General features: G+C 68.0%; 113 protein-coding genes and 3 tRNA genes (2 of these 116 cut by a window edge). 66 read left to right on the plus strand and 50 right to left on the minus strand.

Annotation, left to right across the window (positions count from 1 at the left end):
* The 4 genes from polC to VMV28_05425 form a co-directional block, all read left to right on the plus strand.
* Positions 1-1,431, plus strand: partial view of a DNA polymerase II large subunit gene (polC, locus tag VMV28_05410; protein ID HUZ80036.1) — the 3' portion only. Its footprint begins 1,881 nt before the window's first position; the window shows 1,431 of its 3,312 coding nt (coding positions 1,882-3,312); its start codon lies beyond the left edge, outside the window; it ends in the stop codon at positions 1,429-1,431.
* A gap of 68 nt (positions 1,432-1,499) precedes the next feature.
* Positions 1,500-1,600, plus strand: a tRNA-Arg gene (locus tag VMV28_05415).
* Positions 1,601-1,731: 131 nt separating this feature from the next.
* Positions 1,732-3,081 carry an isocitrate lyase gene (gene aceA, locus VMV28_05420; GenBank protein HUZ80037.1) on the plus strand — a complete coding sequence of 450 codons (1,350 nt, stop codon included), beginning with the start codon at positions 1,732-1,734 and terminating at the stop codon, positions 3,079-3,081.
* A 24-nt stretch (positions 3,082-3,105) separates the two neighbouring features.
* A complete protein-coding gene (locus VMV28_05425) occupies positions 3,106-3,417 on the plus strand; it encodes a hypothetical protein (protein ID HUZ80038.1) in 312 nt (103 codons plus the stop codon).
* On the opposite strand, the gene VMV28_05430 is transcribed toward VMV28_05425, so the two are convergent.
* Positions 3,414-3,719, minus strand: coding sequence for a hypothetical protein (locus VMV28_05430; GenBank protein HUZ80039.1), 306 nt, complete (start codon positions 3,717-3,719; stop codon positions 3,414-3,416). The two genes, VMV28_05425 and VMV28_05430, sit on opposite strands and share 4 nt — an antisense overlap.
* Positions 3,716-4,240: a helix-turn-helix domain-containing protein gene (locus VMV28_05435; GenBank protein ID HUZ80040.1), complete on the minus strand. Its 525-nt coding sequence runs from the start codon at positions 4,238-4,240 to the stop codon at positions 3,716-3,718. Before VMV28_05435 ends, VMV28_05430 begins: the two co-directional genes overlap by 4 nt.
* A 102-nt stretch (positions 4,241-4,342) precedes the next feature.
* Here VMV28_05435 and VMV28_05440 point away from each other — a divergent pair, with 102 nt between their 5' ends.
* Genes VMV28_05440 through nadA form a run of 7 tightly spaced genes read left to right on the plus strand, consistent with a single transcriptional unit; the run spans position 4,343 to position 12,074 of the window.
* Positions 4,343-5,200 (plus strand): FAD binding domain-containing protein, encoded by an 858-nt coding sequence (locus tag VMV28_05440; GenBank protein HUZ80041.1) that lies wholly within the window; start codon positions 4,343-4,345, stop codon positions 5,198-5,200.
* The gene (locus tag VMV28_05445; GenBank protein ID HUZ80042.1) at positions 5,197-5,673 is read left to right on the plus strand and encodes a 2Fe-2S iron-sulfur cluster-binding protein; all 477 of its coding nucleotides are present in this window, start codon (positions 5,197-5,199) and stop codon (positions 5,671-5,673) included. Before VMV28_05440 ends, VMV28_05445 begins: the two co-directional genes overlap by 4 nt.
* Entirely contained in the window at positions 5,670-7,868 is a 2,199-nt protein-coding gene (locus VMV28_05450) for a xanthine dehydrogenase family protein molybdopterin-binding subunit (protein ID HUZ80043.1), read from the plus strand. The genes VMV28_05445 and VMV28_05450 overlap by 4 nt, the downstream gene beginning before the upstream one ends.
* Positions 7,869-7,881: 13 nt before the next feature.
* Entirely contained in the window at positions 7,882-9,039 is a 1,158-nt protein-coding gene (locus tag VMV28_05455; protein ID HUZ80044.1) for a formate--phosphoribosylaminoimidazolecarboxamide ligase family protein, read from the plus strand.
* On the plus strand, positions 9,036-10,226 hold the full coding sequence (gcvT, locus tag VMV28_05460; GenBank protein HUZ80045.1) for a glycine cleavage system aminomethyltransferase GcvT: 1,191 nt from the start codon (positions 9,036-9,038) through the stop codon (positions 10,224-10,226). The genes VMV28_05455 and gcvT overlap by 4 nt, the downstream gene beginning before the upstream one ends.
* A 25-nt stretch (positions 10,227-10,251) precedes the next feature.
* Positions 10,252-11,136, plus strand: coding sequence for a carboxylating nicotinate-nucleotide diphosphorylase (gene nadC / locus VMV28_05465; GenBank protein ID HUZ80046.1), 885 nt, complete (start codon positions 10,252-10,254; stop codon positions 11,134-11,136).
* A gap of 32 nt (positions 11,137-11,168) precedes the next feature.
* Positions 11,169-12,074 (plus strand): quinolinate synthase NadA, encoded by a 906-nt coding sequence (nadA, locus tag VMV28_05470; protein HUZ80047.1) that lies wholly within the window; start codon positions 11,169-11,171, stop codon positions 12,072-12,074.
* A 9-nt stretch (positions 12,075-12,083) separates the two neighbouring features.
* On the opposite strand, the gene VMV28_05475 is transcribed toward nadA, so the two are convergent.
* Both VMV28_05475 and VMV28_05480 read right to left on the minus strand, forming a co-directional pair.
* A complete protein-coding gene (locus VMV28_05475; protein ID HUZ80048.1) occupies positions 12,084-13,760 on the minus strand; it encodes a helix-hairpin-helix domain-containing protein in 1,677 nt (558 codons plus the stop codon).
* A gap of 60 nt (positions 13,761-13,820) precedes the next feature.
* On the minus strand, positions 13,821-14,612 hold the full coding sequence (locus tag VMV28_05480; protein ID HUZ80049.1) for a GNAT family N-acetyltransferase: 792 nt from the start codon (positions 14,610-14,612) through the stop codon (positions 13,821-13,823).
* Between the two features lie 94 nt (positions 14,613-14,706).
* Between VMV28_05480 and VMV28_05485 the strand changes: the two genes are divergently transcribed.
* The 4 genes from VMV28_05485 to VMV28_05500 all read left to right on the plus strand — a co-directional run bounded on the left by VMV28_05485 (position 14,707) and on the right by VMV28_05500 (position 19,510).
* The gene (locus VMV28_05485) at positions 14,707-15,594 is read left to right on the plus strand and encodes a DUF2400 family protein (GenBank protein HUZ80050.1); all 888 of its coding nucleotides are present in this window, start codon (positions 14,707-14,709) and stop codon (positions 15,592-15,594) included.
* Positions 15,591-15,986 (plus strand): hypothetical protein, encoded by a 396-nt coding sequence (locus tag VMV28_05490; protein ID HUZ80051.1) that lies wholly within the window; start codon positions 15,591-15,593, stop codon positions 15,984-15,986. Before VMV28_05485 ends, VMV28_05490 begins: the two co-directional genes overlap by 4 nt.
* A gap of 129 nt (positions 15,987-16,115) precedes the next feature.
* Positions 16,116-17,849 carry an MFS transporter gene (locus tag VMV28_05495; GenBank protein HUZ80052.1) on the plus strand — a complete coding sequence of 578 codons (1,734 nt, stop codon included), beginning with the start codon at positions 16,116-16,118 and terminating at the stop codon, positions 17,847-17,849.
* A 47-nt stretch (positions 17,850-17,896) separates the two neighbouring features.
* A complete protein-coding gene (locus VMV28_05500) occupies positions 17,897-19,510 on the plus strand; it encodes an MFS transporter (protein HUZ80053.1) in 1,614 nt (537 codons plus the stop codon).
* A gap of 7 nt (positions 19,511-19,517) precedes the next feature.
* Here VMV28_05500 and VMV28_05505 read toward each other — a convergent pair whose 3' ends face one another.
* The 5 genes from VMV28_05505 to rnz all read right to left on the minus strand — a co-directional run bounded on the left by VMV28_05505 (position 19,518) and on the right by rnz (position 25,322).
* The gene (locus tag VMV28_05505; protein ID HUZ80054.1) at positions 19,518-22,301 is read right to left on the minus strand and encodes a vitamin B12-dependent ribonucleotide reductase; all 2,784 of its coding nucleotides are present in this window, start codon (positions 22,299-22,301) and stop codon (positions 19,518-19,520) included.
* A 277-nt stretch (positions 22,302-22,578) separates the two neighbouring features.
* Complete coding sequence (locus tag VMV28_05510) at positions 22,579-22,749, minus strand: hypothetical protein (GenBank protein HUZ80055.1); 171 nt, start codon at positions 22,747-22,749, stop codon at positions 22,579-22,581.
* 145 nt (positions 22,750-22,894) lie between these two features.
* Complete coding sequence (locus VMV28_05515; GenBank protein ID HUZ80056.1) at positions 22,895-23,110, minus strand: hypothetical protein; 216 nt, start codon at positions 23,108-23,110, stop codon at positions 22,895-22,897.
* Positions 23,111-23,166: 56 nt separating this feature from the next.
* On the minus strand, positions 23,167-24,423 hold the full coding sequence (gene hutI / locus VMV28_05520; protein HUZ80057.1) for an imidazolonepropionase: 1,257 nt from the start codon (positions 24,421-24,423) through the stop codon (positions 23,167-23,169).
* Positions 24,420-25,322 carry a ribonuclease Z gene (gene rnz, locus VMV28_05525; GenBank protein HUZ80058.1) on the minus strand — a complete coding sequence of 301 codons (903 nt, stop codon included), beginning with the start codon at positions 25,320-25,322 and terminating at the stop codon, positions 24,420-24,422. Before rnz ends, hutI begins: the two co-directional genes overlap by 4 nt.
* 103 nt (positions 25,323-25,425) lie before the next feature.
* Between rnz and VMV28_05530 the strand changes: the two genes are divergently transcribed.
* The 5 genes from VMV28_05530 to VMV28_05550 all read left to right on the plus strand — a co-directional run bounded on the left by VMV28_05530 (position 25,426) and on the right by VMV28_05550 (position 29,061).
* The gene (locus VMV28_05530; GenBank protein ID HUZ80059.1) at positions 25,426-26,616 is read left to right on the plus strand and encodes a DUF929 family protein; all 1,191 of its coding nucleotides are present in this window, start codon (positions 25,426-25,428) and stop codon (positions 26,614-26,616) included.
* A 7-nt stretch (positions 26,617-26,623) separates the two neighbouring features.
* The gene (locus VMV28_05535; protein ID HUZ80060.1) at positions 26,624-27,073 is read left to right on the plus strand and encodes a vitamin K epoxide reductase family protein; all 450 of its coding nucleotides are present in this window, start codon (positions 26,624-26,626) and stop codon (positions 27,071-27,073) included.
* 116 nt (positions 27,074-27,189) lie between these two features.
* The gene (locus VMV28_05540; GenBank protein ID HUZ80061.1) at positions 27,190-27,411 is read left to right on the plus strand and encodes an ATPase; all 222 of its coding nucleotides are present in this window, start codon (positions 27,190-27,192) and stop codon (positions 27,409-27,411) included.
* A 13-nt stretch (positions 27,412-27,424) separates the two neighbouring features.
* Complete coding sequence (locus VMV28_05545; GenBank protein HUZ80062.1) at positions 27,425-27,976, plus strand: V-type ATP synthase subunit E family protein; 552 nt, start codon at positions 27,425-27,427, stop codon at positions 27,974-27,976.
* 8 nt (positions 27,977-27,984) lie between these two features.
* Complete coding sequence (locus VMV28_05550; GenBank protein ID HUZ80063.1) at positions 27,985-29,061, plus strand: V-type ATPase subunit; 1,077 nt, start codon at positions 27,985-27,987, stop codon at positions 29,059-29,061.
* A 19-nt stretch (positions 29,062-29,080) separates the two neighbouring features.
* Here the strand turns inward: VMV28_05550 and VMV28_05555 are convergent, their stop codons facing one another.
* From VMV28_05555 to VMV28_05590, 8 genes are all read right to left on the minus strand, one after another.
* Positions 29,081-31,114 carry a V-type ATPase 116kDa subunit family protein gene (locus VMV28_05555; GenBank protein ID HUZ80064.1) on the minus strand — a complete coding sequence of 678 codons (2,034 nt, stop codon included), beginning with the start codon at positions 31,112-31,114 and terminating at the stop codon, positions 29,081-29,083.
* Positions 31,115-31,144: 30 nt separating this feature from the next.
* Positions 31,145-31,498 carry a hypothetical protein gene (locus tag VMV28_05560; protein ID HUZ80065.1) on the minus strand — a complete coding sequence of 118 codons (354 nt, stop codon included), beginning with the start codon at positions 31,496-31,498 and terminating at the stop codon, positions 31,145-31,147.
* Positions 31,499-31,503: 5 nt separating this feature from the next.
* The gene (locus VMV28_05565) at positions 31,504-31,644 is read right to left on the minus strand and encodes a hypothetical protein (protein ID HUZ80066.1); all 141 of its coding nucleotides are present in this window, start codon (positions 31,642-31,644) and stop codon (positions 31,504-31,506) included.
* Positions 31,622-32,272: a V-type ATP synthase subunit D gene (locus VMV28_05570; GenBank protein HUZ80067.1), complete on the minus strand. Its 651-nt coding sequence runs from the start codon at positions 32,270-32,272 to the stop codon at positions 31,622-31,624. The genes VMV28_05565 and VMV28_05570 overlap by 23 nt, the downstream gene beginning before the upstream one ends.
* A gap of 19 nt (positions 32,273-32,291) precedes the next feature.
* Positions 32,292-33,704 carry a V-type ATP synthase subunit B gene (locus tag VMV28_05575; GenBank protein HUZ80068.1) on the minus strand — a complete coding sequence of 471 codons (1,413 nt, stop codon included), beginning with the start codon at positions 33,702-33,704 and terminating at the stop codon, positions 32,292-32,294.
* Positions 33,705-35,468: a V-type ATP synthase subunit A gene (locus tag VMV28_05580; protein HUZ80069.1), complete on the minus strand. Its 1,764-nt coding sequence runs from the start codon at positions 35,466-35,468 to the stop codon at positions 33,705-33,707.
* Positions 35,469-35,487: 19 nt separating this feature from the next.
* A complete protein-coding gene (locus tag VMV28_05585; protein HUZ80070.1) occupies positions 35,488-35,826 on the minus strand; it encodes a V-type ATP synthase subunit F in 339 nt (112 codons plus the stop codon).
* Between the two features lie 105 nt (positions 35,827-35,931).
* Positions 35,932-36,210 (minus strand): 4Fe-4S dicluster domain-containing protein, encoded by a 279-nt coding sequence (locus tag VMV28_05590; protein HUZ80071.1) that lies wholly within the window; start codon positions 36,208-36,210, stop codon positions 35,932-35,934.
* Positions 36,211-36,355: 145 nt separating this feature from the next.
* On the opposite strand from VMV28_05590, the gene VMV28_05595 reads away from it, so the two are divergent.
* The 12 genes from VMV28_05595 to VMV28_05650 all read left to right on the plus strand — a co-directional run bounded on the left by VMV28_05595 (position 36,356) and on the right by VMV28_05650 (position 49,652).
* On the plus strand, positions 36,356-37,078 hold the full coding sequence (locus tag VMV28_05595; GenBank protein ID HUZ80072.1) for a hypothetical protein: 723 nt from the start codon (positions 36,356-36,358) through the stop codon (positions 37,076-37,078).
* Between the two features lie 13 nt (positions 37,079-37,091).
* Positions 37,092-37,985: a heme ABC exporter ATP-binding protein CcmA gene (ccmA, locus tag VMV28_05600; GenBank protein HUZ80073.1), complete on the plus strand. Its 894-nt coding sequence runs from the start codon at positions 37,092-37,094 to the stop codon at positions 37,983-37,985.
* Between the two features lie 93 nt (positions 37,986-38,078).
* Positions 38,079-38,846 (plus strand): DUF72 domain-containing protein, encoded by a 768-nt coding sequence (locus tag VMV28_05605; protein ID HUZ80074.1) that lies wholly within the window; start codon positions 38,079-38,081, stop codon positions 38,844-38,846.
* 105 nt (positions 38,847-38,951) lie between these two features.
* Positions 38,952-39,830, plus strand: coding sequence for a hypothetical protein (locus tag VMV28_05610; GenBank protein HUZ80075.1), 879 nt, complete (start codon positions 38,952-38,954; stop codon positions 39,828-39,830).
* Positions 39,782-40,042 (plus strand): hypothetical protein, encoded by a 261-nt coding sequence (locus VMV28_05615; GenBank protein ID HUZ80076.1) that lies wholly within the window; start codon positions 39,782-39,784, stop codon positions 40,040-40,042. The genes VMV28_05610 and VMV28_05615 overlap by 49 nt, the downstream gene beginning before the upstream one ends.
* The gene (locus tag VMV28_05620; protein ID HUZ80077.1) at positions 40,039-42,366 is read left to right on the plus strand and encodes a DNA polymerase domain-containing protein; all 2,328 of its coding nucleotides are present in this window, start codon (positions 40,039-40,041) and stop codon (positions 42,364-42,366) included. The genes VMV28_05615 and VMV28_05620 overlap by 4 nt, the downstream gene beginning before the upstream one ends.
* Positions 42,367-42,372: 6 nt before the next feature.
* Positions 42,373-43,824, plus strand: a complete 1,452-nt coding sequence (locus VMV28_05625) for a HEAT repeat domain-containing protein (protein HUZ80078.1) — start codon at positions 42,373-42,375, stop codon at positions 43,822-43,824.
* Entirely contained in the window at positions 43,824-44,777 is a 954-nt protein-coding gene (locus VMV28_05630; protein ID HUZ80079.1) for a GNAT family N-acetyltransferase, read from the plus strand. Before VMV28_05625 ends, VMV28_05630 begins: the two co-directional genes overlap by 1 nt.
* Complete coding sequence (locus VMV28_05635; protein HUZ80080.1) at positions 44,774-46,087, plus strand: hypothetical protein; 1,314 nt, start codon at positions 44,774-44,776, stop codon at positions 46,085-46,087. The genes VMV28_05630 and VMV28_05635 overlap by 4 nt, the downstream gene beginning before the upstream one ends.
* Before the next feature lie 45 nt (positions 46,088-46,132).
* The gene (locus VMV28_05640) at positions 46,133-48,835 is read left to right on the plus strand and encodes a cbb3-type cytochrome c oxidase subunit I (protein HUZ80081.1); all 2,703 of its coding nucleotides are present in this window, start codon (positions 46,133-46,135) and stop codon (positions 48,833-48,835) included.
* Positions 48,832-49,071, plus strand: a complete 240-nt coding sequence (locus VMV28_05645; protein HUZ80082.1) for a hypothetical protein — start codon at positions 48,832-48,834, stop codon at positions 49,069-49,071. The genes VMV28_05640 and VMV28_05645 overlap by 4 nt, the downstream gene beginning before the upstream one ends.
* Before the next feature lie 14 nt (positions 49,072-49,085).
* Positions 49,086-49,652 (plus strand): DNA-3-methyladenine glycosylase, encoded by a 567-nt coding sequence (locus tag VMV28_05650; protein ID HUZ80083.1) that lies wholly within the window; start codon positions 49,086-49,088, stop codon positions 49,650-49,652.
* Here VMV28_05650 and rpl37e read toward each other — a convergent pair.
* From rpl37e to VMV28_05665, 3 genes are all read right to left on the minus strand, one after another.
* Positions 49,645-49,806 (minus strand): 50S ribosomal protein L37e, encoded by a 162-nt coding sequence (gene rpl37e / locus VMV28_05655; protein HUZ80084.1) that lies wholly within the window; start codon positions 49,804-49,806, stop codon positions 49,645-49,647. The genes VMV28_05650 and rpl37e overlap by 8 nt on opposite strands.
* 16 nt (positions 49,807-49,822) lie before the next feature.
* Positions 49,823-50,035, minus strand: coding sequence for an LSm family protein (locus tag VMV28_05660; GenBank protein HUZ80085.1), 213 nt, complete (start codon positions 50,033-50,035; stop codon positions 49,823-49,825).
* Between the two features lie 71 nt (positions 50,036-50,106).
* The gene (locus VMV28_05665) at positions 50,107-50,802 is read right to left on the minus strand and encodes a hypothetical protein (GenBank protein ID HUZ80086.1); all 696 of its coding nucleotides are present in this window, start codon (positions 50,800-50,802) and stop codon (positions 50,107-50,109) included.
* A 79-nt stretch (positions 50,803-50,881) separates the two neighbouring features.
* Between VMV28_05665 and folP the strand changes: the two genes are divergently transcribed.
* Positions 50,882-52,174: a dihydropteroate synthase gene (folP, locus tag VMV28_05670; protein ID HUZ80087.1), complete on the plus strand. Its 1,293-nt coding sequence runs from the start codon at positions 50,882-50,884 to the stop codon at positions 52,172-52,174.
* Here folP and VMV28_05675 read toward each other — a convergent pair.
* Genes VMV28_05675 through VMV28_05690 form a run of 4 tightly spaced genes read right to left on the minus strand, consistent with a single transcriptional unit; the run spans position 52,171 to position 56,723 of the window.
* A complete protein-coding gene (locus VMV28_05675; protein ID HUZ80088.1) occupies positions 52,171-52,356 on the minus strand; it encodes a hypothetical protein in 186 nt (61 codons plus the stop codon). The two genes, folP and VMV28_05675, sit on opposite strands and share 4 nt — an antisense overlap.
* Positions 52,328-54,874: a DNA gyrase subunit A gene (gyrA, locus tag VMV28_05680; GenBank protein ID HUZ80089.1), complete on the minus strand. Its 2,547-nt coding sequence runs from the start codon at positions 54,872-54,874 to the stop codon at positions 52,328-52,330. Before gyrA ends, VMV28_05675 begins: the two co-directional genes overlap by 29 nt.
* Positions 54,871-56,268 carry a DHH family phosphoesterase gene (locus VMV28_05685; protein ID HUZ80090.1) on the minus strand — a complete coding sequence of 466 codons (1,398 nt, stop codon included), beginning with the start codon at positions 56,266-56,268 and terminating at the stop codon, positions 54,871-54,873. The genes gyrA and VMV28_05685 overlap by 4 nt, the downstream gene beginning before the upstream one ends.
* Positions 56,268-56,723, minus strand: a complete 456-nt coding sequence (locus VMV28_05690) for a 30S ribosomal protein S15 (GenBank protein HUZ80091.1) — start codon at positions 56,721-56,723, stop codon at positions 56,268-56,270. The genes VMV28_05685 and VMV28_05690 overlap by 1 nt, the downstream gene beginning before the upstream one ends.
* A gap of 155 nt (positions 56,724-56,878) precedes the next feature.
* On the opposite strand from VMV28_05690, the gene trpS reads away from it, so the two are divergent.
* From trpS to VMV28_05705, 3 genes are all read left to right on the plus strand, one after another.
* Positions 56,879-58,027 carry a tryptophan--tRNA ligase gene (trpS, locus tag VMV28_05695; protein HUZ80092.1) on the plus strand — a complete coding sequence of 383 codons (1,149 nt, stop codon included), beginning with the start codon at positions 56,879-56,881 and terminating at the stop codon, positions 58,025-58,027.
* 237 nt (positions 58,028-58,264) lie between these two features.
* Positions 58,265-58,786 carry a single-stranded DNA-binding protein gene (locus VMV28_05700; GenBank protein ID HUZ80093.1) on the plus strand — a complete coding sequence of 174 codons (522 nt, stop codon included), beginning with the start codon at positions 58,265-58,267 and terminating at the stop codon, positions 58,784-58,786.
* A gap of 117 nt (positions 58,787-58,903) precedes the next feature.
* Entirely contained in the window at positions 58,904-59,602 is a 699-nt protein-coding gene (locus tag VMV28_05705; GenBank protein ID HUZ80094.1) for an Lrp/AsnC ligand binding domain-containing protein, read from the plus strand.
* 87 nt (positions 59,603-59,689) lie between these two features.
* On the opposite strand, the gene carB is transcribed toward VMV28_05705, so the two are convergent.
* Positions 59,690-63,007, minus strand: coding sequence for a carbamoyl-phosphate synthase (glutamine-hydrolyzing) large subunit (carB, locus tag VMV28_05710; GenBank protein HUZ80095.1), 3,318 nt, complete (start codon positions 63,005-63,007; stop codon positions 59,690-59,692).
* Complete coding sequence (carA, locus tag VMV28_05715) at positions 63,004-64,152, minus strand: glutamine-hydrolyzing carbamoyl-phosphate synthase small subunit (GenBank protein ID HUZ80096.1); 1,149 nt, start codon at positions 64,150-64,152, stop codon at positions 63,004-63,006. Before carA ends, carB begins: the two co-directional genes overlap by 4 nt.
* A gap of 120 nt (positions 64,153-64,272) precedes the next feature.
* On the opposite strand from carA, the gene VMV28_05720 reads away from it, so the two are divergent.
* Genes VMV28_05720 through VMV28_05730 form a run of 3 tightly spaced genes read left to right on the plus strand, consistent with a single transcriptional unit; the run spans position 64,273 to position 66,932 of the window.
* On the plus strand, positions 64,273-65,415 hold the full coding sequence (locus VMV28_05720; GenBank protein ID HUZ80097.1) for an aminotransferase class I/II-fold pyridoxal phosphate-dependent enzyme: 1,143 nt from the start codon (positions 64,273-64,275) through the stop codon (positions 65,413-65,415).
* A 52-nt stretch (positions 65,416-65,467) separates the two neighbouring features.
* On the plus strand, positions 65,468-66,127 hold the full coding sequence (locus tag VMV28_05725; GenBank protein HUZ80098.1) for a cyclase family protein: 660 nt from the start codon (positions 65,468-65,470) through the stop codon (positions 66,125-66,127).
* A gap of 10 nt (positions 66,128-66,137) precedes the next feature.
* Complete coding sequence (locus tag VMV28_05730) at positions 66,138-66,932, plus strand: SDR family oxidoreductase (protein ID HUZ80099.1); 795 nt, start codon at positions 66,138-66,140, stop codon at positions 66,930-66,932.
* Here VMV28_05730 and VMV28_05735 read toward each other — a convergent pair.
* The gene (locus tag VMV28_05735) at positions 66,929-67,282 is read right to left on the minus strand and encodes a cupin domain-containing protein (protein HUZ80100.1); all 354 of its coding nucleotides are present in this window, start codon (positions 67,280-67,282) and stop codon (positions 66,929-66,931) included. The two genes, VMV28_05730 and VMV28_05735, sit on opposite strands and share 4 nt — an antisense overlap.
* Before the next feature lie 107 nt (positions 67,283-67,389).
* Between VMV28_05735 and VMV28_05740 the strand changes: the two genes are divergently transcribed.
* Positions 67,390-68,388 (plus strand): NAD(P)/FAD-dependent oxidoreductase, encoded by a 999-nt coding sequence (locus VMV28_05740; GenBank protein ID HUZ80101.1) that lies wholly within the window; start codon positions 67,390-67,392, stop codon positions 68,386-68,388.
* 21 nt (positions 68,389-68,409) lie between these two features.
* Here VMV28_05740 and VMV28_05745 read toward each other — a convergent pair whose 3' ends face one another.
* The 3 genes from VMV28_05745 to VMV28_05755 form a co-directional block, all read right to left on the minus strand.
* The gene (locus tag VMV28_05745) at positions 68,410-69,177 is read right to left on the minus strand and encodes an HAD family hydrolase (GenBank protein ID HUZ80102.1); all 768 of its coding nucleotides are present in this window, start codon (positions 69,175-69,177) and stop codon (positions 68,410-68,412) included.
* A 77-nt stretch (positions 69,178-69,254) separates the two neighbouring features.
* Positions 69,255-70,769 (minus strand): DNA methyltransferase, encoded by a 1,515-nt coding sequence (locus VMV28_05750; protein HUZ80103.1) that lies wholly within the window; start codon positions 70,767-70,769, stop codon positions 69,255-69,257.
* A gap of 31 nt (positions 70,770-70,800) precedes the next feature.
* Positions 70,801-71,850 (minus strand): CHAD domain-containing protein, encoded by a 1,050-nt coding sequence (locus tag VMV28_05755; protein HUZ80104.1) that lies wholly within the window; start codon positions 71,848-71,850, stop codon positions 70,801-70,803.
* Positions 71,851-71,907: 57 nt separating this feature from the next.
* Here VMV28_05755 and VMV28_05760 point away from each other — a divergent pair, with 57 nt between their 5' ends.
* Genes VMV28_05760 through VMV28_05770 form a run of 3 tightly spaced genes read left to right on the plus strand, consistent with a single transcriptional unit; the run spans position 71,908 to position 74,903 of the window.
* A complete protein-coding gene (locus VMV28_05760) occupies positions 71,908-73,470 on the plus strand; it encodes a Ppx/GppA phosphatase family protein (protein ID HUZ80105.1) in 1,563 nt (520 codons plus the stop codon).
* Positions 73,463-74,161 (plus strand): dTMP kinase, encoded by a 699-nt coding sequence (gene tmk / locus VMV28_05765; GenBank protein ID HUZ80106.1) that lies wholly within the window; start codon positions 73,463-73,465, stop codon positions 74,159-74,161. Before VMV28_05760 ends, tmk begins: the two co-directional genes overlap by 8 nt.
* Positions 74,151-74,903 carry a thymidylate kinase gene (locus VMV28_05770; protein HUZ80107.1) on the plus strand — a complete coding sequence of 251 codons (753 nt, stop codon included), beginning with the start codon at positions 74,151-74,153 and terminating at the stop codon, positions 74,901-74,903. Before tmk ends, VMV28_05770 begins: the two co-directional genes overlap by 11 nt.
* On the opposite strand, the gene sixA is transcribed toward VMV28_05770, so the two are convergent.
* Both sixA and VMV28_05780 read right to left on the minus strand, forming a co-directional pair.
* Positions 74,869-75,378 carry a phosphohistidine phosphatase SixA gene (gene sixA / locus VMV28_05775; GenBank protein ID HUZ80108.1) on the minus strand — a complete coding sequence of 170 codons (510 nt, stop codon included), beginning with the start codon at positions 75,376-75,378 and terminating at the stop codon, positions 74,869-74,871. The genes VMV28_05770 and sixA overlap by 35 nt on opposite strands.
* A gap of 51 nt (positions 75,379-75,429) precedes the next feature.
* Positions 75,430-76,155, minus strand: coding sequence for a hypothetical protein (locus tag VMV28_05780; GenBank protein HUZ80109.1), 726 nt, complete (start codon positions 76,153-76,155; stop codon positions 75,430-75,432).
* Between the two features lie 88 nt (positions 76,156-76,243).
* Between VMV28_05780 and VMV28_05785 the strand changes: the two genes are divergently transcribed.
* Positions 76,244-76,483, plus strand: a complete 240-nt coding sequence (locus VMV28_05785; GenBank protein ID HUZ80110.1) for a hypothetical protein — start codon at positions 76,244-76,246, stop codon at positions 76,481-76,483.
* A gap of 19 nt (positions 76,484-76,502) precedes the next feature.
* Here the strand turns inward: VMV28_05785 and VMV28_05790 are convergent, their stop codons facing one another.
* The 6 genes from VMV28_05790 to VMV28_05815 all read right to left on the minus strand — a co-directional run bounded on the left by VMV28_05790 (position 76,503) and on the right by VMV28_05815 (position 81,587).
* Positions 76,503-76,736: a zinc-ribbon domain-containing protein gene (locus tag VMV28_05790; GenBank protein ID HUZ80111.1), complete on the minus strand. Its 234-nt coding sequence runs from the start codon at positions 76,734-76,736 to the stop codon at positions 76,503-76,505.
* An 84-nt stretch (positions 76,737-76,820) separates the two neighbouring features.
* Positions 76,821-76,893 (minus strand) — tRNA-Val (locus tag VMV28_05795).
* The gene (locus VMV28_05800; protein HUZ80112.1) at positions 76,879-78,708 is read right to left on the minus strand and encodes a DUF5591 domain-containing protein; all 1,830 of its coding nucleotides are present in this window, start codon (positions 78,706-78,708) and stop codon (positions 76,879-76,881) included. Before VMV28_05800 ends, VMV28_05795 begins: the two co-directional genes overlap by 15 nt.
* Before the next feature lie 48 nt (positions 78,709-78,756).
* On the minus strand, positions 78,757-79,110 hold the full coding sequence (locus VMV28_05805) for a hypothetical protein (GenBank protein ID HUZ80113.1): 354 nt from the start codon (positions 79,108-79,110) through the stop codon (positions 78,757-78,759).
* A 108-nt stretch (positions 79,111-79,218) separates the two neighbouring features.
* Complete coding sequence (locus VMV28_05810) at positions 79,219-80,088, minus strand: UbiA family prenyltransferase (GenBank protein ID HUZ80114.1); 870 nt, start codon at positions 80,086-80,088, stop codon at positions 79,219-79,221.
* Positions 80,085-81,587 carry a menaquinone biosynthesis decarboxylase gene (locus VMV28_05815; GenBank protein HUZ80115.1) on the minus strand — a complete coding sequence of 501 codons (1,503 nt, stop codon included), beginning with the start codon at positions 81,585-81,587 and terminating at the stop codon, positions 80,085-80,087. Before VMV28_05815 ends, VMV28_05810 begins: the two co-directional genes overlap by 4 nt.
* A gap of 62 nt (positions 81,588-81,649) precedes the next feature.
* On the opposite strand from VMV28_05815, the gene VMV28_05820 reads away from it, so the two are divergent.
* Together VMV28_05820 and VMV28_05825 are read left to right on the plus strand one after the other, a co-directional pair.
* Positions 81,650-82,381 carry a helix-turn-helix domain-containing protein gene (locus VMV28_05820; GenBank protein HUZ80116.1) on the plus strand — a complete coding sequence of 244 codons (732 nt, stop codon included), beginning with the start codon at positions 81,650-81,652 and terminating at the stop codon, positions 82,379-82,381.
* Between the two features lie 24 nt (positions 82,382-82,405).
* Positions 82,406-82,849 (plus strand): dUTP diphosphatase, encoded by a 444-nt coding sequence (locus VMV28_05825; protein ID HUZ80117.1) that lies wholly within the window; start codon positions 82,406-82,408, stop codon positions 82,847-82,849.
* A 4-nt stretch (positions 82,850-82,853) separates the two neighbouring features.
* On the opposite strand, the gene VMV28_05830 is transcribed toward VMV28_05825, so the two are convergent.
* Complete coding sequence (locus VMV28_05830; protein ID HUZ80118.1) at positions 82,854-84,461, minus strand: helicase-related protein; 1,608 nt, start codon at positions 84,459-84,461, stop codon at positions 82,854-82,856.
* Between the two features lie 61 nt (positions 84,462-84,522).
* Between VMV28_05830 and VMV28_05835 the strand changes: the two genes are divergently transcribed.
* The 3 genes from VMV28_05835 (at position 84,523) to VMV28_05845 (ending at position 87,922) form a co-directional block, all read left to right on the plus strand.
* Positions 84,523-85,668: a glycosyltransferase gene (locus tag VMV28_05835; GenBank protein ID HUZ80119.1), complete on the plus strand. Its 1,146-nt coding sequence runs from the start codon at positions 84,523-84,525 to the stop codon at positions 85,666-85,668.
* A gap of 75 nt (positions 85,669-85,743) precedes the next feature.
* Positions 85,744-87,228 (plus strand): aldehyde dehydrogenase family protein, encoded by a 1,485-nt coding sequence (locus tag VMV28_05840; GenBank protein ID HUZ80120.1) that lies wholly within the window; start codon positions 85,744-85,746, stop codon positions 87,226-87,228.
* 76 nt (positions 87,229-87,304) lie between these two features.
* Positions 87,305-87,922: a hypothetical protein gene (locus tag VMV28_05845; protein HUZ80121.1), complete on the plus strand. Its 618-nt coding sequence runs from the start codon at positions 87,305-87,307 to the stop codon at positions 87,920-87,922.
* A gap of 17 nt (positions 87,923-87,939) precedes the next feature.
* Here VMV28_05845 and VMV28_05850 read toward each other — a convergent pair whose 3' ends face one another.
* Positions 87,940-88,596 (minus strand): RNA 2'-phosphotransferase, encoded by a 657-nt coding sequence (locus VMV28_05850; protein ID HUZ80122.1) that lies wholly within the window; start codon positions 88,594-88,596, stop codon positions 87,940-87,942.
* Positions 88,597-88,609: 13 nt separating this feature from the next.
* Entirely contained in the window at positions 88,610-88,897 is a 288-nt protein-coding gene (locus VMV28_05855) for an RpoL/Rpb11 RNA polymerase subunit family protein (protein ID HUZ80123.1), read from the minus strand.
* 159 nt (positions 88,898-89,056) lie between these two features.
* Here VMV28_05855 and purD point away from each other — a divergent pair, with 159 nt between their 5' ends.
* From purD to VMV28_05875, 4 genes are all read left to right on the plus strand, one after another.
* On the plus strand, positions 89,057-90,460 hold the full coding sequence (purD, locus tag VMV28_05860; GenBank protein ID HUZ80124.1) for a phosphoribosylamine--glycine ligase: 1,404 nt from the start codon (positions 89,057-89,059) through the stop codon (positions 90,458-90,460).
* A gap of 53 nt (positions 90,461-90,513) precedes the next feature.
* Positions 90,514-90,822 (plus strand): transcription factor S, encoded by a 309-nt coding sequence (locus tag VMV28_05865; protein ID HUZ80125.1) that lies wholly within the window; start codon positions 90,514-90,516, stop codon positions 90,820-90,822.
* Positions 90,819-92,123, plus strand: a complete 1,305-nt coding sequence (gene asnS / locus VMV28_05870; protein HUZ80126.1) for an asparagine--tRNA ligase — start codon at positions 90,819-90,821, stop codon at positions 92,121-92,123. The genes VMV28_05865 and asnS overlap by 4 nt, the downstream gene beginning before the upstream one ends.
* 82 nt (positions 92,124-92,205) lie before the next feature.
* Positions 92,206-92,736, plus strand: coding sequence for a GNAT family N-acetyltransferase (locus VMV28_05875; protein HUZ80127.1), 531 nt, complete (start codon positions 92,206-92,208; stop codon positions 92,734-92,736).
* A gap of 71 nt (positions 92,737-92,807) precedes the next feature.
* Here the strand turns inward: VMV28_05875 and VMV28_05880 are convergent.
* Positions 92,808-92,892: transfer RNA gene (locus VMV28_05880), tRNA-Leu, on the minus strand.
* 153 nt (positions 92,893-93,045) lie between these two features.
* Between VMV28_05880 and albA the strand changes: the two genes are divergently transcribed.
* Positions 93,046-93,408, plus strand: coding sequence for a DNA-binding protein Alba (albA, locus tag VMV28_05885; protein HUZ80128.1), 363 nt, complete (start codon positions 93,046-93,048; stop codon positions 93,406-93,408).
* Here albA and VMV28_05890 read toward each other — a convergent pair.
* Positions 93,350-95,182: an RDD family protein gene (locus VMV28_05890; protein HUZ80129.1), complete on the minus strand. Its 1,833-nt coding sequence runs from the start codon at positions 95,180-95,182 to the stop codon at positions 93,350-93,352. The genes albA and VMV28_05890 overlap by 59 nt on opposite strands.
* Before the next feature lie 102 nt (positions 95,183-95,284).
* On the opposite strand from VMV28_05890, the gene VMV28_05895 reads away from it, so the two are divergent.
* From VMV28_05895 to VMV28_05905, 3 genes are all read left to right on the plus strand, one after another.
* Entirely contained in the window at positions 95,285-96,685 is a 1,401-nt protein-coding gene (locus tag VMV28_05895) for an aspartate ammonia-lyase (protein ID HUZ80130.1), read from the plus strand.
* A 51-nt stretch (positions 96,686-96,736) separates the two neighbouring features.
* Positions 96,737-97,495: a helix-turn-helix domain-containing protein gene (locus VMV28_05900; GenBank protein HUZ80131.1), complete on the plus strand. Its 759-nt coding sequence runs from the start codon at positions 96,737-96,739 to the stop codon at positions 97,493-97,495.
* Between the two features lie 90 nt (positions 97,496-97,585).
* Positions 97,586-98,401 carry a class I SAM-dependent methyltransferase family protein gene (locus tag VMV28_05905; protein HUZ80132.1) on the plus strand — a complete coding sequence of 272 codons (816 nt, stop codon included), beginning with the start codon at positions 97,586-97,588 and terminating at the stop codon, positions 98,399-98,401.
* Here the strand turns inward: VMV28_05905 and VMV28_05910 are convergent.
* Both VMV28_05910 and VMV28_05915 read right to left on the minus strand, forming a co-directional pair.
* The gene (locus VMV28_05910; GenBank protein ID HUZ80133.1) at positions 98,398-99,525 is read right to left on the minus strand and encodes a pyridoxal phosphate-dependent aminotransferase; all 1,128 of its coding nucleotides are present in this window, start codon (positions 99,523-99,525) and stop codon (positions 98,398-98,400) included. The two genes, VMV28_05905 and VMV28_05910, sit on opposite strands and share 4 nt — an antisense overlap.
* Positions 99,526-99,554: 29 nt before the next feature.
* Positions 99,555-100,358: a ubiquinone/menaquinone biosynthesis methyltransferase gene (locus tag VMV28_05915; GenBank protein HUZ80134.1), complete on the minus strand. Its 804-nt coding sequence runs from the start codon at positions 100,356-100,358 to the stop codon at positions 99,555-99,557.
* Positions 100,359-100,485: 127 nt separating this feature from the next.
* Between VMV28_05915 and VMV28_05920 the strand changes: the two genes are divergently transcribed.
* Positions 100,486-100,755, plus strand: coding sequence for a hypothetical protein (locus tag VMV28_05920; GenBank protein HUZ80135.1), 270 nt, complete (start codon positions 100,486-100,488; stop codon positions 100,753-100,755).
* Between the two features lie 68 nt (positions 100,756-100,823).
* Positions 100,824-101,375: a hypothetical protein gene (locus VMV28_05925; GenBank protein ID HUZ80136.1), complete on the plus strand. Its 552-nt coding sequence runs from the start codon at positions 100,824-100,826 to the stop codon at positions 101,373-101,375.
* Between the two features lie 33 nt (positions 101,376-101,408).
* On the opposite strand, the gene proS is transcribed toward VMV28_05925, so the two are convergent.
* Positions 101,409-102,836: a proline--tRNA ligase gene (gene proS, locus VMV28_05930; GenBank protein HUZ80137.1), complete on the minus strand. Its 1,428-nt coding sequence runs from the start codon at positions 102,834-102,836 to the stop codon at positions 101,409-101,411.
* Positions 102,837-102,969: 133 nt separating this feature from the next.
* Between proS and VMV28_05935 the strand changes: the two genes are divergently transcribed.
* Positions 102,970-103,515, plus strand: coding sequence for a hypothetical protein (locus tag VMV28_05935; protein ID HUZ80138.1), 546 nt, complete (start codon positions 102,970-102,972; stop codon positions 103,513-103,515).
* Positions 103,516-103,589: 74 nt separating this feature from the next.
* Positions 103,590-104,675, plus strand: a complete 1,086-nt coding sequence (locus tag VMV28_05940) for a DUF373 family protein (GenBank protein ID HUZ80139.1) — start codon at positions 103,590-103,592, stop codon at positions 104,673-104,675.
* Between the two features lie 16 nt (positions 104,676-104,691).
* Here VMV28_05940 and VMV28_05945 read toward each other — a convergent pair whose 3' ends face one another.
* Genes VMV28_05945 through VMV28_05960 form a run of 4 tightly spaced genes read right to left on the minus strand, consistent with a single transcriptional unit; the run spans position 104,692 to position 108,855 of the window.
* The gene (locus tag VMV28_05945) at positions 104,692-105,306 is read right to left on the minus strand and encodes a phosphoribosyltransferase (GenBank protein ID HUZ80140.1); all 615 of its coding nucleotides are present in this window, start codon (positions 105,304-105,306) and stop codon (positions 104,692-104,694) included.
* 10 nt (positions 105,307-105,316) lie between these two features.
* Complete coding sequence (locus tag VMV28_05950) at positions 105,317-106,579, minus strand: Glu/Leu/Phe/Val dehydrogenase (GenBank protein ID HUZ80141.1); 1,263 nt, start codon at positions 106,577-106,579, stop codon at positions 105,317-105,319.
* A gap of 49 nt (positions 106,580-106,628) precedes the next feature.
* Positions 106,629-107,657, minus strand: a complete 1,029-nt coding sequence (thiL, locus tag VMV28_05955) for a thiamine-phosphate kinase (GenBank protein ID HUZ80142.1) — start codon at positions 107,655-107,657, stop codon at positions 106,629-106,631.
* Between the two features lie 7 nt (positions 107,658-107,664).
* Positions 107,665-108,855, minus strand: a complete 1,191-nt coding sequence (locus VMV28_05960) for an acyl-CoA dehydrogenase family protein (GenBank protein HUZ80143.1) — start codon at positions 108,853-108,855, stop codon at positions 107,665-107,667.
* A 111-nt stretch (positions 108,856-108,966) separates the two neighbouring features.
* Here VMV28_05960 and VMV28_05965 point away from each other — a divergent pair, with 111 nt between their 5' ends.
* From VMV28_05965 to rps24e, 5 genes are all read left to right on the plus strand, one after another.
* Positions 108,967-109,989, plus strand: coding sequence for a type II glyceraldehyde-3-phosphate dehydrogenase (locus tag VMV28_05965; protein HUZ80144.1), 1,023 nt, complete (start codon positions 108,967-108,969; stop codon positions 109,987-109,989).
* A 57-nt stretch (positions 109,990-110,046) separates the two neighbouring features.
* Positions 110,047-110,724: a DNA-directed RNA polymerase gene (locus tag VMV28_05970; GenBank protein HUZ80145.1), complete on the plus strand. Its 678-nt coding sequence runs from the start codon at positions 110,047-110,049 to the stop codon at positions 110,722-110,724.
* Positions 110,721-110,906, plus strand: a complete 186-nt coding sequence (gene spt4 / locus VMV28_05975; protein ID HUZ80146.1) for a transcription elongation factor subunit Spt4 — start codon at positions 110,721-110,723, stop codon at positions 110,904-110,906. The genes VMV28_05970 and spt4 overlap by 4 nt, the downstream gene beginning before the upstream one ends.
* 91 nt (positions 110,907-110,997) lie before the next feature.
* Complete coding sequence (locus tag VMV28_05980) at positions 110,998-111,429, plus strand: GTP-dependent dephospho-CoA kinase family protein (GenBank protein HUZ80147.1); 432 nt, start codon at positions 110,998-111,000, stop codon at positions 111,427-111,429.
* Positions 111,419-111,446: the 5' portion of a 30S ribosomal protein S24e gene (gene rps24e / locus VMV28_05985; GenBank protein HUZ80148.1), read on the plus strand. Its footprint extends 350 nt past the window's final position; the window shows 28 of its 378 coding nt (coding positions 1-28); its start codon is at positions 111,419-111,421; its stop codon lies off the right edge, out of view. Before VMV28_05980 ends, rps24e begins: the two co-directional genes overlap by 11 nt.

Consider the following 111,446-nt stretch of genomic DNA (forward strand, 5'->3'; position numbering starts at 1 on the left):
GCGACGTGCGGCCGACGCACGGTCTGGACCCGCTGCTCCTGCGGTACCCACACCGAGCCGACGGGCGCGGTGCAGAGCCAACCGTTCCCCGTGGCCCAGATCTGGGGCGAGGCGCTCCAGGGTCTCCACCTGAAACGGACGCCCGAGGTCAAAGCCGTCAAAGGCCTCACCTCTCCGGGCAAGACGCCCGAGCGGATCGAGAAGGGGATCCTGCGTGCCCACCATGGGATCTCGGTCTATCAGGATGGCACGGCCCGGTTCGATCTCACCGACCTTCCGCTCACGCACTTCCGCCCCCACGAGATCGGGACCGACATCGCCACGCTCCAGGGGCTGGGATACACCTCGGACTGGACCGGGGCACCGCTCGTGAGCATCGACCAGCTCGTCGAGCTCGCTCCCCAAGATCTGATCGTCTCTCGTTCCTGTGGCGAGTACCTCCTCCACCTCGCTCAGTTCGTGGACGACGAACTCGTCCAGATGTACCACGGAGAGGCGTTCTACCGGGCCGCGGGGATCGACGCGATCCGGGGCGCTCTCGTGGTCGCTCTCGCACCGCATACCTCGGGAGGGGTCGCGGGGCGGATCATCGGGTTCACCGAGGCCGAGGCATGCTTTGCCCACCCCATCTTCCATGCCGCCAAGCGGCGGAACTGCGACGGGGACGAGGACTCCGTGACGCTCCTGCTCGACGCGCTGCTGAACTTCTCCCGAGCGTTCCTCCCCAACAGCCGAGGGGCGCTGATGGACAAGCCGCTCGTGCTGACCACCCGCCTCAACGCGACCGAGGTCGACAAGGAGGCCCACAACGTCGATATCGGAGCCCGCTATCCGCTCGCGCTCTACCACGCCGCGCTCGAGCGCCGGTCGCCCAAGGAAGTGGAGGGCCTGTTCGATACCGTAGGGCACCGCACCCACGGCGGACTGACGCTGTCGGAGTACGCCTTCACCCACGACACGCGCGACATCGCGGGCGGCCCGGTCCGCTCCGCCTATCGCGACGATCTATCCATGATGGAGAAGGTCGAGCAGTCCTTCCTCCTCGCGGCCCAGATCCGTGCCGTCGATGTGGGGGACGCCGCGACGATCCTCCTCAACGGACATTTCCTGTTGGACATGATGGGGAACTTGCGCGCCTACGCCACCCAGAGCTTCCGCTGCAAGAGTTGCAACTTCTCCTACCGTCGGCCTCCGCTCTCGGGCCGGTGCAATCAGGTCGCCGGACGCCACGGACGCTGTGACGGGGCGCTCGCGCCCACGGTCTTCGAGGCCTCGGTGCGCAAGTATCTTGCGCTCTCGCAGGGGCTCGCCTCGACCCCGGGGGTCACGCCGTACGTCCGCCAACGGATCCAGGTCCTCGCCGATTCTCTGGCGACCCTGTTCCCGGGGAACACGGCCCAGACCACGCTCGAGACCTACCAGGCCGCGTAGCGACCCCCGCGGAGGCGCGTCTCCTTCCGCGGAACGGCCAAATACACGGCGGCCGCTCCTTCGAGCGCGGGCTTGTGGGGTAGTCTGGACTATCCTGTCGGCCTTCGAAGCCGACGACCTGGGTTCGAATCCGCCCGCCTCGCGGACGGCGAAACTCCCAGCAAGCCCGCTCCCCGGCCCACCTCGGGCGCCGCCGGGCGGTCGCCGACGCGTTCCGACGGCATTTATGGTGGGCGGCGGCTCCTCATTTGATGAAGGAGGAGCGCGTAGGCTCTCCACGCACCGGGACGGGAGGTCGGAATGAAGGCGATGCACGCGATCGCGGAGGCATGGAAGTCCGACCCACGCTGGCAGGGTGCGTTGCGACCGTACCGGGCGGAGGACGTCGTGCGGCTGCGCGGCTCGGTCCACATCGAGTACACGCTCGCCACGCTCGGCGCGGAGCGCCTGTGGAAGCTGCTCCACACCGAGGCGTACCTGCCCACGCTCGGCGCGATGAACGGCTCCCAAGCCGTACAGATGGTCGAATCGGGCCTGCCGGCGATCTACGCGAGCGGTTGGCAGGTCGCCGCCGATGCCAACGATGCCGGCCAGACGTACCCGGACCAGAGCCTCTACCCCGCGCTCAGCATGCCGACCCTCGTCCAGCGGATCAACAATGCCTTCCGTCGTCAGGACGAAAAGCAGCACGCTGTCGGAAGCACCGCCAAATACTGGTACGCCCCGATCGTCGCCGACGCCGAGGCGGGGTTCGGCGGCACGCTCAACGTCTTCGAACTGACCAAGTCCCTGATCGGGGCCGGCGTGGCCGGACTGCACATCGAGGACCAGCTCGCCTCCGTGAAGAAGTGCGGTCACATGGGCGGCAAGGTCCTCGTACCGACGCGCGAGTTCAACCAGAAGCTCTGGGCGGCCCGTCTCGCCTCCGATATCCTGGACGTACCGACGGTCATTGTCGCCCGGACCGACGCGCGCTCGGCCCGTCTCATCACGAGCGACATCGACCCCCGGGACCAGGAGTTCATCACGGGCGAGCGGACGCCCGAGGGGTTCTACGTCATCCGCGACGGGCTCGAAGCGGCGATCGCGCGGGGGATCGCCTACGCGCCGTACGCGGATCTCGTATGGTTCGAGACCGGCGGGCCGGATCTCGATGAGGCCCGCGCCTTCGCCGAGGCGGTCCACGCGAAGTACCCGGGAAAGCTCCTCGCATACAACCTCTCCCCGTCGTTCAACTGGCGACGCAAACTTCCGCTCCGAACCATCGAGCGGTTCCAGGAACAGATCGGCGATCTCGGGTACAAGTTCCAGTTCGTGACCCTCGCGGGATTCCACGCGGTGAACCTCTCCATGTTCAAGCTCGCGAGCGATTACCGGGAACGCGGAATGCTCGCCTACTCCGAGCTCCAGGAGGAGGAGTTCGCCGCGGAGCCTCTCGGGTACCGCGCCGTCAAGCACCAGTCGTTCGTCGGTACGGACTACTTCGACGAGGTCGCCCAGGTCCTCTCGGGCGGTCTGACATCGACCCTCGCGCTGCAGGGCTCGACCGAGTCCGAGCAGTTCCACCCCCACGGGACTCCCGCTCCCGAGCCGTCCACCGCTCCGAAGGACCGTACCCGCCCCGGGGTCGAATCGGGCAAGGTCGTATAGACCCCCGGGAGCAGCCGACGACCGATGCCGAAGCACCCCACGAGCTACTACCTCGTGTATGAGGGGCCCGGCCCGAACTGGGACCCTTCGCGGCCGAGGCGCGAACAGGCGGACTGGGAGGAGCACGCGGCGTTCATGGACGCGCTCGTCGCCGACGGGTTCATCCTGCTCGGAGGACCGGTCGACGCCACGCACGCCGTGCTGCTCGTCGATGCGCAGGACGAGCACGGGGTCGAGACCCGGCTCTCGAAGGATCCCTGGAAGCCGATGGGGATCCTCCGGATCGAGAATATCGCACGATGGGAGATCCTTCTGGATTCCCGCGATCGAACCTAGCGGAAGTACCCCGGAGCCGGGCTCTTCTCGGCGCGCTTCTCCTCGTCCGCCTTCGCGGCCTGGAGGACGTCGATCGCGTAGAGCGCCGCGAGCGGGATCAGGCGGATCCGTCCCTTCTCCTCGCCCGGGCCTCCGAGCTCGATGGCGAGGGAGCTCTCTCCCCCGATGGAGATGAGGCCACGGAAGAGGCCCACCGATTCGAGCGCCTCGTCCTTCGGACCGGCGGATCGGACGCGCACGTGGGAGCGGTTCGTGAGGGTCACGGGGAGGGTCTTCTCGGCCGCCGAGCCCGGGGCGGTCATCGCGACCCTCCGCGACCGCTCGGAGCTTTGGGCGCCGGCGCGATCTTCTCGGGCGTCGGCGCCGTCTTTCCTTGCTCGATCAGCCTCTGCAAGTGATTCACCGTCTCCCGGTAGCGTCGGAGGGCGTTTTGGGCATGGGCTTCGGTGATGTTCCAGGCCTCGGCGACGTTGCCGTAGCGGATCCGGTAGCCCTTGCGACCCTTGCCGGCGTCGTTCGCGCCTCCGACTTCCTCCAGAAGGTCGAGCGACTTGAGCTTGTTGATATGGCGGTAGACGGTCGGCTTCGAGGTCCTCAGTACCGCCGTCAGTTCCTCGATGTACCACGGTCGATTGGGGTCGCGCAGGAAGCACTCCCGCACCAAGCGGTAGGCGAGGCTCGAGGCGATTGGGCCCTCGGCCCCGCGGCCCTCCTCGCCTTCCGGTAGATAGCCCACCAGCCGCAGGAACTCACGGAGGACCTCGTCCACGTCCGTGATCGGACTCAGAGGCGTGCTGTAGCGAAGTGAGAGCTCGAAAGGCATCGGCTCGGGGGCGAGAGACCTGCTCGGAGTTAAAGGCCGCGACCTCCGAGGCCCGGATCCGTACCAAACGATATCCCAAAATCGACCTTGGGATGGGCCGGAATGCCTGCGTTCTCGTTCGTTCAGCCCTCCACCACCGATGAGGCATTGGCGGCGCTGCGGCTCGGAGAGCCCGGTGAGACGATGATCGTCGCGGGAGGCACCGACGTGCTCTTCGGCCTGGAGGGCCGGCGGATCCCTCTCAAGCGGGTCGTATCGCTCCGACATCTCCCGTGGAAGACGCTCTCCTGGGCCGGCGAGTCGCTGCGGGTCGGAAGCACGCTCCCCCTTCGAACATTGGAGAGCGATCCCGACCTGCGTCGCCGCATCCCCGGCCTGTGGCAGGCGGTGCGAGCGGTCGGCAGCGTCGCGCTGCGCCACCGGGCCACCCTCGGTGGGAATCTCGGGCGCAGCTCACCCGCGTCGGACCTCATTCCGATCCTCCTCGCGCTCGATAGCGAGGTCGATATCGTCGGGATGGAGGGCGAGCGGTCCCTTCCGGTCGACCAGTTCGTACGGGCCTCTCGCACGACCGCCCTCGGACCCGGCGAGCTGATCCGGTCGGTCGCGATCCCCGAGGCCCGCCCGTCGGCCTTCCTGTGGCAACGGGTCCGGCCCGCGAACGACATCTCGCAGGTAGGCGTGGCGGTCGCGTATTCGCCGTCCCAGAAGGGGTGGAGGATCGCGGTCGGCGGTGTCGTCCCACGGCCCGTGCTCCTTCCCCAGGCCGAGCGCCTCCTCTCGGGGCCCTTCCCGGGCGCCGCGGAGCTTCGGGCGGCCGCTCAGGAGGCGTCGATGCGGGCGCCGTTCGCTACCGATCGGCGTGCGACCGAAGAGTACCGCCGTCAGCTCGTCGCGACCCTCCTCCAACGCGCCGTCCGCGCCGTGGGGGCTCACCCCTCCTCTCCGGGGGTTCCGTGACCGCCTCCCCCGCCCGCCTCACGGTCAACGCCGTCCCGGTCGATCTGACCACGGTGCCGGTCGGCGAGCGCCTGCTCGACACCGTGCGCTGGCGCCTCGGACTCAAGGGAACGAAGGAGGGGTGCCGGACGGGGGATTGCGGCGCCTGCACCGTTCTCATCGATGGCCGAAGCGTCCTCTCGTGCCTCACCCTCACGCACGAATTCACGGGGGCCGCGGTCACGACTGTGGAAGGGTTGGAGGGAGACCCCACGGGGGCCCGGGTGCGTGCGGCGTTCGAAAAGGAGGGTGCGTTGCAATGCGGGTACTGCACCCCGGGCTTCGTGGTCGCCCTCACCTCCCTGCTCAAGGAGCGCGGAGCGGAAGCATCCGCCGAGGAACTCGCCGAGGATCTGGGCGGGAATCTCTGTCGCTGTACCGGATACGCTGCGATCGTGCGGGCCGTGCGCAGGGTCCACGGAGAGATGCCGTGACGTTCACGGTCCGACCTGACGCCGACGCGAAGCTGCGGGGACAGGTCGCATTCGCAACGGACCTGAGCGTCCCCGGAATGCTCTGGGGTGCCCTCGTGCCCGCGCCGGTGGCCCGCGGCCGGATCCGCTCGATCGATCTCGGACCGGCCCGGGCGATCGACGGAGTGGTCGCGATCGGCCCCACGGACCTTGCACGATTGCTCCCGAGCGCGACCGGAGATGCCGAGCGCCCGGTGTTTCCCACCGACCGGATCCAGTACCACAGCCAACCCCTCGCCGCCGTTGCCGCGCCGACCCGGGAACTCGCCCGGCGCGCGGCTCGGGCCGTTCGAGTGGACGTGGAGCCCCTTCCTCCCCTCGAGGAGATCGAGGGATTCGACCCCGCCCATCCGGGCCCGGACCGCCCGGAGGTCATCGCCCACGTGCTCGCGCGACACGGAGACCTGGACGCGGCGTTCGGTTCCGCGGACTTCGTTCTCTCGGAAACGTACCGCACCGCGGGCGTCTGTCAAGTGGCCCTGGAACCGCACGCGTGCATCGCGGAGATCCAGGGGGATGTGTGGCATGTCACCACCTCCACCCAAACACCGTTCGGGGCCCGAGAGGACCTCGCATCGATGCTGGGGCTGCCCGAGGAGCGCATCGTGGTGGAAGGGACCTGGGTCGGAGGGGCCTTCGGAGGCAAGGGAGCCCCGCTCGTCGAGCCGTACGCGCTCTTGCTCGCGCGGGCGAGCGGCCGACCCGTCCGCCTCGCGCTGAGCTACCGCGAGGAGTTCCAACTGGGTCGGACGTCCCTCCCTTCGGTCGTGCGGATCGAGAGCGCGGTGAAGGGAGGTCGGATCACCGGCCGACGGGTCCACTGGCGGCTCGACGCGGGCGCGTCCCTCCCGGGGAGGGACTTCACGACCGGGTACGCGATCGGGTTCATCCTGGGCCCGTACCGGATCCCGGCGATCGAGATGGAGGGGTACGCCTTCCGGACGAACAAACCCCCGCTCGGACCGCATCGGGCCCCCATGGCTCCCCAGTGCGTCTTTGCGGAGGAGTCGCACATGGATCATCTCGCGGCTCGCTTGGGCGTGGATCCCGTAGCATTCCGACGGAGCCACGTTTGGAAGGAAGGCGACTTTACGCATCTCGGCCAGAAGGTGGGGCCGTTCGGCCTCGACCGATGCCTCGAACGAGCCGGGGCGCTCGCGACCACGTGGAGGAAGGACGCCGCTCCCAACACGGGAGTGGCCGTGGGCGTCGGTTTCTGGTCGACGGTGACGGGCGCTGGAGGCGAGGCCCGGCTCGTCCTATCGCCCACGGAACTGAAGATCATCGAAGGCGAGCGGGAGATCGGCAGCGGCAGCGTGATCCGGGGGATCGTGGCCGTAGCCGAAACGGTCCTGGGGATATCGCGCGACCGCGTGCGGGTCGACTACCACGACACGCGCTCCGCCCCGTTCGATTCGGGGGTCTTTGGGAGCCGGACGCTCGCCGCACTCGGCCAGGCCGTGCAGAAGGCGGCCCTCGTCCTTCGGGACGAGCTCGGGAAGCGACTCTCGGTCCCCGCCGACTCCGTGCAGCTCACCGAAGAGAACGGCGAGCTCGTGGCGGTGTCCGGTCGGCACCGAGAGAGCATCCGCTCGCTCCTGACCGAGACGGAACTCGCCGCCGGAGGACTCACCAGCGAGGGCCGGCATTACGGAACGTCGGGGGAGATCGATACCGCACGGGTCGTGGAAGGAACGTTCTACCCGTACACCGATTTCACGGGGGCGGCGCATGTGGCGATGGTCAAGGTCGATCCCGAGACCGGGGCGGTTCGGGTCACGCGTTACGCCGCGTTCCAGGACGCCGGCAAGGTCGTTGATCTCCCGACCGCACAGGGCTCGATCGAGGGCGGGGTCGCGATGGGCCTCGGCACAGCCCTGACGGAGGAGACGACGTGGGCCGCGGACGGGCACCTTTCGAACGCCGGGCTGCTCGACTACCGCATTCCGACCCTCGGCGAGATCCCACCGATCGAGGTCCATTTCGTGGAAGGGTTCTCCGGCGCGGGCCCGTACGGGGCGAAGGGGCTCGGAGAGCCTCCCATCATCCCGGTGCCCGCGACCGTGAGCAACGCGATCTTCGCCGCCTCGGGCGCGGCGATGACGGAGCTCCCCATGACCCCGGAGCGCGTCGCGCGCGCCCTTAAGCTTCTGTAGGAGTGCCGGAGCGATGGTCCTCCCTCGCAGCGAGATCGCCGAGATCGCGAAGAAGTATCCCCCGCACCCCTGGATCGGCGCCGTCGGATCGCATTCCGCGATCGACATCGCGGACGGCGCCGTGACGGAAGGGTTCTCCTCCCTCTTGTTCTGCGAGCGCGGCCGCGACGCTACCTACGCCCGGTACTTCCGCACCCTGCGAGGTCCGGACGGCACCCCTCGCCGGGGGTGCGTCGACGAGGTCTGGACGTACGCCCACTTCCGGGATCTCGCGCATACGACCGAGCAGGCCAAGATGCGCGAACGCGGGGTCCTGTTCGTTCCGAACCGTGCCTTCTCCTCCTACGTCCCCATCGACACCATCGAGGAGGAGTTCCGGGTCCCCATCGTCGGCTCGCGGGCGATGCTGCGCATCGAGGAGCGCACCGAGCGAGAGAATTATTACACGCTGCTCGAGGGAGCCGGAGTGCCGATCCCTCGAGCGATCCCCTCCCCCGACCGGATCGACCGGCTCTCGATCGTGAAGCTGCCGCACGCCACGCGCCGGCTCGAACGTGGGTTCTTCACCGCGGCGAGTGCCGAGGAATACCGGAGCAAATCCGCCGCACTGGTGGCACGGGGTACGATCATGCCGGCCGACCTCGCGACCGCGCGGATCGAGGAATACGTCCTCGGCCCTGTGTTCAACTTCAACTTCTTCTTCTCCCCCCTCGCCCCCCGCGAGGAGGCGCTCGAACTGCTCGGCGTCGACGAGCGGCGGGAGAGCACGCTCGACGGCCTCGTACGCCTGCCCGCCGCGCAGCAGCTCGAGCTGCACGAATCCGCACGGATACCGGACTTCACCGTGGTCGGTCACGGAACCCTGACGGTGCGCGAGTCGATCCTCGAGGAGATCTTCCGGATGGGCGAGAAGTTCGTGGACGCGGCACGGACCCGCTACCCTCCCGGCATCATCGGACCGTTCTGCCTGCAGACGTGCATCGACCGCGAAGCGCACCCGATCGTGTTCGACGTCGCGGCCCGGATCGGCGGTGGGACGAACGTGCACCTCGCCCTCGGACACCCGTATGGCAACGCGTTGTACCGGGGTCCGATGAGTTCCGGTCGCCGGATCGCTCTCGAGATCCGCCGCGCCCTCGAGGCCGAGCGATTGACGGAGATCGTAACATGACGGAGATCGCCGGTCCCGCACCTGCGGTGAAGCTGTTGCAGACACCGCTGATCGAGTTCCACCGCGCGCACGGGGGTCATCTCGTCCCGTTCGCGGGCTGGGAGATGCCGTTGTACTACTCGGGCATCATCGCGGAGCACACGGCGGTGCGATCCGGAGCGGGCCTGTTCGACGTCGGTCACATGGGGATCCTGACCGTCACCGGCGGAACCGCGGCTGCGTTGCTCTCCCGCCGAACGACCATCAACGTCGAGAAGATCGCCCCGGGACAGGTGAAGTACGGATTCTTCCTCCAGATGGGCGGCGGCATCGTCGACGATCTCCTGATCACGCGTCTGGACGCCGGTACCGGACCGACCTCATCGTACCTGGTGGTCCCCAACGCCGGCCGTGCGTTCGAGATCCAGCTCATCCTCCAACAGCACCGCCACCCCGACGCCACGATCGAGCGGTGGAACGGTCGCGTGACCATCCTCGCGGTCCAGGGTCCGAAGTCGCGGACGTTGCTCGAGAAGGAGTTCGGCTGGTCGCTCGCAGGTCTCGGCTTCTACCGAAGCCGGTTCTTCCCCGCGGAGCGGGGGGGTCCGGGAGCCAACGATGGAACGATCGGTGGGGCAATCCCGGGCGATCTCGAGCACCGGATCCTCGTCAGCCGTACCGGATACACGGGGGAACTGGGCTACGAGCTGTTCTTACGGGGAGATCGCGCGCGGGCGGTCGCCGATCGCCTCGTCCAGGGCGGGGCGCTTCCCTGCGGGCTCGGGGCGCGCGACACGCTGCGCCTGGAGAAGGGCTACCTGCTCTCGGGCCAGGAGTTCCTGCGGAATCGCTCGCCGATCCAGGCGGGCCAGGATCGGTTCGTGGAGTTCGATCATCCCTTCGTGGGCCGAGAGACCCTGGAGGCCGAGCAGAAGGAGGGGCCCGCCGAGCGCCTCGTGGGCCTGCGCGTCAACTCCGAGGGAGCCGTCCCCCGCCACGGGACCCCCGTCCATCGAGCGGGGCAGCCGATCGGGACCGTGACGAGCGGCGGACTGTCTCCCAACCTGCACGTCGGCATCGCGCTCGCATACCTCCCGAAGGAGTATACGCAGCCGGGCACGCAGGTCGAACTGGAACTGCGTGGACGCGAGGTACCCGCCGAGGTCGTTCCCCTTCCGTTCCTCCCCGCGACGAAGGCACCAGCGTAATTATCGCGCATCCGCTCTCCGAACGATGGCACCGCGGCACCGCCGGGTGGGGTCGAAGAGTTCGTCGGTCGCTCGAGCCGCACGGGCGGCGCTCGAGGAAGACCGATTTCGCTCCGACCGGACGACCTCGTTCGTTCTGCACGGCCCCGCCCCCGCCGAGGCACGGGTGGTCGCCCAGGCCTCGGGCCGCCTCTCCGGGATGGCGCCCGCCCTCGCATGCGCTCGGATCGGGCGCCTGCGGGTCGTTCGGGCGCTTCGGGACGGGAGTCGGCTCCGCCGCGGGAGCGTGGTCCTCGTCCTACGGGGAGACGCCCGTCACATGCTGGGAGTGGAGCGGACTCTCCTGAACTATCTGATGCACCTGTCGGGGATCGCGACCGTGACGGCGAAGACGGTCGAGCGCGTACGTTCCGCGCCCCATCCCCCTCAGATCTGGGCGACGCGCAAGACCACGCCGGGGTTGCGGGATCTCGAGAAGGAGGCGGTCGTTCATGGTGGGGGTCACCCCCACCGGCGGGACCTCTCCGACGCGGTGCTCGTGAAGAGCAACCACCTCGCGCTCGTCCCGCTTCGTCCGACCCTCGCCCGGGTCCGATCTCCCCGCGGCCGAACCCCGAGGATCGAGGTCGAAGTGCGAAACGTTCGAGAAGCGATCGCGGTCGCCCGGGCCGGCGTCTCCCGCATGCTGATCGACAACGCGACCCCCGCCCGCGCGCGAGCGATCGTGGGTGCCCTCCAACGGGTCGGTCTTCGTTCCGGCCGCTGGATCGAGCTTTCTGGCGGTCTCACGCCTCAGAACGTGAGAGCGTACGCCGGGGTGGGCGCCGATGCGCTGAGCCTCGGGGCCCTCACCCATTCGGCTCCCGCGCTACCGTTCCGCATGCAGGTTCGCCCGACGCACCGGGCTTAAGACGCGACGCGAACTAGAACGTCGGGGAAGCCATGTCGCTCGAGGCCGAGGTGCGCCGGCTCAAGGAGGAACGCAACGCCGTCCTCCTCGCGCACAACTACCAGCGCCCCGAGGTGCAGGACATCGCCGATTACGTCGGGGACTCCTTGTACCTGTCGCGCACCGCGATGGAAGCGGACCGCCCCGTGATCCTCTTCGCGGGCGTCCGCTTCATGGCCGAGACGGCGAAGATCCTCAACCCCACCAAGACCGTCCTCCTGCCCGACCTCAAGGCGGGGTGCGCGCTTTCCGACTCGATCACGGCCCCGCAGCTGCGGAGCTGGAAGTCCGAGCATCCCGGGGCGGCGGTCGTGGCGTATGTCAACACCTCGGCCGACGTCAAGGCCGAGTCCGACTACTGCTGCACGAGCTCCAACGCGATCCGCATCGTGAACTCGATCCCGGCCGACCAGGAGATCCTCTTCCTCCCCGACATGTTCCTGGGGGACTACGTCCGTCGCCAGACCGGCCGCAAGATGCACCTGTGGGTCGGGGACTGCCCGGTCCACGCGAAGATGCGCCCGGAGGACCTCGCGCGGGCCCGTTCCGAGCATCCCCGTGCGACCGTCCTCGCGCACCCGGAGTGCGGGTGCTCCACGCAGGCGCTCCCGCACGTCGACCGGGTGCTGTCGACGGACGGGATGGTCCAGTTCGCGAAGGAGACCCACGACCCGGTGGTCCTGGTGGCGACCGAGGTGGGGATCCTCCATCGGATGCGTCAAATCAACCCGACGACCCGGTTCTTGCCGATCGATGCCGGGACGATCTGTCCGTACATGAAGGAGATCGATCTCGGCGACATCCGAGATTCTCTGCGCGACATGCGCCACGTCATCGACGTGCCGCCGGACGTGGCCGCACGCGCCCGCCGCGCGCTCGAGCGCATGGTCGCCTCCTAGGCCCCGAGCTCACCCGCGTCTCTCCTGCGTCGCTCGCGGCGCGAGGAGCCGTTCGATTTCCGCCCGACTCCGCGCATTGAGGATCTGGGCGGCGTTCGCCTGTGCACGCCGGGCCAATCCCAGGGCGACCGGGAACGTGGGATCGTCTGGCGAGTTCCCGAGCCCAGTGGGGATCGCGAGGGTCCCGTTGCGCGCGCGAACTTCGCCGCCCCCGATCGAGTCCAGGCGATTCGGACCGGGGCCCATCTCGAGCGCTGCGTCGTGGGCCGCCGCCCAGTCGATCCAGGCCCGCAGCTCTTTGCCGATGCCCGTGGACGGCGCGGTCGGATCGAGGTGGGCGATGAGGAGGGTAGGCAAGAACGCCTTGCGAGAAGCGCGCGCGGGGCCTTTCGTGGGTCGCCGAACGAGATAGTCGAGCTCCATCCCTTCGGGTCCGGCCCCCGTTCCGGCCACCTCCCCGACTAGCCAGACGATCGGCATCCCCGAGGGTCGTTTTCCGTGGAGTTCCCCGAGCCGCTTCAGGGCCCCCCGTTCGATCTTCACCGATCCCCCCTCGACCGAGGTGCCGGCGACGACTGCGCCCACGTACTCCATTCGTCGCCGTCGGGCCTCGGCGAGCGTCGCCTCGACGTCCTCTCTTGTAGCGTTCGGAGGAACGTGCCAATGGAGTTCCCCACGCACATCCCGCTCGGTGACCAGCTCCGGAAGGGTCCCGGCCGCGGCGGCCTCGATCTCACCACGGTTCTCGCGCAACTCCGGCGGGATCCATGCGAGCTTCAAGGCCGCGTAGACCTCGTCCTCGGTCGCGCCCCCAACGCGCTCTTCTCCCCGAAAGATCCCGTACTCGTTGATCTTCAGTCCTCGATCGCGAGCGATCGTGCGCAGGTGCACGTTGTGGTCCTTGGATCCTGTGAAGTACACGAGCGCCGCGCCGAACTCGTTGGACGCGACCACGCGAACGTCGACCTGGAGTCCGCTATCCAGGCGAACGGTCTCCTTCGTTTCTCCCCGGAGCAGCACCTCATGGACCCCGGGAAGCCCCGACACGACGTCGAAGACCCCCTTCGCATCCGGGCTGGAGGCGAGCAGATCCAGGTCCCCGATGGTCTCGCGACGGCGACGCAAGCTTCCGGCGGCCTCGATCCGTTCGACCCGCCCTGTCGCGCGGATCGCGGCCAGGAGCCGTTGCGCCACGACATAGGCCTCGGTCAGAGGAATGCGCGTGCCCACGCTCGCGGCGGTCGGGCCCAGAGCGGACCGCAGGAGCTCGATCTTCCGTGGACCGATGCCCGAGACCCCTTCCAGACGGTGGGCGTCGATCGCCTCCCGCAGCTCCTTCGGGCTCGTGATGTGCAGCTCGACCCAGAACCGACGAGCGGTCTTCGGCCCCACCCCCGATAGTCGCATCAGTTCGAGAACTCCCGGCGGGACCTCGGATCGGATGCGATCATAGTAGGCGATCCGGCCCGTCTTCAGGTACTCCTGGATTTTCTCCGCGATCGCGTCCCCGATGCCGGGGATAGTATCGAGCTCCTTGCGCTCCGCGACCACCTTCAGGTCCTCCGTCAAGGTCTCGATCGAACGGGCGGCCCGACGGTAGGCTTCGGGTTTGAATCGCTCTCCCTCGAGATCGAGGAGGTCGGCGATGGCGCGAAGGATCTCCGCGGCCTCGGCGTTGGTCGGCATTCGGATCCCCTCGTCGGTACGCTCCCTCAAGGCATAGGCGTTGGGGAATCGCCGCGGACCCTACGGGGGGCGGTCGGCGCCGGCGTCGATCCATGCCAGCCGGTCGAGAGTTCGGAAACCGAGGCGCTCGTACATACGGCGGGCGGGGTCGTTGTCCTCGCGCACGTAGAGCGTAGGGCGGGCCCCGGCGGCACGAGCGGTGGCCATGGCGGCGGCCGTGAGGGCCGCGCCGTGCCCGCGACCGCGTGCCCCGGGTTCGACGTAGATGCCATTGAGGACCCAGATGTCGGGAAGCCGGACACCGGCGGAGGCCGCCCCTACGATGCGGTCGCCTTCGAACGCGCCCCACGCGACGTTCACGGCCGGATCGAACGTTCGATACCCGTTCACGAGCGGACTGTCGATCGTCCCGGCCCACGCGCGAAGTCGCTCGGCGTCGAGCGCGCCCATGGCACGGACCGAGGAGGGCGAGGCCGAGACCGAGGTCCGGGGAAGCTCCGCTACGAGTCGGAGCACGGAGTACGCCTCGACGGGAGCGAGGGCGCTTCGAACCCGGGCCCCCGCCTCCTCCGGTACGACCGCGACGACCGGCCGCGGAGGAAGTGCCGACGCCAGCGCCGCGGCCTCGTCTCCGGGTCCGACCCAGTGCACGATGGTCGCTTTCGGATCGCCCGACCACACTAGGAGGTAGGCCAAGGTCGTCTGGGCCGTTCGATAGGAGACGAACCGGGCCCGGATCGGTTCGTGATCAAGATCCCACAGGGCGTAGGCATGCCGGACGGGGTCCTTCCGGGACGCCTCGAGCAGCCACGCTCGATCGATGCCATCGATCACCATCCCGGGGCGGTTCACCTCCCGGCCATGCCATCGGCGTAGTTATGCGATGGGCCCGCGCCGATCGAGGGGCTCGGGGCAAGGGTAAATCTCGATCCGCCGTCCATCCTCCATGGTCCGCGTGCATCGGCCGACCCCGGAGTTCGCGGATCACCTGCGCGTCCTGTACGACCGCTTCCCCTTCGATCGGTCGCTCGCCGATGACCCGATCTCGGTGGTACGTCCCCTCGCGTTGGACCCACGGCGCGGGGAGATCGCGGGGATCTTCGCCGCCACGCTCGCGATCGGGAACACGACCGCGATCCGCGGGGCGATCGGCCGGCTCGCGGATGCCGCGGATGGGGACCTCGGCTCGTTCATCGCAACGATCCCCTCCGTCGAACGGCGGCACCGGCTGCGCGAGTTCCGGCATCGATGGATCCGCGGCGATCAGCTCGCGTACCTCTCCGACCGTCTCGAAGTGATCTACGCGTCGGGTGAGACGCTCGAGTCGATATTCGCAAACGGGATGCGGGACGGGGGCTTTGCGGACGGATTGGATGCGCTCGCACGACGATTGCGCTCGCCCACCCGTTCCCGGGGCCCGCGACCTCCCCGCGGCTACCGAGAGCTCTTTCCGAGCCCGCTCGATCCGAGCCACAGTCCGGCGAAGCGACTGACCCTCTTCGTGCGCTGGATGGTCCGCGCGCGCTACCCCGATCTCGGATACTGGCACACCGTCCCCACGGGAGAGCTGCGGGTCCCGCTCGACCAGCACGTCCACTGGATCGCCTACAATCTCGGGCTGACCCAGCGGCGGACCCGATCGTGGACCACGGTCGAGGAAGTGACCCAGGCCCTGCGCCAGATCGATCCCATCGACCCGATCAAGTTCGACTTCGTGCTCTGCCACACGGGGATCTCGGGAGACTGCCCGAAGGAGCGGGACATCCGTATCTGCGGACCGTGCGCGGTCCGGCCGGACTGCCGCTTGTGGCACGGGCGACGGAGCGCGGCATGAGCTTCGGGTCCCCGCCGGTCATCGATCCGCGCATCATCGACCGGTTCCGCAACGCAGGCCGGTCGATCCAGTGGCAGTCGGTGGTGCCGAATGAAGGGGGAAGTCCCCGGGCCCGCATCGCCACCCTGCACGAGCAGCCCGCGCGCGTCGAAGAACGAGAGACCGTGTCGGGCCGTGAGATGATCGTGGACTCGGGGCCGGTCGGAGCGCTCGTCTTGGTCCTCGAGGTCGATCGTCGCGGACTCCCGCACGCACTCGATCCGGTCGCCGCAGGCGAGATCGAGGGGTTCCCCGACGGGGCGTTGAGGGCGGTCTGGGAAATCGGGCCGGTGCCGGCCCCGGGTACGGTCTGGAAGGACGTCCTCGATCTTGCGCGCTATGCCTTGCGCTAGCCGACGGCACGGATCGCCTTCTAGTGGGCCGGTCCGAGCACCCGAAGTGACCTCGTTACCTCGGGAAGTGTACGCCCAACAACGATTATCTGCCTCCGCGGGAACCCGTTCCATCTCCCCGGTTGATCCATGAGCCCCGAGGCAACCTCCAACGTCTCCGCGAGCGCGCCGGTGATGACCGCCGCCGGCGGTCGCGTCTACAATCCACGCACGGCGATGGTCGTCCTCGTGATCATCGCCGGCATGGCACTGATGGTCACGTACGTCGAGACGATGGTCCTGCCGGCCTTCTCCACGTTCCAGACGTTCTTCGGACTCCCCGCTACCTCGCAGTCGACGGCGACGATCACCTGGATCGTCTCGGCGTATCTCCTCGTCGGAACGATCGCCACCCCGATCTTCGGCCGTCTCGGGGACATCTACGGCAAGAAGCGCATGCTGCTGGTCGCCATGTCGATCTACGCGGCCGCGGTCACGGTGGCCGGATTCACTCCCAACATCGGTTCGGCGCTCGGGGTCTCCACCCCCAACCAGATCTACCTGTTGATCGGCGTTCGTGCGATCCAGGGGATCGGGATGGGGATGTTCCCCCTCGGGTTCGCGATGCTGCCCGAGGTCTTCCCCGCGGCCCGGGTCGGCGAGTCGCAGGGGATCGTTTCAGCGATGTTCGCGGCGGGCGCCGCGCTCGGATTGGTCGGCGGCGGCTGGATCTCCCAGAGCTACGGCTGGCAGGTGACGTACCACACGGTGATCCCGGTCGCGATCATCCTGGTCGTGGCCGCCGCCCTCCTCTTGCGGGAGTCGCCGACTCTCGTGAAGGAGTCGGTCGATATTCCCGGGGTGTCGAGCCTAGGTTTCGGTCTCGCGATGCTCTTACTCGGGATCACGGAAGGAGCGGATTGGGGGTGGACGAACTTCAACGGGGCCTCGCTCGGGCCGCTCCCCTGGGGCGTTCCGGAGTTCTTCATCCTCGCCGCGGTCGGCTTCGCGTTCTTCATCTGGTGGGAGGATCGGACGAAGGAACCGGTCGTGCGTCTCGCCTCGCTCAAGATCCGGAACATCCTGGTCAGCAACGTCAACGGGCTCCTCGTAGGGATCGCCATGTTCCTGATGTTCGTGTCCGACACGATCCTGTTCGAGTACACGCTCAACACCGGGTCGAGCCCGCTCGGGCCGCTGAGTGGCTACACCGGATCCGGCTTCGGGTTCACTCCGCTGACCATGGGACTGCTCACGCTGCCCGCCGCACTCGGGATGCTCACCTTCGGCCCGATCCTCGGACGTAGGGTCGGACGTGTCGGCCCCAAGCCGATCATGATGCTCGGCTTCGCGCTCATCTCGATCGGCGGCTTCGGCCTGATCTGGCTCAACCACATCCTGATCGCGGTCGTGATCCTGCCGATCCTCGTCCTGGTCGGGATCGTCGGCGTGCTGATCGCGATGTCCAATGTGATCGTCCTGTCGGTCTCACCGAAGGAGCTCGGGATCCAGACGGGGATGAACCAGACGTTCCGCAACCTCGGTTCCGCGATCGGCCCGGTGCTCGTCGCGAGCATCCTCGCGAGCTTCACCACGACCTACCTCTTGACCTACTCGGGGGGCACGATCCCGGTCAGCGGGTTCACCGACGCCGGCTTCCAGACCTGCTTCGCGGCGGTCACGCTTCTCGGCGTCGTGGGCTTCGGGTTCAGCCTCGCACTGAGGAACTACCGCTTCGCGGCCGACGGAACGCGAGAGGATGCGGGGACGCCCAACGGAGCGCCGCCGAGCCCCCGGCCCGGCGAAGGGGCGTGGCCCGAGGTCGCTCATCCTGCCTCTCCCGGCTCCTCGGCCGCGCTCTCCTCGGGCAAGCGATTATCTTAGCGGATCCCTAAGGAGCCCCGGGCCGCGGCCGCAGCCCGGGGATCGAGTTGGGAGGGCTCCCCACCGCGACGAGCGCATCCGCGTCCGTCTTCGCCGCCGTGGGCGGGCGCCGCTTCGATCGCCACCAGGCATTGATCGCGCTCGTCATCATTGCCGGGATGACGTTCATGATCACCTACGTCGAAACGATGGTGATCCCAGCCTTCGAGACGTTCTACAACTTCTTCGATCACCCATCGGACACGACGATCGCCTGGATCCTCTCGGCGTACCTGCTCGTCGGGACGATCGCGACCCCGATCTTCGGCAAGCTCGGCGACATCTACGGCAAGAAGAAGATGATGCTGGTCGCAATGGCGATCTACGCTGGCGCCGTGCTCTGCGCGGGCTTCTCCCCGAACATCGGAGCGGCGTTCGGGGTCTCGCGCGCGGACCAGGTCTATCTCCTGATCGGCTTGCGGGCGGTCCAAGGGATCGGCATGGGGATGCTGCCCCTCGGGTTCGCGATGCTGCCCGAACTGTTCCCGGCCGACCGGGTCGGCCAGGCCCAGGGCCTCATCAGCGCGATGTTCGCGGCGGGGGCGTGTCTCGGCCTGGTCGGGGGCGGCTACCTCGCTCAGACGTACGGCTGGACGTTCACCTATCACACGGTCGTCCCGGTGGCGATCCTCCTCCCGCTCCTCGCGGCGTGGAAGGTTCCGGAGTCGATGAGCCGAACGGCCTCGAGCATCGACATTCCCGGCATCACGGCCCTCGGGCTCGGGATCGCGGCCTTGATGCTCGGCATCAGCGACGGTTCGGTCCGAGGTTGGACGAACTTCTCGTCAATCTACTTCGGTCCGGTCCCCTGGGGCGCGCCGGAGTTCTTCCTCGCGAGCGTCCTCCTCCTGGGGTTCTTCGCGTACTGGGAAGGGCACACCCGAGAGCCGGTGATACGGCTCGCTTCGCTCCGCGCGCGCAACATCCTCGTCGCGAACGTCGATGGGTTCGTCGTGGGAGCGACGATGTTCCTATCGTTCACCACGAACACCTACCTCATCGAGCTGCCGTATCCGCCCGGCTTCGCGCAGCCGGAGTTCATCATGGGGCTGATCGTGCTGCCCGGCGCCATCTCGATCCTGGTGTTGGGGCCGCTCTTCGGCCGATGGGTCTCGCGCTGGGGACCGAAACCGGTCCTGCTGATGGGTTTCGCCCTGATGGCCATCGGCGGGCTCCTGCTCACCCAGATCGCCGACCCGAGCCAGAGCACGTTCTCGACCGGGAGCGGATTTCCCGTCCCGCTGTTGATGCTGATCGCGCCGATGCTGCTCTTCGCCGGCAACACCGCCGCGCTGATCGCGGTCTCGAACGTGATCGTGCTCGGCGTGCGGTCGAGCGAGCTCGGAGTGCAGACCGCCATGAACCAGACGTTCCGCAACCTCGGCAGTGCGCTCGCGCCCGTCATCGTCACCTCGATCCTGGTCGCGCTCGCCTCGGGAACCTTCGAGGGGAATCCGATGTACACGGTCGCTGGGTTCCAGGTCGCCTACGCTCTCCTCGCGGGGATATCGCTGTTCGCGTTGATCGTCGCACTCGCGCTCCGCAACTACACGCGGGGAGCGACGGCCCCCTCGGACACGAACGCCGAACCTCTAGCGTCCGGCGCCACGCCGACGATCTAGTGCGTGCCTAGGAGCAACCGCTGGTCGCCCCGCAGACCGTGCATGCGTAGCACGTCCCGCTGCGCACCATGATCCCGCCGCAGATGTGGCACGACGGAGCGTCCTCCGACATCCTTCCCGTAGAGGGAGGAGGCGGGACGAACGCATCGAGGGGCTTGACGTCGAGGCGCACGGTCGGGGCCACCGAGGCCGACGTCGGCATGCCCCCGTGACCGTTCCCGTTCAACTCCGAGGGGTTGTCGAGCCCGATGGAGTGCCGTTCCTCTTCGGTCAGGAACTCGATCGCCATCCAGCGGGCGACATAGTCCGGGATCGATTTGGCGAACCGGACCTTCGGGTTGTTGGTCGCGCCGGCGGGCTCGAAGCGCATGTGGGCGAGCTTGCGCACCAGATCCTTGAGCGGCACCCCATGCTGGAGCGCCATCGACATCGAGATCCCGAGGGAATCCATCAGGCCGTTGACCGTCGAGCCCTCCTTCGTGACCCGGAAGAACAGTTCGCCGGGACGCCCGTCGGGGTACAGCCCGACCGTGACGTAGCCGTCGTGGCCGCCGACCTGGAAGTGGTGCGTGATCGCCTTGCGCTCGTCGGGGAGGCGCTCGCGCTGGGGCGCCCGCGGACCGCCCGCGACCTTCGCGGTGCCCTTGCTGGTCTCGAACGGCTGGGAGGCCTTGCAGCCGTCCCGGTAGAGCGCGACCGACTTGATCCCCAGCTGCCAGGCCTCGAGGTAGATCTTCTCGATGTCCTCCACCGTCGCGTCGTTCGGGAGGTTGATCGTCTTGGAGGCCCCTCCCGATAGGAACGGCTGGACGGCGCCGAGCATGTGCAGGTGGCCGAGCGGGCCGATCGTTCGGTGGCCGCCCATCGGTGCGAGCGCACAGTCGAACACGCTGAGGTGTTCCGGCTTCAGGTCCGGCGCCCCCTCGATCGTTCCGTTCTTCTCGATGTGTGCGACGATCCGCTGGACCTCCGCCGGAGAGTAGCCGAGCGCGACGAGCCCGTCGGGGACCGTGCGGTTGACCATCTTGATCGCGCCGCCTCCGACAAGGTTTTTGGTCTTGACCAGCGCGAGCTCGGGCTCGAGCCCGAGAGTATCGCAGCCCATCAATAGGCCGATCGTGCCGGTCGGGGCGATGACGGAGATCTGAGCGTTGCGGTAGCCCCAGAGCTCGCCGGCCTTGACCGTGTCGTGCCAGCGGTCCGCGGCGACCCGGGCGAACGAGGTGAGGCGCGGATCGTTCGCCGGGATCTTGCCCGCGGCCGCGGAGTGCTTGCTCATGACGCGCAGCATCGGGGCGCGGTTCTTGTCGAACCCCGCGAACGGGCCGACGCGCTTGGCGATCTCGGCGCTCATGTGGTAGCCCTCCCCGGAGAGGACCGCGGAGATCGAGGTCGCGAGCGAGCGGCCCGCGTCGGAGTCGTAGGCGAGTCCGTAGTGCATCAGGAGCGCACCGAGGTTCGCATACCCGAGACCGAGAGGCCGGAAGTCGTGAGAATTCTGAGCGATCGCGGCCGTGGGATAGCTCGACGAGTCGACGAGGATCTCCATCGCGAAGATCATCGTGCGAGTGGCCTGACGGAATAGCTCGATGTCGAAGTTTCCTCGAGCATCGAGGAATTTCATCAGGTTGATCGACGCGAGGTTGCACGCCGTGTCGTCGAGGAACAAGTACTCGCTGCACGGGTTGGAGGCGTTAATGCGCCCGGAGTTGGCGCAGGTGTGCCAATCGTTCGTGACGTCGTCAAACTGCACGCCGGGATCGCCGCAGCGCCAGGCGGCGACGGCGAGCTTGCGCCAGAGATCGCGGGCCTGGTAGGCCCTCGCGATGGCGTGGTCGGTGCGATTGTACGTCTTCCACTCGCCGTCCCGCTTCACCGCCTCCATGAAGGCGTCCGGGATGCGGACGGAGTGGTTCGCGTTTTGGTAGGCGATGGAGGCGTACGCGGAATCGGGATCGGTGCCATCGAAGTTCGCGCTGTATCCTTCGCGGATGAGCGCGGCGGCCTTGTCCTCCTCCTTGACCTTGCAGTCGATGAACTCGGCGATGTCGGGGTGATCCATGTTGAGGATCACCATCTTCGCCGCGCGGCGCGTCGTCCCGCCGGACTTGATCACGCCGGCGAGGGCGTCGAACGCACGCATGAACGATACCGGGCCCGAGGCGATCCCACCTCCGCTCAGGTGCTCGTGGCTGCCGCGCAACTGCGAGAGGTTCGATCCCGTGCCGCTGCCGCCCTTGAACAGGCGTCCTTCGCTCGTCGCGAGGGCGAGGATCGAATCCATGTCGTCGGTGACCGACTGGATGAAACAGGCCGAGCACTGGGGCGGCTCGCGGACCCCGACATTGAACCAGACGGGGCTGTTGAACGCCGCCATCTGCTGGACCATGAGGTAGGAGAGGCTCTCCTCGAGCTGCGTCGACTCCTCGGGGAGATCGAGGTAGCCGAGTTCGAGGCCCTTGCGAGCGATCCAGTGGCATACGCGCCGGATCATGCCGTCGACCGAGTCTTCGCGGCGGCCCTGAATGATGCGGAAGTACTTCGACGCGGCGATGTTGATCGAGGTGTCCGACCACGACGTCGGAGCGTGGATTCCCTTCAGCTCGAAGATCGTCTTGCCCTCGGCGTTCTTGATGACCGCGTCGTAATTCCTCCACTCGACGGTGTCGAACGCGGCCTTCCCCCTCGGGGTGAGGCGGGGGACCGGGATCGGTTCGTCGCCGTAGGCGGTCGTCGGTCGGCTGTGGGCCTCCTCGTTCGAGGGGGCGGCTCGCTTCTTTGCTAGTGCCATGTACAGGCCTCTTCCCGGAGGATCAACGCGGATGTCGGACCGCAAGCGGTCACCGGCGCTACGACTCCGCGCGCTATCTCGACCTCGGTGAGGCCGCGAAACGCCCTCGAGAAACGGGCGTTTCACGCCGTGAGGCAGTGAGATGGAACGCGGGCGCCGATGCGCGGGACACCCGACGTGAACCCTCCAACACTGAGCAGAAGCGACGCGGTATATCTTAGCTCTGCCTCGTCGTCTCGATTTTGGCGTGTGGAGTCACGTTCGTCGCGTTCCGTCGTCATCGCGACGGCGTACGTGGGGCCGACGTGGCCGGAGGCGGGAGGACCCGCATGGTGCACGGCATGAGGACGCCGCAGTCCCCACAGAACATCCCCTCCTCGGCGACCCAGAGGTAGGCGCCGCAACGATCGCACTTCCGGGGATCGCCGGAATCGTTGCGGCAGACCATGGCTTCACCCGGAGCGAAGGGCTCGGGGGCTTAAACCGTCGCTCGGAGAAGCATGGAGTGGAGTCGGTGGTTTACCGCTCGGGAGAAAAATAGGGGGAGGGACCTTTCCCGGAGGAAGGGTCCCTTCGAAAGTAAGGGGTTCCGTTCAGGCGTTCTTCATCTTGGCGCGCGCGATGTAGCCCTTCTTGTCCAAGAAGTACATGTAGCCGGCCTGACGAACGATCTTCTCCGTTCCGACCTTCGCCTTGCGGCCGCTCTTGTTGAGCTTCGTGGGGGTCTTCCACAGGTACCCGTCCTTCCCGAGGTAGTACAGGTATCCGTTCTCTCGCTTGATCTGCTCCTTGCCGATTTTCTCCGCCATGCTACAGGCCTCACCGGCGAGAAGATTGGCCCCCCTATTTAGAGCTGTCTTCCCATTTACGGCGGTGGAGTACGAATTCCCTGACGATAAACTAGGGCCGGAAGCGACCCGATCCGGTACGGGATGCGATCCGCGGAATCGAGCGCGAAGAGCGCGAAGTCCGCGCTCCGTCCGACCGCGATCGAACCGGCCCGGTCGGCGAGGCCCGAGGCGTGCGCGGCGTTGACGGTCGCGGCGGTGATCGCCTCCCTCGGCGAGAGCCGGGCGCTGTACACGGCGTGGGCCAGCACGAGCGGCATCGCCTCGATCCAGGAGTTCGGAGAGCAGTCCGAGCCGAGCGCTACCGCGACGCCGGCGTCGACGAGCGCCCGACCGGGGCTCGCCCGACCGGCGAGGGAAGCGAATGGGGTCACGGGCAGGATCACCGCCGTCACGCCGGCCCGCGCGAGGAGCTCAAACTCTGGGCGACCGTCCTCCAATAGATGCTCCGCCGAATGGGCCTCGAGGCGGCTCGCGAGTCGCGCGCCGCCCGATAGGGCGAACTCGTCGGCGTGGATCTTGATCCCCAAGCCGAGAGCGAGGGCCGTCCGAAGGATGCGCTCGGACTGGCGAACACTGAAGAACCCCGGTTCGCAGAAGACGTCGCAGAACCGCGCGAGTCGCTCCGCGGCTACGATCGGCAGCGTCCGGCGCGTGATCTGATCCACGTAGGCATCGGCCCGCCCACGGAACTCCGGAGGGATGGCGTGCGCGCCGAGGTAGGTCGGCACCACCTCGAACCCCGTCCGCGACGCGAGGTGACGGATCAGGCGCAGCAGGCGAAGCTCGCCCGCGTGCGAGAGGGCGTAGCCACTCTTGATTTCGAACGCGGTCGTGCCGAAGAGCGCCATCCGGCGCATCCGATCCTCGGCCGAGGCGAGCAGGATCGCGGACGAGGCCCGGCGCGTAGCGCGCACGGTCGAGTAGATCCCCCCGCCTCGGCGAGCGATCTCGGCGTACGGAACACCCCGGATCTTGAGAGCCAGCTCGGGGGCCCGATCCCCGGCGTAGAGGAGGTGGGTGTGCGCGTCCACGAACCCCGGGACGACCGTGCCGTCTCGGGCGTCCAGGTGCGCCCCCCCTCGGCGGAGGCGGATCTCTCGGCGGACCGCTCGATTGCGGCCGATCCAGGCGAAGCGGCCGTCTCGGACCGCGAATGCCGCATCGTGGCGGAGTCCGAGATCCTCCATCCTCTCCCCAATGCGTGGGACCGGACCCGCGGATAGGGTCGCGAGCTCCCCGATCCCAGTGACGAGGAGATCGGCGCGGATCATGGCTGCCGGATCAAGTGATCGAGGAGATCGCGCGCCGCTTGGGACGAGGGGAAGATGACCCGGGCCTCGGTCTCGAGAGGTCCGACCTCCTTGTATCGGGAGGAGAAGTGGGTGAGGAACAGGGTCTCGACCTGTGCGTCGCTGGCGAGTTGGGCGGCTTGGCGGGCAGAGGAGTGTCCCCACTTGTTCGCCTCGGCCTCGATGTCCGAGGAGGTCGTGGCCTCGTGGATCAGAAGGGTCGCGCGGTGGGCGAGGCGTCGGATGTCCTCGCAGGGACTCGTGTCCCCCGAGTAAACGATCGAGCGGCCCGGCCGTGGCGGTCCCTGGAGGTCGGCCGCGTGGACGATTCGGTCTCCTACGTGGACCGGTTCGCCCGCTTCCAACCGAGCGAAGTCCTTTCCCTTGATCCCCATCGCCCGGGCCCGTTCTGCGTCGAACCGTCCGCGTTTGGGGCCTTCCTCGAGCCGATAGGCGATGGTCGGCACCGGGTGCTCGGCGTGCGCGGTTCGGATGCGGTATCCGTCCAGCTCCACCGTCTGGTCGGGGGCGAGAGGGTGGATCTGGATCGGGAATCGCTGGGTGTAGTAGCCGAGGTGCAGCGCCCGCTCGACCATCTCCTTCGCGTCCGGAGGGCCATAGATGTCGAGGGGCTCCGTCCGGTTGTTCAGATTCATGCTTTGAACGAGGCCGGGGAGGCCGAGGAAGTGGTCCCCATGGAAGTGGGTGATGAAGATGCGGCGCACCCGCATGAACGATGCTGTGGACTGGAAGAACTGACGCTGCGTTCCTTCCCCGCAGTCGAACAGGACGAGCTCGCGCTCCGTGTCGAGCGCGATCGCGCTCGCGGAGCGCTCTTTGGTGGGCCAAGAGCCTGCGGTGCCGAGGAAGGTCAGGCGCATCGGGAGACCTACCCACAAAGGAGTCAAAGGGCCATCGGACGGCGAGAGAGGGCAGGCGCCGGCCGACGTAAAGGTGGAAATACACTACCCGTCTCCCGCAGGCGTGGTCGACTGGGACCGGGTCGAGGAACTCAAGCAGAAAGGGTGGGACTGGAATCGGATCGCCGCCGATCCCAAGGTCTCCTTCCACCCCGATAGCTCGGTCCAACAGGCAGGACCCGCGCTCCGTCGACTGTACTACCGGCGCCAGTCCCGAGCGGGGCGAGAGGCCCCCGCGGCTCCTACGAAGAGGGCCGACCCCGGCGTGGAGCGCAAATGGTCCATCGCCCGAGCCGGGTACCTGCTGACCCCGATCTTCGGAATCTGGTTCCTCATCGCCTACGTGGCCCCCTCTCCAGTAGGACTCCTGGTATCGGCGATCCCCTGGCTCGCCCTCGCCCTCGCCATCGCGGTGATCCTGCTCGCCGTCGGGCTTCTACGCTCCAACAAGCGCTGGACGAAGGTCTTCCGCGGAACCCTCATCTGGGGGGTGGTCGGAGGGATCGCGATCGCCGGGGTGATCGGCCTCGCGGGCTCGCTGATCTACGGGTGCCCGTACCTGCCACCCTCCTCCTCCCTGACAACCCAATCCGCGAGCGGACAGCCCTCCCAGGGCGTCCCTGCCTGGCAATCCGGAGGCATGGCGCCGTGGCAGGACGGCGGCAAACCGATCGTGTACTTCTACGCCGCGACCTGGTGTCCGTACTGTTCGGCGGCGAGTTGGTCGATATGGAAGGCGCTCACGTCGTACTCCACGTCCGTGACGAACGTTCAGACGGGGTTCTCGAGCCTCACGGATACCGCCCCGGGCACGCCGGAGATCATCCTCGCGAACGCGGCCGTCGCTTCCTCTTCGATCAGCTGGAAGGTCTCAGAGGATACCTCGGGCGTGCAAGGCAACTTCCCCGGGACGGCCAACTGCTACCAGCAGGCGTACGTGAGCGCGTATTCCGGCGGCGGAATCCCGTTCATGGTGATCAACGGTCAGATCGTCCACGCCGGTCAGATCAACCCACCCGGGAACCTCGCCGCTTACAATTACGCGAGCACGAGCGGGAGCGGCGCGAACCAGGTGAAGCAGCAGGTCGCGAACGAGAGCGGTCCGGCTTGGAACCAGGTGAGCTTCCAGGCGTACTGGATCATAGCGTTCATCGCGCACGTGCTCGGGACTCCCGTCTCACAGTTATCGACCCAATACGGATGGTCCGCCGCGACGACCTCCGCCGTCCAAGCGGACGTGAACCAGATTACGTAAGGCAAGGATGCAGACCCGTACCGTCCGCACGGTCGTCTACCTCGCCGCCGGCATCGGGATGGTCATTTCGATCTTCGCGGCGGCGGAACTCCTCGACACCGCGCTCCGGTCGGTCTGCTCGTACAGCGCCTTCTTCTCCTGCTCGGCCGTCGATGCGAGCGGGAAGACGACCTTCCTCTGGATCCCGGACTACGCTTGGGGGATCGGAGGATTCATCGGCATCATGGTCGTGAACGCCCTGGCCGAGAGCCGACCGGATGACAACCTCGGGGCCTACGGGCTTCTCGCCCTCACCACCGCCGGGATCGGGCTCGCGCTCTACTTCCTCTACGTCGAACTCGCCCTGATCAATGCGTTCTGCGTGGTCTGCTTCGCGGCCTACCTCGCGGGGTTCGCCGCGTGGGCCGGAGCGATCGAACTCACTCGCCGGACACGGATCGCGAACGCTCTGGCATAGGGGTCCCCGGATCCCCGTTCCGGCCCCCGGATTTCGCTCTACCACCGGCGGGGAATCGATCCGGCGGCGGCTCGCCTTATATATCCGGCCCGGAGTGGTGCGCGGGGTCGAGTCGAATGGCGGTGGATGCGTATGCCACACTGGCGGCGGGGATCGCGATCGCAGGTGGATTGATCGGAACGGGCATGGCCCAATCCGGGATCGGCGCGGCCGGTATGGGCATCATCGCCGAAAAGCCGGAGAAGTTCGGGCAGGTCCTGTTCTTCTTCGTGATTCCCGAAACGCTGTGGATCATCGGATTCGTGCTGGGGATCATCCTGCTGCTCGGGATCCTCTAAGGGCGCCGCGGCCATGAGCCTCGAACGCCTCGTGGGAGAGATCCGCGCTCGCGCGGAACTCGAGATCACGACGGCCGATGCGCAGGCGAAGACCGAGTCCGCGCGCATCGCGAACGAGCGAGACCAACGTCTGGAAGCGATCCGCTCCGAAGCGGCGCGAGCGACCCAGATCGAGACGAGCCGGGAGCGTGCCCAGCGCCTCGCGGCCGCGAAACTGAAGGCCCGCCAGGGCCTCTACGAGGCTCGCGAGACCCGCCTCACGGACGCAATCGGAGAGACGCGGGACCTCCTGCGCGAGTACACGAAGTCCCCCGAGTACCCGAAGGTCCTCGAGCGAATGGTCGCCGCCGCACGCCAGGAGCTCGGCGCCTCCGTGCGCATCTCCGGTCGCTCGGAGGACGCGGAACGCATCCGCTCGATCGCCGGCGGATCGTTCGATCCGACTCCCCGTACGATGCTCGGAGGGCTGATCGCGGAGACCCCCGACGGGAGCCGTCGCCTCAACTTCTCCTTCGACGAGCTGCTGCGGCTGCGCGAGGACCGGGTTCGGGAACTCCTGGCGTAGGACGGACGATGGGCGCCAACCCCTACGCGAGCTCCCACGGCCGCCTGCGGGCGGACTTCACGGCCTTCCTGCCGAAGGACCTCTTCGCCCGCATGCTCGCCGCGAAGGACGTCGGCGAGATCGTCAAGATGCTCGACGGCACGGCGTACTCCTTCGATCTCAATCAGGTCCGGGCGACCCACCAGGGCATCGCGCTGATGGAGATCGCGGTGAACCGTACGTTCGTCCGACGCAACCGGCACGCCTTCGAGGCGACGCCGTTCTCCGGCCGGCCCGTCGTCGGAGCGTACCTTCGGCGGTGGGACATCGAGAACATCAGCCTCATCCTCGCCTCCAAGGCGAAGGGCCGATCCGTCGGCGACACCGAGCAGGAGCTCGTCTCGAGCCGGGACACGCCCGCGGGCCTCATCGCGGGGAAGCTCACGCTGGACGACTTCCGCAACCTGCTCGCCCAACCGAGCGTGGAGGCGATCGCGAACCAGCTCGTGAAGTTCGGCTACGGGGCCGCGCTGCTCCCGCTCGTGGAGGAGTACTCGCGCAGCCACGACATCTTCCCGCTCCTGCATGCGCTCACGGTCCAGTACTACCACGACGTCCTCGAGGCGGCCAAGTTCTTCCAGGGCGACGAGTGGGTCGTGCGCCAGTTCCTCCAGAGCGAGATCGACGTGCGCAACGCGCTCCTCCTCCTGAAGGGCAAGGACGTCGGACTCCCGCTCGACCAGGTCATGACCCGGTTCATCGACGGGGGCACGATGGCCTCCTCCGCGACCGCCGACCCGTACGGGGCCCGCAACGTCCCCGAGCTCGTCGAGCGGCTCACCGTCCGCTTCCCCACCCTCGCCGAGGGGCTACCCGAATACGCCGATCACGCGAGCCTGACGGGCTTCGAGGCGGTGCTCCAGCGAGAACGCGCGGTCGCGGAGGCGAAGAGGATGCGGACGTACCCCCTGTCGCTCGCGGGCATCTTCACCTACCTGCTGCTCTCCGAGCTCGAACGTTCGGACCTGCGCCGGATCTCCTTCGGGAAGATCTACGGAGTGGCGGTGGAACGGATCCAACCGCTGCTCGTCTCCCCGCGCCTCTAAGGCAAAGGGGCTCCCCGCTCTACGCGGGGACGGGGGGCGCGTCGGAGGATGGGATGAACGGCCCCGCGATCGGCGAGGTCCCGACCGCGCTCGCGGCTGTGGCTTCCAGGAGCGCCGCCGTGGTGTGCGTCCGCTTCCCGCCGAACGGGCGGAACGGTCGGCCGTTGCCCGTGTAGAACTTGGAGAAGTACTCCACGAAGATCAGACGCGCGCCTTGGATCCCGGGCTCGAAGACCCCGAGGATCACGTTGAACGACTGGCCGATGATGAGGACGAGCAGCCCGACCACGATGAGGAAGCTGCCGTGGTGGATGAGGTGGAAACTGATGAAATTGATGACGCTCGCGAGGATGACGCTCGCGAGCAGGATGCCCACGAGACGAGTGTAGGAGAGGATGTGGCTCACCACCTCGATGAGCCCCATGATACCCGTCTGGATCCCCTCGCCCGCCACCATCAGGACGAGGCCGCCGATGACGGCGGCGAGGTAGAGGATGAAGAGCGGGTGGGAGAACGTGTCGGTCTTGTAGATCACCGAGAGCCCGAGGAAGGCGATCCCCCAGGCGAACACGATTCCGCCGACCTTCGCGATGGTCCCGCGGATGTGGCGGTGGAAGTACTCCTTCAGGGCGCCGAAGAGGAAGCCGAGCGTCACCATCCCGAGCCCGATGAACCCCGCGACGAGGAGCAAGAGGCCCACGTTCACACCGGGCTGGATCGGTGCGACGTAGCCGAAGTACGTGTGCAGCGGCGTGAACCCGAAGAACTCGTCGAGCACGAGGCCGAGCGCGATCGCGATGGCGCACCCCGGGAGGAGCGCGTAGCCGAGCTGTTGCATCCCTTTCGGGCCCATGATCATCTTGACGAAGTTGCGGCCCTTCTTCGGCAGGTGCTGGGCGCCGGGGAACCCCCAGATCATCCAGATCGAGACCCCGAGGATGACGAGCCCGTACCCAAAGTCACCGAGCATGAAGCCGAAGAAGATCGGGAAGACGATCGCGAAGACGAACGTCGGGTCCCACTCGTCGGCCTGCGGGAGCGAGTAGAACCGGATGAAGAACTCGTAGCGCCGGATCCCCGGTGGGTTGTCCAAGAGGGTCGGCGCCTCCTCCGTAGTAGGAACTAGGTAGAAATGCGCGCGCTGATGGCTCGCGAGGTCCACGGCCGCCTCGAGGCGCCGCAGGTCACGCTGGGGGGTCCAGCCCTCGATGGCGAAGGTGACGCGGCCGGCGCCGAGCTTGGTGTAGACCTCGAAGAGCCGGTTCTGGATGGAGAGCGCTTCCTCGAGACCGGCGACCGTCGGGTACCACTTCGCCGAGATGACGGTCAGCCGCGCGTGGATATCCGCCCGGCGTTCGGCGATCGCCGCCCGGCGCGCTTCGAGGCGGGCGCGCTCTTCGACGACCGTGCCCTGGAGGTGGGGGATCGGGGAGAGCTTGACCGCGCTCGTCGTGGCGACGCGCGAGACGATCTCGGCCTGATCGCGTGGAGCGAGCAGGAGGAACCGGCCCGGGATGTCCCCGGCGAAGAACATCGCCTCGGCCTCGGGCGGGACCGCCGCCCGCAGCGCGTCGTACGTCTCGGGGTCGGTCTCCCCCAGGAAGATGAGGTAGCTCTTCGGGTCGAGGTAGGAGAGCGGAGCGTGGTAGAAGGAGAGCTTTCCGAGGAGATCGAGGGTTTCCCCGATCGAGCGGGTCTCGCTCTGGAGCTGGTCGTCCTCACGCTGGAGTGCGCCGACGGTGTCATCGACCTCGGCCGTGGGCACGTTCTTCGCGGCGGCGAGCGTGGCGTCGAGGTCCTGGAAGGTCTGGACCGCCCCGACGGGGACGGGAGGAAGCGCGCTCTTGAGTCCCCGGAAGCGAAGCGCCTCGTCCCCCACGACCCGTTGGAGCTCATTGCCACGTTCCGGGTCGAGGTACCGTAGGGTATCGGCGCTGACGGTCTCGACTTGGGTGACCCCGAGGTCGTGGAGCGTAGTGAGGACGGCCTCGCGGTCCTCCTTCAGACCGACAATGCCGATCTTCTGCATCTTGACCGGCCGAAGAATCCCCATCGAACCTCCCGCTCCGAATGCGAACCGATGCTACTTTCCGCGGAACGAGCCGAGGACCGCGTTCAGGATCTCCTCGGAGCGCTGGGCCGGACCCTTGCCCGTACCAACGCGGGCGGCCGCGGCAGCCCTCTCCCCGTCCGCCACGATCTGCGCCGCCTCGCGGTCGGCGACTTCGCGGGCGTGCTTCAGGGCGAACTCGCGGCTCTCCCCGGCGGAGGCGCGCTCGGCCTTCACGATCGCATCGGTCTCGGCGTTCAACCGGTCGAGAACGGCCTTGCGGGCGGTGGCGGCCGCGCGGACCTTGGCTTCCCACTCGAGCTCGGCCTCCTTGACCTGCTTCAAGTCGTCGAGAGAGCCCATCGTTCCATCGGGGTTCGCGTGCATGAGTTCTAGCTTCCTCCAGTGATCTTCACGAGCAGGTAGAGAAAGAGCGCGAGCGCGCCGATCTTGATCGCGGCGGAGACGAGCCACCAGCCACGGAAGCGCCACAGCGCGACCGTCGTGGCATCAGGCGCTGGCGACGACGGCACTCGCTTCCTCCCGTTCCATCTTGCGCTTGACGGCCTTGAGCATGCTGAACGAGTCGCGTTCGAGCTCGTCGAAACGGAACTTGATGTAGCGCACGGTCGCTTCGAGCCGCGGGATCAGCACGTTCTCGATCGCGCTCGCCCGGCGCTTGGTCTTCTCGATCTCGAGCAGGAGGCGCCGGAGCGCGTTCTCCTTCTCGGCGATGTCGAGCACGACCTGGTAGATCCCCTGGAAGTGGCGGATCGATTCGTGCACGGAGGTCGGGAGATCGAGGATCGTCGCCGCGGTGACGGGGACGTACTTGCCGCGATCAACCTTCGGCGTGCGCACGCCCATGACGTTGCGCGTCGAGACCTCGACCGGGGTGAGATCCGGAAGGAGCATGGAGATGTTCTCGAGGCGCGTCGGTCCCTCGCTCATCTCCGCCATGCGGATCGATTCGTAGCCGCGGGCGATCCGCTGCTGCAGATCGCCGCGGAGCTTCATCGCCTCGCGGGAGAGGCTGAAGAACTCCGCGATCAGGGCCGAGCGCTTCAGCTTGAGCAGGTTGAGACCCTTCTTCGCGAGGAGGATCCGGCGGCGCGTCTGCAATAGGACGAGCCGCGTCGGTCGGACGTTCTCGAGCACCATCTTCCCACCTCGAGCGATCCTACGCCGCCTTCTTCGGGCGGTATTTCTGGATGAACTCGGGCTTGATCCGCTTCAGTTCCGAATCGGGGAGATCTCCGAGGATCTTCCAGCCGAGATCGAGGCTCTGGTCGATCGTCCGGTCCTCGTCGGGGCGTTGGTTGACGAACTCCGACTCGAACTGGTCGGCGATCTTGAGGTAGATCCGGTCCACGGCACTGAGCGCTTCCTCTCCAACGATCGCCGAGAGTGCGCGTTGGTCCTTCCCCGTCGCGTAGGCCGCGAACAGTTGGTCGGCGACCCCACGGTGGTCCTCACGGGTGCGCTCCTTCCCGATCCCTTGGTTCATGAGACGGGAGAGCGACGGCAGCACATCGATCGGGGGGTAGACGCCGCGGCGTTGGAGTTCCCGACTGACGTAGATCTGACCTTCCGTGATGTAGCCCGTGAGGTCGGGGATCGGATGCGTCACATCGTCCGCGGGCATCGTCAGGATCGGGAGCTGCGTGATCGAACCCTTGCGGCCCTTGATCTTGCCGGCCCGCTCGTAGATCGTCGCGAGATCGGTGTACATGTACCCCGGGTATCCCCGGCGGCCCGGCACCTCTTCTCGCGCGCTCGCGATCTCACGGAGCGCTTCGCAGTAGTTCGTCATGTCGGTGAGCACGACCAGGATGTGCATGTCGCGCTCGTAGGCGAGGAACTCGGCGGTGGTGAGCGCCATGCGCGGAGTGACGACGCGCTCCATGGACGGATCGCTCGACAGGTTCAGGAACACGACGGCCCGCTCGAGCGCGCCGGTCGATTCGAACTCGCGCAGGAAGTAGTTCGCTTCCTCGCTCGTGATCCCCATCGCGGCGAAGACGATGGCGAAGCTCTCGTCGGAGCTCCGCAGTTTCGCCTGGCGCACGATCTGGGCCGCGATCTGGTTGTGCGGGAGACCGGCTCCGGAGAAGATCGGGAGCTTCTGCCCGCGCACGAGGGTGTTGTTGACGTCGATGCTCGAGATCCCCGTCTGGATGAACTCGCTCGGCTCCTCCCGCGAGTACGGGTTCATCGCATTCCCGACGATCTCGAGCCGGGTCTCGCTGACGATCTTCGGGCCGCCGTCGCGCGGCTCTCCGAGACCGTTGAAGACCCGGCCGAGCATCTCGTCCGAGACGGCGAGTCGGGCGACCTCGCCCGTGAACTTGACGCTCGTCGCTTCGATGTTCATGCCCATCGTAGGCCCGAACACCTGGACGATGGCGAGCCCCTTGCGCGAGTCGAGCACCTGGCCCTGACGGCGTTCGCCGTCGGGGAGCTGGATCTCGACGATCTCTCCGTAGGCGGCGTTGGCGACATCGCGCAGGAAGAGCAAGGGCCCCGCGACCCGTTCGACCGTGCGGTACTCGATCGGGACCCCGCTCCCCGGTGCGGCCTTTCCTTGCGCCATCTAGGCCCCTCCCGCACTCGCGACGAGGCCCTGGACCGTCTCGGTCATCTCCGTGTCGAGCGCCTCGAACTGGGTTGCGGCCTCCGCCTCGGGGATCCACTTCATCCGGGAGAGCTTGGTCCTCAGCGGCAGACCCTGGAGCTGGGCGACCGTGACCCCGCGGGTGATCGCGTCCTGCTCGCGGTCCGCGAAACCGAGGATCGCGCGGAGCATGCGATACTGCTTGTTGATGGAGGTGTACGTGTCGACGTCGTCGAAGGCGCTCTGCTGCAGGTAATCCTCGCGTAGCATCCGCGCGATATCGAGGATGCCCTTCTCCCGCTCGGGCAGCGCGTCGACTCCGACCAGCTGCACGATTTCCTGGAGTTCGGACTCCTTCTGGAGCAGGGCGAGGGCGCGCTGACGCAGTCCGGCGAATTCCGGGGAGAGGTTGGCCTGGTACCACGGTTCTAGGTCGCCGACGTAGAGCGAGTAGCTCTGCAGCCAGTTGATCGACGGGAAGTGCCGGCGCGACGCTAGAGAGGCGTCGAGCGCCCAGAACACCCGCGTGACGCGCAACGTGTTCTGACTGACGGGTTCGGAGAAGTCCCCTCCGGGAGGCGACACCGCTCCGACGACGGTGACCGAGCCGGTTCGGCTCTCCGGAGAGAGCGTGACGACGCGGCCCGCGCGCTCGTAGAACTCAGCGATCCGTCGACCGAGGTACGCCGGATAACCCTCCTCACCGGGCATCTCTTCGAGACGGCCGGAGATCTCACGCATGGCCTCCGCCCACCGGCTCGTCGAGTCGGCCATGAGCGCGACATCGTAGCCCATGTCCCGGTAGTACTCGGCGATCGTGATCCCCGTGTACACGCTCGCTTCACGAGCGGCGACGGGCATGTTGGAGGTGTTGGCGATGAGGATCGTCCGCTCCATGAGCGGGCGCTTCGACTTCGGGTCGATGAGGTTCGGGAAGGTGGCGAGCACCTCCGTCATCTCGTTGCCGCGCTCCCCGCATCCGACGTAGACGACGATGTCCGAGTCCGCCCATCGGGCGAGCTGCTGCTGGATGACCGTCTTGCCCGAACCGAACGGGCCGGGAACGCAGGCGCTACCTCCCTTCGCCACAGGGAAGAACGTATCGACGACCCGCTGGCCCGTCACGAGCGGGATCGAGGGTGGGAGCTTGCGCGCGACGGGCCGCGGGATCCGCACGACCCAGCGCTGGGTGAGGCCGAGAGGCTGGCGGCCGCTCGCGGTCTCCAGCTCCCCGATCTTCTCCCGGATCGTGTAGCTCCCGCTCGCGAGCGAGACGATCTTGCCCTTCCAACCGGGAGGGACCATGATCTTGTGTAGGATGAGCGGGGTCTCCTGGACGGTGCCCAGCACCTCGCCCGGTCCGACCTCAGCCCCGACCTTCGCGATCGCCGTGAAGGCCCACTTCTTGGTCTCGTCGAGCGGAGGCGCGACGAACCCTCGCGTGATGAAATCTCCGAGGTTCTTCTGGAGGACCTCGAGCGGGCGCTGAACGCCATCGTAGATGGACTGCAAGAGCCCGGGGCCGAGCTCGACCGAGAGCGCTTGGCCCGTGTTCTCGACGGGATCGCCCGGCCGCACGCCGGTCGTATCCTCGTACACCTGGACCGTGGCGGTCCCGCCGACGAGACGGATGATCTCCCCCACCAGACCGAGCGTTCCGACGCGGACGACATCGAACATCTTCGCGCCCGCGAGCTCTTCGGCGATGACGACCGGCCCGGATACACGTGCTACGACTCCCATCGATGCCTCCCAACCTTCGTTACGTTGGAACGGAAAGTGAAACGCCCAGGACGCGCTTCGCGAGCGCGTCGATCCCCTCGACGTCGTACGCTCCGCTGGGCGTTGGCACGAAGACGACGAGCGGACGGAGCGAGGCGTCGGCGTGGGCGCGCTGGGCTTCCGTGAGCTGGAGGCGGATCGACTGGCTCGCGATGACGAGCCCGAACTCTCCGCTCCCCATCACGTGCTGGAACTCCTTTGCGGCGGTCGCTTCGGTGACCTCGATCACGTCTTTGAGACCGACCAGGCGGAATCCGATAGCGAGCTCACGCTCGCCCAAGACGACGGTGCGCGCGCTTTCCTTCGTCGTTTCGGGCACAGCGCCTCGTTCTGGGAAGAGCCTATTTAACGCCTGCTCCGGCCGGTGAGCCGAAGGGTCCGGAAGGAGGGCTCGAACGCCGATGCGAACACGAGCCGGGGCGGCTCACTTGTAGATCGAGTTGTGTACGTGGCCCTCGTCGTCGGTGATGATGATGCACTCGCCCTCGCACTCGAACAGGCACGCTTCGCAGACGATGCACTCCGGACCGTTCACGGCGACCGATTTTTCGCCCCGGTACTGGAACTTGGCCCCGATCGCGGCGTCATCGACCACGTCGGGGAACTGGTCCCGCGGTTTGAGCTCGAAGACGTTGACCGGGCAGACATCCCGGCAGTGCGCGCACCCCGTACACTTCTCGAGCTGGATCTCGACCTGAACCATTCCGGCGGCCTCGAGTCGAAACCACTAGGAGTGCGTATTTACGGTTTGGCCTGCTTTGCAGGTACCGGTCGAGGTTCCGATGCCCGGGATGGCCCTCGAGCCGGGCTGAACGGACTTAAGTCCGTACGACCTCCAGCCGTGAATGATGTCGGAGGGATCCGCTGCTCGCGTGGATTCGGGCATCCCCTCCCTCACCTGGACCACGATCCACCGAACGCTCGTCATTGGGCGACTGTACCTCGCTATCGGAACCGGGGTCTCTCTCCTGCTCACCTTGATCCTCGTGTTCGGGGCGCACTCCTCGACCGCGTTCGTACAGACCTTCCCCTTGGAGGTCCCGCTCTTCGCCGTCCTCGGCTCGATTGGGGGGCTGATGACGTTCACCAGCGATCGAACGAAGGGGGTATTCGAGTATCTCATCGCCTACGGCATCCGTCCTCGGACGCTCTTCATCAATGGCTTGCTCTCCGCCGCCGCTCTCACGGGCCTCATCCTCGGGTTCGCACTCATGGTCGGGTTGGGGCTTGCGGCGGCAGAGGGTGTACTCCTAACTCCGGATCTGTGGAAGTCCATCGTCCTCTACACAATCCCAATGAGCTTCGCGGGGGCGCTCTTCACGGCGACCGTGGGCATGATCTGGTCGTCCCTCTCGTCTCCCCGGACGGGAATCAACAGCCCCGTCGGTATCGCGCCGATGGTCGGGATCGCTCCCACGCTCCTAGTCCTGATCGTCGCCGAGACGGGTCCTTCCTCCCAGTTCTACTATGTCACGGTGGGCGCCGCCGCCGTGATCATCGTGGGGGTCGTGATCCTTCTGGGGCTCTCCGGTCGGCTCATGGGCCGGGAGCGGTTCGTCTCCCCGCTCTGAGCAGAGGATTCTGATGTCGAGCACTCCTCTCCCGGCCCTCGCACGGAACGCCCCGAACGGCGGACATCGAATCGAGTTGCGAGGGGTCAGCTCCGGCTACCATGGCAAACGGATCCTCGAGGAGATCTCCTTCACCATCGAGGAACCCGCCGTCTACGTGGTGCTCGGACCGAACGGGGCCGGCAAGACCACCTTGTTCCGGACCATCGCCGGGATCCTCAACCCGTACTCTGGTTCCGTGGAGATCGATGGGGTAGACATCAATCGGCACGAAGCGCGGACCCGGCTCCAGTACCTTTCCCACATCGACGGCATACCGGACGCCCTTCGGGTGGAGGACGCGCTGAGGTTCTATGCGACGGTCGAAGGGGCGACGGCGGAGGACATCGAGGCGGTGATCGGCAAGCTCGGGATCCAGGAGCTGCGGAAGCGCTTCTTCTCGGAGCTGAGCCAAGGGCAGAAGAAACGGGTCTCTATCGCCCGCGTCTTCCTCCAGGAACGGAACATCTACCTGCTCGACGAGCCAACGGCCAACCTCGATCCGAAGCTCGCCCGCGAGGTCCGGGACCTCGTGCTCGGACTGAGCAAGGACGACCTCGTGCTCTACTCCTCCCACAATCTGTTCGAAGCGAAGGAGATCGGGAAGTACGTCCTCGCCCTTCGAGCCGGAAGGATCGGCTACTTCGGCCCACTGAGCGAGCTTCGACCGGCGAAGTACATCATTGGGGTCCGCGCGGAAGGGACCGAGGGCGTCCTCGCGTCCTCCTCGAAGAAGGGCGATTACTACCTCCAGGAGCTCGCCGGTCCGGAGGAGGTGCCGAAGCTCATCGCGGAGCTCATGGCGAAGGGCGTCCAGATCCGCGAGGTCAAGGAGATGGAGAATCCTCTCGAAGACCTGTTCACCTAGCTCCGGGAGGGCGATACCCACCGGTGCGCGCGATTCGGCGAAGGGAGCGCGGCCTTAACGGGCCGCGTCGCCTCTACGGGGCACGGAGGCGCGATGGGAGCAATCGTCCTCGGCACCAGCGGCTGGGACTACCCGGAGTGGGTCGGCCGGGTCTACCCCAAGCACCGCATTCCGGACCGGCTCGCCTACTACGCTCGCCTCTTCCCCGTTGTCGAAGTGAACTCGACGTTCTACCGCCTCCCTCCACCCGGGGTGGCCGCGTCCTGGGTACGACGTACGCCGTCAAAGTTCCGCTTCGCGGCGAAGTTTCCGCAGACGATCACCCACGAGCAGCGTCTCGTGGGCACCGAAGAAGAGATGCATCGGTTCCTGGCGGTGCTCAAGCCGATCCGCGACGCAGGGAAGTTCGCAGCGGCGCTCCTGCAACTTCCGCCCTCGCTCGCCTTCGATCCCGGGATCGTCCGCACGTTCTACGAGAGCCTGCCGCGCGATCTGCCCGTGGCCGTGGAGTTCCGCGAGCCGTCCTGGCTCGCTCCGGAATCGTTCGAGCTGCTGCGGGAGTTCGGGTTCGCCTACGTGGTCGTCGACGAACCCCACCTACCGGTTCGGCTCGAGGTGACCGCCCCGTTCTCCTACGTCCGATGGCACGGACGCGGCGCGAAGCTCTGGTACGACTACACGTACTCCGCGGAGGAGATCGATGCCTGGGTGCCCCGGGTGCGCGCGCTCGCCGAGAAGACCGACACGATCTACGGGTTCTTCAACAACCACTTCCGCGGCGACGCCGCCGCGAACTGCCAGACGCTCGCCGAGCACCTCGGGCTACCACCGCCCCCCGGGGCCTCCCGGCTCGACGTCTGAGCTCGTCCGGGAAGAAATCGGCGTGCGAAACGCTCCCCAGCCGGACCGTTTCAACCGCTCCCCTCCGGCCGCTTTAGACCCGCTCCGCCCGTCGAACCGTTTGCCATGACGACCGTGTCCCTCGGGACTGCTCCCGAGATGGTGTTCCCGGAACCGATCGATCCCGGTCCCTTCTCCCCACCGAGCCCACCACAGCCGTTCCCCCACGCCGAACGGATCCAACGTCACCTCTCGCGGCCGACCCGACGCCTGCATCGCCGCGCGATGACGCTCCCTCCCACTCCGAACCTCTTCCCCTGGCTCGCCCAGCGATTCTCCCCGGGGGAAGCGACCGTGTGGGTCGGTCCGCCCTCGGCGATCGAGCCGATGCTCGAACTCCTGTACGCCGGCAGCGCTGTCGTGCGCGGTCGGATCTCGCTGATCGAAGGATCGAACCGGTTCCATCCGTTCCGGATAGGAGAGTTGGGCCGCAGCCTCGGGGTGGACGCCACCTCCACGCTCGAGCGGATTCGCATCGCGCGCTCGTTCACGGCCCACCAAACGGTCGCGCTCGTGGACGGGTGGTCGGCGGAAGCGCGCCACCGTCTCCCGACCCTGTTGGTCGGGCACGGCCTCGCCTCGGGCCCGCTCGATGACCCCGAGGTCCCTGCCGACGAACGCACGGCGCTCGTCTCCCACATGGCCCGCAGTCTCTCGACGCTGCTTCGCAAGGTGCCGATCCCGCTCCTCTTGACGATGGAAGGCGGTCTCGATCGGTTCCCGGGCCTCGTCGAGGAAGGTCCCCGGCTCTACGACTACCTCTCGATCCAGCACCGGCCGAACGGACTCACGTTGCGCGCGCTGCGGGACGACGCTCGGTTCGAGCTCGTGCAACGTCCCTCGGGCCAGCGCGGGCTCGACGAGTTCTCCGAGACGAACGAACGGGAGGTGATGCGATGGGACGCACCGCGCCGACGTACCGCCAGGCGCTCGAAGAGCGGATGAAACGCTGGGAGGCGTTCGGCCGTCTGCTCACGACCCCGGAGGAGCGGGCCGCATTCGAAACGCTCCGCACCGGCGCCCGTCGCTACGTCGCTCAGGCGACGAACGTCGGGAGTCCCGACCTCCTCGAATCGATCCTGCTCTCTGTCCTCCTCGACATGGCACGACGGATGCCGCCGATCGCTCCTCCCGCGGCCGATCCCGACGGATCGTGAGCGTCGAGGCCGACGCCTGGCTGCTCGACATCACCGAGCACCCGGACGGGCGCTCGGTCGACCTTTGGACGAAGGATCGGCACACGGCCCGGGTCTCCCGGCGCTCGGAACCGTTCCGCCCGCCGTTCTACGTTCTCGGATCCCGGAGCGACCTCGTGGATCTGGAGCGCCAGCTATCGTCCCACCCGGAGGTCGACTCCGTCGCCTCCAGCCATCAGCGCCCGTCCCTCTTCGAGGAGCGACGACGACGCATGCTCTCGGTGGTTCCGGCCCGGAACCCGCTCCGAAGACGGCTCGCCCGCACGATCGATGCGATCGGGGAGTTCCACCGCTTCACGCTGTACGACGTCGACCTGACCCCGCCGCAGCTCTACCACCTCGCGCACGATCTCTATCCGTTCGCGCCCGTGCGCGCGGGATCCGGTCCGCTCGTCGCGATCGAACCGCCCGAGGTGCTCGAGTACGACGCACCACCGATGCGAATCGTCCCGCTCGAGATCCGCTTCGACGGAACGCCTCGACGGCAGCGGATCCCATCGACCGAGGCTCGCATCCGCTCGGTCCGGATCGGGGAGACGATCCTCGAAGGACCCGAGCCGGACCTGTTGCGTGCGCTCGCCGCCGAGGTCGCCCGGGTCGATCCGGACGTGATCCGGACGGACGGCGGGGACTCGCTCGACCTGCCGTGGATCTACCGTCGAGCGGAAGCGGCGGGGCTCTCGGCGTCCGAGATCGCTCTCGGCCGGATCCCGGTCCCGTTCCGCCCGGAGCGCGGAGGCCGATCGTACATGACCTACGGCCGAGTCGTTCACCAGGCCGCGTCGTTCAACCTGCCCGGGCGCTTTCACATCGACCGGGAGAACTCCTTCCTGTTCGGGGACACCGATCTCGACGGGCTCATCGACGCGGCCCGGCTCTCCCGCCTCTCCCTGCAGACGATCATCCGCCAATCCCCGGGCACCTGCTTCACCGCGATGGAGATCGCGCAGGCGCTCCAGCTCGGGGTGCGCGTGCCGTGGAAGAAGAACCGCCCCGAGCGGTTCCGCTCCGGCGCCCACCTCGTCCTCGCCGACCGCGGGGGCGCGATCCTGCAACCTCCCGTCGGAGTGCACGATCGCGTGGAGGAGTTCGATTTCGTGAGTTTGTTCCCGCAGATCATGATCACGAAGAACCTCTCGGCCGAGACGCTCGATTGCCGGTGCTGTCCCGAGAGCCCACGGATCGCTCCGGGGCTCGGGTACCGATCGTGCACCCGTCGAGTGGGGTTGATCCCGCGCACGCTCCACCCGCTCGTCCGTCGTCGGCTCGCGTACAAGGCGGCGATGCGCCGCCCCGGGATCCCGGCGAGCGAACGCGTCCGGCTCGCGCGGCGCGTGAAGATGCTGAAGTGGATCCTCGTAACGGCGTTCGGCTACCAAGGGTACCGCAACGCGCGGTTCGGTCGGATCGAATGCCACGAAGCGATCAACGCCTATGCGCGCGAGGTGATGGCCGATCTCTCCCGCGCTGGGGAGGAGATCGGGTACCGAACGCTCCACGGGATCGTCGATTCGCTCTGGGTCCAACCCCGGAGGGGAGAGACGGAGCCCGATCCCGAGGCGTTCGCCGAGCGGATGAGCGAGCGCCTCGAGCTTCCGCTCGGCTACGAGGGAAGGTACCGATGGATCGTCTTCCTTCCCGCCACGACCCACGGCTTCGGCGTTCCGAACCGGTACTACGGCCGGTACGTCTCGGGCGAGTTCAAGCTGCGCGGAATCGGCGGGCGACGTCACGACACGACCATGCTCGTGCGCCGGTTCGAGACCGAGGCGCTCCAGATGCTGGGGGAAGCCTCGGATGCGCCGGGGGTCCGCGCGCGGGTGCCGCGGGCGCTCGCCCGCGCCGACCGATTCGCGACCCGGCTCCGGGAGGGCGCCTGGCCGCTCGAAGAATTGCTCATCACGCACCACATCGGGACCGCGCTCGAGGCTCACCGTTCGTTCCGGGACGAAACGAGCGCGCTTCGCCAGCTCGCCGCGCTCGGGCTCGCGCGGGTTCCGGGGGAATCGGTCCGCTACGTCATCCTCGACCGGAGCTCGCGCTCCTGGCGCAATCGCGCCCGCGTCGCCGAGACGATGACGGGGGAGGAGCGGTACGACGTCGGCGCCTACCTCGAGATCCTCGCCCGCGGGGTGGAGACGCTGCTGGCTCCGTTTGGGATCGACCGGGCCGCGCTCCGCGTCCGCTGGGGGATCCCCACGGAACGCGAACGCTCCCCGTACGCCTCCGGATCGGACCCCGACCAGCAGCTCCTCGCCTCGGAGGGGGGCTCGCCGACCTTTTAGGGCGGCGTGACGCTGTTTCCCTTCGTGGCACCGGCACTGCGTCGGGTCCGCTCCGAAGCCCGGGCCCCCCGAGGCACCGAGGTGCGGGAACCCGAAGACGATCTGACCCCGATGGTCGCGGGACTGAGCGACCCGGATCCCACCGTGCGCCGAGCGATGGCCAAGGCGCTGGGAGAAGGGCGCGACCCGCGTGCCGTGAGCGCGCTCGAGGCCTCGCTCGGAGACCCATCCCCCGCCGTGCGGGCGAGTGCGGCCGAGTCCCTCGGAGCGATCGGCCGGAGCGAGAGCTACGCGCCGCTCGATCGGACCTTGGAGGACCCCGATCCCCGAGTCCGCGAGCAGGCGGCGCGCGCCCTGCGATTGATCGCCGACCCGCGTTCGACCCCCGCGCTCGCGGGGCACATGAAGGATCCGGCCCCGGAGGTGCGCTGGGCGGTCGCCATCGCGCTCGGACGGATGCGCACTCCTCTCGCCCGCGATACCCTCCTCGGCGCGATCGACGACGCGAGCGACCGGGTCCGCCGCGAGGTGGTGCTGGCCCTCGCGCTCACCGAAGACCCGAGGGTGGTCGAGAAGGTCCGGCCGTTGCTGCGCGATCCCGCCCGGCGCGTACGGACCGCGGCCGCCGTGGTGGTGGGTCGCTACCGCGACCTCGAGAGCGTCCCGCTCCTCCTCGAGCGCATGCGCGGGCCCGATCCGTGGGAACGCCCCGCGGTCCTGGTCGCGCTCGGCAAGATCGGGGACCCGCGCGGCGTGCCCGCGATGGTCGAGGCCGCCCGCGACCCGGCCCATTACGTGCGCGTCTGCGCGATCCACGCGCTCGGCGAGATGCGTAGCGAGCGGGCCCGGGAGGTCGCTCTCGCGCACGTCACCGACCCCTCCTGGGCCGTGCGGGGAGCCGCGGCCGTGTGTCTCGGCTCGGTCGGCACGCCCGCCGATCTGCCGATCCTCCTCGGCATGCTCGAGGACGCCAACCCCTGGCCCCGGAGCGGGACGATCTACGCGATCGGCCGGCTCGAACTGGTCGAGGCGGTCCCGCGCGTGCGCGAAGAACTGCATCACCCCAACGCCGATGTGCGCCTCGCGGCGGTCTGGACCCTCGGACGTCTGCGCGATGACGGCGCCCGTGCGGAGCTCGTCCGCATGCTCCACGCCGAGCCCGCGGCACCGGAGCCACCCGCGGTCTTCGCCGCCGGCGAGACGATCCGCATCTCCTCCGATGCCGAGACCCGCATCTTCGACACGGTGGTCGAGGCGCTCGGCCGACTGCGGCGCGCCGACGACGACCCGTTCGTGGAGCAGGCGCTCAGCGACGCTCGCTCGCAGCTCTCTGAGGAGGAGCTCGATCGGATGGCGCGACTGCCGCTGCTCGGGGGCGACGCCACCAGCACGACCCTGACGCTCCGGATCCTGTTCGAGACCGCGCTCCCGATGGACGGTACGGACGACGAGGCCTGATGCTCTCGGAGTTCCGGCCGGCCGACGCACCTCGGCTCTTCGAGCTCCTGCAGGAGAACTTCCCCGAAGAGGAAGCCCTGTACGGCATGCGCCCCGCGGCGTTCGCGAAGGTCGTCCGGCGCATCTATCGCTGGGACGTGCGGCTCGTCCTGGGCTTCCTCCGCCGGATTGGCCGGCCCACGTTCCGCTTCTTCACGATCGAGGTGGGTTCCACGATCGTGGCTTCGACGATCCTGTCCTTCGGTCGCAACACCGGGTACATCAGCATGGTGATGGTCGATCCCGCGTACCGTCGCCGCGGGTACGCGCGCCAGCTCCTGCACGCCTCCGCCGACGCCGCTCGGCGCGCAGGCCGACCCTACGTCGCGCTCGACGTCCTGGAGAAGAACGCTACCGCGCGCGAGCTGTACGATAGCGAGGGGTACCTCCCGCTGCGTCCCGCGGCGGTCCTCGTGTGGACTCCCGAGACGGATCGTCGGGACCGGCCCACGCGCGCCGACCCCGGCATCCGCTCGTTCCAAAAGTCCGATGCGGCGGCGCTCGTCGCGATCATGGAGCAAGCGACGCCGCCCGAGGTCGCCGAAGTGCTGCCCGTGAGCCCGCGGGCCCTGAACCCTTCCGGTCAGCTCGACGCCATCCTGGCGTCGAAGACGATGGTCTGGGTGCTCGACGAGGGCTCGGGACCCGTCGCGCATGTCTTTGCCACGGTGTCGGACGTGATGGACTCCAGTCACCTGTCCGGGCCGGTCGTGTCCGAAGGAGCGGACATGAACCGGGTGTCCAACCTGATCTCGACCGCGCTCGATTGGCTGACGGCCGAAGGAGCGACGCGGGTCGTCTCGCAGCTCCCTCTCGCCAATCGGGCCGGCCTCGCCGCGCTGGAAGGAGGCGGATTCCGAGTTGCGCACGAACTCCGCACGCTCTACCGGCCGTCTACGATAGGCGCGCCGTGACCCTGGTCGACGTCTACCTCTTCCCCGCCGTGGTCGGTGGTGGCCTCGGCGATATCGAGGAAGTCCTCGCTTGCGGACGGCACCTCGCAGCGGCGGGATTCCCCCTCACGCTCTATCGACGGCGCGGCCGTCCTTTGCCCCGGTCTGTGGAGGGCCCGTTCGACTGGCCCACCCACGCGCGCCGATCGAAGATCCTCGAACGGGGACGGGCGCCGACCGCGGTGACGGTGAGCCCGTGCTGGGGCGTCAGCGCGGCTCCTTCGCGCCCCGAACCGTTCGGACGCGGGGGGACCTGGGAGGAAGAGTGCTCGGACATCGAGCGGGCGTACGGGCCGGAGCAGACCCTCCACATCAGCTTCGAAGAGTTCGCACGCACGCTGACGAGCCGGGAGGAGACCATCGAGCGGTACCGGGAAGGAGGCGTCCCGTCCCGGAAGATCCGCCTGCGGAGCCGAACGGCGGAGTTCGCCCGAGAGGTCGAGCAGTTCCACGACGCGCTCGTGCGCTTTCGCGCCTTCGATCGACCGAACATCCTCCACCTGTACTCCACCTTCCGCCCGCGGCGAGGCTTCGTCCGCGAGTTTCCCGAGGCCGTGCAGTGCGGGCCGCTCCGCTCGGGTCGACGACGACCCCGGCATCGCGCGTCCGGAGGCTCACGTCGCGGGGCCTGGGTCTGGTACGCGAGCCCCGCGAGCTCCCACCGACTGATCGAACCGATCCTCTCGGGCCTCGCGGCCCGCACGCCGGCGAGCGCGATTTCCATCCACACGCCGCGGCCGATGCCCGGGACGGTCGATCGTTCGGCTCGAGGCGTCGTTCGCACCGTTCTCGGGCTGGAGCCTCGCGGGAACTGGCAGGACGAGTTCGATCGAGCTCGAGTGCGCATCGTGACGGGGAGCCGGACGTTGCTCGAAGCGCTCGAGCTCGGAGGTCCCTTCCTGTACTTCAACGGCCTCATCGGAGATCGGAGACCGCACCGACACCGACCCGAGAAGATTCTCGCACTGCTCGATCTCGGTCGGCGAGCAAGGCTCGACCCGGGCCTCCTCCGGGACCTCGATGATTTCTCCCGGGGGCGCCGCGTTCGCGAGATCGTGATGCACGCCGATCAGCGCCTAGGCGGGTGGAGGCACTTTCCCGTATTTCGCCCGGGGATCTCCGGGTTCCCGCCGGGATACGAAAACGCCGGCACGCTCGTGACCTCCGTGGTCCGGTCTCTCGCCGGGCGTCCCGGAGGGGTCGTCGACCTCGTCCGCGAGGTCCGGTCCGGCAAGTTCCGGTGGTCGAGGGTACGAACCTCGGCGGGATGAACGCCGGATCCGCTGACTCGTTGCCGCTCGGCAACGGGTCGCCGCGTGACCGATTCCACCATCCCTCCTCCATCCCCCGAGGTCGGGTATGTCCCGGAGCCGATTTTCGAGAAGCCGCCGATTCTGACGCGGGTGCTCGAAACCGCGGAGGACAAGATCCGCGAGCCCCTCGCGCGTCGGAAGTTCTTCCAGCGGCTCTTCCTGCTCGATCGCGACTGGATGACCCGCATCACGATGTTGATGCTGATCGGCGCGATGGTCTGGGGGGTCATCGGCGGCCTCGACGCCTACGGCTTCCAGAGCCAAGCGTACGACTACGCGACCTCGGGCACGATCACCCTGACGAACCAGGAGATCTACTCCTCGATCACGCTCCACGGTCTCCGGATGCTCTTCGGTTTCGCCCAGCAGCTGGAGATGGCGCTCTTCGGCCTCCTCGCGATCAACGCGATGGGCGTCAAGCCCCGCCACAAGTGGGCGCTGTACACCTCGGTAGGGCTGATCAACGCCTCGATCATGCTGCTCGAGGGTCCGTTCTACATCTGGCCCGCGTTCAACGACAACTACTTCCCGTCGCTCGGCTGGACGTTCTCCTCCCCCCTCGGCATCCAGGGCCAGAGCGCCTACGCCATCGGCCCTCTGTGGTTCCTGGGCTGGTACGCGCTCACGGCCGCGGTCCTGATCTGGGCCGGGTGGATGCTCGTCCACTTCCGCGACTGGCTCCGTTCGCGGCCGGCGGGCGCGGCCGGGCGCCTACCGGTCTCGCTCCTGTTCGTGTTCGCGACCGTGATCCTGATCCCGATCACCTACGGCCCGCTCCTCGTCTCGACCACGTGGGACATCGGGACGTACTACCTCGGCTGGGGGCTCAACCCGCTCGTCAACCAGGTCATCTTCTGGATGTTCGGCCACGGGATCGTCTACGTCCTCTTCCTGATCCCGGTCGCCGCGCTCTACCTGCTCATCCCCATCCTGTCGAAACGACCGATCTACAGCTACCGGTTCGCGATCCTCGCGGCGGTCCTGTTCATCATCCTGACGCCGCTCCTGGGCATCCATCACCTGTTCCTGACGGCGCTCCCGACCTGGGCGACGTACACGACCATGGTGATCTCCTTCTTGATCATCATTCCGAGCGCGGTCACGTTCTTCTCGCTGTGGATGACCATGAAAGGCGTCCGACGCTCGCAGTGGGAATGGAACATCGTCGCGCTGTTCGCGCTCCTTGCGTTCGCCGGCTCGATCGCGGGCGGACTCTCCGGACCCGATGTCGCAACCATCGGAGCGAACGTCGATCTACACAACAGTCTCTTCGTGCTCAGCCACTTCCACACGATCACGATCTTGGCGATCCTGACCGGCGCCTACGCGGTCCTCTATGCGGTGTTTCCGCTCCTGTGCGGACGGCTCTGGTTCTCTACGTGGCTCGCCCGGATCCACTTCCTCACCACCGCGATCGGCGGGATTATCATCGTCGTCTGCTTCGAGGGTCTCGGCACGCTCGGCATCCTGCGCCGGCAGATCCTGTTCCCGAACGTTCCGGCGGTCGACCTGTACAACGTCATTCTCTTCGCCGGGATCATCGTCATCCTCGTCGGCCAGTTGTTCTTCGTCCTCAACGGCTTCCTGACCGCGTATCGCGGTCGACCGATCGTGACCTCGGGTCTCTCCTTCGATGAGGCGATCCGGACGGCGGCCCGCTCGACCTACGTCGGATCGACGGTACCGGTCCAGGACGTCCCCGTCCAGCGGAAAGCGACGCGCGCGCGCCGCGAGCACGTCGAGAAGCTCTGGGTGGGCAGCGTGATCGTGCTCATCGTCGTGGTGCTCGCCGCGGCGACGCCGCAGGCACTCTCCGTCACCAACGGCATCACCTCGGCGACGAATGCGCCGGCAGGATCGGAGTACGTCACGCTCTCCGGACAGCAGTACTACTGGACCGTCAACGAGACCGGCCCCATCCGGGGAACGTTCGACAACGCGATCGTGGCCTACGCCGGCCAATGGATCAGTGTCAATGCGACCGCGACCGGCGCGACCCAATCGCTGTACATTCCCTTCCGTTCGCTACCGATGGTCAACGTCCAAGTGGTACCGGGATCGGATTCCTACGCGCTCTTCCAGGCACCCTCGACCCCGGGAGTCTACGGCGCGCCCGATGGGGAGTTCGACGGACCATGGTTCGGCCAGGACGCGGCCGCGCTGATCGTACTGCCGACCGCGGGCGCTTCCGATCTCTCCGCCTTCCAGTCCGGCGGAGGCGCGGGGGACATCTACAACCCCCCGGTCCTCACGGCGGCGAGCGCGAACCTGGTCGGGGACTCCGAAGGGCTGTTCAACCACTCGATTCCCGGACCGACCCTCTACGCGGGCGCCGGCGTCGTCTCGTTCCGCTGGGAGGTTCCGCTCTCGAGCATCGGGACGAACAACTACCTCGTGAACGTGACCTCCAACGACAAGAACGCCCAGCAGCAGTACGTCATCGATCACAACTACACCCTGCCGTATCCGGTCGGGATCTACGAGATCACGGCGACCCACGGTCTCCGGCTCGTGACCGCTCCGCAATCGCTGCGGATCAACCGGGTCATCACCGAGAGCGTGCCGCTCGCGAGCGGGGTCTACCTCTACGGTCTCGTCTCGCCCGTCTCGTACTCCTACAATCCGGACGGGCAATCGAACGGCTCGACTGGGTCCCAGCTCGGAGAGGTGATGGGTCTGTGGGGGGTCCTGTGGGTGGGTCCATGAGCGAGCCCGTGCCACAGCCGAGCGAACCGGACGAGGAGCCGGCGGACTCCTGGCTCGGGCCGTTCGCGATCTTCGGCTACGCCGTGGCGATCGCCGGAGGGTGGGCGGTCTACGAGATGCTCGCGTACGCCGATCTTCCCACGTTCACCGTGGCGATGCTGCCGACGGTGACGGGAATCGCGATCGCGCTCGCCGTGTTCTTCTGGATCGGGTCCCGAGCGCCGTCGAACGAGTGAGAGCGGAGTCGCGCATGGGCCGGAGCGCGGTCACCGCACGCATCGGACGCGCGTTCTTCGATCGACCTACGCGGCGGGTCGCCCGCGAACTGCTCGGGACCACGTGCTGGGTCCGCGGAGGAGCCGGAGTGCGTTCCGTGCGCATCGTGGAGACCGAAGCCTATGTGCAAGACGATCCGGCCAACCACGCCTACCGCGGTCCGACCCGACGCAACCGGTCGATGTTCGAGCGTCCGGGAACCCTGTACGTCTACCGCATCCACCAGGTCGTCTGCGCGAACGTCGTGACCCGCCCCGGGGAGGCCGTGCTCCTCCGGGGTGGCGCACCGCTCGGCGGACTGGAAGGGTCGGGCTCCGGTCCCGGGCGGTTGTGCCGCCTGCTCGGCGTGAACATCCACGATGATGGCACCGATACCGTCCGAGGCTCTCGGATCGGGTTCGCGTCTCGCCCGGACCGGGTGGGCCGGATTCGAATCGGCCCGCGCGTGGGCGTGAGTCGCGCGACCGAGCGACGGCTGCGCTACTTCGTGGACGGCGATCGGGCGGTCTCCCGTCCGAGGCGGCCGAGAGCCCTTACTTGAGCTTGGCCCAGTCGTAGTGACGGCGTCGGGCGGTCGCGCCGAACCCGCACGAGGAGCAGACGGCCTTCTGACGGTGGTAGGAGTGGCGGCCACAGCGGCGGCAGATGACGTGGACGATCTTTCCTCCGCGGCGCGCCGGTGTTCCTTTTCCCATGGTCCTCTCCGATCCGTTACGGCGAGATGTACACGATCGAGTCGCCTCGCAGGAGGGTCAGGCCGCTGTGCGGGGTGACCTCCTCCGCCACGACCTCCTCCGCCGAACTGAGCACGAGGTTCAGATGCTGGTCGTAGGCGTCCAGGACGCCCCGGAAGGAGCGGCCTCCCTTCATCTCGACCAGGACCCGCTTGTGCAGGCTTTCGTGGAGCGCTTCGAGCGGCTTCATCTCAGAGCGGCGCCGAGGTCGGAGACCCCACATAACAGTTGCCCCGACGCGGCGCCGCCGTCGTGGCCGCGTCAGCGGGGGAGGCTCCGGAGGAGGGCGAGGAGCAGATGCCGATCCGCACGGCCGCTCGCGCGAGCGGCTCCCGTCCTCGGGAGGGATCCGATGCGGACGAGCCGGCGTGCGATCCGGGCTACCGATTCCCTTCCATCGATGCGCACCAGGCGGTTTCCGAGCAGGGGTCCCCATCGGTCCGACCACAGGGCTCGTTCCAGCGTCCCCACTCGCGCGTGGAGCTCGTCCAGTCGCGCCGGGTGCCCTTCGGGAGATTGCCGCGCCCGCCGACGCCGTACGGACGGCGGGGTGTCGATGAACGCGATCCGATCGGGGAGCCCCAGACGGCCCGATCGCACCGCCCGATCGACCGATTCCCAGAGCGCGTTCATGGCGGCCGGCTCGGCCCGCCCGATCTCTACCAGCCCCCAGGTGTACGTGAGAGTGCCGAGAACGCCGGTGTCCAGGTAGACGGTGCGGCCCTGCCGGGCGAGGACGCGCGCCTGTCGCCATCGACGGACGTCCTCACGCAGGAGCCGCCGCTCGACTCGAACGAGCTCGGGGGAGGAACGGAACTCGAGAGGTACGCGTCGGCCGAGCCGAACGTAGGCCTCGGGTACGGTCGCCCCGCCGCTGAGCGCGCCCGCCGCGAGGGCGACCGCGCTCTTTCCGGCGGCCGATGGCCCTTCGACCGCGACGATCGCACCGGCGCTCATCGGCGCGGGACGACGGGCGGAACCATGAGGTCGGCGACCGCCTCCGGGGGCTTTAATGGATGTCACCGCTCGCCGGGCCGTGAGCGGCGAGACCCCGCGCGCCGAGCATCGCCATGCTCACACCGCCCGCGTGCTGGATACGAGCTCCCTGGCGGAGCTCGCCGAGGAGCTGAGACGGACCCAAAGCGACCCGGAGGGAGTCGGCATCATGACGCGCAAGGGGCGCATCTATCCCGTCCGGCTCGACGAGGTCTCGTTGAGGGCCGCGGTGCTCCTGAAGCAGGAGATGCTCGCGGTGGGCGGCGATGCCTCCCACGCTCGGGGCGTCGCGGACCTCTCCGTCGAGCACAGTGCGGTGGTCCTGTTGGCGACCTGGGGCCAGTATCAGCGACTGATCCCGAAACTGCGGCGCCAACCGTTCCGTCTCCGCGAGGTCGCGGAGGAGGTGGACGAAGCCCTCCGGAATTACACGCACCGGGGCCCGCGCACGATCCGAGGGGCGCACCGCTCGCTCGTGGTCGGAGACCGGCCCCGAGTGATGGGGGTCGTCAACGTGACCCCGGACTCGTTCAGCGATGGGGGGCAGTACCTCGATCCTGAACGCGCGATCGCGCAGGTGCTGCGGCTCGCGCAGGAAGGCGCGGACGCGATCGACATCGGGGGAGAGTCCACCCGGCCGGGCGCAACCCCCATCGCTCCGGAGGAGGAGTGGCGGAGGATCGGTCCGGTCCTCGCCGGCCTCGAGGAGCACATCGACCGCCTCCGGATCCCGATCAGCGTGGACACGCGTCACGCCGAGGTCGCCCGCCGGGCGATCGAGGCGGGCGCCGACATCATCAACGACGTGACGGGGCTCGACGCGCCCGAAATGCGTCGCGTGATCCACGAGCATCGCGCGGCGGCGATCCTCATGCACATGCGGGGAACGCCCGCGACGATGCAGCTCGATACGAGCTACTCCGACCTACGGGCGGAGGTCTTCCGATCGCTCGCCCACGCCACCGACCGGGCGATCGCCGAAGGGATCCCCGCGGAACGGCTGATCGTCGACCCGGGCCTCGGGTTCGGCAAATCCGCGGAGCAGAGCCTCGAGCTCCTCACCCACGTCGGCGAGCTGCGGAGCCTCGGGTACCCGGTCGTCCTCGGGGCATCGCGCAAATCGATGCTCGGACCGGGCTCCTCCGAGAACCGCACGGAAGCGGGCCTCGCAGCCGCCGTGCTCGCCGCGTGGAACGGGGCGGACCTCCTCCGGGTGCACGACGTCGCCGCGACCGTCCGGGCACTATCGATCGTGACGCGCTCGCGCGCGCGGACGCACCCGGAGGGCGAGGAGACCGAGGCGCTCGCTCGGCCGGAAGAGATCGAGCGCTAGCCCGACTTCGTCGTCGCATCGGGAGGCGCATCGACCTCGAGGACGAGCGAGCCCTGGTAGCCGCAGTTCTTGCAGAGATAGACCTGCCCCGTGATCATCCCGGCGACCAGGTAGATCTCCGGGGAGCGGCACTGCGGGCAGAGGAGGAAGGACTCACGCTTCTTGTGTCTCAGGCGCGTCATCGGCCCCTCCGTCGGCGGGAGGCGGGGAGCTGCCCGCCGGCGCTTCCTCGGTGACCGTCGTCAGTGCGACCGCGTCGCGGACGGTATCCCCTTCGTCGAGCCGAATCACCCGGACGCCCATCGTATTGCGGTCCTGCGAGCGGATCCCCTTGACCGCGGCGCGGATCGTGATACCGTTCTGGGTCGTGACCAGGATCTCGGAGTCGTCGGTGGTGGGAAGGACGGCGACCACCGAGCCGTTGCGGCCTCCCGTGCGGATCGTGCGTACGCCCTTCGCACCGCGGCTCGTGCGGCGGTAGTCCTTCGTCTCGCTGCGCTTGCCGTACCCTTCGCTCGTGAGGGAAAGCAGGTAGGGATACTCGGCGCTCACGGGCGACATGGCGACGACGTGGTCTCCCTTCCCACCGGAGAGGCGGACCCCGATCACGCCGTAGGTGGCCCGTCCCATCGGCCGCACGTCCGAGAGCGGGAAGCGAACGAGCTGGCCGGCGTACGTGGCGAGGATGATCTCGACCTCGGGCTCGGGGATGTGGGCGACGTCGACGAGCTCGTCGCCCTCCTCGAGCAAGATCGCCTGGATCCCGTTCGTGCGGATGTTCTGGAACTCGTCGAGCTTGGTTCGCTTGACGATACCGCGACGCGTGGCGAAGAAGAGATCGCCCTCGCTTTCGATGTCCCGGACGGGCAGGAGCGTCTGCACCCGCTCGCCATCCTTCAGCCGCTCGAGCAGGTTGATCAGCGCCTTGCCCTTGGAATGCCGGCTTCCCTCCGGGAGCTCGTAGGCCTTGAGGCGGTAGACCCGCCCGAGGTTCGTGAAGAACAGCACGTGGTCGTGGGTCCGGGTGACGAACGTCCGGATCACGATGTCCTCCTCCTTCGTCTCCATTTGGACGAGGCCGCGCCCGCCGCGCCGCTGGCGACGGTACTGATCGAGCGGCAGACGCTTGATGTAGCCGTCCCGGGTGACGAGGACGACGACGTCCGTGTCGGGGATGAGGTCCTCGAGCGTGCGCTCGGTGAACTCCGGAACGATCTCGGTACGTCGCTTGTCGCCGAACCGGTGCTTGAGGTCGGCGAGCTCCGCCGCGATGAGCGCGTCTCGCTCGGCGGGCGAGGCGAGGATCGCTCTCAGACGCTTGATCAGCGCCTCCCTCTCCTCCTTCTCCTTCTGGACGGCCTCGCGTTCCAGGCCCGTGAGGCGGACCAGTCGCATGTCGAGGATCGCCTTCGCCTGCTCGCTCGAGAGCAGGAACTTGCCCATGAGGCTCGTCTCCGCGGCGGCCGCGTCCTTCGACCGCCGGATGATCTTGATCACTTCCTCGATGTGATCGATCGCGATCAGGAACCCTTCGAGGAGGTGCAGCCGTTCCTCGGCCTTGCGCAGTTCGAACTGGGTCCGGCGGGTGATGACCGTGCGGCGGTGGCCGAGATGGAGCTCGAGCAGCTGCTTGAGCGACAGCACCTCCGGGCGCCCGCCGACGATGCACAGGTTGATCACGCCGAAGCTCGTCTCGAGCGGAGTGTGCTCGAAGATCCGGTTGAGCACGATCTCGGCTTGCGCATCCCGCCGTAGCTCGAGCACCACGCTCGTTCCGTTCCGATCGGATTCGTCCCGCAGATCGGTGACCCCGTCGATCCGCTTGCTCTTGACGAGATCGGCGATGAGCTCGAGCAGGTTGGTCTTGTTGACCTCGTACGGGATCTCCGTCACGACGATCTCGTTGCGTCCGTCCCGCTCGCGGGGCAGCGCCGTCCCGCGAAGGTGCAGGGTGCCCCGGCCGGTTTCGTACGCCTCTCGGATCCCCTCGGTCGACAGGGCGCCGCCGGTCGGGAAGTCCGGCCCCGGGAGGACCTTCATGAGATCGTCGAGCGACGCCTCGGGGCGCTTCAGGAGCAGATGCAGCGCGTCGACGACCTCGCCCAGGTTGTGCGGCGGCATGTTCGTCGCCATGCCGACCGCGATCCCCGCCGATCCGTTGACGAGCAGGTTCGGGAGCTTGGAGGGCACGACGCGAGGCTCGCGCAGCGTCCCGTCGAAATTGTCCGACCAATCGACCGTCTCGCTCTCGATGTCCTGGAGCATCTCCTCCGCGAGGGGGCTCAAGCGGGCCTCGGTGTACCGCATCGCGGCGGGGGAATCGCCATCGATCGAGCCGAAGTTCCCCTGACCGTCGATGAGCGGGTAGCGCAGGCTGAACGTCTGGGCCATGCGCACGAGCGCGTCGTACACGGCCAGATCCCCGTGGGGGTGGTACTTTCCGAGGACGTCTCCGACCGTGCGCGCGGACTTGCGGTAGGGCCGGTCGTGGGTGGCACCGGACTCCCACATCGACCAGAGGATCCGCCGGTGCACTGGCTTGAGCCCATCTCGACCTTCGGGCAGCGCGCGCCCGACGATCACGCTCATGGCATAATCGATGTACGAGCGGTGCATCTCCCGCTCGAGCGGCTGAAGGTGGATCCGGTCTCCGTCGGAGTCGGGCGGAGCCACCGGTTCGAGCGGGGCGGGATCGGTCATGCGCGGGCTCCTCCCGCGTGCGCGTGGAACTGACCGGCAATCTCGCGGTCGGCGACGCCGAGGAACTGGTCGCGCGTGCCGGGAGGAATCGTGGCTCCGCTCGCGACCTTGTGCCCTCCGCCTTCGCCCCCGACCGTCTGGGCCGCGATGCGGCAGACCGCCGAAAGATCGAGGCCGCGAGCGACCAAGCGAAGGGTTCCGCGGGCCGAAACCTTGACCGGGCCGGCGCCCTCCGAGAAGACGACCACCGGTCGATCCGGATCGAGCAAGTAGTTCATGGCCAATCCCGCCTGAGTTCCTGCGAGGGTCGTGTCCGGGCTCGCGAACCACTGCAAGGCACTCATCGAATTAAGGCCCCCCTCCTCGAGCCGCCGCAAGCCGGCGAGGATACCATCCCGCCAGGTCCCTTCCGCCTCCCGCGCCCGTTGAAGCGCCCCCGCGTCCCCGAGGGCCAGGGCAACCCCGACCCCGGGGGTTCCGACGCGTCCCGTGGCGTTCTGCAGGTTCGCGAGCTCCTCCGCGTCCATGCCGAGTGCCGGGACGAACCAGCGCGGTTGGTCGAGGATCGCCACGAACTCCGGGAGCACCCGGTGGGCGACGAGCCATGCGCGCAGGTCCTCTGTCAGTCGGGCGAGCTCGGCCGGTCCGAGCGAGGAAAGGGGGCGATCGGGTTCGATCCCGAGTCCGCGCACGTGTCGTGCGACGGCCTCCGGCTGGCCCGAGAGCCCCGCGAAGTACGGATCGATGCTCCGTGCGAGCGCCTCCCCGATCGTGCGGCCGAACAGGGCGAGACCCGGGCGCTGGACGATCAGCGAGCGCTTGGAGGCCTCTTCGGTCAGACGAGCGTTCAGCCCGCGGAACCCTCCCACGTGCTGCCGATCGGCGATCGCTCCCGAGAGACCCCAGGGTGCGTTGTCCCAGTTCACGGGGTCGAGGAACACGGTGAACAGCCACGTCAGAGTGCTCGCGCACATCTCCTCCATTCCGTCGACGCCCCAGTCGAGAGGATCGACGAAGGCGACGTGCTCGGGCAGCGCGGGGGGGTGGGGCAGCCCGGGATAGCGGTGGTGGTCCAGCACGACCACGGGGTGCGGGTTCCGGGCGAAGAGGTCGAGCCAACTCGCCCCCGTATCGACGACGAGGACCGGCCCCGCGGTCGCTCGGAGGAGCTCGGCCATGCGCTCTCGCTCCACTCCGAGGAGAGGGGTCGCCTGAGCGGGGCAGCCGAGTCGGGCGAGCGCCCGCAGCGCGCTCGACGCGCTGGCGATCCCGTCGCCGTCGTAATGGTAGATGACCCGCCAGCGGCCCGGGTGCGCGAGGAAGAGCTCCCGCGCGCGAGTGAACTCGGCTTCGTAGCGAGGATCGGAAACGAAGCCGTCGGGCCCGGAGGCCATCACTCCACCTGGAGCGCAGCCCCTGCGGCCGAGTACCGCCAGGAGTCGGGGAGCACCTTGTGCTGCCGATAGTACCGAGCGAGGCGTCGGATCCGCGACTCGACCAGCGACAGGCCCCGCTTGTTCGAGTTGTCTTTGGGATGAGTGAGAAGGTGACGCTGGAGGTGGACGACCCGCTTCAGGAGCGCCTGGAGATCCTCGGGAAGTTCCTGGGTGATCCCGTTCGCCTTGAGCACGCGGCCGAGGCGTTCGTTGGTCAGCAGGCGGACGGAGGGAATCCCGTAGCTGTCCCGGAGCGTCTGCCCGACCTGGGCACCCGACATCCCGCCCTTGGCGAGCTTGACGGCGGCCTCGACCACCTCCTCTTTGGAGGAGGTCACCCACTCCGGCTTGGTCGCCGGGAACGGCCGGTGGGATCCGGCGCGACCCTTTCGGCCGGAGTGGATTCGGGACATGGCCGGGCGCCGAGATACGTACCCTACTTAACCATGCTCCGCCCGAGGGGGGCCCCGTCTCCCGCCCCCCTCGTGGGTCGCCCCAACCCGGGAGGGAGGAGGGCCCGCTCGGGCGGTTCCTTTACAATCTGTGGAGCGTGGCGGGAGCGAGGACGTTGACCGACAAGGAGGAGTTCGTCGTCACCCCGTACGAGGTGAAGGGGCGGATCGATTACGCGAAGCTCCGCGAACAGTTCGGCACCCAGGACCTGAGCGCGTCCATTCTCGATCGGCTCCAGAAGCTGGCCGGCGGGGAGCTCCCTCCGTTGCTGACACGCGGGGTCTACTACTCCCATCGCGACCTCAATCTCGTCCTCGACCAGTACGCCCGTGGCCACCCCTTCTTCCTGTACTCGGGCCGGGGCCCATCGGGGCCGCTCCACATCTCCCACCTGGTCCCGTTCGAGCTGTGCCGGTGGCTCCAAGAGAAGCTTGGGGTGGAGATGTACATCCAGATCACCGACGACGAGAAGTTCTGGGCGAGGGCCCAGCTCACGCGCGAGGACTCCGTCCGTTGGGGCTACGAGAACCTGCTCGATATCCTCGCGGTCGGCTTCGATCCGAAGCGAACCCACGTCTTCTTTGATTCCCGGTCGATCGCGGCGCTCTACCCGCTCGCGATCCGCGTCGCGCGCAAGATCCCCTACTCTACCGTCAAGGCCGTCTTCGGGTTCCCCCCGAGCACGAACATCGGTCTCGTGTTCTACACCGCGCTCCAAACCGTGCCGTGCTTCTACCCCTCGTGGGAGAGCGGCAAAGCCATCCCTTGCCTGATCCCATGCGGGATCGACCAAGACCCGCACTTCCGCGTCACGCGCGATATCGCGGAGGGACTCGGCTACCCCAAGCCCGCGCTCATCCACAGCCAGATGATCCCGGGCCTGCTGGGCGAGGGCGTGATGTCCACCACGGGCAACGAGAAGGACAACGCGCTCTTCCTCAACGATCCTCCGAAGGTCGTCGAGCGCAAGGTCCGTCGGGCGTTCACGGGGGGCCGGGCGAGCGTCGAGGAGCAGCGTCGCCTCGGGGCGAACCCAGAGATCTGCTCGGTCTGGGCGCTGTGGAAGACCCGCTTCGCCCCGAATCCGAAGGAGTTCGAACAGATCACGGCCGACTGCCGGTCCGGCGCGTTGCTCTGCGGGGATTGCAAGTCGAACCTCCTCGAGAAGGTCCACGCGTTCTATCGCGCGCACGCCGAGGCCCGGGAGAAGGTCCGGGACTGGGCCGAATCGACGATCATCACCCGAGCTCCGAAGCCGGATTGACCGTCCCGCGCCACCGCGGGAGCGGGCCCAGAGTCGGTGGTGCGTGCGAATGCCTGGCTCGGCTTCGAGAGCTTTAAATACTACACCCGGAGTAGCTACGTTCGAAGGAATCGAAGAGCCGCGCCCGGAGCGAGCGTCTAGCCCGTCCTATTTTTTGGAACGAGTTGTTCGCGCGAGCCGAGAGTGGTTTGAAAATTCCGAGAGAAACCAACCCAAAGGAAAGAGGCGACAAGAGAGATGACAGACAAACCCCTGACGAAAGTGCGTGACCTGACGCCGAGCTCGAAGCAAGTGAACGTCCTCGCGAAAGTCCTCAACGTAGGCGAAGCGAAGGAAGTCATGGGCAAGTACGGCGACCCCCGCAAGGTAGCGGAAGCGGTCGTCGGTGACGAAACCGCAACGATCATTCTGTCGTTGTGGAACGAGCAGATCGGAGCGATTGCCAAGGACGAGGTCGTCCTGATCGACAACGGATACGTGTCCCTCGTGCGCGGCCACATGCGCCTGAACGTGGGCCGGTACGGGAACCTGAACAAGTCCACCGAGTCGATCGCGGAGATCAACAACAGCCTCGACATGAGCCAGCAAGAGTTCGAGAGCGAGCGCCGCTCCTACGGAGGGGGCGGTGGCGGCGGCTACCGGGACCGCGGCGGAGGCGGCGGTGGCGGCTCGTCGCGCTACGGTGGCGGCAGTGGTGGTGGCGGCGGAGGCGGTGGCGGCGGTGGCCGCGAGCGCTCCGACAGCTACAAGCGCTACTAGGCCCACTTCGGGCGCTGGATCCGAACCCTTTCATCTCCCCGCCCGCGAGGGCGGGGATTTCCCTGTTTTTCTACCGGTCGAGCATTAAATACGGGCCTCGGTCATGGCGGATGGCCCATGGCAGACCCGAAGAGCCGCGAAGTCGTTCTCTACGTCCAATCCCGCCGAGCCATCACGTCGTTCTACCGTCCCCCCATCTCCACCGCGGAGGGCGCCCCCGGTGTCAGCGTCAACGTCGGTGCCGCGAGCGTAACGGGAGGGGAGACCCGGGGCGCGACGCTCGAGGGAGGGATCGCAGACCAGCCCATCTACTTCCTGTCGGATGACCAGGCGCGGTGCGTCGCCTTGACCGAGGACCTCGCCGCTCGTCGCGGCTACCAGGTCACCGTCACGGACATCGGGAAGGCCGGCCGCATCGAGCGGCTCGTCGCCGAACATCTGCGCGGCGTGCAGACCTTCCCGGTGCTCATCGCACCGAGCGGCCGACGCCTCGAAGGGGTCGACGCGTTCACGGAGGAGCGCCTGTGCGAGATTATGCCGACCGACATGAAGAGCATCCGCGCGTTCACCTACCTCAAGGTCAAGGGCGGCGACTTCGACCGGATCCGCGACCAGCTCGTCTCCTTCCCCGAGATCAAGGAGCTCCACTTCCTGACGGGTGATTGGGACATCTTCGTCGTGCTCGAGTTCGCTGCGTCCGACGCGCGCAAGCGCCACGTGCTCGATTTCGTCACGGCGAAGATCCGGGGCTTGCCCGAGATCATCGACACCTCGACGATCGTGCCGGAGTATTCGCTTACGAAGTTCCCGCAGTAGCGCGCGCCCGGCCCGCCGAACGAGCCACGGGTGCCCACCGAGTCGCCTCCGCTGGGCCGAACCCGGCCCGCTCGAAGATCGAGTTTCTCAGCGGCGACGGGTCCTGCGACGCCGTCGCCGGCGCGGGTTGATCCCCACCTCTCGACGAGGGGGGACATGGCCGTCGGGAGTCCCCGGCTCCGGGGTGCCGTACTGGGCCTCGATCGTGATGGGGTGCTCACGCAGCCAGGCGATTCCCTCCACGTAGGCGGTGAATGCCTCGAGGCTCGTGAACAGCGGAACTCCCATTTCGACCGCGCGCCGGCGCAGGACGTAGTCGTCCTCGATCATCCGTTCGAGCTTTTCCTGGGTGAGGGAGCTCGGAACGTTGAGCAGGAGATCGATCTGCCCGTTCCCCAGCGCTTCGAGCACGTTCGGACGGCGGTCCGGTTCGCTGACCTTGTGGAGGACCTTGACTCCGCGCACTCCGTGCCCGGACAGGAACGCGGCGGTGTCCTCGGTGGCGGCGACGTATAGATCGAGTTCCGCCAGGCGCAGCGCGATCGGTAGGAGCGCCTCCTTCAGCTGGGTCCCACCCACGCTGACGAACGCCGTACCTTTCCGCGGCGCGAGACGGACTCCGGTGGCGACGAGCGCCTTGACGAGCGCGTCGCTGAAGGTCGGACCGAAGCACGCGACCTCTCCCGTCGACTGCATCTCCACCCCGAGCACGGGATCCGAGCCCGTGAGCTGGAGGAAGGAGAACTGAGGGACCTTGACGCCCCAGCGGCCGGGGGGCAGCGGCGCGAGCCCTTCCCGGGTGATCGGGCGTCCGAGCATCGCCCGGGCCGCCTCCCGCAGGAGCGGAATGCCCGTCGCCTTCGTCAGGAACGGGAGCGAGCGGCTTGCGCGCAGGTTCAGTTCGATGATCTGGTAGGCCCCATCTTTGACGAGGAACTGGACGTTGAACGGTCCTTGGATCTTCAGGTGGCGTGCGAGCCGCTCGGCCGCATCGATCAGTTCGCCCTGCACCCGCTCGGAGGTGTGGCGCGGAGGCAGGCAGAAGATCGCATCCCCGGAGTGGACGCCGGCGCGCTCGACATGCTCCAGGATCCCGCCCACCAACACCCGGGTCCCGTCGGAGATGGCGTCCAGCTCGACCTCGTCGGCTCCCTCGACAAACTTCGTGATGACGACCGGGTGCTCCGGTGAGATCCGCGCGGCCTCCGTCAGGAACCGGGCGAGGTCGTGACGCCCCGTGATCACGCGCATCGCCTGGCCGCTCAGGACGTAGGAGGGTCGCACCAGTACCGGGTATCCGACATCCTCCGCGAAGGAAGCGGCCTGATCGATCGTCGTGAACGCACGCCATGCCGGCTGGGGGATCTTCAGGCGCTCGAGGAGCTGGGCGAACCGGGCCCGATCCTCCGCGGTATCGATCGACTCCGGGCTCGTGCCGAGGATGGGGACGCCCGCCGCCTGGAGCAGCGGGGTCAGGTTCTGCGCGAGCTGGCTCCCGACGCACGTGACAACCCCCGCGAACCCTTCGAAATCGACGAGATCTCGGACGCGTTCGAACGTGATCTCCTCGAAGTAGAGTCGGTCGGAGCGATCGTAGTCGGTGGAGACCGTCTCCGGATTGGAGTTCAGCACCGCGACGCCCGGGACTCCCTCCGCCTTCAACCCCTCCACCAAATTCATGGTCGACCAGTCGAACTCAACGCTCGACCCGATCCGGTACGGGCCGGCGCCGAGAACGAGGATCGAGCCTCGGGGCATCGGGGTGACGTCGTCCGCGTCGGCCCGGTACGTGAGGTAGAGATAGTTCGTACGGCTCGGCCATTCGCCGGCGAGGGTGTCGATCATGCGGATCCGCGGGCGGATCCCGAGTTCGATCCGGCGGCGGCGCACTTCCTCTTCGTCCATCCGCACCGCGCGGGCGATCGCGCGATCGGACATCCCCATCTCCTTGGCCCGGCGCAGGAGCTCCGGGCGCAGGCCCGGTGCCGAGGATCCCCTCAGGGAGCGGTGGGTGCGCTCGATCTCCCCGAGTTGGTCGACGAACCACCGATCGATGAACGAGACCTCGGAGAGCTTGTCCGGTGGGATCCCGCCTTGGAGGCCCTCGAGGATCCACGTGAGCACCTCGGGCGTCGGCGCTGCGAGGTCCTGGAGGATCGCCGAGGGATCGCGCGACTCCGCCGGGGGAAGGAGTTCGGCGCGCGGGTCGCACATCCGTACGGCCTTGGACAGGGCCTCGGGGAACGAGGCGCCGACGCCCATCACCTCCCCGACGGACTTCATCGCGGGCCCGAGGCGCCGATCGGCGCGCTCGAACTTGTCGAGATCCCAGCGCGGCAGTTTCACGACGACGTAGTCGAGCGCGGGCTCGAAGCATGCGGTCGTGACGCCCGTCACCCGGTTCTTGAGCTCGGGGAGCGTGTAGCCGAGCGCGAGCTTCGCGGCGACGAAGGCGAGCGGGTAGCCGGTGGCCTTGGAGGCGAGCGCGCTCGAGCGGGACAGCCGGGCGTTGATCTCGATCGCGTAGTACTCCCGACTCGCAGGATCGAGGCAGAACTGGATGTTGCACTCCCCGACGATCCCGCAGACCTCGACCGCCCGCAGTGCGGCTTGGCGCAGCATCTGGTACTCTGCATCCGAGAGCGTCTGGCTGGGAGCCACGACCACGTTGTCCCCGGTGTGGACGCGCATCGAGAGCATGTTCTCCATGTTGCAGACGGTGAGCGCGTTGCCCTTGCGGTCCCGCACGACCTCGTACTCGAGCTGCTTGAACGCGCCGACCCAGCGCTCGAGGAGCGCCTGGCCGACGGGGCTCGCCCGGAGCCCTTTGCCCACGACCTCCCGCAGCTCCTCTCGGTTCCGCGCGATCCCGCCGCCCTTTCCGCCCAGCGTGAACGCGACCCGGACCATGATCGGGTAGCCGATCTGATCGGCCGCGTCCACTGCCTCCTCCACCGCGTACACCGCACGGCTCGGAAGCGTGGGAACACGCGCCTTCGTCATGGCGCGCACGAACTTGGCCCGGTCCTCGGTCGCGCGGATACCGGCGAGTGGAGTTCCGAGCACGCGCGTGTGGGTACGGTGCAGCGCGCCCCGGTCGGACAGGCCGATCCCGCAGTTGAGCGCGGTCTGACCGCCGAAGGATAGCAGGATCCCCTCGGGGCGTTCGGCGTCGAGGATCGGCTCGACGAACTCCGGGACGAGCGGCTGGAAGTACACTCGGCCGAGCTTCGGAGAATCCGTCTGCAGGGTCGCGATGTTCGGGTTGATGACGATGGTGTAGATCCCCTCCTCCTCGAGGGCTTTGAGGCACTGGCTGCCGGAGTAGTCGAACTCTCCGGCCTCGCCGATCTTCAACGCTCCCGAGCCGAGGAGCACCACCTTGGAGGGCAACGATCGGGTCACGCGCGTCGCTTCACCTTTCCTACGAACTGGTCGAAGACGAACCCGGCCTCTTGGGGCCCGGGGTGGCCCTCGGGGTGGCCCTGGAGCGCGAAGGTATTTCCGCGGGGATCCCGCAGCCCTTCGAGGGTCCCATCGTCCGGGTTCATCCCCCACGCCCGCAGTCCGCTCGGTTTGAACGACTTCGGATCGACGGCGTAGCCGTGATTCTCGCTGACGATGAGCGCGCGTCCATCGGGGAAGACGATCGTCTTGTTCTGGCCCCGATGGCCGAACTTCATCTTGTAGGTGCTCGCGCCCCGGGCGAGCGCGATCAGCTGTAGGCCGAGGCAGATGCCCAGCGTCGGCAGCGCACGCGTGGACGGCCGACGCAGCTCCTCCACCGTTCGGGCGAGCTGTTCCGGGTCCCCCGGACCGTTCCCGACGAGCAGCCCGGAGACGCGACGACCTTCGAAGCGCGCCGGCACTTCGTGATCGTACGGCAGCCTCAGCACCGAGGTCCCACGCTCGATGAGGGCGCGAAGGATGCTGGTCTTGATGCCGCAATCGAGCACGGCGACGAGCGGACCGCGCCCCCCTCCGAGGATCTCCGGGGCTCGCGGGCTCACGGCGCCCATGTACTTCTCATCGGCATAGGAAGGAGCCTGCGCGATCTCACGGAGGAGCTCCTCCGAGCTCGGACGGTCCTCCGGCGGGCCGACGTCGATGATCCCGCGCACGACGCCCTCCGTGCGTAGGTGCTCGGTGAGGCGGCGTGTATCGATGCCGCAGACCCCGGGCACTCCTTCCTCTTCGAGCCACGATGGTAGCGTCCCGACACTCTCCCAGTGGTGCGGGGCCGTGAGGCCCCGCGCGATCATCCCGCGCACCTGGATCGAGGAGGACTCGAAACCGACCGGGAGGCCGTTCGAATCCACCACCCCTCGTCGCGGGACGCCGTAGTTCCCGAGGAGCGGATAGGTGAAGGTGAGGATCTGTCCGCGGAAGGACGGATCCGTGAGCGTCTCGGGATATCCGACCATGCCGGTCGTGAATACCACCTCACCGACGTGGCGCGCTCGCGCACCGAAGCCGACGCCGTCGAAACGGCTTCCGTCCTCGAGAAATAGAGTCCCCCCCAGAGCGCTCTCCGGCTCCGCCGGCGGCACGGACGTGTGGAACCCGAGCCCGACCAGGTGGTCGTCTGGGCTTAAGATTTACGCGGACCGGAGCGGCCCGAGCCGGCTCTCCCGCGACGGGCTAATGACCCCGGGTTCGTAGGGCCGACGATGTTCGTTGACACCATCCCGGACTCCCCCATCCTCACATTGATGGAGCGCATCTTCCGGATGCGGGCCGCGGGGGAGACCGTAATCGGCTTGCACATCGGCGAGCCGGACTTCGATACCCCACCGGGGATCCGCGCCGCGGCGACTCGCGCGCTCGAAGAGGGGCAGACCCATTACGGATCCTCGCAGGGGACTCCCGAGCTCCGCAGCGCGATTGCCGAGCGACTCGCGCGCCGACACCACATCCCCGCTCGCGCGGAGGACGTGGTGATCATGCCGTCGAAGTTCGCGATCTACGCGACGATCCTCGCGACCACCTCTCCCGGGGACGAGGTCCTCATCCCGAACCCGACCTACCTGTTCGAGCAGGCCGTGCGCCTCGCCGGCGCCACGCCGGTGTTCGTTCCCCTGCGAGAGAACTACGGGCTCGATCCCGCGATCCTCGAGGCGGCGGTGACCCCTCGGACCCGGCTCATCATCTACGCCACCCCGGGGAATCCCACGGGGCATCTCATGGACCGGCACGATCTCCAGGCGACGATCGAGATCGCGCGAAAGCACCAGCTCATCCTCGCGAGCGACGAGACGTACGAGTCGCTGGTCTACGACGGAACGCACATCGCGAGCGCCGCGCTCGCCTACGGGGCCGAGCGGGTCGTCACGCTGGGAAGCTTCTCCAAGACGTTCGCCATGACCGGCTGGCGCGCCGGGTACGCGGTCGCACCGCCCCCGGTCCGCGCGAGGCTGGTGAAGGTAATGGAACACACCCTGACCTGCATCCCCCCGTTCGTCCAGGAGGGGTGCCGATGGGCGCTGGAGCACACCGAGCCGGAGGCCGAGCGCTTCCGCGAGGAGTTCCGGGCCCGACGCGATGCCCTCGTCCCGGCGCTCGCATCGATCCCCGGGTTCCATCTCGCTCGTCCCGACGGTGCCTTCTACGCATTCCCTTCCTACGACCTTCCGCTCTCCTCCACCCAGTTCGCCGAACGCCTGCTCATCGAGGAGCATGTCGCCGTCGTCCCGGGGATCTCCTTCGGGCCGGCGGGTGAACGGCACATCCGCATCTCCTACGCCCGGCCCCGGGCCGAGCTCGCCGAAGGCGTGGAGCGGATCCGTCGCTTCGTCGAGCGGCACCGCGCGTGAGCGCTCGGCCCTCGCCGGACCGCTTTAGTAGCCGAGACCGATCGACCGCCCGATGACCTTCCCCTCCCGCGTGCACGATCTTACGGCGACCCTCCAGACCCACATGGCCACCTGGCCGACGTCGCCGCTCCCGGTGTTCGAGCCGACCGCCTTCAACGCTCGGGACGGCGTCGCGGGGGAGCGGATCGTCTGTTCGTCCCACACGGGGACCCACGTCGATGCGCCGTACCATTTCGTCGAGGACGGCCGGACCATCGACGCCATCCCGCCGGAGGATCTCGTGGGCCCGGCCGTCGTCTTCGATCTGCGATCGGAGATCGATGGCACCCTCCTCCGAAGGGCCAGCCTCGAACGGCATTGGCCGAAGGGCCCGGCTCCGGCCTTCGTCCTGCTGCGCACCGACTGGAGCCAGCAGCGCGCCCCGACCCAGCGCTACCTGTACGACTTCCCGGGCCTCGAGGTATCCGCCGCGAAGTTCCTGGTCGAGCGGGGGATCCGGGCGGTGGGCACCGACACTCTGTCCATCGACCCGTACGCGAACTCGGAGTTCGAGGCCCACAAGACCCTGCTCTCGCGCGGGATCTGGATCATCGAAGCGTTGGACCACTTGGACCGATTGCGCGAAGGGGTGGTGTACACGCTCGTCGTCGGACCCCTGAAGATCGGTGGAGGGAGCGGCGCCATGAGCCGGGTCCTCGCGCTCGAGTCGTAGGAGGCCGGCGATGGGCATCGATCTGGGACTCGCGGGGCAACGGGTCCTCGTTACGGGAGCGAGCCAGGGGATCGGATATGCGGCCGCTCGCGCACTGCTCGAGGAGGGAGCCCGCGTCGTGATCAACTCCTCCCAGCCGGAGCGCCTCGCGCGGGCGGTCCAGGCACTCTCCGCGTTTGGCCCCGTCCACGGGATCGTCGCCGACCTGCGCCATCCCTCGGATCTGGAGCGACTGATCGGTGAGTCCACGGAGAACCTCGGCGGGCTGGACGTGCTCGTCTACGTGACGGGCGGACCTGCGCCCGGACGCGCCATGGAACTCGATTACGCGGCCTGGCAGCGGGCCGCAGAACTGCTCGCGGTGAGCCCGGCCTACTTGAGCCGCCTCGCCGCCGAACGGATGATCTCCAACCCACGCGGGGGCCGCATCGTGCTCCTGGGATCGCTCACGATGCGCGAACCGATCCCGACCCTCGCGCTATCGAACGTGATGCGGATCTCCTTGCTGGGCCTCGTCCGCACCCTCGCGCGCGAGCTCGGACCCAAGCGGGTTCGCGTGAACGGGATCCTCCCGGGGTACATCGCCACGGAGCGGGTCCGGGAGATCTTCGAGGACACCGCTCGTCGCGAAGCGATCTCACCCGCGGAGGCCCGGGCGCGCCTGGAGAGGGAGATCCCGCTCGGTCGGCTCGGCGACCCCGCCGAGCTCGCTCGCGTGATCGCGTTCCTGGCGAGCGACGCATCGTCGTACGTCACGGGAGCCGTTCTCCCCGTGGACGGTGGGATCCTTCGATCCGTCGGTTAGGCGTCGGGAGGGAGCGCCTCACTCCGGAACTCCTCTCGTTCCGGTGCGAAGACATCGAAGACGACGGTCGCATGGTCGGGGTCCGCGTGCAACTCGTGGGGCACGTCGGGGGGAACGTAGTACGCGTCGCCGCGGACCATCTTCCAGGACGCGTCGCCGACCGTGAAGAGCCCTCCGCCCTCGAGCACGGTGCCGTACTGCGCGTGCGGGTGGGTATGCTTTGGGAACACGCTCCCGGGAGCAATGCGGTAGAGGACGAGCATCGCACTCGGTCCGTGCGCCAGGATGCGGCGCTGAACGCCGGGAAGTATCTCGTGCCAGGCCCCGGCCTTCTCGTGCCACAGCGGCATCCCCCGAGCGAGGCGCCCCCGCTATTTGGAGGGTGAGGAGGCGCATCTCCCGGGGGATTTCGGCTCGGCGAGGCATCAAATCCACGACGGGGTTCGTCCGATACGATATGCCCGGGTTCCCGCGACTCCAAGAGTCCTACGACATGGTCATCGTGGGCGGGGGCCACGCGGGGCTCCAGGCGGGATTGAAAGCGGCGCTCTTGGGTCACTCCGCCGCTCTGCTCGATCGGGGACCAAAGTACAGCCGGTCGTACTACGCGCCGACCATGGACAACATTCCCGGGTTTCCCGATGGGATCTCCGGCCACAAGCTCCTCGATGCCCAGATCGCGGCGGTGCGCAAGGTCGACCGTGAGGTCGGCTACTTCACCCCGGCCGAGGTGATGAGCGTCGAGCGCGCCGAGGACGGTCAGTACGCGGTGGCGTTCGACTGGCTCAAGCAGCGCCGGGTCACACGGGGCCGGGCCGTCATCCTCGCGATGGGGGTCGTCGACCGGATGCCGGTGATCGGAGGCAAGATCGATCCGATCTTCCCCTGGGCCAATCAGGCGATCGTCGAATTCTGCGTCCTGTGCGACGGGCACACGCTCCCGAACCGGTCGGTCGCGGTGCTGGGTCACGATGCGTTCGCCGTGCGATCCGCGATCGATCTCTTCCACTTCCAGCCGGCTTCGGTGGAGCTCCTCACGAACGGCCACCCCCTCCTCGAAGGAAGCGACGAGGCCGAGCGCGCCGATCTTGAGCGACGGATGGCCGAGCGCCACATCTCTCTCCACGACTCGGAGATCGTGGGGTTTGACGGGATCCGGGAGCAGCGCTTCCACGTCCGGTTCACCGACGGCTCCGTCCGACAGTACGACAAGGGGTTCAGCGCCCTCGGCTGGTACAACATGAACTCCCAGATCCCGCACTCCCTCGGGGCCCGGTTCGACGACGATGGGTTTGTCGTGACCGACGAGGATTGCCGGGTGCTATCCGATGCATCGGGCGAGGTCATCCCGGGGCTGTACTGCGTGGGGGACCTGCGGAACGGATGGAATCAGATCCCCGAAGCGTGGGCCACCGCGGAGCGGGCCGTGATCCATGCGTACTCTTGGTACCTGTAGTCCCTCCCGAGCGCCGGGGCCCTACCCGGGAGTGGCCGACGCGACGCGGGGTCGGGGCTCGGGGGGCGGGCTCGCAATCTGGAGCTGTCGCGAGAGCTCGGTGAGATCGGTGGCGATCGCGGAGGCGCCGGCGGCTAGGAAGCGGTCGGTCGACATGGTCGACGACTCGGACGGATCGGGAAGAACGGCGTAGAAGCGCACGCCCGCGCGCGTCGCGCACTCCGCATCGATCAGGTGGTCTCCGACGTAGAGCGCCCGCTCGACCGGGACCCCCATCTCCGAGAGGAGGTAGAGGAGGGCCTCGGGGGAGGGTTTCGCGGGGCCCGGCGCGCTGCGCGTCCGCATGAAGGAGAAGTACCGGTCGAGGTGGGTTCGGCCGAGGGCTTCGCGGGTGAACGGTTCCGAGCTGCGGGTCAACAGGCCCAGCCGGAATCCGCGCTCGTGGAGTCCCCGGAGGAGGGCCGGGGCCCCCGCACGGGCCGTCGTCCGGTCGAGCGCCTGCATCTCGATCCCGTCGATCAGCTTGTGGAACTCGGCCTCGAAACGGAGGATGACGGTGGTCGGTGTCTCGGAAGAACGCAGTTCGTCGCGGGCGCTCTCCAAGATGCGATGGAGCGGTTCCTCCGGGCTCAATCGGCCGGGGGTGACCCCGTAGCGTTCGGCGAGCCGGATCACTTCATGGCGCATCCGTCCGAAATCGTGACGCGACACCACGAGGGTGCCATCGAGGTCGAAGACGACCCCGAGGACGGGTTCGATGAACCGGGGCTCCGGGACGCGCGTGGGCATGGGTACCTCTCGGGGAAAAAATACGCGAGCGATGGTACGTATAGTCTTCCCTCCACCGGCAGGCCCGCCGGCGGGCGCTAGGTGCCGTTCGGCCGCTCGAGCGTCACGATCGATTCGCGCAGGCGGAAGGAGCGCCGCTGGCCGGAGCGCCGTTCGCGTGCGATGTCGACCGATCGGATCCGGAAGCCTACGGAGGCGCCGAGGCGGGCCGTGATCAGATCTCCGGGGACGTACGTGCCGGCGAGCAGCGAATCACCGATGACGAGGACGAATCGCCCCCCGGGCCGGAGCGAGCGGTAGACTCCCGATAGGATCGGAAGCAGGTCCCGGAAGTAGCGGTGGACGATCCCGTGCATGTCGTCGCGCCGGTAGGATCCCTTGCGCCCCGTCCGCTCCCGGATCTGCTCGAGGATCTCGGGGAGCCAGGGGTCCGGGGCGTCGTGCGTGGTCCGATACGCTCGCGTTTCCGCACGAGGCAGGTTGTCGCAGGCGACCTCCTCCCGACGCAACCTCGCGAGATCTGCGTACGAAGAGACGTACCCGAGCCACGCGAGGTCGATCTTGTAGTTCATGACGTAGTCCATCCCGTTCACGTAGGGCGGGCTCGTGAGCGCGAGATCCACCGATCCCTCGGGCAGGTCCATCGTTCGGGCGTCCCGCTGTTCGACCACGATCGGAGGGCCCCAGCGCGCGCGCTCGGGGGCCAGTGCCTCCAGATCGGACCGCATCTCGGCGATCGCGGTGCGGAACCGATCGAACGGGGATGGGCCGGCGGGTCTCGCCGGTCCGTACCCCAGGCACGGGGAGCGTCGCAGGTGGCTGGACGGGATGAGGATCCGGCCGAAGGCGAGGCGGCCCGCCTCGTCCTCGGGCCGGGTCGACTCGGGAAGGGCATCGCGCAGCCGGGTGAGTTCGTCCAAGACATCGGGGTCGAACTGCCGCCGGGTCTCGCGGAGGAACGGGAGGGCTCCGGGGGCCGATCGGCGCGCTCGCGCGAGCACCCGACGCCCGGCGCGCTCGAGCGCCGAGCGATCGAGCTCGAGCCGGCCCTTCACGCGCGCCGCGAGCGCCGCCGGCGCGAGCAGTTCGAACCCGATTGCGCGGGCTCCGGCACGGCGGGCCTCGATGAGCGTCGTCCCGCTTCCCGAGAACGGGTCGAGCACGGTCGCCGGGGCGGATAGCCCGGCATGGTCGATCACCGTGCGCACGAACTCCGCCGAGTAGCCCTGGACGTACGGCCACCAGCGATGGACCGGCAACTGATCGTTGGGTCGGAAGGTGATCGGACCGTCGTACGTACCGAGAGCGATCCCGTCCTCGTGCTCGAAGCGCTCCCGGAAGGCGGCCGCGTCCTCGAAATCCGGACGGCGCTCGAGGGTCTCGTAGTCGCTCAGCATCCATAGGCCACGCCCCATTCGCACGACTTCGCCGCGCGCCGCGAGTCGGTCGAGCTCCTCCTCCACCGCCGGGGAGTCGACCTCCAGTCTCCGGGCCAGTTGGCGGACGGTGGCCCCGATCGCCCCCGTCTCTCCCAGGGCGGTGCGCAACTCCGCCCAGGAATCCGCTATCGCGGGAGCCGGTAGTGCGACCACGGGGGCTCGCATCGGGGCGGGCGCTATGTCCCTATCGGTGTCGAGCGTTCGTCCGTCGCGTCGCTCGGCGATGCCGAGCCGGGCGCGGGGGGCGTGCGGTGGTAGGGCGTTCGGGGACCCCGCGGACGGCTCGATGATGGCGGAGGTGGAGCCCCTTGAGTTCTCGGATGAGGTCGTGTCGCATCCGACGATGCTCCTCGTGGAACGCACGGGCCCACGGCTCGCGCCGGTGATTCGGGTCGAGCTCATCGAGCCGCTGGGTGAGCACGTCCCGATCGTGGAGCTCTCCGAGGCGGCGCTGGACCGACGCCAGGCGGCGGGGGAACGTGGAGGACGGGGTTCCCTGGAGCGCATCTTGGAGATCGGACAGGTAGCGCCACCGGCGCACGCGAACGCGGACCTCGTGGAGCCGTTCCGGACTGGGCCGACGCATGGATCGCTTCCGTGCCCGACGCGCCGATCGCTCGAGGAGCCGCCGCTCCTCCTCAAGGCCACGGGCGATCGTCTCCGTGGTCGGAGCGGTGATCGAGCCTCCCAGAGCTACGGCCACCTCCTCGAAGAGCCCCGCCTGGCGTTCCGCTCGCAGGGTGGCTCGCAGGAGTTCGCGCCCCGTTCGAGTATCGTCCCGAAGGCGGCGACGCAGCGTCCACAGAGCGGAATCCGCGCTCGCCTCGGAGAGCGACGATCCGTCCAAGAACCGGTCCACCAGCGTCAGCGCAACATCGAGGTCCCGCACCTCCCCGACGAGCTGGGTCGCTCGGCGCAGCCGGGCATCCAGCGCGGGCCAGGCACGTCGGCCCGCGCGCCGACCGACCCGCGCTGCGACGCCCGCGAGCGTGCGCAGGCGGCGCAGATCTCGGTGAAGATCGTGCAGGTCCTCCGCCGTTGGGTGCGGCCGTTGGATCACCCGGTCGGTCGACGCGGTCGTCGTCGTGAGACATTCGCGGACGTACCGCGCGAGCGCGGCCGGCGAGAGCGATGACGTCAGGGACTTCGCCATGATGATGAACCGCTCCGGGGCCGAGGAAGACGGAACCGTCGCCTCACCGGGACGCACCGTGCCGGGGAGTAAGGCGTACACGGGGTGTGGACCCCGGGGCGCGATGATTCTTATTGAGGGGATGCGTACGGGACCGGCGTGGGCCGAACCCCGAGCGCCACGCTCCACCGCAGCGAAATCGGGCCGGGGGAGCGCTTCTCCCAATCGATCGGAGTGATCGACATCGGGTCGAACACCGGGCGGCTCGTCGTCTTCGATGCCGCCCCCGCCGGGACGGTCCGTCCGGTCTACGAGGCGAAGGAGGTGCCTCGCCTCGGCGCCGGTCTCGCGGCTGACGGCCGGCTCGCGTCCGAGGCGATCGAGCGTGGGGTCGCCGCGATGGAGCGGTTCGCGGGCACGCTCGAGTACCTTGGCGTGTCGAAGACCCTCGCCGTCACCACGAGCGCGGTGCGCGACGCGCCGAACGCGGGCGAGTTCATCTCCGCGGTCCAGCGGGCGACCGGGATCCTACTGCGCATCCTCAGCGGCAGCGAGGAGGCGCACTACGACTACCTCGGCGTGGCGAGCGCATGGGGGCTCTCGGACGATCTCATCTGCGACCTCGGAGGCGGCTCGCTGCAGCTGGTCCAGACGCGTGCGGCCCAGATCGCGAACTCGGTCAGCCTACCGCTCGGAGTCCTCCGGGTGACGCAGCGGCATATCGATCACGATCCCCCCAAGGACCGCGAGCTCGAGGAGCTGCGCGCCTACGTCCGGGACACCCTTCGGACCACGGTCGACGCGTTCGGCGGGACAGGCCGTCGCCTGTTCGCCATCGGAGGCACCATCCGCTCGGCCGCGCGGGCCGCGATCGCGCTCCGGGACTATCCCGTGCGCCGTGTCCACGGCTTCGCGATCCGAGCGCACGACCTGGACGCGCTCCTCGAACTGATGGTGGAGATGCCGAGCACGAAGCGCCGCGCGATCCCCGGGATCGGCAGCGATCGCTCGGACGTGATCGTCGCCGGCCTGATCATTATGGAGGAGGTCCTGCGTGCTTCCGGGGCTCCGGAGATCGTGGTCACGGGCACCGGGATCCGGGACGGCCTCGCTCTCGAGATGATCGGGGCCCCGCTCCCCGCCGACGCGACCGAGCTCGCATCCCGCTCGGTGACCGCCGCCTCTGAGCGGTTCTCCTTCGCGCTCGACCGGGGGCGGGCCGTGGCGAACTTCGCCGGCCAACTGTTCGATCTCTTCGCCGAGGAGCAGCACTGGGGAGCCAGCGAGCGGCTCGCGCTGACCGTGGCCGCGTGGATGCATGACTCGGGAACCTCGATCGATCTCTGGCGGCACGCCTACCACTCCGCGTATCTCATCCAGAACTACCCCATCTACGGCCTCGATCAGCACGAAACGCTGCTCGCGGCGAGCATCGTCGCGCAGCACGCCGGGGACGACCTCCCCTCGGGCTGGCGCAAGGGGCTCGCTCCGGTGCTCCGCCCGAGCGACGCGTCGACCGCGCGGCGCCTCGGCGCGATCCTTCAGGTCTGCGGGCTCCTCGTGGTCGCGGGACCGAGGTTCACGAGGGCCCCCGGGGGTCGCACGCTCGGAGTCACCTTTTCTACTCCCACGGGTAGCTCCCTTCCACCTCGGGCGGTCGAGAAGGCTCGCAAGCCCATCGAGCGCGAGTTCGACGTCGAGGTCCGGATCAAGGATGGCTGACCCCTCGAGCCACGTGCACGGCTACCCGGGGCGGTTGCTCGTCTTCGAAGGGCTCGACGGCAGCGGCAAATCGACCCAGGCCCGCCTCCTTGGAAAGTGGCTCTCCTCCCAAGGGTACCGGGTGTTCCACACGGAATGGAATTCCTCCGAACTCGTCTCCAACATCATCCGGCGGGGCAAGAAGAAGGGTCTCCTCACCCCGACCACCTTCTCGCTGCTCCACGCGACCGACTTCGCCGACCGGTTCGAGCGCCAGATCCTGCCTCCCTTGCGCGCGGGGTACCTTGTCGTCTGCGACCGGTACTCCTACACGGCGTTCGTTCGGGATTCGGCGCGGGGGTGCGACTCGGCGTGGGTCCGGAACATCTACGACTTCGCCCCGAGTCCCGACCGTACGTACTACTTCCGGGTGCCCGTCGCGGTCACGCTACGACGCAAGCTCGCATCCCGGCTGAAGATCTCCTATTACGAGGCCGGGATGGATCTCGGGCTCTCCGACGACATCACCGAGAGCTACCTGAAGTTCCAAGGGCGGCTCAAGCGCGAGTACGACCGCATGGTCACCCCGGATGCGTTCACGGTGATCGACGCGGAGCGACCCGTGGAACGGATCCAGATGGACCTGCGCCTCGACCTCCGCCCACTGCTCGAGGATTTTCCGACGGGGGAGACGTTGCAGCATGAAGGATAGGACCTACGGCACCCCGCTGCCCGGCGTATCGGAGGAGCCGCTCACCGGCCGCCTCATCGTCGTCGAGGGAGCGGACGCCTCCGGCCGCTCGACCGAGGTCGAGATCCTCCGCGAGTGGCTGGAGATCGAGGGTCACCCCGTGGTCGACACCGGTCTGCGCCGATCGACGCTGGTGAGCGAGCAGATCGATCGCGCGAAGGAGGGCCACACGCTCGGCGGGGCGACCCTCGCGCTCCTCTACGCCACGGACTTTGCCGACCAGCTCGAGAACAAGATCCTCCCGTCCCTCGCCGCCGGCAGCACCGTCCTCGCCGACCGATACATCTACACGCTCATGGCCCGGGCCGTGGTCCGCGGCGCGTCGCGCGAGTGGGCCCAGCGTCTCTACGGGTTCGCCCTGCGCCCCGATCTCACGGTCTTCCTGGACGCCCGTCCCGAGATCCTCATGCATCGGGCGATCTCCAAGTACGGCAGCCTCGACTACTGGGAGTCGGGGATGGATCTGTCGATCTCCTCCGACCGGTTCGAGAGCTTCCTCGAGTACCAGACGCGCCTGAGGCACGAGTTCGGGTGGATGGAGGAGCCGTACGGGTTCCGACTCATCGATGCGAACCGTCGCCCGGATCAGGTGCACCGGGACGTCGCCGAGATCGTGCGCCCACTCTTCGAGACGCCGCCGGAGAAGAAGCGGCGAACGCCCGTCCCGCCTACTTCCCGATTGCGGAGAGCTGGCTCCGAGTGACCAGCCACTCCAATCGAGCGGCTCCGGGCCGGATCGCGCGCGAGAACTCGAGAGCCGCGGCGCCGGCCTTGGAGAACCGGCTGAGGGGCACGCTGTCGCCGGTAAGCGCGAGCCCGATCAGCTGCTCGAGCCCCGGCTGGTGGCCGACCAGCAGGACCTCTGCATGGGGGGCCCGGACGGTGCGTCGAAGGTGCTCGAGGATCGGTCCGGGCGGTGCGCCCGGGCCGAGATCCGACCAGAGCTCGATCCGTGGGGGAGCGTCGAACGCCGCGGCGAACAGCTTCGCGGTCTGATGCGTGCGGCGGGCGGGGCTCGAGACGATCCGATCGAGATGGGGGACCTCGCGGGCGAACCCGACCCCGGCCCGTCGTGTCTTTCGCACCCCCGGCGGCGTCAGCGGGCGCGCCGCATCGTCCGGCCACCGGCGCGGGTCCTTCGGGGCCGCAGGTCCGTGGCGAACGAGATAGAGATGCACCGGGGAGAGCTACCCCTCCCAACCGATTTCATCCTTTGCCCGAGCTCACGCTCAGGCCGTGGCGGTCCCGCGCGCTCGAGCGCCATCCGAGCGCAGGAAGACCTCGAGGGTCGCCCGTACGAGCACGAGCGCGGCCAGGAACAGCGGGATCAGCATGGCGTCGCCCCACGGCCACGGGACCTTCGCCGCTTCTCCCAGCCAGAACGTGGCGAACGCAAAGAGGAGCGAAGTCGCCCCCAGCTTGAGCCAGGGAACCTTGATCCGGCGGATCCGTTCGTGGAGCACGACGGCGAGGCCGATCAAGAGGATGCCGGCCAGCGCCGCGCCGAGGACCGCGGACCACCCCTGACCGGTGGCGGCGATCGGGAGCAGCACGATCGCGGCCTCGGTGGTCTCCACGGCGCCGACCGTGAACCCGCCGCTGAACTGCACGGTGCGGGCGTTGCGCTGCGAGATCGCGGCCGTACCAACCGGGGCCGGTGCGCGCGCCCTCCGGTACGAGCGTAGCGTGCTCCGGAACAGGAAGATCCCGAAGGCGACGAGCACGATCCCCGACCCGACCAGGAGGTACTGGGAGGGCACCGCGAGAATGAACGCACCCGCCACCACCGTGATCGCCCCGATCACCGCCACGCCAGCGACCGCCCCGGCGGCGCCGTGGCGCAGGGTTCCCGTTTCGCCTTGGAGGGCAAAGATCAGCGCGACCACCTCCGTCATCTCAACGATGACGATCAGGAAGGCAAGGACGACCGTCGCTAGGTTCAGGGTAAGGTACACCTCGCGCTGAAAGAGTACGACCGCATAGCGTTCGCGCAGGTACCGGACGGTCCGGCGTTATATCCCGAAGCTCGCCTCGTGCGGAGCCATGACCGAACCGGCCGGCCGTGGCGTCGCGGGCATCCCGCCTGGAATGGTGGACCCCGTGATCGAGATCCTAGGCGCTTCCCCCTCCCCGGTCCGACGGCGAAAGCTCCTGGAAGAACTGGAGCGTCGCGGGCATCGGATCTCGCTCGCAGGGCTCAATCGTATCCTCCAGCGCCTCGCCGAATCCGGACGGACCGTCGAGACCCCGGACGGCGTCCGACTGAAACCGCGGGGCGGGTGACCGCCCCGCGACGTGCCGTCTAGTGGTCCTTCTTCTCGTCGTCGGAGCCCTTGAATCCCTTCTTGGCTCCGGTGCCGACGGCCTTGGCCCCGCTCCAGATTCCCTTGCCGACCTTACCGGCAACCTCTCCGGTCTTCTCGGCCACGTGCAGGGAACCCTCGGCCGCCCGCTGACCCATGCCTACTTCGTGGCCGCAGGCCGTGCAGTTCTTCGCGCCCTCGGTAAGCTCGGCTCCGCATGCTGAACACTTCATGATCGTTGGTCCCCCCGATGCCACGGTAAAATGCACTTCCTCCCGTTTAAACCTGCCGGATTTCCGAAGGAGAGCGGGCGGGGATGGGCCGGGACGGATTTGAACCGTCGATCTCCGCGTTGTAAGCGCGACGTCCTAACCGCTAGACCACCGGCCCGTGGTGGGGGGATGACCGCTCTCCCATCATGGGAGTATCGGTGCTGGAGTGCTCGCGATGACGCACCCGCACGGCGCTCCCCTTCGTCAGTCCCGTCATCAGCCGCCCCGGTAGGAGGGCTTCGCCGACCCCGAGCAGCCTCCCATCGCGCATCAGCACCACCGCATCTCCTACGCGGATGGCCGGATCCGCACGTCGAACGCCCGGGACGAACAGATCTCCGGCGAGGGTGAGCCCCTCCGAGACCTCGACCGCGAGCGGGGGATCGGGAAGGAGTCGCTGGCCGCCGGCGACCGTGAGGTGGAACAATCCCCGCTCCTCCCTCCACGTCGCGAGGTCGACGTGGGCCGGATCAACGAGGCGCTGGAACCACGGTCGTCCGGCGAGGCGGATCTTCCCCGCGAAGAGCCGGTCCGCGGCGGTCCGGCCGAACTGGAACGCGGCAATCTCCGCGAGTTCCTCCCGGACCACGGAGAGGGGTCCCCCGGAGGTGGGCCGGGACTCGACGAGCGCGCCGGCGACCGCGTCCCGCAGCGATGCGAGGGCCTCGGTCGTCGTGGTCCGATCGTCGCCGATCGTCCACGCGGTGGGAAGGCGCTCTCCGATCGCTTCGCGCACGAAGCCATACTCGGCCGGATCGAGGTGGGCCACGATCGCGCGGTATCGTCCCTGCCCGAGGATATGATGGAGGCCTTCCCGGATGGGCTGCCGCTCCGCCTCGGACCATTCGCCGGTCACCGGGATGTCGTACTGCCGAGCCGGGTACACATCCTCGAGCTCGCGCGGGACGAGTCCGACCGGAGAGCTAAGCGAGACGACGTGGACGCGCTCGATGGAACGGAGGCCCTCGAGAGCGCCCCAGAACCGTCGGTGCGAGCGGGAATTGCGGTACGGTTTGGTCCGGCTGCACGGAACGAGCAGCAGTACCTCTTTCGAGGCCGGTGGGCGGTACCGTTCGAGGAGGCGGGCGCGGAACCTCCGCATCTGTGGGCGACGCAAGGATTCGGCCAGGACGTACCGGCCCGTCCCATGACCGACGACGGGAGTGTATTCCTCCAGGAGATCCGCGAGGTCCCGGTCGGCGTACCGCAGCATCTCCGCCAAGGTGGGCTCGGCGGCGAGCCTCGCCTCCACCAGTTCCCTCAGCCGACCGACGCGCGAAGCGTGGTTGGCCCGGGCGAAGGCATCCCGATAGATCGCTCCGAGATCGCTCGCCACTGAGGTCGTCAACGATGTTTCGGGGGCCGACGTTCCCAGCGACTCGTCCAACTCCGTCCCCGCCGACGAAAGGATCTCGCCTTCGGTCGTATCCATGAGATCGATGCCGAGGTACTGCAGCATGGGGATCCGGTGGGGCAGTGCCACGCGGGGCGCCCACAGTAGGGGCGCCGGTCCGAGCTCCTTGCGGATCGCGCCGATCGCTTGGATGAACGACTCTCCGTCCGACCACAGCGCCCGCGCGTTCCCGAGGACCAACAGCTCCGGACGGGCCGCGCGCAGGCGCTGAAGCGCATCGGCGGGCGGCGGCCAGTGGACCACCCAACTCCCGAACCCGGCTTCGGAAGCGCTTCCGCCCGCTCCGGTGATCTCGGGGGCGGGGACCGGGAAGGTGAGGTCCACGGAGCGAGTGCCATCGCCGATCGCCAGATGGCGATGCCCGGGGAGAGTTCCCGCGACGGTGGAGACGCACAGCCGGCCCGGTGGGGCACGGTCGCTGGGCCGTTCGAGCAGCGCCGGTACGGGGAACGATAGGTTCCCGACCGTCCCCCGACCGATCAGCCCGAGCCCTTCGATCCGATCCACCGTGCGGGTCATGGGACTCCTCCTGGGCTGGAGGTCACGGAGGGGAAACGGGTTTCGGCGCTACGGGGAGCCGCCCGTCTTCGCGGGGTCGCGCCGGCGGCGCCCTCCCGCGGGCTTGGGGAAGTACGCTTCCCACTGCGCGATGAGGGCCTCTCGGCGGTCGGCGCCCGCCTCGCTTCGTCCGCGCTTTCCGAACATGGGATCGTGCGTGTCGCGGACCGCCCGCAGGAACGCCTCCGGGTTCGCGCTGGCCTGCTCGAAGCCGTACAGGATCAACTGTCGTAGGAAGCTCGACCGACCCCGCCAGCCGATCCGGCGGCGTACCGCGGGATTGAGGTGGCGTTTCGCCATTCGCCAGACGTCGTTCGTTGTCTTGTAATCGCGCACGGACAGGCTGATCATCACCTGCGGCATACTTCGGGCCTCCTCTCTCCTTCCCGTATATAACAGGATTCGTCGCGCGCTTCCTCCGTCTCAGAAACATCGCCCCCGCGGGCGCAATCCGCGAGGGATCCGCGCGCCTTACGCGATGAATATGGCCACGGCGGCCCCGACGAGGTAGATCGCGCTCATCAGGAAGTGGCGCCGGAACGCGACCCGCGTAGCTGCGGTGTGCCGCAGGAGCTGGTAGTCGGTGATGACGGCCACCATCGCGATCGCAGCGAGTCCGATGGGGTAGGCGATCCCGAGACCGAGCACGAAGCCGAACGCGGCGAGCAGGATCAGCGCTCCGGCGTGCAGCACGGGTACGAGGTAGGTCGACCGACGCACGCCGACGAGAAGGGGGAGCGAGTGCAACTCGAGCGCACGGTCGCTCGCGAGGTCGCCGAGGCTGTGGATTGTCTCGAACGCGGTCCCCCACAACAGGAGGCCTCCGACGGCGAGGAGGGCGACGGGTGGGAGCGTGCCCTGGACCGCAATGAAGACCGCGGCGGGCACGATCGCCTCGACCAGTCCGAGGAACGGGGTGGTCCAGGCGGTGATGCGCTTCGTGTACGTGTACCCGTACACCATCGCGAGCGCCACCGGGGACAGATAGAACGCGAGCGGGTTCAGGAAGTAGGAGACCACGATCAGCAGGGCCGCGCTCGCGAGCGAGAAGGCGAGCGCGAACTCCGGGCGCGCGCGGCCGGTGACGAGCACCCGGTTCTGCGTTCGGGGGTTGACCGCGTCCTGCGCGCGATCGGCCCAGCGGTTGAAGCTGTGGCCCGCGTTGCGAGCCGCCAGGAACGCGATGACGATCAGAAGGAACGTCGCCAGCGAGGGAAGGCCCTTCGAAGCGATGAAGATGAAGGCGAGGGCGAACGGAAGGTTCAGTCCGAGGGTCTGGATCTCGAGCAGCCTGCCGAAGTCCCACCACCGCCCGGAGGCGTCTGTCGGTGGATCGGTCACGGCTGCGGCGGGCGGAAGAGGCGGGCGAGTGACGGGTCGCTCGCGATCAAGCGTTCGGCGGCCTGGCACGTCGCGTCGTCCATCCGGATCTCCTCCGGCCACGGACGGGGGAATCCGTCCTCGAGTCCTTTCTTGGTCGCGTCGATGCCGATCTTCGCCCCGAAGTTGGGAACGGGGTTGGAGATCGACAGCTGGTCGACCGGTCCGCGGGAGAGCTCGAAGTCCCGCTCCGGATCCGCCTGCAGGCCGACCCGGTAGAGGACCTCGGAGAGATCGTGGACGTTGACGTCGGCGTCCACGACGACGAGGTAGCGCGTGAACATCATCTGGCCCAAGCCCCAGAGGGCGTGCATCACCTTGCGGGGCTGGCCGGGGTAGGACTTTCGGATCGAGACGATCCCCACGTTGATGAACAGGCCTTCGAGAGGCAGGTTCATGTCCACGAGCTCGGGGAGGATCAACCGGATGACCGGTAGGAAGATCCGCTCCACCGCTTTTCCGAGGATCCCGTCCTCGGTGGGGGGTCGGCCCGTTACGGTCCCGAGGTACACCGCTCGCTCCCGGTGCGTCACGTGCGTGACGTGGAAGACGGGGAACGGTTCCGGGAGCGAGTAGTATCCGGTGTGATCTCCGAACGGTCCTTCGATCTTGCGCTCGGTGGGATCGACGTACCCTTCGAGCACGATCTCGGCCTGCGCCGGGACCTCCAGATCCACCGTGCGAGCCGGCACGAGCTCGACCGGTTCGGAGCGCAGGAAGCTCGCGAAGGCGAAGTTGGAGATCCCCTCCGGGACCGGAGCGAGCCCGGAGAACACGGTCGCCGGGTCGGCGCCGATGACCGCCGCGACGGGCATACGCTCGCCCCGTGCGGCCCATTTGCGGAAGTTGCTCGCCCCGATGCGGTGCAGCTGGGCGTGGAATCCGAGCGTGTCGGGGCCATACTGTTGGAGGCGGTAGATCCCCGTGTGCGGCTCGTTCGTGTCGGGGTCCTTCGTGATAACGACCGGGAACGTTACGGTCCGTCCTCCGTCCTTCGGCCAGCACTTCAGGATCGGCAGCCGGTCGAGGTCCACCGTCGGTTCCTCGACCTCTTGGCATGGGCCCGCGCGGACCCGTTTCGGCGCGAGGGACCGTAGGGTGGAGAGCGCCGCGATCGTTCCCCCGAGGTCCCGGATCGCTCCCACAAACCCGGCCGGCGGGCGCAGGTGAACGAGCTCTCCGATGCGCTTCGAGGTCGCATCGACGCTCGGATCCCCGAGCGCGAGCGCGATCCGACGGGTCGAGCCCAGCACGTTCATCGCGACGGGCATCGTGCATCCCTCCACGTTCTCGAAGAGGAGCGCGGGGCCGTCCCGAGCGAGGACCCGTTGGGTGATCTCCGTGATCTGGAGATCGCGGCTCACGGGCGATCGCACCCGAACGAGATCGCCCTGAGCATCGAGAGCCTCGAGAAACTCCCCGAGCGAGCGGTACGCCATCGGGTGGGGCGACGCCGCCACCGCTCATGAGTCCGGCGACGCCCGGGCAGGTTCATATGGGAACCCTCGGTCGGAGGTCCGCGATGCAGACGGTGACCCTCGAGTTCTCGACCGAGCACCTGGTTGCTCTCGGCCTCATTCCCGAAGGGTTCTTCGAGAGGTACGAGGAGGTCGAGCTGCTCGAGACCCTCCGGCTCGAGCAAGGGTGGCGGCTCCAGCTCGTCCGGGTCCGCCGACGAGGGCCCCTGAAGAGCGCCGCGGAGCTCCTGCGAGAGTCCCGCCGCATCCGGCAGATCTACGGGCTCGAGAGCTTCGAGCTGCTCGAACGGCGTCCGCGCAGCCGCGACTACATCCTCCTCATCCGCCAACGAAACTCCGAACGGCTGCGGTACCTGCTCGCCATGGCCCGCGGCCGGATCTCTCCCACGGTACCGTTCCGCATGACGAGCGAGAAGGTCGTAGCGAGCTTCCACGGCGAAGAGGCGGTGCTGCGCCGGGTCCTGCGCTGGCTCGCCAAGGAGGAGTTCCCGTTCCGCGTGCTTCGCGCCTCGCACCGTCCGTTCACCGAGGATTCTTCGTCGTCGCTCACCCCGCTCCAATCGGCCCTTGCCGCACGGGCCTGGGCCCTCGGCTACTACACGGTGCCCCGTCGGATCACGCTCACGCGGTTGGCTCGCCTCACGGGCCGAAGCCCTCCGGCCCTCGGCAAGATTTTGCGCCGGGCCGAGGGCCGGTTGGTGGCGCGGTTCCTCTCGGCCGAGTCTGCGGCCGCGGGCCCCGAAGCCGACCCGGCCGACCACGGGAAGCCGTCTTGAAGCTCGCTCGCATCGAGGAGTTCGATGGCGCCCCGCGTGCGTACGGTGGTCCTGGAGAGGATCGCGGGCATGGTCCACGCCCGGCTTCCCGCGCGCGCGACCGCGGGTTCGGCCTGCTTTGACCTCGCGGCCGCGGAGGCAGCCGACCTCATCCACGGTACGGTCACGCTCGTGCGCACCGGCTGGAAGATGCGCGCACCGAGGGGGACATTTCTCGAGGTCCGGCCGCGGAGCGGTCTCGCCTCCCGCGGTGTGCTCATGGTCAACGCTCCGGGGACGATCGATCGCGACTACTCCGGGGAGATACGGATCCCGATGTCCTACCTCTTCGATGGGACGTACCACATCGAGGTCGGGGACCGGATCGGGCAGATCCGCGTGGTCGAAGATCTTCCCGCTCGATTCCGCAAGGGAACGGTCGCCCCCGTCGCCTCGCGACGCGGCGGATTCGGAAGCACCGGCCGATAGTCCCCTACGGCTCGTACTCGGTCATCAGACGCTGCACGGTGTGGGCCGGTGGCGGAGGGAGGATTTCGCCGGCCCGGGCCTTCGCCTCGATCTCCTCGAGCATCGAGTGCATGCGGCGCTCGCGGGAGGCCGCTCCCCGGTTCATGCCTTCGTCGCGGGTCCCCTCGGCCACGAGGACGATCGCGCGGCCCGCCCGCGCGCGGCCGGTCCGGCCCCGACGCTGGATGGTCCGAATCACGTCCGGCAGGGGCTCGTAGAAGACGACGAGGTCCGTGGCGGGAATGTCGAGGCCTTCCTCCGCGACCGATGTGGCGACGAGGACGTTGATCTCCCCCGCCCGGAACCGATCGAGGAGCGCCACCTGGTCCTTCTGGGAGAGGCCGGGGTCGTCGGTCCGGGTCGCCTGTCCCACGAAGCGTCCCGCCCGAACCGCAGGGCTTCCGAGGCGCTCGAACTCCAGGAGGAGCCGATCGACCGTGTCCCGGTACTGCGTGAAGATGATGGCCCGCCCGTTCGGGCGCTGACGTAGCTCCTCGGCCACGATCGAGACCGCGGCGGCGATCTTCGGGTGTTCTAGGGTCGTCCGTTCGATCCGTCGGCGCACCTCGAGCACGTCCGGGTCTTGCAGGAAGGCACGCTGGGCCGGCGTGATCCGACCTCGCTCGGGCCGGTCCTGTCGTTCGAAGAAGGCGCGGAGCGCTTCCACTCCCTGGCTCTCGGCGAGCTCGACCGCGTGCTGCCCCTTCATCGCGGCGGCCTGGGCCGTAACGGCGGCCCAGAGCCCCGGGGCGGCCGCGGTCCCGCGGCTCCGGTCCACCGAGAGCTGTCGATGTAGCCGTTCGCCCACGGTCAGCAGGGTCCGTCGAGTGGTCTCCCCGGGAGGGAGCAGATCATAATGCCGCAGGACTTCCATCTGCCGAGCGACCGCGGCCTTCAACAGGATCGCGAGGTGGCGCATCTCGACCGGGACAGGGATCGTCACCGTCTCGACGCCGATGTCGTGGATGTACGGGCGAACGTCCGGCGAATCCTCGGTGCGGTACTCGAAGTGTTCGATATCGAGATTGTACCAGACCGCCTCGATCCGTTCCTTCCGGGAGCCCGGCGAAGCGGTCAAAGCGAGAACGCGAGCGCGGGGCCCATCGCGGTTGGCGAGACCGACCGCAACGTACGGGTAGTTACCGACCGCGCGGTGCGCCTCATCGAATACGATCGTCGAGAAGCCCTCGAGCGTGAATCCCCGACCGAGCAGGTCATTGGCGATCACCTGGGGGGTCGCTACGACGATCTGGGGAGGGTGGAGCAGTGCGGCACGTCGTTCGGGGGTGATCGCCCCGGTGAGCGTGAGCGGTGGCGGGCCGAGAATCGAAGCGGCCACCGATCGCGCGTGCTGCACGACGAGGGGGCGAGTGGGAGCCATGAACAGGATCGAGCGATCGGGATACCGCCTCAGCTGTTCGGCGATCACCCGCAGGGCGATCGCGGTCTTTCCAAGGCCCGTGGGGAGGATCGCGAGGGTGTTGCGGTCGACCACGACCTTCGCGATGTTCGCCTGATACTCCCGGTCGTCGAGCGCATTCGGCTTCAGACGCGGGTGCACGACGGCCGTCATCGCCCTCGACCGTCGGACGCCACCGAGCGCAGATTAACTAGTCTCGGCGTGCGGGAGGTCGATGGTGGCGCTCTGGACGGTCGTGTTCCTCCTCGTCCTGGCCGTCGCGGCCCTCGTGTACCAGGGGCTGGCCATCCTGTTCTCCTACGAGATGCCCCGACTCGATCCGATGGCGTCCCGCGAGGGGCCGCCCGCGTCGATCCCCGAACTCAGCGTCGTGATCGCGGCCCGGAACGAGGTCGTCGACCTGCCGCAGACCCTCGAGGATCTTCTGGCTCAGGATTGCGTGCCGGGGGAGATCGTGGTGGTCGACGGAGGATCGACCGACGGAACGGCGGCCGTCATCGACGCGCGGTCTCCCCGGGTGCGCCGTATCGACGAGCCGCCGTTGCCGAAGGGTTGGGTGGGAAAGAGCTGGGGGTGTTGGACGGGAGCACGCGCCACCCGGGGGAAGTGGATCCTGTTCATGGACGCGGACGTGCGGACGCACCGCGCGGCCGTGCGGACGGTGCTCGAGTGGGCACAGCGCGAGCAAGCCGATCTCGCATCGATCGGATCCCGGATCGATATGCGCTCGTTCTGGGAACGGGTGGTCCTCCCGTTCTACGTCCAGATGGTGCTCGTCCATCTGCGATCCTCGCGCGTCAACCGACTCCGATCGAGGGCCGCTACGGCGAACGGCCAGTTCCTCCTCGTCCGCCGGGAGGCCTACGAACAGCTGGGGGGACACGAGTCGGTCCGCGCTGCGGTACTGGAGGATGTCGCACTCGCAGAGCGGTTCCGGAACGGCGGCCGGGCCCTGAGGTTCGCGTGGGCGCCGGATCTGGCCTCGACGAGGATGTACCGCGGCCGAGAGGAGATGTTCGACGGACTTCTCAAGACGGTCCACGGGACGACGTACTCCTCCACCGTGCAGATCGGACGCCTCGCAGGGCTGATCGGCCTCTTCCTCCTCCCGCTCGGGCTCCTCCCGCTCGGGTGGGTGGTCGGCAGCACGGCCCTGATGGCCATGGGGGTCGTCCTGTGGGTCGCGCTCTTCGGAAAGCACGTCGCCTTCGCCCGGGCGGTCGGGGTACCCGCCGCGTACGGTCTCCTCTACCCGGTCTCCGTCGCCTACTACATCGCGGTTCTCGCTGCGTCGATCGGTCGCGGGGGTTCCCGTCGCCCGGTCTACTGGAAGGGACGGGCGTACGACATCCGCCCGTGACGTCGGGAACCTTCCCCGGGGCCCTCGGCCCCGCCCTCAACGCATATGTGGGCGCCCCCCATCGAACCGAGTACCATGGCGGAAGCGAACGGATCGAAGTACCAGCTCTTCATCGACGGTGCCGAGATCCCCGCGAGCCGCGGCGAGCGAGCCACCCTCACGGACCCCGCGACGGGGGAACCGATCGCGGACCTCGCCATCGGCGGTCCGGAGGACGCACGCCACGCGATGGAAGCGGCCGAACGAGCGTTCCGCGAATCCGGCTGGGCTGCGGATGACGGAAGCGCACGCGCACGGGCGCTTCGCCGGCTGGCCGATCTGCTCGAAACGGAGGCCGAGTCGATCGCGCGCCTGGAGACCCGCAACATGGGCAAACCGCTCCGCGAGTCGCGCGGGGATCTCCAGTACGTGGTCCGGACGCTCGAGTACGTCAGCGGGCTCGCCGACAAGGTCCAGGGAGAAACGATCCCGGTCCCCGGACCGCGGCTCGCGTACACGCTGCGCGAGCCGCTCGGGGTCACGGTCCACATCGCCCCCTGGAACTATCCGCTGCTGCTCGCCATCCGGTCCGTGGCCCCGGCCCTCGCCGCGGGGAACGCGGTCGTCCTCAAGCCGGCAAGTCTGACCCCCCTGACCGCCATCGCATTCGCCCGTCTCGCCCACCGGGCCGGTATCCCCAAGGGGATCCTCAACGTCGTGGTCGGCCCCGGGAGGTCGGTCGGCGAAGCGCTCGCGCTCGATCCGCGCTGTCGCTCGATCTCCTTCACCGGAAGCGGAGAGATCGGCCTGCGGATCGCCGAGATCGCCGCTCAGCGAGTGATCCCGGTCACGCTCGAACTCGGTGGCAAGAGCCCCGTGATCGTGTTCCCGGATGCCGACCTCGACCGGGCCGCGAAGGGGATCGGCTACGGGATCTTCGGGAACGCGGGCCAGATGTGCTGGGCCGCCTCCCGGCTCATCGTGCACGAGAGCGTGCACGCCCCGCTGCTCGAGAAGGTACGCGCGATCGCCGACGCCACGAAGCTCGGCCCCGGGCTCGAGGACGGGATCGAGATGGGCCCCCTCGTCTCCGCCGATCAAGCCGTGAGGGTCCTCGAGTACGTGCGGAGCGCGCTCTCCGACGGTGGAGTTCTGGTGGCCGGCGGGAATCGTCCCGCCGAACCCCGGCTGGCCCACGGTCACTTCGTCCGGCCGACCGTGCTCGACCAGGTCCCTGGAGAGTCGCGGGCCGTTCGGGAGGAGATCTTCGGACCCGTTCTCTCGGTGTTCTCGTTCAAGGACGCCGAGGACGCGATCCGCATCGCCAACGACACGCGCTACGGGTTGTTCGCGGCGATGTGGACGAAGGACCTCGCCATCGCCCACACGGTCTCTCGACGCCTTGAGGCGGGGATGGTGAGCATCAACGAAGCGCCGAACACCTTCCCCCAGACCCCGTTCGGCGGATTCAAGGAGAGCGGGATCGGCTTCGAGCAAGGAACGAAGGTCCTCGAATCGTACACCCGCCGAAAGAACGTGATCGTGAACGTTGCTCTTCCCCGGAAGAAGGCGGATACATAGGCGCGGACGAGGCGTTCCGCTCGAAGGTTCGTACGAAACCCCCTAAGAACCTCCCTAGGCTCCGAGGGCGTCCACGATGCCGGAGTCGGTCAGCCCCTCGACGACGTGGGGGGAGTGCGCATTCTGCGGGAACGCCGTGCCCCCGACGTCCGCCGTCTGCCCGATCTGCGGGGCGGGCGAGCCCGTCCGCGCCGGGACGATCGCGCGAGCTCCCCGCCGGGTCCAGCGACGCCTCAAGCTGCTCGGAGCCTTCCGGATCCTCATCGTGGCCGGCGTGGTGGTGGTGCTCGCCTTCCTCGTCATCCAGCCGGTTCTCTCCGGACCCCCGGTCCTCGCCGATCCCCTGACCACTTCGGGAACGTACACGATCGGTGCGGGAAACTCCACGGTGCTGGCGGGCGAGGTCAGCGGCGAGGACTTCATCACCGGCAACTTCTCGGTGGTCGCTCCCGTGGGCACGACGATCGGATTGACCGTGTACAACACGACCGAGTACTCGCAGTTCCTCGCCGGGGACAATCCCCAGAACCAGACCTGGTACAGCCCGGGAAATTCGGGCCCGATCACCTTTGCGGCCTACTACACGGACACGTACTACTTCGTGTTCTCGAACCCGTATCCGACCACGAGCGGCATCACCGTCACCGTGTACATCGCGACCCAGTACCAGACGAACGTGAACTCGTTCGCCTAGCCGGGTCGGCGTGGCCCCTACTCGGCGGCGTCGCTCGGAGGGGTGGGCACCCGGGTGAGATATTCCGAGGGGACCTGATCGGCGAGAAAGACCGTCTTGCCCGCCCGCATGATCACGAGGCCGTCCCCGCGCGCGCGCTTCGCATCGATCTCGAGGATCACCGGGTTCGGGCGCCGGACCAAGCCGGCGTTCCGGGCGTCCTGGGCGGTCTTGGAGAGGTGCACCTTGCGCCGATCGGACGGCTTGAGGCCGACCTCGAGGACGATAGCGGCCTCCTCCTCGGTCACGGGATAGTAGAGCTGGTCGGGCACGTTCTCGGTCGGCAGATCGAGAGCGACCTCGAGCGTATGACCGTAGGTCGCGCGGATCCGGTCGTCCCGGACCTCGTACCGTCCCTTCGCGTCGGTCTCCGCGATCGCCACCAAGTGGTGGACACGCAGCCAGTGGTAGACGCGGTGCTGCTGGGATATCGCGCGGACGATCTGGGGCAGCGAGACCCAGCCGCGCTCGTCCATCGTGAGGTGGTAGCGGTCGGGGAAGTGGCGCAGGATGCCCGTCAGGATCCGACCGAGGTGGTCGAGCTCCCGGTCGTCCATGAGGAACTTCGAGGGTTGCCCGCAGACCGGGCAGTTGTCGCCCCGAAAGTAACCGTGCTGGTCGCACTCCTTCAACATCGGGCGCGGTCCCCTACGTGCGGATCTTGTCGGCCTTCTTGTCGAAGTCCGTGACCAGGTCGCCGTACATGTCCGCGAGATCCTTGAGGACCCGCTTGAGCACCTGCTGGGGCTTCTCGCCCTTGGTCTTCAGGTAGAGCGTCGGCCGGTCGAGGTACGGGTGTCCGATATAGTACCGAGCCTCCACGACCTTCTCCTCGCGCTGCAAGGCTTCCACCAAGGGGATGAGGAGGGTCTCCTCACCCTGCGGAAGCTCCAAGCGGAGCGTATCCGATTCTCGTTCTGCGACTCGAACGTCCATCGGCGGCCTATGGGAAACGGGCCACTAGGGCCCCGTTCTTAAGGGTGGCGGGGCCGAATGCGCGGCGGCACGCGCTCCCGTACGCGGCAGCGCATGCACGCACCGCGGACCACTCCGTCCCGACGTGCCTATAACTCCTCCAGCTTCCTCCCCGGCCGAATGCGCGTCCTGGTGGTCGGGGGCGGAGCCCGGGAGCACGTGATCGCCCGCGCCTTATCCATCGCCGGGGCCAAACTCGTCAACGTCGCCCCCCACACGAACCCGGGCATCGCGCGCCTCGCCCGCGCTACCGCGCGCTCGGAGATCACGGACGCCGATGCGGTCGTGGCCTTCGCCGAGCGCCAAGAGATCGATTACGCGGTGATCGGCCCCGAGGCCGCGCTCGCCGCCGGCGTCACGGACGCGTTGCGCGCCGCGGAGATCTCCGTCGTGGGGCCCTCTGCCGCGGGGGCCCGGATCGAGTCGTCGAAACTGTTCTGCCGCGAGCTGCTCGCCCGCTACGGGGTCGGGGGCCAGCCGCGATTCGAAGCACCTAAGAGCATTGACGAGGTCGACGCCCTGGCGCAGCGCTTCGGGACCCCGTTCGTGGTCAAACCGAGCGGACTCACCGCCGGCAAGGGGGTGTGGGTCCAGGGGTCGGATTTCGCGGAGGTCAAGGAGGGCGCGGCCTACGCGAAGAGCCTCCTCATGCAGGGCCAGCGGGTCCTCTTTGAGGAGAAGCTCGTCGGCGAGGAGTTCAGCCTCATGGCGTTCGTCACCGACTCCGGCATCTATCCGATGCCCGTCGTGCAGGATTTCAAGCGCGCCTTGGAAGGGGACAAGGGCGGCAACACCGGAGGGATGGGAGCCTACTCCCAGCGTGATCATCTCCTACCGTTCCTCCCGGCCGCCGACCGCGACGTCGCGGTCGAGATCATCCGACAGACCGTCGCGGCGCTCCGCACGGAGGGGATCGAGTACCGAGGGATCCTCTACGGCGGGTTCATGCTCACGGCGCAGGGCCCGAAGCTCGTGGAGTTCAACGCTCGCTTCGGCGACCCGGAATCGATCAACGTCCTCTCGCTCTACGAGGAGGGGAACTTTGACGAGCTCCTGTTCGGGGTCGCGAGCGGCCGGGTCGACCCCAACCTGGTGCGATTCCGCCTTCGGTCGACCGTCCTGAAGTACATCGTCCCCCCCGGGTACGGCGACAAGCCCCGACCGGGGGGGATCCTTCGACTGGACGAGCCCGCGATCGAGGCGGAGGGAGTCCACGTCTACTTCGGGAGCGTCGAGGAGGTCGGTCCGTCGACCGTTCAACTCGGTTCGGGACGGGGCATCGCGCTGGTCGGAGAAGCGAGCGCGATCCACGAGGCCGGAGCCCGGGTCGAGATCGCCCTCGCCCACGTCGAGGGCGAGTTCTACGTGCGCCACGACATCGGGACCAACGAGGACCTCGCGCGCCGACGCGAGCACATGCGCCAGATCCTCGCCCCGGGCGCGAAGCCGTCGCCCCTTCCGTTGAGCGTCGCTCCGGCCGCGGCTCCCCCTTCGAGCGCGGCATCGCCGGACCGGTTCCCGTAGGTTCCCCTCGCGCGAAGGGTCAAATACGGCTGGCTCCCTCGAATCGTCTCCCTATGTTTTGCCCCAAGTGCAAGCGCTTGATGCGCCCGGACACCGCGGCCCACCGCTGGGTCTGCCCGGCGTGCGGAGCCACCGTCCCCCTCGGCTCGGGCAAAGAGGTGGGCCGCTCGACCCCGAAGGAGCGCGAGGTCTCGGTCGTGGAGACGAAGTCGGTGACGCTGCCGACGGCGAACGAGGTCTGCCCCAAGTGCGGCAACGACACCGCCTACTGGGTGCTCCGCCAAACCCGGGGCGCGGACGAGCCCGAGACCCGGATCTTCGAGTGCACGGTGTGCGGCCACAAGTGGCGAGAGTACCAATGAGCTCCACCGCGTTCTCCGCGATCGAGCGTGCGTTCCGTCCGGGGGCGATCGGCGCACCGATCACCGTGCGAGGTTGGGTGCTCGGCTCGCGATCCTCCGGCGGGATCCTGTTCATCACGCTCCGCGACCGCACCGGCGTCGTGCAGGTCACCGGGCGCAAGGATGCGCTGGGGGAGGTGCCGTTCACCGCCGCCGAGCACGTCCAGAACGAGGGAGCCATCGCCGTCGAGGGCACCGTCGCGGAGGACCGGCGAGCGCCCGGAGGGCGGGAGATCCGCGCATCGCGGATCGTCGTCATCGACGCCGGAGAGCCGTACCCGATCTTCCAGGAGCAGACCGAGGAGTTCCGGCTCGACAAGCGGCACCTGGTCATCCGCTCGCAGGACCACGTCGCCACGTTCCGCGTGAAGGCCGAGCTGTTGAGGACGTTCCGCGAGTTCATGGACCGCGAATCGGTCCTCGAAGTGACGCCGCCGATCCTGAGCGGCAACGCGGCCGAAGGAGGCGCCGAGGCGTTCGAGATCGATTACTTCGGACGACCCGGATACCTCTCCCAGACCGCCCAGCTCTACCTCGAGGCGCTCCTCGTGCCCAACGAGCGCGTCTACGCGCTTACCCCGTCGTTCCGGGCCGAGAAGATGCGCACGCCGCGGCACCTGACCGAGTATCTCCACCTCGAGGGCGAACTCGCCTGGACGGATCTCGACGGACTGCTCTCGTTCGTCGAACGGATGATCGAGTACGTCTGTCGCGCGATCGCCGAGCGGCGACCGACCGAGCTTCGGCAGCTCGGACGGGCGCCGGAGGACCTCGCCGCCGTCCGCGCACCGTTCGAGCGGGTCCCGTACGCCGCTGCGATCGAGGAGCTGCAGAAGAAGGGGTTCGCGATCGAGTGGGGCGCGGACTTCGGCACCGCCGAGGAGCGAGCGCTCACGATCGAGCGGACCGCGCCGATCTTCCTGACCCGGTTCCCGCGCGAGCTCAAGGCGTTCTACATGCTACGCACCCCCGGCGACCCGCGCACGGTGGAAGCCGCGGACCTGCTTGCTCCCGAGGGCTACGGGGAGATCGTCGGCGCCTCCTGCCGCGAGACGAGCATCCCGAGCCTGCTCGAGCGCCTCGCCCAGCTCGGTATCGATCCGGCCGCCTACGAGTGGTATCTCGACCTGCGACGCCATGGAAACATCGAACACGCGGGCTTCGGCCTCGGCGTCGAGCGCGTGCTGCGCTGGATGCTGCGTCGGGAGCACATCCGCGACACGACGCCGTTTCCGCGGACACCGAGCCGACACACTCCGTAGCGGGCCGCCCGGAGACGGCAAAGGTTCAAGAACGGTCGCAGTAGTGCGTGCGACGTAGCGGCTTTCTCTCGGGGGGCACAGCGTGGCACTTCAACGACAATCCGATCGTGAGGAATCGAGCGCCAAGCCCGCCCCGCCGGCGCCCGGGGATCTCCTTGTCGAGCGGATCACTCACCGGGACGTTCCCGAGGTCGCCGCGCTTCTGAAGAGGGTCTGGGACGCGCAGCGCCCTGAGCTCCCCCCCGAGCTCGTGAAGGAGTGGGAGCCGACCCCGCTCGAGTTCACGAGCCGGATGGAAGGAGTGACGTTCTACGCCGCCCGGCGCGACGGACGGCTCATCGGGCTCATCGGCTGCGAGCTGGACGGTCGCAGCGCGCACTTCCACACGCTCGTCGTCGATCCGACCGCTCGCCGCCAAGGAGTAGGGAGCGCCCTAACGCGGGCCGGCATCGAATGGGCCCGGCGCAATGGGTGCGCGTCGATATGGTTCGATCATCTCACACTGTTCACCGCGCTCCCCCCACTGCTCAAGCGCCTCGGATTCACCGAGGCCGGCGTTCTCCACCGTCACCTGTACAACGAGGACGTACGGTACTTCGAACAGATCCTCTAAGCCCGATCTCCCGAACTCCCGCCTCTCCGCATCGGGACGACCGATGTTCCCCGGATCCGAACCCGGGGTCCTGCAGGGGGTGAGATTTGAACTCACGGACTCCTACGAGACTAGGACCTCAACCTAGCGCCTTTGACCAAGCTGGGCCACCCCTGCAGAGGGCCGGTCGCGCGACCGATGCGCCGAGGATAACGCTTTCGAAGGCGAGGGCCCGAACGGAAACGCGCTGCGCTCGTACGGCGCCCAACGATCGTGCGGGCCCCGCCTACGAAGAGAAACGTCTATAATCGAAAGGCCGTGGGGCCGACCATGACTCCTCGCGGGGGTGACGACCGTCCCGAGATCGCCTTTCGGGAGACGACCACGGGTCACCCGATCGTCTTCATCGGCCAGAAGCCGACGATGACGTACGTCTTCCAGCTCGTCGCGCAGCTTCACTCCGGTGCCGGACCGGTGATCGTGAAGGCCCGCGGGAACGCGATCGGGAAAGCCGTCGACGTGGTCGAGGTCGTCCGGCGCCGCCTCCTGCAAGGCCAAGTGACGATCGGCCCGATCTCGATCGATACCGAACGCCTGACGAACCGCGACGGCCGGGACGCGAACGTCTCCTCGATCACGATCTCGGTGGCACGGACGGCATCGGAGCCGGCGCCACCGGTGCCGTCGAAGTAGGACGCGCGGCGCGGACCACCCAGGTTCCCGCCCAGCGATCGCCGATCCGTTGCCGCTCGGAGCTCAGCACCATCACCAGGATCGCGAACGCGCCGAACAGGACCGTCGCGGTGAGAGCGATCCCGAGGAAGTACAGGAACGCGATGAGATTGGTGAGGTTCCCGAAGACGACCGCGTTCGCCGCGCCCACGCCTCCGTGGGCGAGGATCGCGACCGCCGCGGAGAGCCCGAGCCCGATCGCGCTGTAGGTGGCGAGGCGCGGGGCGGCGCGCACGAACGCGGCGAGCCAGCCCGGCCGCCGGAAGTTCCGGTCGCGCACCTCGAGCCCGAGCATCCATTTCCCGAGGGTCGCGCCGAACGCGGTTTCCGAGATCACGTCGTAGAGGAACGCGACGGCGATGTAGCCATAGGCCGCCGTGACGAACGAGACCGCCGAGAGCACATCCACGAGCGAGCCGCCGATGCTGGCCGCGAGGAACCACCACACGGCCACCGCCGGGACGGTGACGAGGGCCAGATCGATGGCGTAGGCCGCGATGCGCGCACGGAGCGACGCGAGGCGCGGGGTCCACAGCGATCGCCCGACCCCGACGAGCATCCGCGCCGCCAACCATGCGCGCATGGCTTCGGGCGGATCGGCCGGAGCCGTTGCGGCCAGCGCATCCAGGTTCGCCTGGTCGGCAACCACCCATCCCGGGGCCCCGAGCCCGCTCCACGGGTGGGCCGGATCGGGGGCCCCGGGAAGTTCGAGGACGCGATGGGCCTGCGCAGCGGCGTCGTGAGCGGCGACGCTCGCGGCCCGGATCGAATCGGCCGGCCGGCCGTCGTACTGTTCCTGCAGCGAGCGGGCCAAGCGATGGGTGGGAGAGGCCGGTGGGATCGAGCCCGCGTCGTCGGGGACGGGAGTCCAGCCTCGTTCGAGGAGGTGGTGGGCGGCGTAGGCCGCGGCGAGCGCGAGGAGTCCGGATAGGTACAGGAGATCGAGAATGTCCGCGCCTCCGATGACGTAGAGGTTCATCGGTCCCGGTCCGTAGAGAGGGGGTTGACGGAGCACGTCGGCCCCGACAAGCACGCCGAACGTCGTGGCGGAGTAGGCCATGGGCAGCGCGAGCGCTTCGCGTCCTGCGAACAGCGGCCGTGCGATCAGGACCGCGACGAACCCCGCGAGCACGGGGGTGATCACATAGATCGGGAACTGTTCTTCGATGCCGGCGCCCGGCACCGTGTACGAGGCGAGGAAGGTCAGCACGGTCACTCCCGAGGTCAACGCCACGAGGCCGGCCACCCGCCGTCCTGCGGACGACGGGGCGTCGCCGAGAAGCCGGGGCGCGAGGACGAACGCCGCGAGGGAGAAGGCGACGGCGATCGCGGTGACGGCGATGTCTTGGGTCGCCGCGTTCGAGAGGTACACGACAGTAGCGAGAGCGAGCGCGCTCTCCACGCTGAACCAGACGCCGAAGAACGCGAGCGAACGACGCAGCGGGGAAGCGATGCGCGTGAAGAGGGCGCACGAGACCAGGAGGGGAAAGAGTCCCCCACCGAGATTGATCGCCAACAGGTCCGGGCCGATCCGGGTGAACGTCAGTTCTGCGACGTAGGCGAGGAGGCTAGCGGGTACCAGCAGCCAGAAGGTCAGCTTCCCAAAGCCCACGCTCTCGGCGAGGGGCCCCCGCTCCCAGGCGAAGAGCGCCAGGAACAACCATAGGAGCGGGGTGAGAGCGAAGGCGAGGATCGTGCCCGTGACATCGAACCCCAGTTGCAGCGGATCGAGCACGGTGTAGGTCTCGCCCGCCCTCGGAGCCTCGGCGCCGGGGCGTGCCCCACGAGCGGCGAGGAACGTAAAGGGTTATTCCGCCCGGGGACGTGGATTCAATCGATGGTCGCCCAACGCACCGAGAAGGACTCCCTCGGGGAGCGCGAGGTCCCAGCGGACGTGTACTGGGGGATCCAGACCCTGCGAGGTCGGGAGAACTACCCCGTCAGCGGGTTGCGCGCGAGCCCCCACCTCGTCCGGGCCTACGCGTTGCTCAAGCTCGCCGCCGTCCACGCCAACGTCGAATTGAAGGGACTGGACGAGCGGCGCGGCAAGGCGCTCGCACAGGCGGCCCAAGAGATGGCGGAAGGGCGATTCGATCACGAGTTCCCGATCGACGTGTTCCAGGCGGGCGCCGGCGTCTCCTTCCACATGAACGTCAACGAGGTCCTGACGAACCGGGCCCTCGAGATCCTAGGACTGGCTCGGGGAGATTACCGGGACGTCAGCCCGAACGATCACGTCAATCGCGGACAGTCGACGAACGATACCTTCCCCTCGGCGGCCCAGGTCGCGGTCCTCCTCGCCCTGCGCGAGCTCCGACCGGCCGTGGTCTCCCTCGCGGTGAGCCTCGAGCGCAAGGCGCAGGAGTTTCGCGCGTTCGCGAAGGCCGGCCGCACCCACTTGAAGGACGCGATGCCCGTGACCCTCGGGGCCGAGTTCCGGGCCTACGCCATGGCGCTCGAGCGCGTGCTCGAGGCGCTCCCCACGGTGGAGCGGGCGCTCAGCGAGATCCCGCTCGGGGGGAGTGCGGTCGGCACGGGGGTCAACTCGGTCGCCGGGTTCCGCTCCAGGGCCGTGGCGGAATACGCGTCGCTCACGGGGCTCACGCTCGTTCCCGGACGCGACGCGTTCGAGACGATGCAGAGCCGCTACGCGCTCGGGCTCGCGTCCGCCTGGCTGCGCACGCTCGCGCTCGAGCTGATCCGGATCGCGAACGACCTCCGGCTCATGGCGAGCGGACCGTACACGGGGCTCGACGAGATACGGGTCCCCGAGATCCAGCCCGGGTCGTCGATCATGCCGGGGAAGGTCAACCCTTCGGCCGCCGAGTGCCTGAACATGGTCGCGTTCCACGTGGTCGGCGCGGACGTCGCGACCGCGCTCGCCGTACAGGCCGGCCAGCTCGAGATCAACGTGATGATGCCGCTCGCGGCGTTCGAGGTCCTCTTCTCCGCCGAGATCCTCACGAACTACCTGCCCGTCTTCGCGCGTACGTGCATCGACGGGCTGATCGCGAACGGACCCCAGCTCGAGGCCTACCTGCTCGAGTCCGGCGCGATCGCGACCGTCCTCACGCCGAAGCTCGGCTACCTGAAGGTCGCCGAGCTCGTGCACGAGTCCCAATCCACGGGAAAGTCGGTCAAGGAGCTCCTGCTCGAGCGCCGACTCCTCACCGCGGCCGAGATCGAGGAACTCCTGGGCGCAGCCGCGCTCCTGAAGCTCACCGAACCGGTGCCGTAGGCCCCGAACGCGCATCGTTAAGTGGCGTCGGTCTCCTCGGCATCGGGGATCATGACGACGCTCGAACGGGTCCCGGTCTCGCTCGGGAACCCCGCATCGGAGGAGTTCCGACACGCGGTCGAGATCCTCGGAAAGGTCGGGCTAACCCAGTACGAGGCCCGGGCGTACGTGGCGCTCGTGGCGAGAGGCCTCGGAGACGCGGCGACCATCGCGCAAGCCTCGGGGATCCCCCGCACCTCCGCCTACAAGGTCCTCGAATCGCTCACGGAGAAGGGCTACGCCAAACCCACGGGAGGCAAGCCGATCCTCTTCCGGCCCACCCCGCCGCAGGACGTGGCCGAGACGCTGAAGGGCGCGATCCAGGAAGTCTTCGAGCAGCTCGCGGAGCTGCACCGTGCGGTCGCCGAGCACGGCGAGCCCCAGCTCGTCTATCTGCTCAGCGGCCGCGATAAGGTCCTCGGGAAGATCGCCGAGCTCCTGGACCAATCCTCCGCGACGTTCATCCTCACGACCCCGCAGATCTCCGACCTGCGCGATGAGCTCGGGAAGAAGATCCTGCACGCGGTCAAGCGAGGCGTACAGGTGACATTCGTCACCGCTCCCTTGCAGCGCGTCCCGGAGGGGATCCAGTACGTGACGCGCGACAACCTCCTGGCGACCGAGGTCCTCGCGGACGGTCAGCACGCCCTCCTCGCCGCTCCGGGGCTGGATGCCTGCGGGTTCACGGACAACCCGATCCTCACCGCGCACCTCCAGCAATTCCTCGAGGTCGTGCTCGACCGCGACCCGGGCGGCACTCCCGCGCCGTAGCCGTTCGCGTCCATGTCGGACGGCGGTGCCGTGGGGGTTGGAACGAGCCGGGGCCCCGCGACGCCCCCGGCCGAACGTGTTCGCCGTCGCGTGGCCGCCTCGGCGGGGGCCGAGACCGCGGCCCGTCTTCCCCTCGGCTACCACCGGATGGGCCGGGTGCTCTTGCTTCGGCTCCCGGGGGAGTTGCGGCCGGAGTTCCCGCAGATCGGAGAGGCCTGGCGGCAGGAGCTCGGAGTGGCGACCGTCCTGACGCAGGTCGGACCGGTCGAAGGCGAGCTTCGTCATCCGCGGATCGAGGTCATCGCCGGCACCGAGACGGACACCGAGGTCATCGAGCACGGGATCCGCTACCGCTTCGATGCCGCGCGGATCCTGTTCGCGACCGGGAACCGGGCCGAGCGTCAGCGCGCCGGTCGGTTGACCCGGCCGGGGGAGACGGTCGTCGATCTGTTCGCTGGGATCGGGTACTTTGCGCTTCCGGCCGCACTCCGAGGCGATGCGTCCGTGGTCTATGCGGCAGAGAAGAATCCCGTGGCCCACGGCTACCTCCAGCAGAATGCCGAGCTCAACGGAGTCGCGGAGCGCGTGCGCCCCCTGCTGGGCGACAACCGCGAGCTCACGATCCCGCTCGGGGAGGCGGATCGGATCTTCCTCGGCTACCTTCCGAGCGCCACGGCTTGGATCCCGCGCGCGCTCGAGCTGGGCCGGCGCTCGGGGGTCTGGTTGCATGTCCACCGGGTCGCGGACGTACGGGGCGGAACCGATGCGTCCTCGGAGCTCGTCCGAACAACGATCGAGTCCTGCGGAGCCTCGATCCTTGCGGCGCCCGAGGCCCGGGTCGTCAAGCCGTACGGACCGGGACGGAACCACGTGGTGGTCGACGTGCGCGCGCGCCCGCGAGACTAGTCCGCGGCGCGCGGGCCCGCCGGTCGAAGCGCGGCGACGGCCTGGGGGAACGCCTCGACGAACCGGTCGATATCGGACGTGGGGTTGGAGAAGGAGACGCGCACGAAACGCGCCCCGAACTCGTGCGAGAGATAGTTGCCCGCCCGTACGAAGACGCCGTGGCGCAGGAGCAGCTCCTTCTGCAGACGCTCCGGCGACACCCCTGTCTCGTGGATGTCGACCACGAACATGTTCGCAAGGCTTGGGAACACGGGCAGGGTCGCCCCGGGGACCTGGAGGACCGCATCGCGGACCCGTTCGCCGTTCGCGTGCGTCTGGCGACGCACCTCGGCGATCCACTGCGGTCGGGACTTCATCGCGGCCTTCGCCGCCACCTGGGCGAGTACGTTCAGGCCGAGATCGTTCGTGTTGAACCGGACGATCTGCTTCTCGAGCTCGGGGTTCGCTACGAACCCGCCGATGCGCAATCCGGCGAGCCCACAGTTCTTCGACACGGACCAGACGACGATCGTGTCCTGGGGAGCAAACTCGGTCGCCAGCGTATGGTGCTCGGAGAAGTCGCGGTAGGTCACATCGTTGAGCAGGATCAAGTGCCGGTCGTGAACGATCTCGGCGATCGCGCGGACCTCCTCCCGAGGGTAGCCGGATCCGAGCGGGTTCAGCGGATCGATCAGCAGGATCATCTTCGTCTTCGGACCGATCGACTCCTGGATCCGCTCGCTCGTGAGCCGGTACGGCGGCCGATAGATCGGCAGGTTCCGGACCTTCGCTCCGGTCAGTTCGGCAAAGCGGTGGATGATGAAGTAGCTCGGATCGGAGGCGAGCATTTCGTCCCCGGGTCCGAGCAGGGCGCGAGTCAGCATGTACAGCGCTTCGGTCCCGCCTCCCGTGAGGAACGGGGGGAACTCCGTAGGAGTCCCGAGGCCGTGGCGGAGGAGCTCGATGAGCTCCGGGTCGCCCGAAGCGAGGGGATACATCGGGTACCGGCGGTCCTTCACCGCCTCGATCAGGGAGGGTTCGATGGCTTCGCGGGGGACGAGGTGGTTGGTGTTCTGGCACATCCACGCGATCTCGTGGTAGCGCTCGTGAGCGTAGCGGAACGCATCGAACGGAGCCTCGGGCATTGTCGCATCCGCCCGGGGCGGGAGCGGACTTAACGGCTTTGGCTCCCGGCCCCGTTTGACGGTCCGGCTTCGGCGAGGAACGTCGTGACGATTCCGAGCGACTGGGGCCGGGTCTCGACCCGGGAGAACCCGGCCCGGTACATCGCCTCGACGAGCTGCGTGCGGGGCGGAAGCGATCGCAACGACTCCGGCAGGTAGCGGTACGGCCCGGCGCTCCCCACCGCGGCCCCGAGCCACGGCACGAACCGATCGAAGTAGGCGTGGAAGATCCGCCGGAAGGTCGGCGAGGTCGGCTCGGTGATCTCGAGCGTGAGGAAGACGCCTCCCGGCCGCAGGACCCGACGCGCCTCACGGAGCGCAAGCTCCAGGTCCGCGAAGTTCCGCATCACGAAGGCGTTCGTCACCAGATCGAACGCCGCGTCCGCGAACGGGAGCCGCAGACCGGTCCCTTGCCCAAAGTCGAGGCGCGGAAGCTCCCGAGCCGCGCCGTGCCGGACGGTCGCCTTCTCCAGCATCGCGCGCGTGAAATCGAGCCCCACGACCTCGGATCGGGGAAAGTGCCGCGCCACGAGCACGGCGAGATCCCCGGTCCCGCATCCCAGGTCGAGGACCCGGCGGACGGGCCCGGGGGCCCGGAAGCGATCGAGGTCCCAGAGGGCTCGGGGACGCCAGATGAAGTCGTTGCCCACCGAGGCGATGTGATCGAACCCATCGTACCCCTCGGCGATGTGGGTGAACATCCGCTGGATGTCACGCTGGAACGACGGTTGTTCGCGGTCCGGGTACGGCGAGCCGTCCTCGGCTCGGCGCCCGGTCGCTTCGGCCGCCGCCATGCCCTCAAGGACCGTCGTATCGGCTTAACGGTGTCCCGGGCGCCCGTCCGGGAGAGCGCGCCGGGCATCTCGAGCTCCTTCTGGGGTGTCGTAAGCGTTAATTAAAGCGGTCCGGCTCGGAGGAGCGATGGCCGGTTCGATAGCCGACGAGGAGCCGCTGACCCAGGGGCGGTCCGTCTCCGACCTCTCGCTCACCCGGCAGCTCGCCTTCTGGGGCTTCGCCGCCCTGCTCATCCTCGCGGCGGTATTCTATGTCTGGTGGGGGCTCTCCTTCGGGGTCTGGATCGACAACGGCGTCTATGCCGTAGTCGCGACGCTCGCGGCCTTCGGCCTTGCCGGGATGTGGCTCGTAATGCCCAACCCGCCGCCCCCGGCGCTGCCTCCCCCACCGAACTAGACGCCCGCCTCTCGAACGCAGGTTCGCCGCTCGCGCAAGCCATTTCCCCTGAGGCGCGTGGGTCCGGCATGGCTCCTCCGCGATTGTTCTGCCGGCTGCGACGCGAGGTCCCGCCCGGTGCGCGGGGCGTATCGGTGGTACCGGCCGAGGGAATGTGCCTCTCCGCCTTCCTCGTGCTCTCGCCTCCGGGCGCGCCCGGCACGGTCCTCCTCGGACGAATCGATCCGCGTGCGAACTGGGAGCAGCTCGGAGCCCTGGATACGGACCGCGCGGCGTCCGTCCAAGCCGGATGGATGCTCCCCTCCTCGCACCTCTTGCTCTACGAATCGCCGCACAACGCGGCGCGCCGGATCGCGAGCGAGCAGCTCGCGCGTCCCGGCCTCCGCCTCGGCGCTCCGATCGTGGTCTCGGACGCTTCTCCCCGATCGGACGCAGCGCCCGGCGAAATGCACTGGGACCTGGGGTTCATCTTCTCCGGCGAGTGGCCGCGGACCTCGGACGCGCCTCCGGCCCCGTGGTCGCGCCTGGAGCTGGTCGATCTCTCGGGGCTTCGCCGCTCCGATATCGTTCGGGGACAGGCCGATATTCTCGTGTACGCCGGGCGAACGGTCGACGCGTAACGGATCGAACGTTCCCGTTGCCGGCCCATCGAACTACAGAGGCCGAGACGCCAGCGCCCAGACGCCACTCTCGGTGGAAGCGCACGCGATGCACGGACCGGGAGCGCGAGGTTCCAGAGGGAGAGGGCCTTCGGGGGTCCCGAGCACCGACCCATCGATCGCCTCTTCGATCTTGCGACCGCAGGGCTCCCCACCGCACCAGCGGACCACCCGGATCTGGGTAGATCCCGCGAGTTCCGCGAGGGTATCGGCGTACGCAAAGGATGCCCGGAAGCGCTCCGTAGCCTGCTCCGTCAGCGCACGATCGAAGTCGGCGAGGCGCCGATCGACCTCCGCCTCGACGTGCTCCAGCGGGAAGGTCGATTTGCGGCCGAGTCGGTCGGTGGCCGATACCGTTCCCTGTTCCGCCTCGCGGCGACCGATCTCCAGGCGAAGCGGGGCGCCGCGGAGCTCCCAGAAGTAGTACTTCGCTCCGGGTCGCGCGTCGGTGGCATCGACATGGACCCGCCGTCCGCCCTGTCGCAGTCGGGTCGCGATCCCCTGCGCCATCGCGATCGGGTCCGCGGTGCCCGCGGCGGCCGGGATCGGGACAATGACGATCTGGTGGGGAGCGATCGCGGACGGGAAGACGACCCCCTTGGCATCCCCGTGGACGGCCACGATGGCTCCGAGAAGCCGCTCCGAAAGTCCGAAGGTCGTTTGGTGGGCGAAGTGGGAGCTCCCATCGCTCGCCTCGTACTGGATCCCGTACGGTCGGGAGAAGTTCTCCCGGTAGTGGTGGATACTGCCGATCTGGAGCGTCCGCCCTTCCCCGAGCGGGATGTCGAGGGCGATCGAGTAGAACGCTCCGGCGAACTTGTCCCACTCCGGGCGGCGAACGGGAATGTACGGCAGATCGAAGGCCTCAGCCATCTTCGCGAAGGCGCCGAGATTGGAGGCGACCCGCGCCGTCGCAGTGTCCTCGTCCGCTTGGCAGGTGTGCTCCTCGAAGAAATGGATCTCGCGAACGCGCATGAACGGCCGCGTCGTCTTCGTCTCGTAGCGGAAGGTGTTCACGATCTGGTAGACATTGAGCGGAAGGTCCCGGTGCGATCGCACCCAGAGCGAGAAGATCGGGTACATCGCGGTCTCGCTGGTCGGGCGGAGCACCAGAGGTACGTCCAGTTCGGCGAGTCCCCCCTTGGTCACCCAGTAGACCTGGGCGTTGAACCCCTGGATGTGCTCGGCTTCCTTGGCGAACTCCGTCGAGGGGATCAGCGCCGGGAACTCGACCGCGTCCGATCCCGTCGCTTCGATCTCGCGGATGAGCACCGCATCGAGGCATCGTCGGGCACGGAACCCGTACGGGGTCCAGACGTTCATCCCCTTGACCGGGTAGCGCTTGTCCGTGAGCTGGGCCGCCTCGATGACCTCGAGGTACCATTCGATGAACGCGGTGCGCTTGTCCGGAAGCTCGCCCATGGGCGCTTCGATGAGGGGGGCCCCTGGATTATAACCATGACCCGACACGCGCTCCTCCCGACTCGGCGAAGCTTGCCCGGAACCCGTTGGACTCAAGACCCCCGCCCGGCTCCGTCGTGCGAGTGGACCGGCGATGTGGGGAAGCGGGGGACGCGAGGAGCCGTGGACAGGGGGCCCCAGAGGACGAGGGCCGCCGATCGACCCGCACGCGACGGTCCTTCCCCGCCTGTTCGTCATGCTCCTGCTCACCGGGCTGTTCGCCGAGTTCGTCATCGGCGTCGGCGTGTCGGTCTGGGGCCCGAGCATCCCCTCCTCCGTCTCCACGCTCTTCGGACCGGGCGCGGGCTCGTACGGGTGGCTCTCGGTGCACGCCGTTCTCGCAGTCCTGCTCGTGCTCCTCGGGATCGCCCTCGTCGCCATGGTCGGACGTCTCCACCGCCGCCGCCTCACGTTCGGGGCGGTCGGTGGGTTCCTGTTCGTCCTGCTCTCGGCCCTGTCCGGCTATGGGTACATCGCGAGCTCGGGCAACGCGCTCTATGCCGTCTTCATGGCGATCTTCTTCCTGATCGGCTGGAGCGCGTACGCCCGGCTGTCGATGCAGCTGCGGCACGCCGCGCACCGGGCGATGCGATTCGACCGCATGAACGCCGCCGCTGGGCCTCCTCCCTCTTCCCCCTAGAGCGCCGGGGGTTGCGGAGGGAGCGCCCGGAGCACCTAGACGGTTAAGCTCCGGGGCACCCTTCTACGAGCGCCATGCGCTTGGTCGTGTGCATCGATCGCGATGACGACCTCGGCCGCAAGGCCGGCGTCGCCGGACCGATCGTCGGACGCGCCGCCGTCATCGACGCCGCGACGCGACTTGGGATCGCGGACCCCGAGGACAGCGACACAAACGCGATGTTCGCGGCGGTCCGCATCCTCGACGAGATCGCGAAACTGGGGGAAGAGGGAGAGATCTGCGTACTGACCGGGTCCCCCAAGGTCGGCCTCCTGTCCGACACTCGGGTCGCCGAACAGTTCGATCACGTCCTCGAACGCGTGCACGCCACCTCCGCCCACCTCGTCAGTGACGGAGCCGAGGACGAGCACCTCTTCCCGATCCTAGCCTCGCGCCTGCGCATCGACGGCGTGCACAAGGTCTACATCCGCCAGAACGCGAGCATCGAGTCGACGTACTACACGATCGTACGGGCGATGAAGGACCCGAAGCTGCGCGCGAAGACCATCCTCCCCGTCGCGCTGGTCCTCCTCGTCCTCGGGATCGCCGCGGCCGGTGGCGTGCTGGTCTGGGGAGTGGTCGGGATCGCGATCCTCCTTGGGGTCTATCTCATCTTCTGGACGTTCGACATCGACGAGGCGATCATCGATTCCGTGCGCTCGGCGTCGCGGGACGTGCGTACGGGCTCGGTCGCCTTCGGATTCGGGCTGTTCTCGGTGCTCCTCGTCGGCGTCGGCTTCCTCGCGGGGTACAATGCCTACACCACCAATCCCCACGGGGCGCTCGACGCCTTGCTCTCCTTCTTCCAAGGCGCGATGATCTGGTGGGTCCTCGGCGGCCTCGTGTGGGAGTGCGGCCGGGCGCTGCGGCGCTACCTCTCCCTCGGGCGGTTCCCCCGCTCGTTCGTCGTGGCGACGACCTCGATCATCGGGATCGGGTTCATGAGCTACGGGGTGATCTATCTCGTGCAGTACCTGGAGAACCTGCGCACCCCGGCGGGCCTGCCCTTGACGATCGCCTTCGTCATCCTGGGCCTCGGCCTCGTGATCGCCGCGGGGATCCTCCAGCAGCACTTCAAATCGGTCATGAACCGCGGCTCTTCCGAACCGGCCTCCGGGTGAGGCGCGGGGCCGGACGCTATTCCCAGCCCTGCAGGCGGGCGACGTGCTCCAGGTGCTCCGCGGGGATCGAGATCCCGCAGCGCTCGCGCAGGACCTGCCCGATCTCCTCGAGGCTGGGGTTGATCTCCCGCGCCCGGGTCCCGAGCGTGCCGAGGTCCTCCCAATAGTTCCACGGGAAGACGATCCACACCCAGGACTCCTTCGGGATCTCCTCCGCGAAGTAGGTAGGCTTGTGCCGGGCGTGCGAGATATGGAGGAACGTCGCCGATTCCGCGCGCTTGGGCCGCTGGGCGTGCACGGCCTCGAGCGCGAGGGCGAGGCTCTCGCCCGTGTCGGTGATGTCGTCCGCGATCAGCACGTTCCCCCCGGCGACCGAGCCGCTCAATCCCTCCGTGAGCTCGGCCTTCCCCTGGGGGGTCGCCGTGACGCCCCAGTGTTGCGCGCGGAGCGAGACGAGCCGCTTGACGGAGAGCCGATCGGCGAGCATCCTCGCGGGAACCCAGCCGCCCCGGGTCAGCCCGACGATCGTGTCGGGGATCCGATCGACGGCCCGGATCTGCGCGGCGACTTCATCCGCCCACCGGTCGACCTCGGCCCAGGTCGCGACGCGGCAGCGGGGGAAGTCGACCATCGATTCCGGCCTACGGGTAGAAGCCGCGGATGTTGATGGCGTCCACCACCCGCTGGATCGCGAGCACGTAGGCGGCCGTCCGGTTGTGGATCGAGTACTGCTGGGCGATCTTGCGGGTGTCCGCGTAGGACTTCACCATCACCCGCTCGAGGCGCTGGTTGACCTCGTCGAGCGTCCAGAAGAACCCCTGCAGGTCCTGCGCCCACTCGAAGTAGCTGACCGTGACGCCCCCCGCGTTCGCGAGGATATCGGGCAGCACGGTAATCTTCTTCTGGAAGAGGATCTCGTCGGCCTCGGGAAGCGTCGGGCCGTTCGCGGCCTCCGCGACGATCTTCGCCTGGATCTTGTCGGCGTTCTTCTTGGTGATCTGGTTCTCCAGCGCCGCCGGGATCAGGATGTCGACCGGAAGCTCGAGGAGCTCCTCGTTCGAGACCGATTTCGCGCCCGGGAACCCGACCACCGAGCCGGTCTTCGCCTTGTGCGCCTCGACCGCGTGTGGATCGAAGCCATCGGGCTTGTAGATGCCACCCTTCGTGTCGGAAGCGGCGACGATCTTCGCGCCCTGCTCGTCGTGCAGGAGGTTCACCGCGACCGATCCGGCGTTGCCGAATCCCTGGACCGCCACGGAACCGCCCTTCACGCGGACGCCGACGGTCTGGGCGGCCTCGCGGATGACGTAGGCGCAGCCGCGCCCCGTCGCTTCGCCCCGGCCCTCGCTGCCGCCGATGCTGATCGGCTTGCCCGTAACGACGCCCGGGACGGAGTATCCCTTCTGCATCGAGTACGTATCCATAATCCAGGCCATCGTTTGACTGTCGGTGTACACGTCCGGCGCGGGGATGTCGATCTCGGGACCGATGATCGGAGAGATCTCGGTCGTGAAGCGGCGGGTGAGGCGTTCGAGCTCTCCCTTGCTCATGTGCTTCGGATCGCAGATGATGCCGCCCTTCGCTCCGCCGTACGGGATGTTGACGACGGCGCACTTCCAGGTCATCCACGCGGCGAGCGCGCGGACCTCGTCCAGCGTAACCTGCGGATGATAGCGAATGCCTCCCTTCGTCGGGCCCCGGGCCATGCTGTACTGGACGCGATAGCCGGTGAACACACGATAGTCACCCTTGTCGAGGCGGACAGGGAAGTTGACCGTGAGCTCGCGCTTGGGGCTCTTGAGCACCTCGCGAATGCCGCCCTCCAGATGGAGGAGATCGGCCACGATATCGACCTGGCGCTTCGCCGTCTCGAACGGGTTGACCGTGGTGCTGTCGCTCGCCATATTCATTCCCTCAACGGGTGCGCGGCGAGTCGGGGGACGGTACTTGAGCCTAACGGCCTTGCGAAGGTGGCGCACGGTCTCGGTGTCGCCTCGGCGTGCGTTGGAACGGGCTCCAGCCGGCGGTCGGGAGCGGGCGCAGCCCGGAGGGCGCGGAGAGGTAGGCTCCCGTTCCGCGCTCCGCTCGTCCCACGACGCGCAGCCGACCTCCCGCCGATCCGACCGCGCGCATCGCCCGGCGCAGGGCCGAGCTCGGCACCGCCGCCAGCAGTTCGTAATCCCCCCCGAAGAATCCCGTCTCCTCGCGCGCCGCCCGCGGCAACGCGGCGATCGATCGGTCCCACGGGATGCGGTCCGGGTCGAGGACGAGCCGGACGCTGCTCGCCCGGGCCATGAGGTGGGCCGAGTCCGCGATGCCATCGGAGGTGTCGATCATGGCGTGGACCAGCGGGGCGAGCGCGATCCCTTCCCGCACGCGCGGGCGCACGTCGAGCAGAGCGAGCATATCGCCCCGACCTCGAGCTCCTCGATGGGTCCTCCACCGGCGCCAGGCCGAGCCCCCGCGGCCGACCGATCCGGTCGTGACGAGGAGGTCGCCCGGCCGGGCCCCGCTCCGGGGGGCCAACGATCCCGCCTTCCCCCATCCCACTACGGTGCTGACCACCGCGCGCACCGGGGAGGGCTTCGTGTCTCCCCCCACCACGTGCGCGTCAAAGCGCGCTCCGGCAGCTTCGGCGCCGCGAAGCACGGACTCGGCCCAGAGCCGGGGCGTCCCCGGCGGAAGGAGGAGCGCGATGAGGATCCCCGCGGGCCGGGCTCCCTTCGAAGCGGCATCGGACAGGCTCACCCCGGCGGCAGCGGCACCGATCGCTCGCGGGGGAGATCCTGCGACAAAGTGGGTCCCCTCGATCAGCGCGTCGGTCGTGAGTACGGCGACCGACCCTCGCGGCGGCCTCAGCGCCGCGGCATCGTCTCCGATCGGGAGCGCGCCGGTACGCCCCGCGGGAAGGTGCGCGGCGACCCATCGGTGGAACGCGCGTTCATCGATCGGAGCCGCAGAGGCATTCCCACGGCGATTCATCGGCGGATCACTTGTAGGGAAGGAAGTCGCGGCCGAGGAGTTCTCGACCGAGGATGATCCGCATGATGTTGAGCCCTCCCTCGGCTCCGACCATATACGACATGATCCCGCGCAGGCCGAGCTCGAGCCCTACGTCCTTGGTGTAGCCCGAGGCCCCGTACCACATCATCACCCGCTTTACGCACTCGAAGGCGATCTGGGGGGCCGTAAGCTTCACGCTCGCCACCGCGCGATCGACCTCGGACCGGTGCGAGGAATCCCCCCGGAGCGTGTAGCGATCGAGCAACCATGCTGCGCGGCGGCACTGCCACTTGACCGCCTCGACCTGCGTGTAGAGGTCCACCAGCTCGAACTGGGGACCTTCGAACTTGCCGAGCGGCTGACCGAAGACCTGCCGCTCGCGCAGGTACTTCATTCCCTCCTCGAGAGCTCGTTCGGCCGCCCCGACGCAGGCCGCGCTCACGAACGTCCTCGCGACCGAGAACCCCTCCATCGCGTAATCGAATCCGCGGCCCTCCTGGCCGATCAGGTACGCCTCGGGCACCCGGACATCGCGGTACGTGATCGCGCCGGTAGAGATCCCCATCCGGCCCATGTTCTCGAACTTCTGGGTCGTGGCGCCCTCGGAGCGGGTGGGCACGTAGATGAAATTGAATCCCTTCCCGGGGGCCTTCGTCAGGGTGAGGTGGCCCCCGCCGAGCCGCTTCGCCTCTTCCACGCCCGAGAGGAACGCCTTCTCGCCGCGAATCACGAAGGACGTGCCATCCCGTCGCGACTCGGTGTGCATGGCGTGGAGATCGCTCCCCCCCGTCGGCTCGGTCGTGGCGATGCCGAGGAACGCCTTCCCCGCGCACACGGGAGGCAGCACCTCGCGCTTCGCCGCGTCCGTTCCGTGCTGGCCGAGGATGTACCCCCAGCCGGCCTCGAGCAGGAAGAACACGGCGGTCGCCATGGAGAAGTCGCCGCGGCCAATCTCCTCCGAAGCCAGCTCGGTCAGGATCGCCGATGCCCCCATTCCGCCGTAGTCGGTCGACACGGGCATCGCGAGCAGCCCGAGGTGGGCCATCTCGCGCAGGACCTCGTCCGGGATCCGACCCTCCTGGTCGATCCGCTTCTCGTTCGGCCGGAGCACCCGGTCGCCGAACGTGCGGACCGCCGCCTGGAACGCCCGCTCCTCGTCGCTGAGTTCGAAGTCCATGTCGGTCAGGACCGGGGACGCGACCCGCGCTAAAAGCGTTCGTGCAGGCGGGTCTGCCTCGGGCAACTCCTTTATCCCGGTGTCCGCTCGCTTGGGCGGGCAAGCTCCTCCATGCGGGTTCGGGTCGGGATCAACGGATTCGGAACGATCGGTAAACGGGTCGCCGACGCCGTCGCGAAGCAGCCGGACATGGAGCTGGTCGGGGTCACGAAGACCCTCCCGAGCTACGAGGCCCAGCGCGCGGTCACGAAGGGATACCCGTTGTTCATCGCCGGAGACGGGGAGCGCGCCGCGTTCGAGCATGCAGGCATCCCCGTCGCCGGGATGCTTTCGGACCTGCTGGGCCACGTGGATGTTATCGTGGACGCGGCGCCGGAGAAGATCGGTCGACAGAATGCGTCGCTCTACCGCGATGCGAAGGTCCGTGCGATCTTCCAAGGAGGGGAGAAGGCCGATGTCGCGGAGGTCTCCTTCAGCGCGCTGGCCAACTTCGAGGCCGCCCGGGGAAAGCGTACGGTCCGGGTCGTCTCGTGCAACACGACCGGGCTCGCACGGGCGGCCGCGGTCCTCGAACCCCGATACGGAGTGGAGGACTGGCAGGCCACGCTCGTGCGCCGTGCCGCCGATCCCCCGGAGTCCGGACGGGGCCCGATCAACGGCATCCTGCCGAACTTCCATCTCCCGTCGCACCACGGACCCGACGTCCGGACCATCTTTCCGAACCTGCCGATCACGACGACGGCCGTGATTGTTCCGACCACCCTCATGCACGTCCACGTCAACCGGGTGCGGCTGCGCAGGCCCCCGGCGGACGCGGCCGAACTGGTGGAAGCGTTCCGCCGCACCCCCCGGTTCCTCATCTTCAGAGAGTGGGAGCGGGTCGACGGCACGCCCCAGGTCATGGAGTTCGGACGAGATCGGGGGCTCGGGCACAACGACGTGATGGAAAACGTCCTCTGGGAGAACGGGATCGCCGTGAACGGGCCGACCATCGAATTCTTCCAAGCGATCCACCAAGAGTCGATCGTCGTTCCCGAGAGCATCGACGCCATCCGGGCGATGTTCGACCTCGCCCGGGACGGTCCGACGTCGATCGCCACCACCGACCGGGCGCTCGGACTACCGGCGCCGTGACCGCGTTCGGCCGCTGTGAGTAACCATCTTATATCGTCCCCGAGTCAGTTTTCTCGAATGTACTATCTTGACCACCGGTCCGACGTCGTCCGGATCCCTCCGGAGCGATTGGGGGCCCAATTGGAAGGCGTGCTCACCGAGCTCGCCCAGCAGCAGTTCGAGGGGAAGCTGGTCGACGGCCAGAATCTCACCGTGATCATCCGGGATGTCAAGCCCGTGGGAGAGGGCCACATCATCCACGGAGACGGCGGCGTCTACCAGGAAGTGGAGTACCAGGCGCTCCTATTCCGACCCGAGATCCAGGAGGTCGTCGAGGGAGCCGTCGTGGAGATCCGCAAGTTCGGTGCGTTCGTTCGGTTCGGGCCGCTCGATGGCCTGCTGCACGTCTCTCAGATCATGGACGATCGCGTGAACATCGACGAACACAACCAGCGCCTGGTCGGGGTCGAGACCAAGCGGGACCTCAAGGTCGGCTACAAGGCCCGGGCCCGGGTCGTATCGCTCTCGCTCTCCGAGATCTCCCCGCGGGACAGCCGCATCGGACTGACGATGCGCCAGCCGGGGCTCGGCCGACTCGAATGGATCCAAGACGCTCACAAGAAGACCGAGGAGAAGAGCGGCAAGAAGCCCCCCAAGAAGGAAGCCGCCAAGCCGACGAGCGTGGCGAAGCCGGCGAGCACGGCGAAGCCGGCGCCTGCGGCGGCCCCCGTTCCCCCGGTGGAGAAGGCGGCATGATCAATCTCAAGGCGTGCAAGAGTTGCAGCTCGATCACCGAGCAGAACAAGTGCCCCCGATGCGGGGGCGAGGTCTCGCGCGAGTGGCAGGGGTACCTCATCGTGATCGATCCGGAGAAGTCGGAGATCGCGCGGAAGATGGGGATCCATGCCGCCGGGAAGTACGCCCTCCGCGTCAAGTGAGGAGACCGCCTGGGCGGTTCCGGAATCGCTGAGACCGGATCTGGCCCGCCGCTATGCCCCGGTCTACTCCGGTGCCGAAGCCGATCGCGAGATGCACCTACTGACCGATTTCTCGACGTGCGGAGACGTGGTCACGGCGAACGCGCTGCGGATCGGGAAGGTCCCGTTCATCGGGGTCATCGACCACGTGACCCGCCGGGACCAGCCGGTCGAGCCGGAGTTGCTCATTCCCCTCGCGATCCGAGGTCGGCGCGTCGTTCGGAACCCCGCGGGAATGCTGACGCAGCGCCTGCGCGATGCCGTCCGGGAGATGGTCAGCACCGGGGGAGGTCTGTTGGAAGTAGAGGGCGAGGAGGATCTCGCATCGCTCGCTCTCGTCGAATCTCTTCCCTCGGGGGCCACGGTTATATACGGCATCCCGGGTGAGGGGGCCTCTTTCGTCCGCGTCAACGCGGCCTCGAAGGAGAACGTGCGCAAGCTCATCGACCGGATGGAACTCAGGAAGGTCCGCCTTGGAGATTAAGATCATCGAACAGCATG

The organism is Thermoplasmata archaeon (assembly GCA_035532555.1).
Classification (GTDB): domain Archaea; phylum Thermoplasmatota; class Thermoplasmata; order Lutacidiplasmatales; family UBA184; genus Lutacidiplasma.

What these genes read in the sequence shown, in the direction of transcription:
- aceA (HUZ80037.1), top strand. Translation starts at nt 1,732, where the DNA reads ATGAAGGCGATGCACGCGATCGCGGAGGCATGGAAGTCCGACCCACGC.
- VMV28_05425 (HUZ80038.1), top strand. Translation starts at nt 3,106, where the DNA reads ATGCCGAAGCACCCCACGAGCTACTACCTCGTGTATGAGGGGCCCGGC.
- VMV28_05430 (HUZ80039.1), bottom strand. Translation starts at nt 3,719, where the DNA reads ATGACCGCCCCGGGCTCGGCGGCCGAGAAGACCCTCCCCGTGACCCTC.
- VMV28_05435 (HUZ80040.1), bottom strand. Translation starts at nt 4,240, where the DNA reads ATGCCTTTCGAGCTCTCACTTCGCTACAGCACGCCTCTGAGTCCGATC.
- VMV28_05440 (HUZ80041.1), top strand. Translation starts at nt 4,343, where the DNA reads ATGCCTGCGTTCTCGTTCGTTCAGCCCTCCACCACCGATGAGGCATTG.
- VMV28_05455 (HUZ80044.1), top strand. Translation starts at nt 7,882, where the DNA reads ATGGTCCTCCCTCGCAGCGAGATCGCCGAGATCGCGAAGAAGTATCCC.
- gcvT (HUZ80045.1), top strand. Translation starts at nt 9,036, where the DNA reads ATGACGGAGATCGCCGGTCCCGCACCTGCGGTGAAGCTGTTGCAGACA.
- nadC (HUZ80046.1), top strand. Translation starts at nt 10,252, where the DNA reads ATGGCACCGCGGCACCGCCGGGTGGGGTCGAAGAGTTCGTCGGTCGCT.
- nadA (HUZ80047.1), top strand. Translation starts at nt 11,169, where the DNA reads ATGTCGCTCGAGGCCGAGGTGCGCCGGCTCAAGGAGGAACGCAACGCC.
- VMV28_05475 (HUZ80048.1), bottom strand. Translation starts at nt 13,760, where the DNA reads ATGCCGACCAACGCCGAGGCCGCGGAGATCCTTCGCGCCATCGCCGAC.
- VMV28_05485 (HUZ80050.1), top strand. Translation starts at nt 14,707, where the DNA reads ATGGTCCGCGTGCATCGGCCGACCCCGGAGTTCGCGGATCACCTGCGC.
- VMV28_05490 (HUZ80051.1), top strand. Translation starts at nt 15,591, where the DNA reads ATGAGCTTCGGGTCCCCGCCGGTCATCGATCCGCGCATCATCGACCGG.
- VMV28_05495 (HUZ80052.1), top strand. Translation starts at nt 16,116, where the DNA reads ATGAGCCCCGAGGCAACCTCCAACGTCTCCGCGAGCGCGCCGGTGATG.
- VMV28_05505 (HUZ80054.1), bottom strand. Translation starts at nt 22,301, where the DNA reads ATGGCACTAGCAAAGAAGCGAGCCGCCCCCTCGAACGAGGAGGCCCAC.
- VMV28_05510 (HUZ80055.1), bottom strand. Translation starts at nt 22,749, where the DNA reads ATGGTCTGCCGCAACGATTCCGGCGATCCCCGGAAGTGCGATCGTTGC.
- VMV28_05515 (HUZ80056.1), bottom strand. Translation starts at nt 23,110, where the DNA reads ATGGCGGAGAAAATCGGCAAGGAGCAGATCAAGCGAGAGAACGGATAC.
- hutI (HUZ80057.1), bottom strand. Translation starts at nt 24,423, where the DNA reads ATGATCCGCGCCGATCTCCTCGTCACTGGGATCGGGGAGCTCGCGACC.
- rnz (HUZ80058.1), bottom strand. Translation starts at nt 25,322, where the DNA reads ATGCGCCTGACCTTCCTCGGCACCGCAGGCTCTTGGCCCACCAAAGAG.
- VMV28_05535 (HUZ80060.1), top strand. Translation starts at nt 26,624, where the DNA reads ATGCAGACCCGTACCGTCCGCACGGTCGTCTACCTCGCCGCCGGCATC.
- VMV28_05540 (HUZ80061.1), top strand. Translation starts at nt 27,190, where the DNA reads ATGGCGGTGGATGCGTATGCCACACTGGCGGCGGGGATCGCGATCGCA.
- VMV28_05545 (HUZ80062.1), top strand. Translation starts at nt 27,425, where the DNA reads ATGAGCCTCGAACGCCTCGTGGGAGAGATCCGCGCTCGCGCGGAACTC.
- VMV28_05550 (HUZ80063.1), top strand. Translation starts at nt 27,985, where the DNA reads ATGGGCGCCAACCCCTACGCGAGCTCCCACGGCCGCCTGCGGGCGGAC.
- VMV28_05555 (HUZ80064.1), bottom strand. Translation starts at nt 31,114, where the DNA reads ATGGGGATTCTTCGGCCGGTCAAGATGCAGAAGATCGGCATTGTCGGT.
- VMV28_05560 (HUZ80065.1), bottom strand. Translation starts at nt 31,498, where the DNA reads ATGCACGCGAACCCCGATGGAACGATGGGCTCTCTCGACGACTTGAAG.
- VMV28_05570 (HUZ80067.1), bottom strand. Translation starts at nt 32,272, where the DNA reads ATGGTGCTCGAGAACGTCCGACCGACGCGGCTCGTCCTATTGCAGACG.
- VMV28_05575 (HUZ80068.1), bottom strand. Translation starts at nt 33,704, where the DNA reads ATGGCGCAAGGAAAGGCCGCACCGGGGAGCGGGGTCCCGATCGAGTAC.
- VMV28_05580 (HUZ80069.1), bottom strand. Translation starts at nt 35,468, where the DNA reads ATGGGAGTCGTAGCACGTGTATCCGGGCCGGTCGTCATCGCCGAAGAG.
- VMV28_05590 (HUZ80071.1), bottom strand. Translation starts at nt 36,210, where the DNA reads ATGGTTCAGGTCGAGATCCAGCTCGAGAAGTGTACGGGGTGCGCGCAC.
- VMV28_05595 (HUZ80072.1), top strand. Translation starts at nt 36,356, where the DNA reads ATGTCGGAGGGATCCGCTGCTCGCGTGGATTCGGGCATCCCCTCCCTC.
- ccmA (HUZ80073.1), top strand. Translation starts at nt 37,092, where the DNA reads ATGTCGAGCACTCCTCTCCCGGCCCTCGCACGGAACGCCCCGAACGGC.
- VMV28_05605 (HUZ80074.1), top strand. Translation starts at nt 38,079, where the DNA reads ATGGGAGCAATCGTCCTCGGCACCAGCGGCTGGGACTACCCGGAGTGG.
- VMV28_05610 (HUZ80075.1), top strand. Translation starts at nt 38,952, where the DNA reads ATGACGACCGTGTCCCTCGGGACTGCTCCCGAGATGGTGTTCCCGGAA.
- VMV28_05615 (HUZ80076.1), top strand. Translation starts at nt 39,782, where the DNA reads ATGGGACGCACCGCGCCGACGTACCGCCAGGCGCTCGAAGAGCGGATG.
- VMV28_05630 (HUZ80079.1), top strand. Translation starts at nt 43,824, where the DNA reads ATGCTCTCGGAGTTCCGGCCGGCCGACGCACCTCGGCTCTTCGAGCTC.
- VMV28_05645 (HUZ80082.1), top strand. Translation starts at nt 48,832, where the DNA reads ATGAGCGAGCCCGTGCCACAGCCGAGCGAACCGGACGAGGAGCCGGCG.
- VMV28_05650 (HUZ80083.1), top strand. Translation starts at nt 49,086, where the DNA reads ATGGGCCGGAGCGCGGTCACCGCACGCATCGGACGCGCGTTCTTCGAT.
- rpl37e (HUZ80084.1), bottom strand. Translation starts at nt 49,806, where the DNA reads ATGGGAAAAGGAACACCGGCGCGCCGCGGAGGAAAGATCGTCCACGTC.
- VMV28_05660 (HUZ80085.1), bottom strand. Translation starts at nt 50,035, where the DNA reads ATGAAGCCGCTCGAAGCGCTCCACGAAAGCCTGCACAAGCGGGTCCTG.
- VMV28_05665 (HUZ80086.1), bottom strand. Translation starts at nt 50,802, where the DNA reads ATGAGCGCCGGTGCGATCGTCGCGGTCGAAGGGCCATCGGCCGCCGGA.
- VMV28_05675 (HUZ80088.1), bottom strand. Translation starts at nt 52,356, where the DNA reads ATGACGCGCCTGAGACACAAGAAGCGTGAGTCCTTCCTCCTCTGCCCG.
- gyrA (HUZ80089.1), bottom strand. Translation starts at nt 54,874, where the DNA reads ATGACCGATCCCGCCCCGCTCGAACCGGTGGCTCCGCCCGACTCCGAC.
- VMV28_05685 (HUZ80090.1), bottom strand. Translation starts at nt 56,268, where the DNA reads ATGGCCTCCGGGCCCGACGGCTTCGTTTCCGATCCTCGCTACGAAGCC.
- VMV28_05690 (HUZ80091.1), bottom strand. Translation starts at nt 56,723, where the DNA reads ATGTCCCGAATCCACTCCGGCCGAAAGGGTCGCGCCGGATCCCACCGG.
- VMV28_05700 (HUZ80093.1), top strand. Translation starts at nt 58,265, where the DNA reads ATGACAGACAAACCCCTGACGAAAGTGCGTGACCTGACGCCGAGCTCG.
- VMV28_05705 (HUZ80094.1), top strand. Translation starts at nt 58,904, where the DNA reads ATGGCAGACCCGAAGAGCCGCGAAGTCGTTCTCTACGTCCAATCCCGC.
- VMV28_05720 (HUZ80097.1), top strand. Translation starts at nt 64,273, where the DNA reads ATGTTCGTTGACACCATCCCGGACTCCCCCATCCTCACATTGATGGAG.
- VMV28_05725 (HUZ80098.1), top strand. Translation starts at nt 65,468, where the DNA reads ATGACCTTCCCCTCCCGCGTGCACGATCTTACGGCGACCCTCCAGACC.
- VMV28_05730 (HUZ80099.1), top strand. Translation starts at nt 66,138, where the DNA reads ATGGGCATCGATCTGGGACTCGCGGGGCAACGGGTCCTCGTTACGGGA.
- VMV28_05735 (HUZ80100.1), bottom strand. Translation starts at nt 67,282, where the DNA reads ATGCCGCTGTGGCACGAGAAGGCCGGGGCCTGGCACGAGATACTTCCC.
- VMV28_05740 (HUZ80101.1), top strand. Translation starts at nt 67,390, where the DNA reads ATGCCCGGGTTCCCGCGACTCCAAGAGTCCTACGACATGGTCATCGTG.
- VMV28_05745 (HUZ80102.1), bottom strand. Translation starts at nt 69,177, where the DNA reads ATGCCCACGCGCGTCCCGGAGCCCCGGTTCATCGAACCCGTCCTCGGG.
- tmk (HUZ80106.1), top strand. Translation starts at nt 73,463, where the DNA reads ATGGCTGACCCCTCGAGCCACGTGCACGGCTACCCGGGGCGGTTGCTC.
- VMV28_05770 (HUZ80107.1), top strand. Translation starts at nt 74,151, where the DNA reads ATGAAGGATAGGACCTACGGCACCCCGCTGCCCGGCGTATCGGAGGAG.
- VMV28_05785 (HUZ80110.1), top strand. Translation starts at nt 76,244, where the DNA reads ATGACCGAACCGGCCGGCCGTGGCGTCGCGGGCATCCCGCCTGGAATG.
- VMV28_05790 (HUZ80111.1), bottom strand. Translation starts at nt 76,736, where the DNA reads ATGAAGTGTTCAGCATGCGGAGCCGAGCTTACCGAGGGCGCGAAGAAC.
- VMV28_05800 (HUZ80112.1), bottom strand. Translation starts at nt 78,708, where the DNA reads ATGACCCGCACGGTGGATCGGATCGAAGGGCTCGGGCTGATCGGTCGG.
- VMV28_05805 (HUZ80113.1), bottom strand. Translation starts at nt 79,110, where the DNA reads ATGCCGCAGGTGATGATCAGCCTGTCCGTGCGCGATTACAAGACAACG.
- VMV28_05820 (HUZ80116.1), top strand. Translation starts at nt 81,650, where the DNA reads ATGCAGACGGTGACCCTCGAGTTCTCGACCGAGCACCTGGTTGCTCTC.
- VMV28_05825 (HUZ80117.1), top strand. Translation starts at nt 82,406, where the DNA reads ATGGCGCCCCGCGTGCGTACGGTGGTCCTGGAGAGGATCGCGGGCATG.
- VMV28_05830 (HUZ80118.1), bottom strand. Translation starts at nt 84,461, where the DNA reads ATGACGGCCGTCGTGCACCCGCGTCTGAAGCCGAATGCGCTCGACGAC.
- VMV28_05835 (HUZ80119.1), top strand. Translation starts at nt 84,523, where the DNA reads ATGGTGGCGCTCTGGACGGTCGTGTTCCTCCTCGTCCTGGCCGTCGCG.
- VMV28_05840 (HUZ80120.1), top strand. Translation starts at nt 85,744, where the DNA reads ATGGCGGAAGCGAACGGATCGAAGTACCAGCTCTTCATCGACGGTGCC.
- VMV28_05845 (HUZ80121.1), top strand. Translation starts at nt 87,305, where the DNA reads ATGCCGGAGTCGGTCAGCCCCTCGACGACGTGGGGGGAGTGCGCATTC.
- VMV28_05850 (HUZ80122.1), bottom strand. Translation starts at nt 88,596, where the DNA reads ATGTTGAAGGAGTGCGACCAGCACGGTTACTTTCGGGGCGACAACTGC.
- VMV28_05855 (HUZ80123.1), bottom strand. Translation starts at nt 88,897, where the DNA reads ATGGACGTTCGAGTCGCAGAACGAGAATCGGATACGCTCCGCTTGGAG.
- purD (HUZ80124.1), top strand. Translation starts at nt 89,057, where the DNA reads ATGCGCGTCCTGGTGGTCGGGGGCGGAGCCCGGGAGCACGTGATCGCC.
- VMV28_05865 (HUZ80125.1), top strand. Translation starts at nt 90,514, where the DNA reads ATGTTTTGCCCCAAGTGCAAGCGCTTGATGCGCCCGGACACCGCGGCC.
- asnS (HUZ80126.1), top strand. Translation starts at nt 90,819, where the DNA reads ATGAGCTCCACCGCGTTCTCCGCGATCGAGCGTGCGTTCCGTCCGGGG.
- albA (HUZ80128.1), top strand. Translation starts at nt 93,046, where the DNA reads ATGACTCCTCGCGGGGGTGACGACCGTCCCGAGATCGCCTTTCGGGAG.
- VMV28_05895 (HUZ80130.1), top strand. Translation starts at nt 95,285, where the DNA reads ATGGTCGCCCAACGCACCGAGAAGGACTCCCTCGGGGAGCGCGAGGTC.
- VMV28_05900 (HUZ80131.1), top strand. Translation starts at nt 96,737, where the DNA reads ATGACGACGCTCGAACGGGTCCCGGTCTCGCTCGGGAACCCCGCATCG.
- VMV28_05910 (HUZ80133.1), bottom strand. Translation starts at nt 99,525, where the DNA reads ATGCCCGAGGCTCCGTTCGATGCGTTCCGCTACGCTCACGAGCGCTAC.
- VMV28_05915 (HUZ80134.1), bottom strand. Translation starts at nt 100,358, where the DNA reads ATGGCGGCGGCCGAAGCGACCGGGCGCCGAGCCGAGGACGGCTCGCCG.
- VMV28_05920 (HUZ80135.1), top strand. Translation starts at nt 100,486, where the DNA reads ATGGCCGGTTCGATAGCCGACGAGGAGCCGCTGACCCAGGGGCGGTCC.
- VMV28_05925 (HUZ80136.1), top strand. Translation starts at nt 100,824, where the DNA reads ATGGCTCCTCCGCGATTGTTCTGCCGGCTGCGACGCGAGGTCCCGCCC.
- proS (HUZ80137.1), bottom strand. Translation starts at nt 102,836, where the DNA reads ATGGGCGAGCTTCCGGACAAGCGCACCGCGTTCATCGAATGGTACCTC.
- VMV28_05935 (HUZ80138.1), top strand. Translation starts at nt 102,970, where the DNA reads ATGTGGGGAAGCGGGGGACGCGAGGAGCCGTGGACAGGGGGCCCCAGA.
- VMV28_05940 (HUZ80139.1), top strand. Translation starts at nt 103,590, where the DNA reads ATGCGCTTGGTCGTGTGCATCGATCGCGATGACGACCTCGGCCGCAAG.
- VMV28_05945 (HUZ80140.1), bottom strand. Translation starts at nt 105,306, where the DNA reads ATGGTCGACTTCCCCCGCTGCCGCGTCGCGACCTGGGCCGAGGTCGAC.
- VMV28_05950 (HUZ80141.1), bottom strand. Translation starts at nt 106,579, where the DNA reads ATGGCGAGCGACAGCACCACGGTCAACCCGTTCGAGACGGCGAAGCGC.
- thiL (HUZ80142.1), bottom strand. Translation starts at nt 107,657, where the DNA reads ATGAATCGCCGTGGGAATGCCTCTGCGGCTCCGATCGATGAACGCGCG.
- VMV28_05960 (HUZ80143.1), bottom strand. Translation starts at nt 108,855, where the DNA reads ATGGACTTCGAACTCAGCGACGAGGAGCGGGCGTTCCAGGCGGCGGTC.
- VMV28_05965 (HUZ80144.1), top strand. Translation starts at nt 108,967, where the DNA reads ATGCGGGTTCGGGTCGGGATCAACGGATTCGGAACGATCGGTAAACGG.
- VMV28_05970 (HUZ80145.1), top strand. Translation starts at nt 110,047, where the DNA reads ATGTACTATCTTGACCACCGGTCCGACGTCGTCCGGATCCCTCCGGAG.
- spt4 (HUZ80146.1), top strand. Translation starts at nt 110,721, where the DNA reads ATGATCAATCTCAAGGCGTGCAAGAGTTGCAGCTCGATCACCGAGCAG.
- VMV28_05980 (HUZ80147.1), top strand. Translation starts at nt 110,998, where the DNA reads ATGCACCTACTGACCGATTTCTCGACGTGCGGAGACGTGGTCACGGCG.